This window comes from Ornithinimicrobium sediminis (genome assembly GCF_021272345.1).
In the GTDB taxonomy this organism is placed as follows: domain Bacteria; phylum Actinomycetota; class Actinomycetes; order Actinomycetales; family Dermatophilaceae; genus Ornithinicoccus; species Ornithinicoccus sediminis_B.
This window is the reverse complement of the sequence record NZ_JAJSDQ010000001.1, coordinates 855,685-944,302: the sequence shown is the minus strand read 5'-3', so window position 1 is coordinate 944,302 and position 88,618 is coordinate 855,685. Positions and strand designations below refer to the sequence as shown.

Below are 88,618 nucleotides of genomic sequence, written 5' to 3'. Positions count from 1 at the left end.
TACTGCACTGGAGACGGTGTGGGAGAGTAGGACACCGCCGGACCACCATTAACCCAGCAGCCCCGGACACCCCACAAGGGTGACCGGGGCTGCTGGCATGTCCGGCACCCCGAGCGCTCGGCAGTAGGTTCGCCTAGCCGGGGAGGAGCCCGTGCGCAGGGACAGGTCCCGGCCGTCTCAGCCCGGGTCGGGCTCGACGTACGTGCCGGCGGCGCCGCTGAGCAGCTGCTCCGCCTCGGCGAGGTTGCCGATGGCCGCCGCGGTGCCGCGTCCCCCGACCTCGACGAACCGGCAGACGGCCTCCACCTTGGGCCCCATCGACCCGGCCGGCAGGTCCAGTGCCCGCAGGCGAGAGGGCGTGGTGCGCCCGATCGGGGTGGCGTGCTCGGTGCCGTAGCCGTCCATGACGTTCTCCACGTCGGTGAGCACCAGCAGACGGTCGGCCTTGAGGCGGTGGGCCAGCAGCGCCGCCGAGAGGTCCTTGTCGATGACGGCCTCGACCCCCGTGAGGTCGCCTGTGCCGGTGCGCACGACGGGCACCCCGCCTCCTCCTGCGCAGATGACGATGATGCCCTCGTCGAGCAGGTGGTCGATGAGCTGGGTCTCGATGATCTCGCGGGGCCGTGGGGAGGGGACCACCCGGCGCCAGTGCTCACCGTCGGGCTTCACCTGCCATCCGTGCTTGGCCGCCATGGCCGTGGCCTCCTCTTGTCCGTAGACCTCGCCGACGAACTTGGTGGGGTCGGCGAAGGCCGGGTCGTCGGAGTCGACCAGGGTCTGGTTGATGATGGAGGCGAACTGCCGGTAGGGCCGCTCGTTGCCGATCGCCTGAAGGATCCAGTAGCCGATGAGGCCCTGGGTCATCGCGCCGAGCGCGTCGAACGGGTAGGACTTCGTGAGCCTGGGGTCGGCGGCGCTCTCCATCGCCAGGACTCCGACCTGAGGCCCGTTGCCATGGGTCAGCACCACCTCGTGGTCGTCGGTGAGCGGCGCCAGAGCCTTCATGGCCAGGCGGATGTTGTCGGTCTGGGCCTCCGCGTCGGGCACCTGCCCGCGCTGGAGGAGGGCATTGCCACCGAGGGCCACGACGATTCTCACAGGGTGAGCGTATGCCGTGGCCGGGGCCTCAGCGGGTCACGGCGCGGTCGTGGCCTGCTGCTCGACGAGCTCGGTGAAGACCTCGAGCGGCTGGGCCCCTCGCACGGGCACCGTGTTGACGACGAAGGTCGGGGTCGAGCGGATGCCGATGCCGGCCGCCTCGGCCATGTCGGCCTGCACGGCGTCGAGCAGCTCCTGCGAGGACAGGTCGGCCTCGAAGCGGTCGAGGTCAGGCACGTCGACCTCCTCGGCGAGCTCCACCAGGCGCTCCTGCGGCAGGTCTGCCTGACCGCTGGTGGGCGACGCCGCGAAGATGGCGTCGTGGTACTCCCAGTACAGCCCCTGCTCACCGGCCGCACGGGCGGCCACGGCCACGAGCGCCGACTCCTCCCCGAAGACGATGGCGTCGCGGAACTCGATGCGCAGCGTGCCGTCGTCCACGAAGGGCTGCAGCCCCGGCTTGACCTCGCGCGCCCAGCTGGCGCAGTAGGGGCAGCGGTAGTCGGCGTACTCGATCAGCACCACCGGGGCGTCGACCGCGCCGACCGCGAGGGGGTCGCCCTCCTCGCGGCGCTGCAGGCCGAGCAGGATCTCCTCCTGCTCGGCGGTCAGCGTCTGGGAGGCGCCGTCCTGGGTCGCCCCGTCCTGGGCCACCTGGCCCTCGGCGGCACCGTCGGCCAGCGTGCCGGCCGGTTCCGGGGCCGAGGCGTCGCCGGTGGACGCGCTCCCGCTGCCCTCCACGGCCGGCCGACCGGCGGCCGGAGGCGCGGTGTCCCGCGTCATCCACGTCCAGGCCAGGAAGCCGACGACCAGCGCCACCACGATGGTGGCGACGGCCCAGGCCACCGAGGCGGCCGGGCTCTTCACCGGCTGCGCCGGCGCTGGGGCTGCAGGGTCCGAGGCGGGGTGCGGCGGCGGGGTCGGTGGGAGCGGCGGGGCGGTCACCGGACCAGGGTAGGCCGTGCGGCGTGGGGGCACGGACAATGGGTCCGTGCGCGCCTTCCTCGCCGTCGTGCCACCGCAGGAGGTGGTGCAGGACCTGCAGGACTTCGTCGAGCCCCGGCGGCGTGGCGGTGACCCTGCAGGACAGTGGCGGTGGACCCGCCCGGAGCAGCTGCACCTCACCCTCGCCTTCCTCCCCGACCTGCCGGCGCGGGCGGAGGAGCCGTTGGCCGAGGAGATGGCCGAGTGGGCCTCCCACCGGGAGCCGGCGCGCCTACGGCTGTGCCGGGCCGGTGCGTTCCCCGACCCGGCGGGTGCCAGGGTGCTGTGGCTGGGCGTGAGTGCGCCACCACCGGCCCCGGAGGTCCTCACGGACTGGGCGCGCGGCATACGGGCACGGGCCTCGCGTGCGGGTGCTCGCGTCCAGGGTCGCGCCTTCCGTGCCCACCTCACCGTGGCGCGGTCACGCGGCGGTCGCCCTGCCTCCGGCGGCCGGCTCGTGCAGGCCCTCGACGGCTACCTCTCCCCGTCCTGGTGGGCCGACGAGGTGTGCCTGGTCGCGTCGCACCTCGGGCAGGGCCCGCACGGGACGCCGCGCTACGAGGTGCGCCACCGCTGGGCGCTGAGCGGCTGAGCGCGACGGACCCGTAACCTGGGACCTCGACCATCATGAGGAGACTGACATGGCACGCATCACCCTGATCGGCGGGCACGGCAAGATCGCCCTGCTCGCGACCCCGCTGCTCGTCGCTGCCGGGCACGAGGTGCGCTCGGTGATCCGCAACCCCGACCATGCCGCGGAGGTGGCCGCCGCGGGAGGACGTCCCCTGCACGCCGACATCGAGCAGCTGGACCTGCTGGGGTCCGGCCACCTGGTCTCCGACAGCGACCTCGTCATCTGGGCGGCCGGCGCCGGCGGGGGCGACCCGCGTCGCACGTATGCCGTGGACCGCGATGCGGCGATGCGCACCGTCGACGCCGCGCAGAACGCGGGCGTCGCACGCTGGGTGATGGTGTCCTACTTCGGGGCCGGCCCCGACCACGGTGTGCCGCAGGACCACGCCTTCTACGCCTATGCCGAGGCCAAGGCCGCCGCCGACGCGCGGCTGCGCGGCAGCGAGCTGGACTGGACGATCCTCGGGCCCAGCGGCCTCACCGACGACCCCGGCACCGGTCGCATCGAGGTGGCCGGTGAGGGCGTGGAGGCCGGCACGGTCAGCAGGGCCGACGTGGCCGAGGTCATCGCGCAGGTGGTGGACCGCACCGACCTGGGCCGCACGACCATCGAGTTCAACAACGGCCGGACCCCGGTCGCCGAGGCCCTGGACACGGTGGCCGCGGCTGCTCGGGGTTGACCGACAGCGGCTGACCGGCCGCGGCTGACGGGGCGTCCGCGTCAGGGATCCTGCGTGGCGACCGCCTCGTCCTCGACCGGGACCGGCTCCTCCACGGGGGCGATCGGCGTGAGCACGACCTCGTCGCCGCTGCCGCCGCACGTGCGGCCCTCGGGGGGTGCCGGGTCGACCCGGGTGCCGTTGATGAGGGACACGTCGTCGTACTGCGGACGCCCTGAGACCAGGTTGCGGTAGGAGTAGCGGGTGAGCGAGGCGATGCCGCAGTCCTCCCCGACGGTGAGGATGTCGAAGGCGTAGGGCTGCCCGGCGATCTCGCCCCCGGTCTCCTCCTCGACGTCCTCCGGGATGATGAACTGGTTGAACAGCCCACCCCCGGTGAACGACCCCACGCCGATGTGCTGTCCGTTGAGGGTGGGCGTGTGCAGGTGGCCGGCGACGGTGACCCCCTCGGCCTGGGTCCGCTGCGTGCCCCACGGCTGGTGGCTGATGACGATGTCGGACAGCGGTCGTCCGGAGGTTGCGGCGAGGTAGGCCTCGAGAGCCTCGGCCTGGGCTGCCGCGAAGTCGTCGCTCTGCTCGGCGAAGTAGCGCACGTCGTTCCATCCGGAGATCCGCACCCCCGCGATCTCCGCCTCCACGTACTGCCCTGCCGAGGGCTCGAGGAGCACCACGTTGCGGATCTCGGCCATCCTCCTCAGCACGGCGTCGTCGACGGGGGAGACCGCGTCGTGGTTGCCGCGCACGAAGACGTAGGGGACGCCCAGGGACTCGATGCCCTCGAAGAGGCCGGCGACCTCGGCCTCGCGGGTGAGCCCGAAGTTCACCAGGTCACCGGTGTCGATGACCGCGGTGATGTCGCGGGAGCGGACGATCTCGCGCACCAGCGGGTAGTAGTTCTGGCCGTGGATGTCCGAGACCAGCAGGAAGCGTGCCGCCTCGGTGCCGCGCGGCTCCACCGGCGCGTACTCCTGGCGCAGCGCCTCGGTGAGGGCGAGCAGGTTCTGCACGTAGGGCGCTGCCTGCTCGGCCTGGCCGCTGATGCTGGTGAGCAGGCTGCCGCTGGCCTGCACCCGGCCCAGCAGGCTGGTCGTCCGGAACTCCAGCAGGTTGTCTGCGTGGTAGGTGGTGTAGGCCGCGGCCCCGGGCAGCGCGACGGCCAGGCCGGTCGCGGTGAGCGAGGCGACCCATGCCCGGTTCCAGGAGCCGTGCCGTCGGCCCAGCACCCAGAGGGCGCTGAGCAGGGCGGTGCTGGCCAGCGCGCCGAAGCCGAACTTCCAGGCGACCTCGCCCAGGGCCTCGTCGACGGCCGCCCGCAGCTCCTCGGGCTCCGGCTGGAAGGAGTCGACCGACAGCCTGCCCCGGGCCAGCAGGTCGGTGACCTCGTCACGCACCTGCACCTGCGCCTCGATGCCCGGGGCAGGCAGCGGCCCGTCGAAGACCAGGTCGATGTCGCCGACGACGGTGGGGGTGTGCACGGTCGAGACGTGCTCCCACGACGGGGACAGCCACAGGTTGGCGGTGAAGTACTGCGTCTCGGCCGTCACCGGCCACAGCCGGGTCACGGTGATGCCGCCCAGCACGGCCGCGACCACGAGAAGGACCATGAGGAGGGCGCGTCGGGCCAGCCGGGCCCAGCGGCGGGCGGTGCTCGTCCCGGCCGCCGGGTCCTGTCCCGGAGTGTGCGCCATCGAGGTGAGCCTACGTCCGAACCGGCGGGTAGGTTGGGCACCTGGACGATCGTGGAGCGGAGAGAACCGTGGATGCAGATGTCGTCGTGGTGGGCGCGGGCTTGTCCGGGCTGGTGGCCGCGGGTGAGCTGGCGGCCGCCGGGCGCTCGGTGGTCCTGCTGGACCAGGAGTCCGGCGAGCACCTGGGCGGTCAGGCCTGGTGGTCCCTCGGGGGGCTGTTCCTGGTCGACACCCCCGAGCAGCGGCGGATGGGCGTCCGGGACAGCGCCGAGCTGGCCTGGGCCGACTGGGCCGGCACGGCGGGCTTCGACCGGCTGGAGGGAGCCGTGCCGCAGGACCTGTGGGGGAGCCAGTGGGCCAGGGCGTATGTCGACTGGGCCGCAGGAGAGAAGCGCTCCTGGCTGCGCAGCAAGGGCGTGTCCTTCTTCCCGGTGGTGGGCTGGGCCGAGCGTGGGGACGGCACGGCGACCGGGCACGGCAACTCGGTGCCGCGCTTCCACGTCACCTGGGGCACCGGACCCGGTGTGGTGGCACCCTTCGAGCGCGCGGTGCGCTCGGCCGCTGCCGCCGGGCGCATCTCCGTGCGGGGCCGGCACCGGGTCACCGACCTGGTCACCACGGACGGTGCCGTGACCGGTGTGCGCGGGGAGGTGCTCGCCACCGACGGCGTCGCCCGGGGCGCCCGTAGCACCCGTAGCGTGGTCGGGGCCTTCGAGATCGACGCCCAGGCCGTGGTCGTCACCAGCGGTGGCATCGGCGCCAACAACGCGCTCATCCGGCAGTTCTGGCCCGAGCGGCTGGGCACCCCGCCGGCCGACCTGCTCACGGGCGTGCCGGCATACGTCGACGGCGCGATGCTGAGCGTCACCCAGGAGGCCGGGGCGCGCCTGGTCAACCGCGACCGCATGTGGCACTACACCGAGGGGCTGAGCAACCACGACCCGGTGTGGCCCGGGCACGGGGTGCGCATCCTGCCCGGCCCCTCCGGTCTGTGGCTCGACGCCACCGGGCAGCGCCTGCCGGCGCCGTTCTTCCCGGGCTTCGACACCCTGGGGACGCTGGCCCACCTGCGTGCCACCGGGCACGACCACTCCTGGTTCGTGCTGACGAGCACGATCCTGGGCAAGGAGTGGGCGCTGTCGGGGTCCGAGCAGAACCCCGACCTCACCGGCCGCTCGCTCTCCGGGGTGCTCTCCCGCGCGCGCTCCGACGTGCCGGAGCCGGTGCGCGCCTTCGTGGAGGCCGGCATCGACGTCGTGACCGGCACGTCGGTGCCCGAGCTCGCGGCGCAGATGAACGCGCTGTCCGGCGAGGACCTCGTCGACGCCGCCGCCCTCGAGCACGAGGTCCGCGCGCGGGACCTGCAGGTCGGCAACGACTACGGCAAGGACGCCCAGCTCAACGCGGTGCAGGCGGCACGGCGCTACCGCGGTGACCGGCTCGTCCGCACGGCGGCCCCGCACCGCTTCCTCGACCCCGCCCACGGTCCTCTCGTCGCGGCCCGCCTGCGGGTGCTCACGCGCAAGACCCTCGGTGGCATCCAGACCGACCTCGGGTCGCGGGCCCTCGACTCCACCGGCAGGCCGGTCCCCGGCCTGTATGCCGCCGGGGAGGTCGCCGGGTTCGGCGGGGGCGGGATGCACGGCTACCGCTCGCTGGAGGGCACCTTCCTGGGTGGGTGCCTCTTCTCGGGGAGGTCCGCCGGGCGGACTGCCGCCGCGGACCTGGCATGACGGACCTGTCGTCGGCCGGGCAGGTCGTCGACCTGCTGGGTGCCCGCGTGCACTGGGCCGACTTCGGTGGTCCGGCCGAGCCCGAGGCGCTGTGCGTGATGGTGCACGGGCTCGGCGGCGCCACCGTCAACTGGGAGTCGCTGGTCGGCCACCTGACCGACCGGTTGCGCTGTGTGGCGCTCGACCTCGTCGGCTTCGGCCGCACCGAGCCCGGGGACCGGCGCGGGGGTGTGCTGGAGAACACCGAGCTGCTCGCGGCCTTCGTCGAGCACGTGCGCGCGGGCGACCTGCCCCTGTTGCTCGTGGGCAACTCCATGGGCGGCCTGATCACCGCCCGCTACGCCGTGACGGCACCCGAGGGTCTGGCCGGGGTGGTGCTGCTCGACCCTGCCCTTCCTCCGCCCCGGCCGGTGCCCGGGCCGGGGGCCCTGGCCGCTGCGGGCGTCTACGCGGTGCCCGCGGTGGGCGCGGCGTTCTCCGGCGCCCGGCGCCGGCTGCGCACCCCGGAGCAGTCGGTGCTCGACACGCTGCGGCTGTGCACGACCGAGCCCCGGGCCATCGCCCCCGAGGTCATCGAACGGCACGTCGACCTGGCACAGGTGCGTCTGGAGCACCCCGAGCTCGACCGCTACTACAGCGACGCCGCACGGTCGGTCTTCGGCCTCCTGGCCCGGCGCGACGACGCCGACGCGGTCTACGCCGCCATCCCCGTCCCGGTCCTGCTCGTGCACGGCACCCACGACCGGCTGGTGCCCTTCGCCTCGGCCCGGCGTGCGGCCCGGCTCAACCCGGGCTGGCGCTTCCGGCCGGCGGGGGGCCGCGGCCACCTGCCGATGATCGAGGAGCCGCGCTGGCTGGCGACCCAGCTGCGCACCTGGTGGGATGACATCCGTGGCTGACCTGTCCACCCTCCGCCGCAAGGCCGGCACCGCCGCCCTGCTGGTGTTCCGTGCCACGCCGGGCCCGGTCAAGCGGCTGCTGGTGCGTGCCGGCACGCCCAACTACACCGTGGGAGCGGTCTGCGTGCTCGAGCACGACGGTGCGGTGCTCGTGCTCAGCCAGCCCCACCGGCAGGGCTGGACGCTGCCCGGCGGGCTCGTCGACCACGGTGAGACCCCGGCGCAGGCGGTGGAGCGTGAGGTGCGCGAGGAGGTCGGGCTCGACATCGAGGCGGGCGACCCGGTGGCCACCGGGGTCCACCCGCGCACCCAGAGTGTCGACGTCGTCTTCCGCGTCGTGCTCGACGAGCGCCCCGAGGTGCGGCTGTCCTCGGAGGCGCGTCGCTCGCAGTGGTGCGACCTGGCCGAGCTCAGCGACACCGACCAGGAGACGCAGCAGATCGTCGAGCTGCTGCACGGGAGCACGGCACCACCGCGGCCCGGGCGCCTGCGCCACTGAGACCCGGCCGGGCCACGACCGGGGGGGCCACGACCGGGGGGGGCCACGACCGGGGGGGGCCACGACCGGGGGGGCAGGACGGTGCGGAGCCGCGCCGGCTCGGGGGGCCTCCGACGGGCGACTGCCGGTGGGTCAGAGGTACTGACCGGTGGGGTGCCCGTCACCGTCCTCGCCGGTGCCGGGCATGGTGTGCGGGCCTGCCTGCCCATGGGGCAGCGCGCGGCGCATCTGCTGCAGCTGTGCCTGGGCCGCCATCTGCTGGGCCACGATCGCGGTCTGGATGCCGTGGAACAGCCCTTCCAGCCAGCCCACCATCTGCGCCTGCGCGACCCGTAGCTCCGCCTCGGTCGGGGTGTCCTCCCCGAAGGGCAGGGTGATCCGGTCGAGCTCGGCGGACAGGTCGTCGGACAGGCCCTCCTTGAGCTCGGCGATCGACCGGCGGTGGATCTCCGCCAGCCGCTGGCGCCCCGCCTCGTCCAGCGGTGCGTTGCGCACCTCCTCCAGGAGCTGCTTGATCATGGAGCCCAGCCGCATGACCTTGGCCGGCTGCTCCACGTGGTCGGCGGGGCTGCTCGGCCGCCGGCCGCGCTCGGGTGGCGCCGCGACCCCCATCCCGGTGTCGGTCACCACCACCACGTGCTGCTGGTCCTTGTCCGGGGTCGACGTGTGCTGCTCCGGCTGGTCCGTCATACCCCCATCATGCCCATCAACGCCGCCCGCGACACCGGGGGCCCGGTGAGCGGCACGGCGAAGCCGCCTATGGCTCACGAGACGTCCAGCACGATCTTGCCGATGTGGGCGCTCTCCTCCAGCGCGGTGTGGGCTGCCGCCGCCTCGGCCAGGGGGTAGCGGGCGTGGACCACCGGCCGCACCTGTCCGTCGGCGACGAGGGGCCACAGGTGCTCGCGGACCGCGGCGACGACCGCGGCCTTCTCCTCCGGTGGGCGGGCGCGCAGCGACGTGGCGACGACCCTGCCCCGCCGGGTGAGGAGGCGGCCGAGGTTCAGCTCGCCCGTGGCCCCGCCCTGCAGGCCGATCACGACCAGCCGGCCACCGGTGGCCAGCACCTGCACGTTGCGGTCGAGGTACTTCGCCCCCACGACGTCCAGCACGACGTCGGCCCCGCGGCCGTCGGTGGCCTCGCGCACCTGCTCCACGAAGTCCTCCTCGCGGTAGTTCACGAGGATCTCGGCCCCGAGGTCACGGCACGCCTCGAGCTTGGCCCGGCTGCCCGCCGTGACCGCCACGCGGGCCCCCAGGGCCCGCGCCACCTGCGTGGCCATGGTGCCGATGCCGCTCGAGCCGCCGTGCACCAGCACGGTCTCGCCCTCGGTCAGCCCGGCCTCGGAGACGAGGTTGCTCCACACCGTGCACGCCACCTCGGGCAGGGCCGCGGCGTCGGCGAGGTCCACGCCGTCGGGCACCGGGAGCAGCTGCCCGACCGGCACGGCGACCTGCTCCGCATACCCCCCGCCGTCGAGCAGCGCGCACACCTCGTCGCCGACGGCCCATCCCCCGACCCCCTCACCGAGGGCGGCGATGCGGCCGCTGACCTCCAGGCCGGGCAGCTCGCTGGCACCCGGCGGCGGCGGGTAGTGCCCCTGGCGCTGCAGCACGTCGGCACGGTTGACCCCGGCGGCCACGACGTCGACCAGCACCTGGCCGGGACCGGCCTGAGGTGCGGGCACGTCCTCCAGCCGAAGCGAGTCGGGGCCTCCCGGGGTCCTGATGGTGATCGCACGCATGGTGCGACCCTACGAGGGCTGTCCGTATGCCGCAGCGCGGCCTCCGGCGCCCGCAGGGGTCAGCGGTGCGTGCAGCCGGACAGGCACGACGCGGCCCCGGACCCGCACGATGCGGCCGGTCGGGGGCGTTGTGCCCGTCCGGGTGCACAGCTGAGCCCGTCACGCTCCCGCGCAGGCGCCTGACGAAGGACCTAACCGATGAGGATGCCGGCGATCGCCGCGCTCATGAGGTTGGCCAGCGTCGCGGCGAGCACGGCGCGGATGCCCAGCTCCGCGATCTCACGCCGGCGGCCCGGCGCGATGCCGCCCAGCCCGCCGAGCAGGATGCCCAGCGACCCCAGGTTGGCGAAGCCGGTGAGCGCGAAGGTGATGATGGCCGCCGTCCTCGGGCTGAACTCCTCGATCATGGGGGCGAAGTTGGAGAACGCCACGAACTCGTTGACCACGATCTTCTGGCCGACGAAGCTGCCGGCCCCGGTCGCGCCGGTGGCCTCCGACCACGGCACCCCGATGGCGAACATCAGGGGTGCGAACACCCAGCCCAGGATGGCCTCGAAGGTGAGCTCGCCGTAGCCGAACCAGCCACCGACCACACCGATGATCAGGTTGACCAGGGCGATCAGCGAGATGAACGCCAGCAGCATGGCGCCGATGTTCAGCGCGAGCCGCAGGCCGTCCGAGGCTCCGGAGGCCGCGGCGTCGATGACGTTGCGGTAGTGCAGGCCCTCGTCCGGGGCGTCGTCGTCGGTCTCGGCGGCCTCGTCCGTGTGCCCGTCGTCCGGGCGCTCCTCGGCCGGGCGCCCCTGCACCTCGGACGTGGACGACGGCGCCGCGGAGGCGGCGGTGGCACCCGAGGAGGCCTCGGATGACCCGGTGGAGGAGGCCGTCGTGGCCGAGGACGTCGAGGACGGGGTGGCCGAGGCGCTTGCCGTGGCGGGCACCGTCCCCTCGTCCATGTGGTCCGGGTCGGTCTCCGGCAGCACGATCTTGGCCATGAGCAGGGCACCCGGGGCAGCCATGAAGGCCGCGGCGATGAGGTACTCCAGCGGAGCACCCAGCAGGGAGTAGCCGACCAGCACCGACCCGGCCACCGTGGACAGGCCCCCGACCATCACCGCGAACAGCCCGGAGCGGGTCAGCTTGTTGATGTAGGGGCGGATGACCAGCGGTGCCTCGGTCTGGCCGACGAAGATGTTGGCCGCGGCGTTGACGGACTCCGCGCGGCCGGTGCCGACGACCCGCTGGATGCCGCCGCCCAGCACCGAGACCACCCGCTGCAGGATGCCCCAGTGGTAGAGCACGGCGGTCAGCGAGGCGAAGAAGATGATGACCGGCAGCACCTGGAAGGCGAAGATCAGCCCCTCGTCGGGGATGACCTGGCCGAAGAGGAAGGCGATGCCCTCGTTGGAGGAGTTGATCACCGCCTGCACTCCCTCGGAGGCCAGGCGCAGCGCCTCCTGGCCGGTCGGCCAGTAGAGCACGATCACCCCGAACGAGACCTGCAGGGCGAGTGCTGCCCCCACGGTCCGCAGTCGGATCGCACGTCGGTCGGTGGACAACAGCACGGCCAGCGCCAGCAGCACCGCCATGCCGCCCAGGCCCCACAGGACGTTCATCCTGAGCTCCCTCCAGTCGGTTCCGGCATACGGTAGTGCTCGGCACCCCGCAGTGCAGGGGATGTCTGCGACGGATGACACGATGAGGCGTATGCAGCGCACCGTCACCGCCCGGGTCACCTCGACCGTCACCTCCCCCTGCGAGATCGCCCTCAGCGTGGTGGTCGCGGACGCGGCGCAGCGGCTGCAGGAACGGCTCGCGGTCACCGTCGACGGGGCCGACGTCGACGTGCAGGAGGTGGCGGGGCCCGAGGGGGCGCGGCTGCACCTGCTGCCGCACGTGCCGCCCGGGGAGCTGCTGGTGGACTACGCGGCGACGGTCGCCGACGGCGGCGCGGCCGGCGAGCTCACGGCATACGACAACATCCGCTACCTGCGGCCCAGCAGGTATGCCGACGTGGACCGGCTGGAGAGCACGGCCCGTGCCCTCTTCGGGGACCGCGAGGGGGCAGACCTGGTCACCGCCGTCGCCGACCACGTCGCCGAGCAGACCGCCTACGTGCTCGGCTCGTCCCGGGTCACCGACGGGGCGTCCGACACCTACCTGGCGCGGACCGGCGTCTGCCGCGACTTCGCACACCTGACGATCGCGCTGCTGCGCGCCCGCGGCGTGCCGGCCCGGATGATGAGCGCCTTCGCCCCGGGGCTGGACCCGATGGACTTCCACGCGGTCGTCGAGGTGCACGTCGACGGTGCCTGGCACGTGGTGGACCCGACGCGGCTCGCCCCCCGGCACTCCCTCGTGCGCATCGGCACGGGCGCCGACGCGGCGGACACCGCCTTCATGACCACGCACAGCGGCACCATGCAGTTCGGGGAGCTGTCGGTGACCGCCACGACCGCCGGCGACCTGCCTGCCGACGACCACACCGGGCTGGTGCCGGTGGCCTGACCCGTCTCAGTTGAGCCGGGTCAGCTCCACCTCGACGAACATCTGCGAGGTCCCCGAGCCGGTGAAGATGCCCCGCAGCGGCGGGACGTCGCCGTACTGCCGGCCCTGGGCCACCTCGACGTGCCGGTCACCCGGCTGGATGTTGTTGGTCGGGTCGGCGCCCACCCACACCCCGTCCCACCAGCGGACCCAGGCGTGCGACTCACCGGTGTAGGGCACCCCGACCTCCGGCTCGCGGGGCGGCATGAGGTAGCCGGAGACGTAGCAGGTGGGGATGCGCACCGAGCGCAGGCAGCCGATGGTGAGGTTGGCCATGTCCTGGCAGACGCCCTGGCGCTGCTCCCAGGCCTCCCCGGCCCGGGTGTGCACCCCGGTGGCACCGCTGACGTAGCTCATCTCGGCGTGCACCAGCTCGATGACGCTGCGCGCGCAGTCGCCCGGTGTCGGGGACTCGGCCGCGATGTCGCGCACGCGCGCCAGCAGGTCGTCCGGGGGCCGCACCTGGTCGCTGATCTGAAGGTACTCACTGTGCTCGGCCTGGAGTGCGAGGTCGTGCATCTGCTCCCAGGTCAGGTGCTCGCCCTCGATGGCGGGGCGCTGCACGTCGACGGTGGCCGAGGATGTGACGATGAGCTCCTCGTGGCGCTCGTGCACCTCGAAGGCGGTCACCGCGGTGCCCCAGTAGTCGTTGTAGGTGTGCGTCCACGCCGACGGGCTGATCTCGACCCGGGTATGCAGCACCTGCTGGTGCAGCGTGGAGCGCGGGGTCATCCGGGCCTCGTTGTAGGAGGCGCTGGCCGCGCCGGCGTAGGTGTAGCCGGTCTTGTGGACGATGCGCAGCATCATGGTCAGCGCACCCCCGCGTGCCAGGTCACCGGGTTGGCGCCCTCGAAGTAGCGCTGGGCCACGGCGTCGTTGGCCTCGATGCAGGTGCGCTGCAGCGCGGTCATCCGGCCGGGCAGGTCGCTGAGGATCTCGGTCAAGGGTTGGTACTCCAGTTCGGCTCGGGCGCGACCGATGAGGCGCATCGCGTCGCCGGTGAACCCGGCGCGGCGCTCACCCACGTCGAGGTTGATGAGCGCGGACTCGGCGCGGTTGAGGGAGAAGAGCAGCGAGCGGGGGAAGAGCCGGTCCAGCAGCAGGAACTCCGCGGCGTCCCGCTCGGAGTCGGCCCCCCGGTAGGTGCGCACGAACGCGTGGTGCGCACCGCAGGCCCGCAGGGTGGTGAGCCAGGCCTGCGGGGAGTCGGCGGTGTAGGCCGCGGCCTCGATCATCCGCGCCGTCATGTCGATGCGCTCCAGGCTGCGCCCCAGCACGAGGAACTGCCAGCCCTGGTCGTGGCTCATCGTCGAGTCGGCGATGCCGGAGATGACGGCGCACCGCTCGCGGATGGTCTGGCAGGCCTGCGCGGGCCGGGCCCGCTGGATGTGGCCGCGCTGGATGATGTTCCAGGTGGTGTTGATGGTCTCCCACATCTCGGTGGAGACGATCTCGCGGGAGCGGCGGGCGCTCTCCCGGGCGCCCCAGAAGGCCGAGACCATCGAGGCGTGCGAGTCCTGGTCCCACCCGAGCAGGCGCATCACCGAGGCCTGGTCGGTCTGGCCCTCGGGCTCGACGCCCATGACGGTGAGCAGCGCTTTGGACGCCGCCTCCTCGTCGACGACCGGGTCCTCCAGCAGCAGCTGCAGGTGCACGTCGAGCAGCCGGGAGGTGTCCTCCGCGCGCTCCAGGTAGCGGCCGATCCAGAACAGCGACTCGGCGATGCGGCTCAGCACGGCGCCACCTCCTGACCCTGGTGCTGCTGTTGTTGTTGCTCCTGCTCGGCCTGCGCGGTGGTCACCTGCGACTCCTGCAGCCGCACCTGCGGCTCGCTGAGCTGCTCCACCGGCCGGGGCCGGGCCGCGACCCGGCGTCGGCGCCCGTCGCCGGCGAGCACCCAGGTGTCCTTCGACCCGCCGCCACGGCTGGAGTTGACGATGAGCTCGCCCTCGCCCAGCGCGACCCGGGTGAGGCCGCCGGGCAGCACCCACACCTTGCTGCCGTCGTTGATCGCGAAGGGGCGCAGGTCCACGTGCCGCGGCTGCATGGTGTCGCCGATCATCGTCGGCACGGTGGAGAGCTGCACGACCGGCTGCGCGATCCAGCCGCGGGGCGAGCGCTGCACGGTGCGGCGCAGCTCCTCGAGCTCCGCCGGGCTCGCCTGCGGCCCGATGACGATGCCCTTGCCCCCCGCGCCGTCGACCGGCTTGACCACCAGCTCGTGCAGCCGGTCCATGACCTCCTCGCGGTGCGCGGGGTCCTCCAGCCGCCAGGTGTCGACGTTGGGCAGGATCGGCTCCTCGCCGAGGTAGTAGCGGATGACCTCGGGCAGGTAGGTGTACATGAGCTTGTCGTCGGCCACGCCGTTGCCGACGGCGTTGGCGATGGTGACGTGGCCGGCCCGGGCGGCGTTGAGCAGGCCGGGGCAGCCGAGCGCGGAGTCGGAGCGGAAGTGCACGGGGTCGAGGAAGTCGTCGTCGACCCGTCGGTAGATCACGTGCACCGGGTGCAGGCCGTGCGTGGTGCGGATCATCACCCGGCCGGCCTGGGCCACCAGGTCGCGGCCCTCCACGAGCTGGCAGCCCATCATCCGGGCCAGCAGCGAGTGCTCGAAGTAGGCGGAGTTGTAGGGGCCCGGGGTGAGCACGACGACGGTCGGGTCGGAGACCCCGCTGGGCGCCGCCGCACGCAGGGCGGCGAGGAGACGCTGGGGGTATGCCGCCACCGGGCGGATGCGGTGGGTGCTGACCACCTCGGGCAGGGTCTGGCTCAGGGCGCGGCGGTTGGTCAGCACGTAGGACACGCCGGAGGGGATGCGCACGTTGTCCTCGAGCACCCGGAAGTCGCCGTCGCCGTCCCGGATGAGGTCGATGCCGGAGACGTGGATGCGCACCCCGTTGAGCGGGGTCATGCCGAAGGCCGCGCGGTGGTAGTGGCTGGAGGAGGTGACGACGTGCCGCGGCAGGACGTTGTCGGCGAAGATCTCACCGGCGCCGTAGATGTCGTCGAGCAGGCGCTCGAGGGCCTGCACCCGCTGGGAGACCCCGGCCTCGACGTGGGCCCAGGACTCCGCGTCGATGATGCGGGGCATGATGTCGAGCGGGAAGGGACGCTCCTCGCCGCCGATGTCGAAGGTCACGCCCTGGTCGCGGTAGTTGGTGGAGAGGTAGTCCGAGCGCGACTGCAGGTCCTCGGAGCCGACCTCCTCCACGGCCGTCGCCAGGTGCTGGTATGCCGGGCGCACAGCCTCCTCGGGGTCCGCTGCCCAGGCGAACATCTCGTCGTGCTTGTCGGGGGCCAGCGGGTAGTCCTCGAAGAGTCCAGACATGCGGAGAGCCTACTCACCCCACGGGGGCCGCTCCGGTGACGGGCTCGGGGACCCGGCTCGGCAGGTCCCGGGTGAACGGGATCGACAGCAGGGCCAGCAGGGCCGCCCCGAGCAGCCCCGCCTTGAGCGCCTGCAGCTGGGCCTCCTCGTAGGCGTCCACGAGCGCCGACACCGTGGCCGGGTCGAGACCGCTCTGCGTGGCGATGGTCTCGACCCGCGTCGAGGGCACGAAGTCGATGCCCGGCCCCACCGCATCGGTGAGCTGCTCGGTGACCTGCCGGCTGACCGCCGGGCTGTCCTCGACGTTGGCCACGAAGGCGCTGGTCAGCCCGCCCAGCACGACGGCGCCGATGAGCGCGACGCCCAGGGATGAGCCGAGCTGCTGGCCGGTGAACTGCAGACCACCGGCCTCGCTGCGGCCCGAGGCGTCGACCGAGGCCTGCACGACCTTGCCGAGCTGCGAGGCCAGCAGCCCCATGCCGACCCCGAGACCGCCCATCGACACCGCGAAGGCCAGGTCCGCCATCTGTGGGCGCACGGTGGCGAGCAGGAGCAGCACCGAGGCCAGGGTGACCCACAGCCCGCTGCGCACCAGGGTGCGGACCGCGAGGCGGGTGGCGAGCCGGGCGCCGACGGCCGAGGCGACGAACATGGCCACCGAGACCGGCAGCATCCTCAGGCCGGTCTCCAGGGCGTTGTAGCCCAGGACGAGCTGGAGGTAGAGCGGCACGGTGAAGAACACGCCCATGAGGACCAGGTTCTGGCTCACCAGGCCCAGCAGGCCGCCGCGCAGGGGTGCGATCCGCAGCAGGTGCAGGTGCACCAGCGGGTCACGGCCGGCGGCCTCCCGGTGTCGCTGCCAGGCCACGAAGGCCCAGACCAGCAGGCCGCCGAGGGCGAGCAGGTAGATGGTGAGCGAGAAGCCGAGCGGCTCGACGGGGGAGTCCTTGGGCAGCACCCAGCCCCAGGTGCTGGACTGCAGCACGGCGAGGACGACCACACCGAGCGCGGCCGCCGACAGCACGCTGCCCACGACGTCCAGCCGTGGGGCCGTGCCGGGGCGGGCGGTGTCGCCGACGAGCCGGGTCATCGCCAGGATCACCAGCACGAGCACCACCTCGCCGACGAAGACGACCCGCCAGGACAGCACGGTCGTGGCCCAGCCGCCCAGGATCGGGCCTATGGCGATGCCCGCCCCGGCCACCCCGCCGATCACCGCATACGCGACACCGCGGTCCTTGCCCTGGTAGTTGCCGGCGATGAGCGCGGCCAGGGCGGGCATCACCAGGGCGGCGCCGAGGCCCTCCATGACCGACCAGGCCAGGGCGAGCACCAGGACCGTCGGTGCCGCGGCGGTGAGCGCCGACCCGAGGCCGTAGACCACCAGCCCGACGACGAAGGCACGCCGGCGGCCGATGATGTCGCCGATCTTGCCGCCGGTCATCATGAACATCGCCATGGTGAGGCTGTAGAGGGTGATGACCCCCTGGACGGTGGTGACCGAGGTGTCGAAGTCCTCGACGAGCGCGCTGATCGAGACGTTCATCACCGACTGGTCGAGCACCATGACGAACTGCGCGGTCGCCAGCGCGACCAGCGGCCACCACCTGGTCATCTCGTCCCCTGTCGCCGCGTCCCGGGGCAGGTGCCGGGCTGCGGGTCGTGTGTGGATGTGCTGTCCTGGGCATTCCACCGCCCGGGGCGCCCGGACGCATCACCCGCACGGGGTGGTGCGTGCCAGGACGGGGCGGCGGGGCGCGGTGACCTCGCGCAGCCATCGCACCGGCATCGGTGGGGCACCGGCGGCCGCACGCCGGTAGGCCCGGGTGCGCTCCCGGCGCGGGGCGGTGGGAGGCCTCGGGCCACCGCGGTGGGCGAGGGGCAGCCCCAGCGCGCAGAGCACCAGCCAGACCGTGCCGGCCAGGGCGGCCGTCCCCGGGAGCAGACCGAGGGTCGCCAGGAGCACGGCGGCGCCGGCACCGGCCCCGGCGACCACCAGGACCCGGGTGCGCACGGCCCGCGTGCCACGCCCTGTCCCTGCGGCGGGCCGGGGGCGCCCCTCCTCCGGTGGCGTGTGCGGGTTGCGCGGTGCCCTGATGCGAGCGTGCGGTTCCACAGCGTCGAGTATGGGCCGGGAGGCTCCACCGCGCCAGGGTGTCGTGGCGCACCTAGTGTGACGGCATGCGCGATCTCACGAACCGTCTGGTGCTGGGCACGATGTACTTCGGCACCAGGACCGACGAGGCCACCTCACGGGTCCTGCTCGACCGCTTCGTCGAGGGAGGGGGGCGCACCCTGGACACCGCGGACTGCTACAGCTTCTGGACCTCCGAGTCCGGCGCCGGGGGCCAGAGCGAGGCGGTCGTCGGCGCCTGGCTCGCCGACCACCCGGGCCTGCGCACCGACCTGGAGATCGCCTCCAAGGTGGGCATGGAGCCTCGGGAGCCGGGCGCCCCGGACAGCCCGCCGCAGGGTCTGGGGGCCAGGGTCGTCGAGCGCTCCTGCGCCCGCAGCCTCGAGCGGCTGGGCGTCGACAGCATGGACGTCTACTGGGTGCACGGTGAGGACCGGTCCGTGGACCTCGCCGAGGTGGTCACCACCCTCGGCGGACTCGTCGACGAGGGTGTCGTCGGGTCGCTCGGCATCAGCAACCACCCGACCTGGCGGGTCGAGCGGGCCCGTGCGCTGGCGCACGCGTTAGGCACCGAGCCGTTCACCGCGCTGCAGCTGTCCACCTCCTACCTGCGGCCCCGGCCCGGGGTCGCCGTGCCCGGCAAGGACCATCGTTTCGGCTTCGTCGTGGACGAGACGTGGGACTACCTGGCCGAGCACCCGGAGATGGAGCTGTGGGTCTACAGCCCGTTGCTGCTGGGCGCCTACGACCGGTCCGACCGGCCGCTGCCGGAGGCCTACGACCATCCCGGCACGACCCGCCGGCTGGAGGTGCTCGACGCCGTGGCCCGCGAGGTCGGGGCCCGCCGTGGCCAGGTCGTGCTGGCCTGGATGCTGCACCGCGGCCCGCAGGTGCGTCCGATCGTCGGTGCGAGCTCGGTGGAGCAGCTCGACGAGGCGCTCGCCGCGGCCCGCATCGACCTGTCCCCGGAGCAGGTCGCACGTCTCGACGCCGCCTGCTGACCCGGCATACGCAGCCTGAGCCGGCATACGCAGCCTGGCGCGGCATGCGCAGCGCAGCGAGGCGCGGTGCTGCGGACGGGGCTCAGCGCGGCGGACGGCGGCCGAGTCGCCGCGACACCTCGGCGGCGCAGCCCTGCACGGCGGCGACCAGGTCGGCCGGGGGCTCCGGGTCGTCGGTGATCGGGAAGGTCGCGGCCACCCCGGCCACCGGGTGGTCGGTGTGGTCGAGCACCGCGGCGGCCACCGACGCCAGGCCGGGGGTGACGTAGCCGACCTCCAGCGCGTGCCCCCGGGTGCGCGTCTGGGTCAGCAGCGGGCGCAGGGTGCTCAGCGACGTGGGGCCGGTGCCGTGCCGCTGCACGAACGCGTCGGTCGAGGGGAAGAGCGCCCGGACCTGTGCCGGCGGCAGCGCCGCCAGGATGGCCAGGCCGCTGGCCGTGAGCGAGGCGGGCAGGCGCACACCGACGTCGCTGACCAGAGAGGGCCGGCCGGACACCCGCTCCTCGATGACGTAGACGACGTCGCGCCCGTGCAGCACCACGAGGTGGGCGTTGTGGCCGGTGCGGTCGGCCAGGCGGGTGAGCAGCGGCCGGGCGATGCGCTGCAGCGCGCCCTGGCGGGAGTAGGCCGAGCCGAGCTCGAAGGCCGCGACACCGAGGCCGTAGCGCCGCTCCTCCGGCAGGTGCACCACGAAGCCCCGCTCTTCCAGCACCCCCAGCAGCCGGTAGGTCGTGGACCGGGGGATGCCGAGCTCGCGGGCGATGGTCGCGGCGGGCAGCGGGCCGGCGTGCCGTGACATCAGCACCAGCAGGGCCAGGGCGTGGTCGGCGGCGGGTGCTGCCGTCACCGCGCCGGCCCCGTGCCCTGCTGCGTCGTCACCCCCTCAGTATCCCCGTCGTCATCCCTCGTCGTCGTGGTCCCCGCCGTCGTGGCGACGCCGTCCCCGGCTAGGGTCGCAGGATGGACCAGCGCGAGGTGGATGCCTTCTGGGAGGACGCCCGGGTGCGGGCCTCCCTCAACCCGGCCGGGGCCTACCTGGGGCGGATCGTCGAGGAGACCCTGCAGCCGCCGGCCTGGTCGTTCGGCGCCGACCCGGTCGAGGCCGACCGCATGGTCGAGCTCGTGCTGGCCGGCACCAAGACCGCGATGACCAGCGTGCGCTCGGAGTACGACGCCGACGGTGCAGACCTGCCCGAGCCCGGTGACCTGGCCATCGTGCTGGACGGCCAGGAGCGGCCCCGGGTCCTGATCCGCATCACCGACGTGCGGGTGGTGCGCTTCGCCGACGTCGACGCCGAGCACGCCCGTGCGGAGGGCGAGGGCGACCTGTCCGTGGAGCAGTGGCGTCAGCGGCACCTGGGCATGCTGGCCGCCGCCGCTCCCGCCGGGCACGTCGACGAGCAGATGCAGGTGGTGCTGGAGCGCTTCCGGGTGCTGGTGGGGCACGGCCGCGAGGCGCAGGCGTCCGTCCCGACCGGCTGAGCAGGCTGGGGACGGAGCCCACGCCTCCCCGTGGTCGGCAGGCCCCTTACCCGTCCGGCAGGAAAGGCAGCATCTGCTCGTAGGTGAGGCGGCGCACCGAGCCGTCGGCCAGCTCGACGCTGGCGCTCAGCGACAGGGGGTCCATGCCGACCTCGGGGTCGATCTCGGTCGGCCACCAGGCGGCCCAGTAGTCGCCGGACAGCGTCGCCGTGACGTCATGGCCGTCGGGGACGTGGACGGTGACGGCGGTGACGTCGGCTCCTGCTCGGCCGGTGATCGAGGAGTGGCTGCCTGCCGGGCCCGACCCCGTGCTCCAGCCGTAGCTGTCGACCCTGTCCCGGGCAAGCGCAGGCAGGTCGTCGACCACGGCGAGGCTGCCGGTGCCGTTGTCGTAGGAGCCGAGGAGCCGGGACACACCCTGTGCGTCGTGCAGCAGACACTCTCCGACGGCCCGGTCGCCGACGGCGACGACGGTGAAGGTCCACCGCCCGCGGCGCTCGGCCAGCACCAGCTCCGCTGCCGCGATCTCGTTGGTCGTGGGCAGGCCGAGCTCGTCTTCCTGGGGAGCGCCGGCGCTGTCGAGGAAGTCGACACACTCCCGGTGCGCAGCCTCCTGGTCGTCGTGCGGCACACCCGTCGGAGCGGACCTCCACGATGCGTACGCCGTGTCGCTGCTGCCCAGGTCCGGGCCGACGACGAGCAGCCCGGCCAGGCCGGCGGCGACCGGCAGGAGCCAGGCCCGTCGGCGTCGGCGGGGCCGTGGCACCGGGGCCGGGGGCGGCGTCCCGGCGGGCGCGGCGAGGATCCGGCCGAGGTCGGCGGTGGTGCGCTCCTGGTGGCCACGGGTGCCATCGGCGGGGTCCATCGTGCGCAGCAGCTCGTCGAGGTCGCGGTCGTCGAGGCGGGTCATGAGGTGGCTCCTGTGGCCGGACGGGTGATGGCGACGCGGTCAGCGGTCGCGGGGGTGGCGTCGAGATGACGACGCAGGGCGCGGCGTGCGCGCGACAGACGCAGGCGGTATGCCGTGGGAGTGACCCCCAGCACCGCCGCGGCCTGGGGGCCGGTGAGCCCGTCCCAGGCGGTGAGCGCGAGCGCCTCCTGGTCGACGGGTCGCAGCCGCCGCCAGGCGGCCGCGAGGTCGACCCGGTGAGCCACGTCCTCGGCGTCGAGCGTGACGCCGGGCGGCCGCGCGTCGGCGATGCGCACCCGGAGGGCCTCGCGACGCTGGTCCCCGCGGCGGGCGTTGGCCAGGCACCCGCGGGCGATGCCGAAGAGCCACGCGCGGGACTCGCCGTGGTCGGCCGGCACCTCGGCATACCGCCGCCACGCCACGAGGAAGGCGTCGGCGACGACGTCCTCCGCGTGCGAGGGGTGGCACCGGCGGTGCACGAAGCGCAGCACGTCGTCGTAGGTGCTGTCGTACCAGCCGCGGAAGCGCTCCGCCCGGGAGCGAGCCGGCTCCGGCCCGGTCGTCGTCATGTCAGGCACATGTCCGGCACCGGTGCAGGTGTGTCACGGCAGCACGTTCGCAGAGGTCGGGGGCGCGGCGTGGCATCGCACCCGCACAGTATGCCGTCGCGCAGGCCGGTCAGAGCGACAGCCGGTCCCAGGCCCGCAGGGTGAGGGCGGCCGCGGCGCCGGCCACCGGCACGACCAGCAGCAGCTGCAGGACCATCGCCGGGCCGACGGCGCCTGCCTGCGACACCCACCACCCGGGTGCGGCGAACGGGAACCAGCCCTCGGCCCCGAGCAGCACCGACAGCTGTGCCAGCACGACGAGGCCGACGGCGGCCCCGACCGCAGCGAGGTAGCCGCGGCTGCGGGTGGCGACCCAGGCGCAGGGGAGCGCCAGCCACGCGGTGAGCACGGTGACGCCGACGAGGGTGAGCGCCGGCCGCGCGACACCCCCGGCGCCGAACCCCTCGTCGCCGGCGAGGGCCAGCCCGACGCCCAGGGCGAGCACGCCGAGGGTGAGCGCGACCGCGACGGCCGCTGCCCACAGCAGGTAGAGGATGAGCTTGGCCCGGGCCACCGCGCGCAGGGACACCGGCCGCGCGAAGAGCGCCGACACGGTGCCGTCGGCGAACTCCCGCCCGTGCAGCCACCCGGCCATCACGCCGAAGCCGAGCAGCCCGCCGGCCGCCACGACCTGGCCGGCCAGACCGAGGAGCCCGGCCCATCCGCCGTCGCCCACGAAGACCTCCGACTTGGCGGCCAGGATGCCTCCGGCGCCGACGCTGGCCATCGAGGCACCGGTCACCGCGACCGTGCCGAGGCACAGCAGCAGCGTGGTGACGAGACCGACCGGCGAGTGGCGCACCTTCGTCCACTCGATGCCCAGCGCGGTCCTGGTGGCGCTCATCGCGCGGCCTCCACGTCGGCATACACCTGCTCGAAGAAGCGGCGCTCGATGTCGGTGCCGCCGGGGTCCAGGCTGCCGATGATGCGGCCTCCGTTGATGAGGCTGATGCGGGTGGCGATGCGGGCGACCTCGTCGAGGTGGTGGCTGGAGACCAGCACCGACGCCCCCTGCGCCGCGCGGGCCAGGACGGCGCGGCGCACCAGCACCACCCCCGCCGGGTCGAGCCCGTTGGTCGGCTCGTCCAGCACCAGCACGTCCGGGTCGGCCAGCAGCGCGCCGCCGAGCCCGAGCCGCTGCCGGTTGCCCAGCGACAGGGTGCGTGCCCGCCGACGCCACCACGGGGTGAGCGCGAGCTCCTCGGCGACGCGTGCTGCGGCGGCCCGGGCCGCGGGTCGGTCGAGGCCCGCGAGCAGGCCGGCGATGCGCAGGTTGTCGGCGACGCTGAGCTCGGGGTAGGCCAGCGGGCTCTCGACCAGGTGCCCGACGCCGCGCCAGCCCTCCGGGCGCATCGCGGGGACGGCGGTGCCGCGCACCCGTGCCACGCCCGCGCTCGGCCGGGTCATCCCGAGCAGCACCCGCATGAGCGTCGACTTGCCCGCGCCGTTGAGACCCACGAGCGCGTGGACCTCGCCCGGCTGCACCCTCAGGTCGACCCCGGCCAGGGCGGTGAGGTCGGCGTAGCGCTTGAGGACCCCCGCGAGCTCGAGGGCCGGGGTGGTCACGGAGCCACCTGGGTCGCAGCGCCCAGCCGCGGGCTGACCTGGGCGAGGGCACCGGTGACGAGGGTGTCCAGGCCGACGTCGTCACGCCGTCCCCACTCCAGGAGGGCAGCCATCAGCGCACCCATGCAGGCCCCGGCCGCCACCTGTGCCTCGTAGGCGGAGGCGCCTGCGCGGGTCAGCGCCTGGGCGACCACGTGCTGGGTCTGCTCGGTGTTCTCCCACATGTGGGCGCGCAGGGTGGTGCTGCCGGCGACCAGGCGGACCCGCCGCCAGGTGTCGTCGCGGTCGGGGGCCGGCAGCAGGGCCCAGGCGGCGGCCACCCCACCGCAGGCGCGGTCGAGGGCCGGCAGGTCTGCCGGCTGGGCGGCGACGAGCTCACCGATGAAGGGGTCGTAGGGGTCCTCCATCAGCACCGCGGCCTTCGTGGGGAAGTGGCGGAAGAAGGTCATCTGTGTCACCCCGGCGGTGGCGGCGATCTGCTCGACGGTCGTGGCGTCATACCCCTGGCGCTCGCAGAGGTCGAGCGCGGCGGACTGCAGCGCTGCCCGGGTGTGCTCGGCTCGTCCCACGGCTCCAATGTTAGTCACTAACATCTGATCGCGACAAGGAGGTGGGACCGGATGTCTCGTATCTGGGACACAACACGTCCGTGCGGCACCCCGTGCAGGCCCGCCCGGCGGTGCAATGGAGGACATGAGCATCGTTGCCCCGCACAGCACCGCCGTCGTCACGGTCGGCGTCGGCCCTCTCAGCCTCGAGGGCGTCATGGCCGTCGCCCGGCACGGTGCCGGGGTCGACATCGCCGACGAGGCGCTCTCGGCGGTCGCTGCCAGCCGGGAGGTCATCGAGCGGCTGGCCGACGACCCGCAGCCGCACTACGGCATCTCCACCGGCTTCGGGGCGCTGGCCACCACGCACATCCCGGTCGGCCGGCGCGCCCAGCTGCAGCGCAGCCTGGTGCGCTCGCACGCCGCCGGCTCCGGCCCCGAGGTCGAGCGGGAGGTCGTGCGGGCCACCATGCTGCTGCGCCTGTCGACCCTGGCCACCGGTCGCACCGGGGTGCGGGTCGAGACGGCCCAGGCGTATGCCGCGCTGCTCACCGCCGGCATCACGCCGGTGGTGCACGAGTACGGCTCCCTCGGGTGCTCCGGCGACCTCGCGCCGCTGGCCCACTGCGCGCTGGCGGTGACGGGGGAGGGGCAGGTGCGCGACGCCGACGGCGTGCTCCGCGAGGCCGCCGACGCCCTGGCGCAGGCCGGCATCACCCCCGTCGAGCTGGCCGACAAGGAGGGGCTGGCCCTCATCAACGGCACCGACGGCATGCTCGGACAGCTGCTGCTGGCGCTGCACGACCTCGACCGGCTGCTCGTCACCGCCGACATCGCGGCGGCGATGAGCGTCGAGGGCCAGCTGGGCACCGACGACGTCTTCGCCGACGACCTGCAGGCGCTGCGGCCGCACCCGGGCCAGCGCCTCTCGGCGGCCAACCTGCGGGCCATGATGGCCGGCAGCCCCATCCGGGAGAGCCACCGCACCGACGACTGCACCCGGGTGCAGGACGCCTACTCGCTGCGCTGCAGCCCCCAGGTGCACGGCGCCGCCCGGGACACCGTCGAGCACGCCCGCACCGTCGCCGGCCGTGAGCTGGCCTCGGCGGTCGACAACCCGGTGGTCACGCCCGACGGCCGGGTGGAGTCCAACGGCAACTTCCACGGCGCCCCGGTGGGATACGTGCTCGACTTCCTGGCCATCGTCGTCGCCGACCTGGCCAGCATCTCCGAGCGGCGCACCGACCGCTTCCTGGACGTGGCCCGCAGCCACGGGCTGCCGCCCTTCCTCGCCGACGACCCCGGTGTCGACTCCGGGCACATGATCGCGCAGTACACCCAGGCCGGCATCGTCTCCGAGCTCAAGCGGCTCGCCGCCCCGGCCAGCGTCGACTCCATCCCCTCCTCGGCGATGCAGGAGGACCACGTGTCGATGGGCTGGTCGGCCGCCCGCAAGCTGCGCCGCGCCCTCGACGGGCTCACCCGGGTGCTCGCCGTCGAGGTGCTCACCGCCGCGCGGGCCCTCGACCTGCGGGCGCCCCTGACGCCGGCCCCGGCGACCACCGCGGTCGTCAGCGCCCTGCGCAGCGCCGGCATCGCCGGGCCCGGGCCCGACCGGCACCTGTCACCCGAGATCAGCACGGCCGTCGACCTCGTCGCCTCCGGCGCGGTCCGCCGTGCCGCCGAGCAGGCCACCGGCCCGCTCACCTGACCCCACCCGACCGCAGCCCGACCCCGTCGCCCGAGCGCACGGCATACAGCAAGGAGATCGTCATGGAAGGCGCCCGCCCCGTCCGTGCCCCCCGCGGCACCACCCTCACCGCCCGGTCCTGGGCCACCGAGGCGCCGCTGCGGATGCTGATGAACAACCTCGACCCCGAGGTCGCCGAGCGCCCCGACGACCTCGTCGTCTACGGCGGCACCGGCCGGGCCGCGCGCGACTGGCGCAGCTTCGACGCCATGGTGCGCACCCTCACCGACCTGCGCGAGGACGAGACCATGCTGGTGCAGTCGGGGCGGCCGGTCGGTGTCATGCGCACCCACGAGTGGGCGCCGCGGGTGCTCATCGCCAACTCCAACCTGGTCGGCGACTGGGCGACCTGGCCGGAGTTCCGGCGCCTGGAGCACCTCGGCCTGACGATGTACGGCCAGATGACCGCCGGGTCGTGGATCTACATCGGCACCCAGGGCATCCTGCAGGGCACCTACGAGACCTTCGCCGCGGTGGCCGCCAAGCGGTATGCCGGGACGCTCGCCGGCACGCTGACCCTCACCGGGGGCTGTGGTGGCATGGGCGGGGCCCAGCCGCTGGCGGTGACGCTCAACGGCGGGACCTGCCTCATCGTCGACGTCGACGAGGCACGGCTGCGCCGCCGGGTGCACTCGCGCTACCTCGACGAGGTGGCCGGCTCGCTGGACGCCGCGGTGGAGCGGGTGCTCGCCGCCAAAGCCGCGCACGAGGCGGTGTCGGTCGGTGTCGTCGGCAACGCCGCCGAGGTGTTCCCCGAGCTGCTGCGCCGCGGGGTCGACATCGACATCGTCACCGACCAGACCTCGGCGCACGACCCGCTGTCCTACCTGCCCGTCGGGGTCGCGCTGGAGGACTGGGCGGAGTATGCGGAGAAGAAGCCCGAGGAGTTCACCGAGCGCGCGCAGGAGTCCATGGCCCGGCACGTCGAGGCCATGGTCGGCTTCCTGGACGGCGGCGCCGAGGTGTTCGACTACGGCAACTCGATCCGCGACGAGGCGCGCCAGGGCGGCTTCGACCGGGCCTTCGACTTCCCCGGCTTCGTGCCCGCCTACATCCGGCCGCTGTTCTGCGAGGGCAAGGGCCCGTTCCGCTGGGCCGCGCTGTCGGGCAACCCGAAGGACATCGCCGCCACCGACCGCGCCGTGATGGACCTCTTCCCGGACAACGACCACCTGCAGAAGTGGCTGCGGGGTGCGCAGGACCGCGTGGCCTTCGAGGGCCTGCCCGCCCGCATCTGCTGGCTGGGCTACGGCGAGCGGGACAGGGCGGGCCTGAGGTTCAACGACATGGTCGCCTCCGGCGAGGTCGAGGCCCCGATCGTCATCGGCCGCGACCACCTCGACTGCGGGTCGGTCGCCAGCCCCTACCGGGAGACCGAGGCGATGGCCGACGGCTCCGACGCCATCGCCGACTGGCCGCTGCTCAACGCCCTGGTCAACACGGCATCGGGGGCCTCGTGGGTGTCGATCCACCACGGCGGCGGCGTCGGCATCGGCCGCTCGCTGCACGCCGGTCAGGTGTCCGTCGCCGACGGCACCGACCTGGCCCGGCAGAAGCTCGAGCGGGTGCTGACGAACGACCCCGGCATGGGCGTCGTCCGGCACTGCGACGCCGGCTACGAGCGCGCCGACGGGGTCGCCGCCGAGCGTGGTGTGCGGGTGCCGATGCGCGAGGGCTGACGCCGGTCCTCCTCACGCGTGTCCTTGGGGTGTGCAGAAGGGGTCACCGGGAGCCACTTCTGCACACCGCAGTCGGGCGAGGGCCGGTGCATGGGGGCTCGGGCACACTGGGCAGGTGGGTGAGCCGGAGCGGCCCTGGGTGCTGCACGTCGACCTCGACCAGTTCGTCGCGGCGGTCGAGGTGCTGCGGCGGCCCGAGCTCGCCGGCCGGCAGGTCATCGTCGGCGGCCGGGGCGACCCGAGCGAGCGCGCGGTGGTCTCGACGGCGTCCTACGAGGCCCGGGCGCTGGGCGTCGGCTCCGGTATGCCCCTGCGCATCGCCGCCCGCAAGGCACCCGAGGCGGTGCTGCTCCCGGTGGACAAGGAGGCCTACGACGCCGCGTCCGCCGAGGTCATGGGCACCTTGCGGGACCTGCCGGGGGCCACGGTGCAGGTGCTCGGGTGGGACGAGGCGTTCGTCGGCGTCCGGGTCGCCGACCCCGAGGCGTATGCCGTGGCGCTGCAGCAGGCGGTGCTGGCTCGCACCCGGCTGCACTGCACGGTCGGCATCGGTGACACCCTGGTGCGGGCCAAGGTCGCGACGGGCTTCGGCAAGCCGCGCGGGGTGTTCCGGCTCACCGAGGCGACCTGGCTCGAGGTGATGGGTGGTCGGCCGACGGTCGACCTGTGGGGTGTGGGCACCAAGGTGTCGCGGCGGCTGGCCGAACACGGCATCAGCACGGTGGCCGAGCTGGCTGCCGCCGACCTCGACATGCTGACGGGCGAGTTCGGCCCCCGCATGGGTGAGTGGTACTGCCTGCTCGGCCGGGGTGAGGGCGCGAGCCAGGTGGACGACACCCCGTGGGTCGCCCGCGGGCACAGCCGCGAGACGACATACCAGCAGGACCTCACCGAGCCCGGGCAGGTCCTGGAGGCCGTGCGCGAGCTGACCCTGTCCGTGCTGCAGGACGTCGCCGCCGAGGGTCGGCCGGTCGTGCGGGTGACGCTCAAGGTGCGCTACGCGCCGTTCGTCACGACCACCTTCGGTCACAAGATCCCGCCGACCCATGACCCGGACGTGGTGATGTCGGCTGCGCTGGAGCTGGCCGGGCGGATCGAGCCGGAGCGGCCGGTCCGGCTGCTCGGCGTGCGGGCCGAGATGACGATGCCGGAGGAGGCCCGGACGGGGCACACGCCGACGCGCAGCGGCTGGTGAGGTGCAGTCTGCCTGGCAACGCGGGTGGTGGGGGTGCAGTCTCCCTGGCAACGCGTCAGGCGGGGTCGGTGACGTCGGCGATGTCGGCGTCGAGCACCCGGATGACCTCGTCCGCCCGCACGGTCACGGCGACGCCATGGGCACCGGCGCCCAGGGAGATCCGGCGCTCGGGGTCGCCGGCCAGGGTCTCGTCGGCCACGACGGGCCAGGCGCGCTCGGAGCCGAAGGGGGTGATGGTGCCGCGTTCGTAGCCCGTCGCCTCCTTGGCCGTCGCTGCGTCGGGCATCGACAGGCGGTTGACGTGCAGGAGCGCACGCAGCTTGGGCCAGGCGATCTCGCGGTCTCCGGGCACCAGCACGAAGACGAAGTCGTCGTCGCCCCGGCGCACCACGATCGTCTTGACCAGGTCACGCGGCTCGATCCCCCGGGCGGCGGCCGCCTCGGCGAGGCTGGACACCCGGCCGTGCCGGGTCACCGTGTGCTCCAGCCCGGCTGCCTCGACCGCCTCCAGGGCACGCTGCTCGCTCATGGCCCCACCGTAGGGCAGTGACCCGTCAGCCTGCCTGGGCCTCGGACGCGACCGGAGTGGTGCCACCCTCGGCCGCCCGTCCCAGGTGCCCACCCAGGAAACCGCCGGCGATGAGCGCGACACTGCCCAGCCGTGCCAGGTTGACTCCGGCACGCTGGTGCCCCCGGGTCCAGGCTGTCCACGACGCGACGTAGATGCCGGTCGCGACCGCGTTGGCGGCGGCATGCACCACTCCCACGCGGCGCAGCTCGCGGGGCTTGGCGTTCCACCGACCCCAGCCGGTGAGCCCGGTCGGCAGGGCGCTCACGATGCCGAGGCCGACCAGACGCCGTGCGGCGACCCGGGAGGGCTCGTCGTCGTAGAGGTCGAGGAACTGCGCCATGAACCAGGCTCCGAAGGGCACGTCGGTGGCGATCGTGTGCGCGGGCACGCCGGTGGTGTCGCCGTCCATGAACCGTCGCACCGGCTCCAGCGCCACCAACCGTCCCGCGAGCGGGGCTGCCCGGTCCACCATCGGGTCGAGTGCCTCGGCTTGCTCGATGCGACCCACGGCACGCAGGTACAGGTTGTCAGCGACGTCGGCCACGGCAGCCTCCTTCACCATGCTCGTCCCGGCCCGAAGGATGTCTCTCGACGCTACGCCTCGTCCCGTGCGCTGCGCCAGCACCGTTCGACGCTCGGGGGCGACAGCCTCGCCCGCGTGTGTCTCATACCTGGGACAGTGCTGTCCGGGTGACCCGCCCTTCGGTGCCCCTGGAGCGGCAGACTGGCCACGTCGAGAGGACAGCGGATGAGTGTGGTCGAGACGTTCGACGCCATGTGGGCCGAGCTCGCGGAGATCGGGCGGGGGCCCTCGGGCGGCTACCGCCGGTTCGCCTGGACGCCCGAGGACCGGCAGCTGCGCGAGTGGTTCGCGGGGGAGTGCGCGCGCCGGGGCCTGGACCTCACCGAGGACCGGATGGGCAACCAGTGGGCGTGGTGGGGCGACCCCGACGCCGCGCTGGCCGCCGGCAGCAGCGGCGTGGCCATCGGCTCCCACCTGGACTCCGTGCCCGACGGCGGGGCGTATGACGGCCCGTTGGGTGTGGTCTCCGCGCTGGCGGTCGTCGACGCGCTGCGCGAGCAGGGCGTCACCCCGGCGAGGCCCCTGGCCGTCGTGAGCTTCGTGGACGAGGAGGGCGCGCGGTTCGGCGTGGCCTGTGCCGGCTCCCGCGTGGTCACCGGCGCGATGTCCCCCGAGCGCGCGCTCGGCCTGACCGACGAGGACGGCGTGAGCATGGCCGAGGCGCTGCGCGCGGCCGGGCGTGACCCCGCCGGCATCGGGCCCGACCCGCAGACCCTGCGCCGGGTCGGTGCCTTCGTCGAGCTGCACGTCGAGCAGGGCCGCGGCCTGGTCGACCTCGGGGTGCCGGTGGCTGTCGCAAGCGACATCTGGCCGCACGGCCGGTGGCGGTTCGACTTCCCCGGTGAGGCCAACCACGCCGGCACCACCCGCCTGGAGGACCGGCGCGACGCGATGCTCGGCTACGCCGACCTCGTGCTGTCCGCCCGGCACGCGGCGACGCGCACCGGCTGCGTCGCCACGGTCGGCAAGGTCGCCGTCGAGCCCGGCGGGGTCAACGCGATCGCCAGCCGTGTCACCGGCTGGCTCGACAGCCGTGGTCCCGACGCCGACGCGGTGCGCGCCACCGTGGCCGAGCTCACCGAGCGGGCGGGGGACTTCGGGGCCACGGTGACGCAGGAGTCGTGGACCCCCGCCACCCCCTTCGACCCCGCGCTCAGCGACCGGCTGCGCTCTGTGCTGGCCAGCGACGCGGCGCTGAGCGTCCCGGTGCTCGGCACGGGGGCCGGCCACGACGCCGGCATCCTGGCCACGGCGGGCATCCCGGCGGCCATGCTCTTCGTGCGCAACCCCACCGGCGTCTCGCACAGCCCCGCCGAGCACGCCGAGCGGGCTGACTGTCACGCCGGAGTGGCCGCGCTGACCCGGTGCGTCGCCGACCTGGTGCAGGGGCCGGCATGAGGTGGCACGCGGCCTACGCGCACCTGCCCGGCGGCCTGGCCCGCGACGTGCTGCTCGAGGCCGAGGCCGGCCGGCTCACCGGCATCAGCACCGGGGTCGGGGCCACGGAGGCTGCGGCCAGCGGTGCCGAGCGGCTGCCCGGGGTCGTGCTGCCCGGGCTCGCCAACTGCCACAGCCACGCGTTCCACCGGGCCCTGCGCGGCCGCACCCACGCCGGCGGCGGCACCTTCTGGACGTGGCGCGAGGCCATGTATGCCGTGGCGGGGCGCCTGGAGCCGGACAGCTACCTCGACCTGGCGCGGGCGACCTACGCCGAGATGGCACTCGCCGGGGTGACGGCGGTCGGGGAGTTCCACTACCTGCACCACCGCCCGGACGGCCGTCCCTACGACGAGCCCGACGCGATGGGGCAGGCGCTGGTGCAGGCCGCCGCCGAGGCGGGGGTGCGGCTGACCCTGCTGGACACCTGCTACCTCGCCGGCGGGCTCGGGGCCGACGGGCACCTGCCGCTGGCACCCGAGCAGCGCCGGTTCGGCGACGGTGACGTCGAGGGCTGGGTGGCCCGCACCGCAGGCCGGCGCGACCACCGCGACGGCGGCCCGGCACACCTGCGGTCCGGGGCGGCCCTGCACTCGGTGCGGGCCGTGCCCCGGGCGGCCCTCGCCCGGGTGGCGCAGGAGGCCCGCCGCCGGGACGACCCGCTGCACGTGCACCTCTCGGAGCAGCCGGCCGAGAACGAGGCGTGTCGCACGGCATACGGCCTCACCCCGACCGGCCTGCTCGCGGCCGAGGGCGTGCTGGGGGAGGGCCTGAGCGTCGTGCACGCCACGCACCTCACCGACGACGACACCGCGCTGCTGGGCGCGGCCGGGGTCACCGCGTGCTTCTGCCCGACCACGGAGCGCGACCTCGCCGACGGCATCGGCCCGGCACGGGCGCTGCTGGACGCCGGGGCGCGGCTGTCGCTGGGCTCCGACCAGCACGCGGTCGTCGACCTGCTCGAGGAGGCGCGGGCCCTGGAGATGCACGAGCGGCTGGCGACCCACCAGCGGGGGCGCTTCTCCCCCGGGCAGCTGCTCGACGCGGCGACCGCGCACGACACCATCGGCTGGCCGGACGCCGGGAGGCTCGCCGTCGGAGCGCGCGCCGACCTCGTCGCGGTGCGCCTCGACACGGTGCGCACCGCCGGCAGCGACCCCGCTCAGGTGCTGCTCTCGGCGACGGCCGCCGACGTCGACACCGTCGTGGTCGACGGGCGCACGGTCGTCAGCGAGGGCCGGCACACCCTCGGTGACGTCGGCCACCTGCTGGCCCAGGCGGTGTCCTCGCTCTGGGCTACGGTCGGCCCATGAGCATCCTCATCACCGGGGTCCGGCAGCTGCTGACGGTCGACGACGAGCACCTCGACGCCGACCACAGCGACGGTCTCGGCATCATCGACGACGCGGCGGTCGTCATCGGCACGGCCTACGAGGACACCGCCTCCACGGTGCAGTGGGTCGGCCGCGCGGCGGACGCCCCCGAAGCCGACTGGTCGGTCGACCTGGGCGGCAAGACGGTGCTGCCCGGCTTCGTCGACAGCCACAGCCACCTGGTGTTCGCCGGCGACCGGTCCGCGGAGTTCGCGGCCCGGATGACGGGCGTGCCCTACGACGGCGGAGGCATCGCGACCACGGTCGAGGCCACCCGGGCCGCCGACGACCAGACGCTGCGCACCCTGCTGCGCGGCCGGGTCGAGGAGATGCGCTCGCAGGGCACGACGACGGTCGAGGTCAAGAGCGGCTACGGGCTCGACGTCGAGCACGAGACCCGGCTGCTGAAGCTGGCCGCCGAGGTCACCGACGAGGTCACCTTCCTCGGTGGGCACGTGCTGCCCCCGGGCACCGAGGGTGCGGCCGAGCGGGCCGCCTACGTCGAGCTGGTGAGCGGGGCCATGCTGCAGGAGGCGCGCCCCTACGCCCGCTGGGTCGACGTGTTCTGCGAGCCGCACAGCCGGCACGCCTTCGACGCCGACGAGGCACGCACGATCCTGCAGGCGGGCGCGGCCGCCGGGCTGCAGCTGCGCGTGCACGGCAACCAGCTGGGCCACGGCCCGGGCGTGCAGCTCGCGGTGGAGCTCGGCGCGGCCAGCGTCGACCACTGCACCTACCTGAGCGACGCCGACGTGGAGGCACTGGCCGGCGGCACGACCGTCGCGACCCTGCTGCCGGGGGTGGAGTTCTCCACCCGCTCGCCCTACCCGGACGCCCGGCGGCTCCTCGACGCCGGCGTCGCGGTGGCCCTGGCCAGCGACTGCAACCCCGGCACCTGCGCCTCGTCCTCGATGCCGCTGATGGTCGCCCTGGCCGTGCGCGAGATGGGGATGAGCCCGGCCGAGGCCGTGCGTGCGGCCACGCTGGGCGGCGCGCAGGCCCTGCGCCGCGAGGACGTCGGGCGGGTGCGGGTCGGCGGGCCGGCCGACCTCGCGGTCGTCGACGCCCCGAGCTACCTGCACCTGCCCTACCGCGTCGGCGTGCCCCTCGTGCGCACCCTCGAGGTCTGACCTCCGTCCACACGCAGGAGCCCCGCACCGGGGTCCGGCGCGGGGCTCGTGGTCGTCCTGTCAGAGCAGGATGATGAGAAGGATGATGAGAAGGAGGGTTCCGACTCCGATACCGATGTACATATGGTCCTCCTCTCCTGGTGTGCGCGACCGTGGCCGCCTCTCTCCGTCCCCCAAGAGTCCCAGCGGTCACAGGGGTCGGCAACCGCAGAGTGAGGTCGGCGGCTACGGAGCGCTGTCACGCCATCAGGCGGGACCCAGGTCGGCTGGCTAGCGTGACTAGGGTGTTCGCCACCTCCCGCACCGACTCGCCCGACGGCGCCTCCCTGCGCTGGGTCCACCGCCCCGCCGACCCGCGCGGGGTGGTCCTCGTGCTGCACGGCGGCCAGAGCGCCGGGTCCGAGCCCACCAGCTGGCGCCAGCTCTCGGTGCTGCGGGCACGGCTCTTCGCCACCGCCATCGCCCGGCCCGCCCGCTCGCAGCAGGTCGCGGTCGCCTTCCTGCGGTATGCCGTGCGCGGCTGGAACGGCGGGTCGCCGGTCACCGACGGCCGGTGGGCCATGGAGCAGCTGCGGCAGCTGCACCCGGACGTGCCGGTCGGGCTGTTCGGCTACTCCATGGGCGGCCGGGTGGCCCTGCGGCTGACAGGTGACCCGGCGGTGCGCTCCCTGGTGACCGCAGCGGCGTGGGTGGAGTCGGCCGACCTGCGGCACGTCGACGCGGCACCGGGCCTCGACGCGCTGCTGCTGCACGGCTCGCAGGACCGCGTCACCTCCCCGCAGGGCAGCGCGGTCGCGGCCCAGCACCTGCAGGGCCAGGGCGCGAGGGCACGGGTGCAGACCGACCTGGACGACACCCACGCCATGATGCGGCACGCCCGCACCTGGCACACCCGGGCCGCGGAGCACCTGGTGGGAGCACTCGTCGAGGCGTGAGGGCTATCTTGGGGCGCATGGCCCGGTCGACCTCCCGCTCCCGACGCCGCGCGGCGCCTGCCGGCGCACTGGCCGCGCTGGTGCTGCTCGCCGGCTGTGCCCAGGAGGTGGGGGCGAGCGAGGTCGAGCAGAGCATCCGTGAGGCGATGGCCGGCCAGCAGGTGATGATCGACTCGGTCGAGTGCCCCAGCGGGCTGCCGGCCGAGGAGGACGCCGTCATCATCTGCCCGGTGACGGTGTTCGGGGTGGACGACGCCGGCGACCCCATCGACCGCATCCGGGTGCGGGTGACCTCGGTCGAGGGCACCGAGGTGCGCTACCGGCTCGAGCCGCTGGCCGAGGGGGTGCCCGACGACGCCGAGCCGGAGGACGGCCCCCCCGACGACACCGGCGACACCGACGACACCGAGGGCTGAGCAGCGCCGGGTGGTCCGGCGGCACAGGCCATCCCCCTCGCGGGGCGGCAGGCCACGCCTCTCGCGCTGTGCCTCAGGTGACCGGGTGGCCGGCGGCGGCCAGCACCTGCGCCCAGGTGGCCTCCCGGGGTCCGCCCCTCCGGTCGGGGGTGGCCAGCGTGGCGAACGCCCGGGCCCGGTCGCGGCTGCTGAGCTCGTCACCGAACCGGTCGAGCACGAGCACCGCCCGTGGCCGGGCCAGCCCGCCCATCGTCTCGCGCACGGCCTCCATGAGCTCCACGGCGACCGCGTCGAGGTCGGGGTCGGGGCCGGCGACCTCGCTCAGGCTCACCGCCGCCACCAGTGACCGGCCGAGGGAGGTGTCCTTGCGCCAGGTGACCTCGGCGCGCTGGACGAAGGGGTGCTCGGCGAGCACCTCGCGCACCTGGGCCAGCGACACCAGCTGGCCGGAGATGGACACGACGTCGTCGGTGCGGCCGAGGAAGGCGACGGAGCCGTCCGCACGCCGCCGGGCCAGGTCACCGGTGGCGTAGACACCGGGGTGGCGGGTCCAGTGCCTCTCGGCGATCTCCGCCTGGGGTCCCTCGACGCCGACCATCGTGCCCGCCCAGGGCAGCCGCAGCACGGCCTCGCCGGGGGTGTCGTCGAGCACCGGCTCACCGGCGCTGTCGACGATGTCGAGGTCGCAGTCCGGCGCGCCCGCACCCGCGCGGTGCTCGAGGCCGGTCACCCGGACGATGCCGCCGAGCTCCAGCTGGCCCCAGGCGTCGCCGAGGGAGAGCCGGCCCCCGCCGAACGCCTCGACGAGCCACTGGGCCAGCTCGGGCTCGATCGGCTCGCCGGCGGTCACCACCCGCTCCAGCGACGGCACCGCCGACAGCTCGGGCATCTCGCGCGCCCAGCCGCGCACGGTGCGCACGACCGACGGGCTGGTCAGCAGGGTGGTGACGTCGTAGCGAGCGATGATCTCCCAGGCGCGCCGGTGGGTCGGCACGTCGAGCGTGCCCTCGAACATCACGGCGGTGTCGCCGGCGGCCAGGGGGCCGTAGATGCCGTGGAACTGGGTGACGGCCCAGGCGATGTCGCCGGCACACCAGAAGACCCCACCGGGGTGCAGGTGCCGGTGCACCGCCAGCGCGCCGGCCAGCATGGTGCCGGCCCCGTGCACGATCGAGACCGGCTGGCCGCCCTTGGTGGCCAGCGGCACGGTGGCGATGGGGTGGTCGGCCGGCAGCGACTCCGGTGCCCCGGCCTCTGCCGGGGTGGGCAGCCCGGGGCCGGGCCGGGTGGCGGCCACGAGGTCGTGGTACCACCGGTCGCCCTCGAACCAGGCGACGTCCATGCCGGTGCGGCGCACCACGATGGTGTGCTCGACGCTGCCGGCGGCCAGCAGCGCGTCGTCGGCGCGGGCCTTGAGCGGCAGCACCGCGCCGTGCCGCCAGGCGCCGTCCTGGGTGAAGAGCACCCGCAGGTCGAGCTGCTCCAGGCGGTCGGCCAGCGGCTCGACGGGCAGGGGCACCGGCAGCATCGCGTGCACGGCGCCGATCCGCGCGCAGGCGAGCATCGCGACCACGGTCTCGGGCAGCCAGCCCAGGTGCAGGCCCACCCGGTCGCCGGGCTGCACCCCCATGCCGCGCAGCGCCCGGGCGAGCGCCACGACCTGCTCGTGCAGCTCGGCATACGTCAGGGAGCGACGGTCGCCGGGCTCGCCCTCCCAGTGCATCGCCACCCGGTCACCGGCGTCGGGCAGGTGCCGGTCGAGGCAGTTGGCCGACAGGTTGAGCCGGCCGCCGGTGAACCAGCGGCCGCTGCGCGGGCCCGGCTCCCACAGCGACTCGACGGGCGCGTCCCAGGTGACCTGCTCGGCCACGGCCGCCCAGAGCGGGGACGGCGGACGGGTGATGCGGGCCTGCTCAGGCATGACCGAGCGTCCTTCCGGCGGCCTTGGCGGCCCGGGCCAGGTGGGCGGCCACGGAGGCCACCGCCGCCTCGTCCCCCGGCTCGGCGACGTTGGCGGCCAGGGCGGCCACGGTGACGCCCTGGCCGTCGACCACGGGCACGGCGACCTCGGCGGGCAGCACCGGGTCGGCGGGGGAGAGCGCGAGGTGCTCGGCGTCCGCCCATGACGAGCGGGCCCGTTCCGTCGCGGCCCGGTCGGCCTCGGGGAGCCCGGCCAGCACCGCCGCCCACACGTCGTCGGCGGCGCGGGCCGCCAAAATGCGGCCGCCGGCGGTGTCGAGGGCGGGCTGCACCCGGTGGGCGTCGCGGTAGGGGCCGCGGTCGTCGCCGTCGACCCGGTCGATGTAGACGACCTCGCCGCGCACCAGCACCTGCACGTGGACCGTGCTGCCGACCTGGTCGCGGATCTGGGAGAGGTAGGGGCCCAGCGCACCGAGCAGCGGCAGCCGGGCCAGGTAGTGGTGGGAGAGCCGGGTCAGCTCGGGCCCCAGGCCGTAGCGGGAGGACCTCGGGTCCTGCACGACGAGCTCGGCCAGCACCAGCGAGCGCAGCAGCCGGTGCACCGTCGGGATGGACATGCTGGAGCGCTCGGCCAGGTCGGTGAGCTGCTGGTATGCCGGGCCCTCGCCGAGCAGCTCGAGGAGCCGGACGGCGTTGCGCACGGTGCCCAGGCCACCACGCCCGGTCTCGGCGGCCGGCGGGGGGTCGGCCGCCGGAGGCGGTACGCCTGCGGGCGCGTCGGACGACGCGTCAGCACTCATCCCGGCCTCCTGTCACGTCGGTGTCGCACATCTTCCACGATCTGTGCTGGTGAGTCCATATGCGTGAGCAAGTTTCACTGTGTTGCACTTGCTTTTCACATAGTGGAATCCTACAGTCAGTCCCGACACCTCGCGTTCACCGTCGAACCAAGGAGCAGCCTGTGCTCACCAGGGCCTACCAGCACTCCCTCAACGGCAGCCACCTCCCCTCCGGACGGCCGCTGCTCGAGGTGGACCACATCTCGCTGTTCTTCGGCGGCGTCACCGCCCTCAAGGACGTGGCCTTCACGGTCACCGAAGGCCACGTGCACGCGGTCATCGGGCCTAACGGAGCCGGCAAGTCCTCGCTGCTCAACTGCATCAGCGGGCTCTACCACCCGCAGGAGGGGCAGATCCGGCTGCACACCGCCGACGCCCCGCACGAGGACGGCACACACGGCAAGGTGCACACCCACGCGCTGACCTCCCTGCCGCCGCACCGCATCGCCCGCCTGGGCGTGGCCCGCTCCTTCCAGAACATCGAGCTCTTCTCCCACCTCACGGTGCTGGACAACCTCATGCTGGGCCGGCACATCCACATGAGGCACAGCGTGCTCACCTCGATGCTCTGGTTCGGCCCCGCCCGCCGCCAGGAGATCGCGCACCGCCAGCTCGTCGAGGAGGTCATCGACCTGCTGCAGCTGCAGGCCTTCCGCAACAAGCCGGTCGGCTCGCTGGCCTACGGCATCCAGAAGCGCGTCGAGCTCGGCCGCGCCCTGTGCCTGCAGCCCGCGCTGCTGCTGCTCGACGAGCCGATGGCCGGCATGAACGCGGAGGAGAAGGAGGACATGGCGCGCTACGTGCTCGACGTGCACGAGCTCGCCGGGGTGAGCGTGGTGCTCATCGAGCACGACATGAACGTCGTCATGGACATCTCCGACCGGGTCAGCGTGCTCGACTTCGGCAAGCTCATCGCCGACGGCACGCCCGACGAGGTCAAGGCCGACCCGGCCGTCATCGAGGCCTACCTCGGTGCCGAGGAGGAGGACGACGAGGTCAAGGAGGCGCTGCGGCGCCAGACCCGGCACGTCGAGGAGGAGCACCGTGGCTGAGGAGCAGCACGAGGACGTGTCCCGCTCGACGTTCCCGGGGCTGCTCGCCCGGATGGCCGCCGAGCGCCCCGACGACGTCGCCATGCAGGAGAAGCGCTACGGCATCTGGCAGCCGCTGACCTGGGCCGCGTATGCCGCGCGGGTGCGGGACACCGGCCACGGCCTGGCCTCGCTGGGCGTGCAGCGCGGCGAGATCATCGCGGTGCTCGGGGACAACCGGCCCGAGTGGCTGATCGCCGAGCTCGCCGCCCAGAGCATCGGCGCGGCGGTCGTCGGCATCTACCCGACCTCCATCGGCGAGGAGCTGCGGCACATCCTCACCACCTCCCGCGCCCGGGTCGTCGTCGCCGAGGACCAGGAGCAGGTCGACAAGCTGCTGCGCCTGCTCGCCGAGGCCCGGCACGTCGAGGGGGAGGAGCCGCTGCTCGTGGAGCACGTCGTGTTCTACGACCCGCACGGCCTGGAGTCCTACACCGACGAGGTGCTCATCGACTTCACCGACCTGGAGGCCCGCGGCCGCGAGTGGGGCCGGGACCGCACGGGCTGGTTCGACGAGCAGGTCGCGGCCGCCACCCCCGACGACATCGCCGTCATCTGCACGACCTCGGGCACCACCTCCAAGCCCAAGCTCGGCGAGCTGTCGCACCACAACCTGCTGGCCATGGCCGAGCACCTCACCGCGGTCGACCCGATCGGCCGCAAGGACCGCTACGTCTCCTTCCTGCCGTTCGCCTGGATCGGCGAGCAGATGCTGGCGGTGGCCTGCGGGCTCTCCCGCGGGCTCACGCTCTCCTTCCCGGAGGACTCCGCGACCCAGCGCGCAGACCTGCGGGAGATCGGCCCCGACGTGATGTTCTCCCCGCCGCGCATCTGGGAGTCGATGCTCTCGGAGGTGCAGGTGCGCATCGACGAGGCCGGCTGGCTCAAGCGCAAGGTCTTCGGCTGGGGCTACGACGTCGGTGACAAGGTCGCCACCATGCGGGTGACCGGCCGCACGCCCGGGGCCGGCCTGGCCCTGCAGCACAAGGTTGCCGACGCGGTCGCCACCCGGCCGGTGCGCGACCAGCTGGGCCTGGCCCGGATCCGCCGCTGCTACACCGGTGGCGCGCCGCTGGGGCCCGACGTCTTCCGCTTCTTCCACGCCATCGGGGTCAACCTCAAGCAGATCTACGGCCAGACCGAGATCTGCGGCATCGCCGTGGTGCACCGCGACGACGACATCGCCTTCAACACCGTGGGCACCCCGATCCCCGGCACCGACCTGCGGATCAGCGACGACGGCGAGATCCTGCTGCGCTCGCCCTCGGTCTTCCGCGGCTACCACCGCAACGAGGCGGCCACCGCCGAGACGGTGGACCCCGAGGGCTGGCTGCACACCGGCGACGCCGGCTACCTCGACGACCACGGCCAGCTCGTGGTCATCGACCGCCAGAAGGACGTGCTGACCTCGCCCGACGGCACCCGCTACTCCAGCGCCTTCATCGAGAACAAGCTGAAGTTCAGCCCGTATGTCGAGGAGGCGGTGGTCTTCGCCCCCGAGGCCGCCGGGCAGGGCATGACCGCTCTGGTCACGCTCGACCCGGCCACCGTCGGGTCCTGGCTGGAGCACGAACGGCTGAGCTACACGACCTACACCGACATGGCCGCCAAGGACGAGGTCTACGACCTCGTCGCGGAGGAGGCCACCCGGGCCAACGAGGACCTGCCCGAGAGCATCCGGGTGCAGCGGTTCGTGCTGCTGCACAAGCAGCTCGACCCCGACGACGACGAGATCACGCGCACCCGCAAGGTGCGCCGCAACGTCATCCACGACCGCTACGCCGACATCATCGCGGCGCTGCAGCGCGGTGACGACTCCGTGACGATCACCAGCCGTGTCACCTACCAGGACGGCACGAGCGTGGAGCGCGAGCTGGGCCTGCGCATCTTCGACCTGACCACCTACGAGATCCCGCAGGGCCGGGGTCGCCGACCCGTCTGGAGTGGCCGCCGATGAGCACCTTCCTGAACCTGATGGTCTACGGGCTGGCCGACGGGGCGATCCTCGCCCTGGCCGCGCTGGGCTTCGTGCTCATCTACAAGGCGACCAGCGTCATCAACTTCGCCCAGGGCGAGTTCCTGCTGGTCGGCGCCTACATGTTCTACACGGCCTTCGTCGTGCTGCAGCTGCCGCTGGTGCTGGCCGTCGTCTTCGGCGTCGTCATCGCCACCCTCATCGGTGTGCTGGTCGAGCGGCTCATCCTGCGGCCGATGGTCGGGGAGAACCCGATCAGCATCATCATGGTGACCATCGGGCTGTCGATCTTCCTGCGCTCGGTGGTGCAGATGTTCTACGGCACCCGGCCCCAGTCGCAGCCGGCGGTGCTGCCGACCGGGTCGGTCAACGTGCTCGGTGCGACCATCCCGGTCAACCGCCTGTGGGTCCTGCTCATCGCTGCCGTCGTGCTGACCGCCTTCACCGTGTTCTTCCGCCGCTCCCGGCACGGCATCGCGATGCGCGCCGTCGCCGACGACCAGCAGGCCGCGATGACCATGGGCATTTCGGTGCGCCGCATCTTCGCGATGGCCTGGGCGCTGGCCGCGGTGAGCGCACTCATCGCCGGCATCCTGCTCGGCGACATCTACGCCGTCGACCAGAACATCGCCGCCTTCGGCCTGCTGGTCTTCCCCGTGGTCATCCTCGGCGGCCTCGACTCGGTGCCCGGCACCATCGTCGGCGGCCTGACCATCGGGCTGCTCAAGCAGTTCACCAGCGGCTACCTCGACCCGGGGCTGGCCACCGTGATCCCGTACGTCGTGCTGGTGCTCATCCTGCTGGTGCGCCCCTACGGCATCTTCGGCGAGACCCGGATCGAGAGGGTGTGACCATGGCCGCCACCGCAACCGGCATCCACCACCGCAGCTACTCCTCCGAGCTGAGCCTGCGCGCCACCAAGGCGGAGTACTTCCGGCTCGGGCTCATGGTCGTCGTCCTGCTCGTCGTGCCGTTCGTGCTGGACAACTACTGGCTGTCCATCGCCAACACCATCCTCATCGCCGTCATCGGCGCGGTCGGGCTCAACATCCTGGTCGGCTACACCGGCCAGATCTCGCTGGGCCAGGGCGGCTTCCTCGCCGTCGGCGCCTACACCTCGGTGATCATCTCCGACCGGATGGGCCTGCCGGTGCCGGTGGCGATCGCGCTGGCGGTGCTGATGACCGCGGCCGTGGGCACCTTCTTCGGGCTGCCCGGCCTGCGGCTCAAGGGCCTCTACCTGGCGATCGCAACGCTGGCCAGCCAGCAGATCATCGAGTTCGTCATCCGTCGCTGGGGCTGGCTCACCGAGGACCAGGGCTTCATCGACGTCGAGCGGCTGGAGGTCGCCGGCTTCCGGGTGGAGCGCACGCTGTTCGAGCAGCAGTGGTACTGGATCCTGCTCGCCTTCGCCGTGCTGACGGTGCTCACGGCCCGCAACCTCTTCCGCACCGGCCTGGGCCGCTCGTTCATGGCGGTGCGCGACCAGGACATCGCCGCCGAGGCCATCGGCGTCAACCTCGCCCGGGCCAAGCTCACCGCCTTCGCGGTCAGCTCCGGCTTCGTCGGGCTCGCCGGGGCGCTGACCGCGCACTACACCGAGATCGTCACCTGGGAGCGGTTCACCCTGGACGTCTCGATCCTCTACCTGGCCATGATCATCGTCGGCGGGCTGGGCAGCATCGCCGGCGCCGTCTACGGCGCGATCTTCATGACGCTGCTGCCGGTGCTCATCCGTGAGGCGGCCACCAGCATCCGCGACGTGGCGCCCTTCCTGGCCAGCCAGCTGCCGGCCGTGCAGAACGCGGTGTTCGGCCTGACCATCATCGTCTTCCTCATCGTCGAGCCTCGAGGGCTCGACCGGATCTGGCAACGGATCAAGGACTACGTCCGCTTCTGGCCCTTCCGTTACTAGCCGCTCATACGCCACCTCCACCCACCGCATACGCAGCACACCTCATACGCAGCACACCTCATCCGAAGGAGAAGCTCATGATCCGCACCAACCGCAAGGCCACGGTGGCCTTCACCGCCGCCCTGGCCCTGGGCCTGGCGGCCTGTGGTGGCGACGACGGCGGCGGCGACGCCGGTGGCGACGCCGGCGAGCCGATCAAGATCGGCATGATCGCCGACCTCACCGGCGCCACCGGCGACGTCGGCACGCCCTACAACGAGGGCATGCTCGCCTACGTCGCCCACGTCAACGCCGACGGCGGCATCGAGGGCCGCGAGATCGAGGCGCTGTCCAACGACTACGCCTACGAGGTGCCGCAGGCCGAGGACCTCTACCGGCAGTACGTCAACGAGGGCGTCGTCGCGATCCAGGGCTGGGGCACCGGTGACACCGAGGCCCTGCGCACCCGGGTGGCCAACGACGAGCTGCCCTTCATGTCGGGCTCCTTCGCCGAGAGCCTCACCGACCCGGAGGAGTCGCCCTTCAACTTCGTCGTGGCGCCGACCTACTCCGACCAGATGCGCGTCGCCCTCAACTGGATCAACGAGGACTCCGGCGGCTCCGGCGAGGTCGCGGTCTTCCACAACGACAGCCCCTTCGGCACCGCGCCCGTCCCGGACGGCGAGGCGTGGATCAGCGAGCAGGGCTACGACCTGGGCTACGAGGCCTACGCGATGCCGGCCGGCACCCCCAACTACGTCGGGCTGCTGTCCCAGGCGCAGTCCCAGGGTGCGGAGTACATCGTCATCCAGAACGTCGCCTCCCCGGCGGCGCAGGTCGCCAAGGACATCGCGGCGCAGGGCCTGGACATGACGATCGTCTGCCTCAACTGGTGCGGCAACGAGCTCTTCATCGACACCGCGGGCGAGGACGTCGCCGAGGGCCACATCCTCATCCAGCCCTTCGCGCCGGTCTCGGCCGAGAAGGAGGGCCACGACATGATCGCGGAGTACCTCGAAGGCGAGGGCGAGTCGATCGAGGACAAGGGCACCTCGTGGGTGCAGGGCTGGTTCGTCATGCACGTCATGGCCGAAGGCATCCGGGACGCGCTGGAGAACGGTGACGAGCTCACCGGCCCGGCCATCCGCGAGTCGCTGGAGACCATGGGCGGCATCGACACCGGCGGCGTCGTCGGTGACGGCACCGTCGAGTTCTCCGCCGACAGCCACCGCGGCTCCACCAGCGCGGGCATCTACCGCGCCGAGGGCGGCCAGATGGTCGAGGTCGAGGCGGGCGCCACGCCATGAGCACCACCCCGGTGACCGGGACCTCCGGGGCGGCTGCCACAGCCGCCCCGGGCGGGTCCCTGCTGACCCTCAACAACGTCGAGGTGATCTACGACGACGTCATCCTCGTGCTGCGCGGGCTCTCCCTCGCGGTGCCGGAGGGCAAGATCGTGGCGCTGCTGGGCTCCAACGGCGCCGGCAAGTCCACGACGCTCAAGGCGGTCTCCGGGCTGCTGCCCAGCGAGCACGGCGAGGTCACCGACGGCAGCGTCGTCTTCGACGGGCAGGACATCACCCGCATGGACGCCGCCGAGCGCGTCAAGCAGGGGATGAGCCTGTGCATGGAGGGCCGGCACGTCTTCGAGCATCTCTCGGTGGCGGAGAACCTCGTCGCCGGCGCCTACACGCAGAAGGACTCCGGGGAGGACCTCGACGTCGTCTACGAGTTCTTCCCCAAGCTGGCCGACATGCGCAACCGGGTCGCCGGCTACCTCTCCGGCGGCGAGCAGCAGATGCTGGCCATCGGCCGGGCGCTCATGGCCAAGCCCAAGCTGCTCATGCTCGACGAGCCGTCGCTGGGCCTGGCGCCCCTGCTGGTGCAGGAGATCTTCGGCTACATCAAGCGGCTCAACACCGAGCGCGGGCTGACCGTGCTGGTCATCGAGCAGAACGCCCGCCGTGCCCTCGAGGTGGCCGACCACGGCTACATCATGGAGCAGGGGCGCATCGTGCTCGAGGGCCCGGCCGCCGAGATGAGGGAGAACCCCGACGTCAAGGAGTTCTACCTCGGCCTCGGCGAGGAGGGCGGGCGCAAGAGCTATCGCGACGTCAAGCACTACAAGCGGCGCAAGCGCTGGCTGTAGAGCCACCCGACGCCCTTCCGAGAGGACCACCACCATGCCCACGTCCCTCCAGGACGCCCATGCCGCGTATGCCGCGATCCACGACAGGTCTGTCGCGGACGCGGTCCGTGCGGCCGCCGCCGCGGTGCCGGCCTTCGCCTCGCGGCTCGCCGACGCCGACCTCAGCGCCGACGACGTGCGCACGGTCGCCGACCTGTCGTCGCTGCCGGTGCTCAGCAAGGACGACGTGCTGCAGCTGCAGCAGGCCGACCCGCCGTGGGGCGGGATGCTGTCCGAGTCCGCCGACGTCGTGCGGGTCTTCCAGTCACCGGGCCCCCTCTACGAGCCGCAGCTGGCCGGTGACGACTACTGGCGGTGGGGCCAGGCGCTGCGCTCGCTCGGCGTCGGGCCCCAGGACACGGTGATCAACGGCTTCGGCTACCACCTGTCCCCGGCCGGGGCGATGATGGAGTCCGGCGCGCTGGCGGTCGGCGCGCGGGTGCTGCCCGGCGGCATCGGCAGCCAGGACCTGCAGGTGCAGGCCATCGCCGACCTGGGCGTCACGGCATACCTGGGCCTGCCGAGCTATCTCAAGGCGCTCATCGAGCGCTTCGAGGCCGGCGGCTTCGAGCGGGAGGAGTGGCGGCTGCGCCGCGCCATGGTGACCGCCGAGCCGCTGCCCGACTCGCTGCGCGACCTGCTCACCGCGTGGGTGCCGCACGTGCAGATGGCCTACGGCACCGGCGAGACCGGCATGCTCGCGCACGAGACCACCGACGGCCCGGTGGCCGGGCTGGCCCTGGCCGACGGGGTGCTCGTGCAGGTCTGCGACCTCGACTCCGGCCAGCCGGTCGACGACGCGCGCGAGGGCCAGGTGGTGGTGACCCTGCTGCGCCCGGACTACCCGCTGGTGCGCTTCGGCACCGGTGACCTCTCCGGCTGGATGCTCGGGCCTGACGGGTCGCTGCGGCTGCGCGGGGTGCTCGGCCGCAGCGGTGCCGCGGTCAAGGTGAAGGGGATGTTCCTGCACCCCCGACAGGTCGCCGCGGTGATGGGTGCCGCCGACGGGGTCGCCGCCTACCGCTTCGTCATCGGCCGTGCCGAGCACGTCGACTCGCTGCGCTGCGAGGTCGTGCCGGCCGCCGGTGCCGACACCGACGCCCTGGTGGCCGAGGTGCGCCGCCGGGTGCTCGACGGCCTGCGCTTCCGCGCCGAGGTCGTCACCGTGCCGGAGATCGCCGACGACTCCGACATCCTGGTCGACACCCGCGACTGGTCCTGACCCCTGCCCTCAGGCGCGTCGCCGGCGTGAGACACGTGCGGTCCCGCCTCAGGTGAAGACTTCTCGGGTCGATGGCACCCACAAGCTTTCACGCGAGAGGGCGGGGCCGCGCGCCGACGGGCGTTGACCGGTGCTCAGGCGGCACCCAGGCGCCGGATGGCGCAGCGGGCGGAGCAGGGCTTCGGCCGGTCGAGCCATCCACGCTGTCGGAGGGTCAGGGCGACGTCGACGGCGACCTCGCACGGCCGCTGGGTGACGTCGTCCCACCCAGCCCGGAGCGTGACCTTGCCGTCGGCGGCGGTCCCACGGTCACGGCGCCGGTCGGCCTGGATCACGGTGCCCGTGTGCCAGCGGCCACCGTCGACCTCGACGACGACCCCGAACTCCAGGCACTCGAAGTCGCGCCGGTCCAGCCCCTCTCCGGGACACACGCGCGACTGGCGCACGAACGTCGGCAACCCGTGGGCACGCTCGACATCCCGTGCGTAGCGGTGCTCGGCGACGCTCTCGACCCCTGACGCGACGTCGCCGAGCGCCGCACGAAGGACCACGCGGTGCCGGTGTGCCCGCCGGCCCTCGAGCTCGTGCATCAGGTCGTCGGCCGTGCAGCGCCGAAGCTGGACGACTCGGGCGACCAGGGCGACGGCATGGTCTGCGCGGCAGCCGGGCTCGCCGGCAAGGTCGACGACCGTCTGGGCGGCGGAGGTCACCGGGAGCCCGCGCAGCGTCGCCGTGTCGAGATGCCGCCGCCGTCGCACGCGGGTGCCCACGGCCCGCACCACCGCTCGGTCGACCGGCACGGCGACCGGGATCACGGACGGAGGTCTCTCCTGCAGGCCCCACAGGTATGCCGCGGCGCCGAGGGCAAGGACCGCGTCCCGACCACTGCGGAGCACCGCGGCGCAGGCACGTGCATGCCAGCTGATGTCCCCGGAGTGTGTGAGGTAGACGCCTCGGTGGAGCCGCTGCCACCTCCCGGTCGTGACCCGGTGCAGGATCGCGCTGTCGGTGAGGCCGCACTCGAGCGCCTGGGCTCTCGAGATGACGCCGTGCTGCCTCCGGGCCAGAGCCTTCCAGTGCATCGGGCCATGGTGGGTCCCCGGGCGTCCTGGCGTTGCCGACTGTCCACAGGACGGTCACGCGCGGGCCCACGTGAAGGATCGCCCGGCCGTCCGGGTGGACGATCCTTCACGCGAGCCGCTGGGCCGACCGGGTGAAGGGGCCGGCGTGCCCGGGTCGGGCTCAGAGGTGGGCGAGAAGCACCGAGGGCTGCTCCACACAGTCGGCCACGAAGCGCAGGAAGCCGCCGGCCGTGCCGCCGTCGCACACCCGGTGGTCGAAGGTGAACGACAGCTGGGTGACCTTGCGCAGCGCCAGCTGGCCCTCGTGCGCCCACGGGCGGTCGATGATCCGCCCGACGCCGAGCATCGCGGCCTCGGGGTGGTTGATGATCGGGGTGGAGCCGTCGACCCCGAAGACGCCGTAGTTGTTGAGGGTGAACGTGCCGCCGGTGAGCTGCGCGGGGGAGAGGCTGCCCTCCCGGGCCGCCGCCGTCAGGTCACGCAGCGCCGCGGCCAGCTGGGCGGTCGTCATCTCTCCCGCGTCCTTGACGACCGGCACCACGAGCCCGCGCGGCGACTGGGCCGCGAAGCCGAGGTGGATCGCGGAGTGCTGGACGATCTCGCCGGCCGCGGTGTCGACCGAGGAGTTGAGCTCGGGGTGGCGGCGCAGGCCGGCGACGACGATGCGGGCCATGAGGGCCAGCACGCCGACGCCGTCGTCGGGGCGGGCCCGCTTGAGCGCGTCCTTGACGGCCATGAGCTCGGTGGCGTCGGCGTCGACCCAGGTCGTCGCGTCCGGGATCTCGCGGCGCGAGGTGCTGAGCTTGTCGGCGATGACCCTGCGCACCCCGGTGAGCGGGATGCGGGTGTCCCCGGTCTGCTCAGCGCGTGTCTGCGCAGCGCGCGCCGGGGCGCTGGGGGTCGGGGCGGCGGCGGTCGCTGCGGCGGGCTCCGCCGAGGCCTCGACGACGTCGGCCCGCCGGATGACCCCGTCGGGGCTCGCGGGGCGGATCGAGGCCAGGTCCAGGCCCGCGTCAAGCGCCAGCCTGCGCACCAGCGGCGAGATGACCTTGACCGCCCCGTGCCGGGTGGCGGCGGGCTGCGCGGTCTCGCGCACGGACTCCTCGGTCTCCGGCACCTGCGCGACGGGCAGCTGCCCACCGCCGGAGCCGTATGCCGGCGCGCGCCGGCGGCCTGCCCGGCGTCGGCGTCGACCGCCGGCACCGGTGCCGTAGCCGATGAGCACCGCGCCGGAGCCGGAGTCGTCCTCAGAGGCCGTGGTGCCGGCGCGCTCCTCGGAGCGGTACTGCTCGGCACCCGCAGCCTCCGGGGCGTCGGCGGCGGGGGAGGCCTGGGCCGCCGTGGCGTCGGCGACCGTGATCAGCGGCTGGCCCACCTCGAGCATCTGGCCGGTGTCACCGTGCAGCGTGACCACGCGCCCGGCATACGGGCACGGCACGTCGACGGCCGCCTTGGCGGTCTCGACGGTGACCACGTGCTGGTCGACCTCGACCTCGTCACCGACCCCGACGTGCCACTCCACGATCTCGGCCTCGGTGAGGCCCTCACCGAGGTCGGGCAGAGCGAAGACCTGCCCGGCGCTCATCGGGCCTCCGCCCGGTCGCCCGGGCCCCCGGCATACGTGAGGTCGGGCTCGTCGTCCCACTGCAGCCGCCCGATGGTGTCGAGCACGCGGTCGACCCCGGGCAGGTGCGAGTGCTCCAGCTTCGGCGGGGGGTAGGGGATGTCGAGGCCCGAGACCCGCAGCACGGGTGCAGCCAGGGAGTGGAAGCAGCGCTCGGAGACCCGGGCGGCGACCTCGCCGGCGACCCCCGCGAAGCCCTGGGCCTCGGCGAGCACGACGCAGCGCCCGGTCTTGCGCACCGACGCCATGACGGTCTCGTCGTCGAAGGGCACGATGCTGCGCAGGTCGACGACCTCGACGTCCCAGTCCTCCTCCGCGGCGGCCACCTCGGCGGCCTTGAGCGCCGTGGGCAGCTGCGGGCCGTAGGTCAGCAGGGTGACGTCCGAGCCCTCACGGCGCACCTCGGCGGTGCCGATCGGGGCGGTCGTGGCGGGCAGGTCGAGCTCGGCCTTGGACCAGTAGAGGACCTTGGGCTCCATGAAGACCACCGGGTCCGGGGAGGCGATGGCCTCGCGCAGCAGGGAGTAGGCGTCAGCCGGGGTGCCGGGCGTGACCACGTGCAGCCCGGGGGTGTGGGCGTAGTAGCCCTCCGAGGAGTCGCAGTGGTGCTCCACGCCGCCGATGCCCCCGGCATACGGCACCCGGATCACCAGGGGCAGGGTGAGCCGGCCGCGGGTGCGGTTGCGCATCTTGGCGATGTGCGAGACGACCTGCTCGAACGCCGGGAAGCCGAAGGCGTCGAACTGCATCTCGATGACGGGGCGGAAGCCCTGCATGGCCATGCCGACCGCGAAGCCGGCGATGCCCGCCTCGGCCAGCGGCGTGTCGAAGCAGCGCTCTTCGCCGAAGTCACGGGTGAGCCCGTCGGTGATGCGGAAGACGCCGCCGAGGGTGCCGACGTCCTCACCCAGGACGACCACGTCGGGGTCGTCGGTGAGGGAGTCACGCAGGGCCCGGTTGAGGGCCTGGGCGAAGGTTGTGGTGCTCATCCGTGCATCACCTGGGCTTCCTCGGCGGCCACCATGTGGGCCTGCTCGCGCAGCTGGGGGGTGGGGGTGGAGTAGACGTGCTCGAAGAGCTCGGAGGGGCGCACCTCGGGCTCGAGGTTCATCCGCGCCCGCAGGTCGGCGGCCAGGGCCTCGCCCTCGGCGGTGACCTCGTCGACGCGGGCCTGGTCGAGCGCGCCCCGGTCGAGCAGGTAGCGCTGCAGCCGCACGATCGGGTCACGGCCCTGCCACTGGGCGACCTCCTCCTTGGTGCGGTAGCGGGTCGCGTCGTCGGCGTTGGTGTGCGCCTCGAGCCGGTAGGTGTGCGCCTCGATGAGGAACGGTCCGTCGCCGGCGCGGGCGTGCTCCATGGCCGCCCGGGTCACGGCCAGCACCGCCGCGGGGTCGTTGCCGTCGACCTGCTCGGAGCGGATGCCGTAGCCGACGCCCTTGTAGGACAGCGCCGGTGCCTTGCTCTGCTTCGACAGCGGCACCGAGATGGCGTAGCCGTTGTTCTGCACGAGGAACACCGCCGGCGCCTCGAAGACCGCGGCGAAGTTGAGCGCCTCGTGGAAGTCGCCCTCGCTGGTCGCGCCGTCGCCGATGTAGCACAGCGCCACGCCGCCGTTGCCGCGCCGCTTCATGCCGTATGCCGCACCCGCGGCGTGCACGCTCTGCGTCGCCAGGGGGGTGCACTGGGGGGCGGTGCGGGTGGCGACCGGGTCGTAGCCGCAGTGCCAGTCGCCGCGCAGCAGCGTGAGCACCTCCACCGGGTCGATGCCGCGGGCCACAAGGGCCATCGAGTCGCGGTAGGTGGGGAAGAACCAGTCCTGCTCGGCGAGGGTGAGCACCGGGGCGACCTGGCAGGCGTCCTGGCCCCGCGAGGAGGGGTAGACCGCGAGGCGCCCCTGCTTGGTCAGCGCGGTGGCCTGGGAGTCGAAGCGCCGGCCGAGCACCATGGCGCGCCAGACGGCGAGCAGGTCGTCGTCGGAGGGAAGGGCGTAGCCGCGCTCGGTGGCGAGCTCACCGGGACCGCCGGGCACCAGGGTGCCGGCCTCGTCCATGAACCGCACCGGCTCGGGGCAGGGCAGCAGGTGCTGCACGTCTGTCATCGTCGACCACTCCTCGGCAGGTGAAACGTGTCCTCACATGGTCGCTCACGACAGGAGAGTGACGCGATGGATGCGGTCGATCCGAGACATCTGTCATGCTGGGTCGGTGTCTGAGAGCCAAACGTCCACGTCGCCCCGGTCGGGCGCCGTCTCCGCTGGACGCGCTGCCGTCGACGAGACCGACCTGCAGATCATCGCGGCCCTGCAGCGGGACGGGCGGATGTCGGTGCGGGCGCTCGCCGAGGAGGTGCACGTCTCCCGAGCCGGTGCCTACGCCCGGCTCGAGCGGCTGCAGGACGCCGGGGTGATCACCGGGTTCACCGCCCTCGTCGACCCGGAGAAGGTGGGGCTGAAGACCTCGGCCTACATCTCGGTGTCGATCGAGCAGAACTCCTGGCGCCAGGTCGCCAAGGTGCTCCAGGAGCTGCCCGGGGTCGAGCGGGTGGCGCTGGTCGGTGCGGAGTTCGACGTGCTGGTGCAGGTGCGGGCCCGCGACAACCACGAGCTGCGTGACCTGGTGCTGGAGCAGATCCAGGCGCTGCCCGGGGTCAAGGGCACCCGCACCTGGCTGATCTTCGAGGAGAGCTCGCTCCCGGGCCTGCCGGGCCTCGTCCCCGGGGGGACCACGGAGGTGCGCTCTCGGCAGTCGTAGCTCTCCACTGTTGAGCTCCCCACCGACCTCTGCGCTGACGTCGAGGCACCACGTCCCACGGTCCGCACCAGCCATCGCTGCCTGAGTGCTCGTCCAGGCCGGCGCCGAAGGGTTCCTTGTCGTGCTGGCCCATTGCCGGTACCCGGCTGATACCGCTGGACGACCGCACCGTCGTTCCCCGGCTGCACGGTGAGGGGGCTGGGGCAGCACGGCCCCACGTCACGGAAGGACGGGGACCATGACCAGCACAATCCGACGCTCCTGGTCGGCCAGCAGCATCCCGGTCACCAGCCGAGCCTGCGGCCCGCCGAAGTCCACCTCGTTGATCCGAGTGCCATCGCGCAGCAGCGTCAGCGCCCCCTGCCAGGCTCAGGTGGACGTCCACGTCAGTCCCTTCGCCGGAGGCCACCGCCCGGTCACCCGAGCACCGGGCGCTTGCCAGTGGGCTCGCGATTTCTTGCGCCGCTCTTGCGCCGTGCCTCGATGCTGAGCCGTGTGAATGACAGCTCCGGCCTCAGCTGGGGCCGGGGTCGAACACGACCAGAGAGGCACGATCATGAAGACCACACGACGCACGACCACCTACGCGGTCGTCATGCTTGTCGGGACCCTCGGTCTGGGCGCCTGCGCCGAGACACACACCGTCGACGACGCCGCCGCACAGGTGGAGGTGGCTGACGCCAAGGCCGCGGCAGCGAAGGCAGCGGCAGCCAGGGCAGCGGCCGAGGCGCAGCAGCTCAGGAAGGTGCGGCAGACCTCCCCGACGGCAGGCATGGAGGTGCCGCCGGACAGCCTGACCACGCACACCGTGCCCGACACGGTCAGGGACGACAACCTGCGCGCCGGCACCCCTCGGGTGGACGGTGCCGACATCGGCTGGCCTGACCGCGTTGAGGAGCGGTAGGGCGCGGAGCCTCAGGGTCGCCCGCCCTACTGGGGCTTGCTAGGGGTCCTGCAGATGCAGAGCCCCTAGCAACGGATGGGTCGGGGGCGCAGTCTCCCTGGCAACGGGTGGGTCGGGGGCGCAGTCTCCCTGGCAACGGGTGGGTCGGGGGCGCAGTCTCCCTGGCAACCGGGCTTTTCGGGTGCAATCTCCCTAGCAAAGCCAGTGCTGGGCGGGCTCGGGGTGGGAGAGGAAGTGCGACATCGCCTGTGTCGAGGCATAGGCGCCGGTCTGCCCGAAGGCGACGACGTCGCCGCCCTGCAGGTCCACCGGCAGCTCACCGGTGCCGAGCCGGTCCAGCGAGGTGCACAGCGGCCCCGCCAGGGTGTATGCCGTGAGCTCACCGGAGCGCCCGGGTGCGGTGACCGGGAAGGACTGGCCGGTCAGCAGGGGCCGCAGCAGGTGGTTGATGCCGCCCTCCAGCATGGCGAAGCGCACGCCCCGGCTCTGCTTCACCCGCACCACCCGGGTCAGGTAGACCCCGCACGGTCCCGACAGCCAGCGGCCCGGCTCGAGAAGCAGCTCGCCGGTGAACCACGGGTGCTCCTCCAGCAGCCGCCCCATGCCGGCACCGAGAGCCCAGATGTCCAGGCTCGGCTCCGACGCGGCATACCGGATGCCCAGCCCGCCGCCGACGTCGACGAGCTCCAGCTCGATGCCGTGCTCCTCGTGCATGGCCTGCCCGATGCGCAGCGCCGTGCGGTGGTTGGCCAGCAGCCTGCCGGGGTCGAGCTCGTTGCTGGCGGAGAAGACCTGCAGCCCGGTGACGGCCACCCGGTCGTGGTGCCGTGCCGCAGCGAGGAAGGCACCCAGGTCCTCCTCGTCGACGCCGAACGCCGAGGGCCCCGCGCCGCCGATGATGGAGGCCGACTCGCTCACCCCCGACGCCGGGTGCACGCGCACGCTCACCCGCAGCGGTGCCTCTCCGGTGTGCAGCTCCTGGAGGCGCTCGACGTCCTCGATGCCGTCGACCTGCACCCGCGCCCCGGCATACAGCGCGGCCTGCAGGTCGCGGTGGGTCTTGGCGGGGCCGGCGACGACCATGCCGCTGCCGGTGCCGCCGGCGGCCAGCACCGCGGAGATCTCGCCCGCCGACGCGCAGTCGAACCACGCGCCCTCCGCGGCGAAGGTCTCCAGCAGCGGGGCGCCGGGGTTCGACTTCACGGCATACGCCAGCCGCACCCGGCCCGGCAGCGCCTGGCGCAGCATCCGCCAGCGCGAGCGGGCCAGGTCGAGGGAGTAGACGAAGCACGGGGTCGCGTAGCGCGCCGCGGCAGCCGCCATGTCCTCCTCGGTGAAGGTGAACAGGTCTTCCTGGGCCTTGGTCAACACGGTCCCTCCCACCAGGGCGCGAGCCGCGCCAGTCCTTCGGTCAGCTGCTCCGGGTCGCCGCCCAGGCTGACCCGCACGTGCCCGCGCCCGGCGTCGCCGAACGCCGAGCCGGGCACCAGCACCACGCCGGCCTCGTCGCGCACCCGGCAGACGAAGGCCGTGTCGTCCTCCCCGGCCCAGCCGGGCAGGGGCGCCCACAGGTAGAAGCCGCCCGCGGCCACTCCGGCCGGCCACGGCCCGCCGTCGAGCAGGGCCCAGCGGCGCTGCACCTCGGCACGCGAGTGCTCCAGCACCGTCGCCGACGCGCGCAGCAGCGCCGCAGCGGCCACCTGCGAGGGCCGCGCCGGAGCGGTGGTCATGGCGTTGTGCACCAGCCGGGCAGGTCCCAGCAGCGCGGCGGGCCCGACCGCCCAGCCGACCCGCAGGCCGGGGGCGGCCCAGGCCTTGCTCACCGACTCCAGCACCAGCCCCGCCGTGGTCACCGCGCGCAGCGACGGCTGGGGGGTGCCCCGGTGCAGCTCGCGGTAGACCTCGTCGGAGACCAGCACGACACCGCGGCGCTCGCAGGCCTGCGCCACCGCGGCGAGCGCCTGCGCCGTGGCGCCCCCGCCGGTCGGGTTGCCGGGGTGGTTGAGCACCACCAGCGAGACGTCGTCGTGCTCGGTCAGCAGGGCGGTGACCGCCTCGGGGTCCAGGGCGCCGCCGGCACCCAGCCGGTATGCCGTGGCGTGGGCGCCCGCGAGCGTCGCCAGGGTCGGGTAGGCGACGAATCCGGGGTCGGGCACCAGCACCCGCGAGCCCGCCGGCACGTGCGCCTGGAACACCGCATACAGCGCGGCCTGGCTGCCGGCGGTGACCATCACCTCCGGCGCCCCGACACCGTGGCGCGCGGCGACGGCGGACACCAGCTCGGGGAGCCCCTCGTTGGGGCCGTAGGCGCACGTCGTCGACTCCTGCGCCCAGGCCGCCAGGGCCGTGCGGGCCACCTCGGGCACCGGCCACCCGGGCTCACCGAGCGCCAGCGACACCGCGCCCTCGGGCGCGCCCAGCGCGATGCTGCGGATGGGCGAGGTCCGCAGACCTGCCACCCGTGCGGCGACGGTCATCGCAGCGCGTCCTCGAGCAGGGTGGCGGCGTCGGTGCCGGCGTCGCGGTACTTCACGATGACGGGGGCGTAGAGCGAGAGCCCGTGGGTCTCGGCGTACCCGCCGCGGGCCGGGCGGCTGCCGGGCACGACGACGGCACCCTCGGGCACCTCGCCGGTCACGGTGCGTCCGTGCACCAGGTCGTGCAGCACGGTCGACGACGTCAGCAGCACCCCGGGGGCCAGCACGGCGCCGGATCGCACGACGACCCCCTCGTAGAGCCCGCACTGGGCGCCGACGAAGGCGTCGTCCTCGACGACGACCGGCCGGGCCCCGATCGGCTCGAGCACCCCGCCGAGCTGCACGGCCGCGCTCAGGTGCACCCCGGAGCCCACCTGGGCGCAGGAGCCGACGAGCACGTGGCTGTCGACCATCGAGTCCGCGCCGACCCAGCCGCCGATGTTGACATAGCTCGGCGGCATCACGACGACCCCGCGGGCGACGTGGGCGCCGCGGCGCACCGCCGACCCGCCGGGCACGACGCGCACGCCGTCGGCGACCGACCAGGTGCGGGCCGGCACCAGCGACTTGTCGACGCCACCGGGCATCTCGACGAGGTCGCTGACCCGGAAGGCCGTGAGGATGCCGTGCTTGACCCAGCCGTGCACCTGCCAGGTGCCGTCGTCGTCCCGGGTGGCCGCGCGCACCTCACCGGACTCCAGGGCCGCCAGCAGCTCCTCCACGAAGGCCGTGGCGTCGGGGGAGGAGGCCGCCTCGGCGACCGGCCGGTCGAAGAACGCGCGGAGCCGCTCGCTCACGTTGCAGCACCGAGCACGGCGGCACCGGGCGTCGTGGCCCCGAAGGTGGCCGGCACCCGGGCCACCCCGAGCCCCGAGAGCGCGGCCTGCACGCGGCTCCAGGTCTCCGGCTCGGCGGGAGCCAGGGGAGCGCGCACCATGCCGGTGCCGATGCCCATGCACGCCAGCGCAGCCTTGACGGGCACCGGGTTGGTCTCGACGAACATCGCCTCCATCAGCGGGGCGAGCCGGCGGGCCAGGGCCCGGGCACCGGTGAGGTCACCGACCAGGGCGGAGTGCACGAGCTCGGCGGTGCGTGCCGGTGCGACGTTGCCGCACACGGAGATGAGGCCCTGGGCGCCGACGGCGATGGCCGGCAGCGCGAGGTCGTCGTCGCCGGCGATGACGTGGCAGCCCCAGGGCGCGTCGTGGCACAGCGCCGCCAGCTGCCGCAGGTCACCGGAGGACTCCTTGAGGGCCACGACCTCCGGGATGCCCCACAGTCGCTGCATGGTGCCGGGCGTGAGGTTACAGCCGGTGCGGCCGGGCACGTTGTAGGCGATGACCGGGGTGCCGGGGCAGGCGTCGGCGACCGCGCGGTAGTGCGCGACCAGGCCCGAGGGCTGCGGCTTGTTGTAGTAAGGGGTCACCACGAGCAGCCCGTCGGCACCCGCGGCCACGGCGGCCTCGGCGAGGTCGCAGGTGCGCTCGGTGTCGTGGTGTCCGACCCCGACGACGACCGGGGTCGAGGTGGGGGCGGCCGCCTCGACGGCCACCGCGGTCAGCGCGGCACGCTCGTCGTCGGTGACGGTGGCGGCCTCGCCGGTGGAGCCGAGCACGACGACGTAGTCGGCGCCTCCAGCGATGACGTGGTGCACGAGGCGGCGGTAGGCAGCCAGGTCGACCCGGGGCTGACGCCGTGGGGAGGGCTTGACCGCGCCGGCCTCTCCCGCCGTCATGCCCGTGTCGAACGGCGTGGCGAGTGCCACGCCCAGGCCGGTGAACTGGTCACCGTTCATGGTCCCTCCTTCTGGGGTCGGCGCAGGTCTGCGCAGTGGTGGTCTGGTGGGTGGTCTCAGGGATGCGGTGTCTCACCGCTGAACAGGTGGTGCAGCTGGTCGTGCGCCCAGTCGTCGACGGTGTGCGTGCCGGGCCGGCCGTGCACCCAGCGCGCCGCGGCCAGCGCGCCGGCCGCGAACACCTCGCGGGTATGCGCCTCGTGCGTGATCACCAGCGACTCGCTGGCGCTCTCGTAGAGCACCGAGTGCCGGCCGACGACCGTGCCCATCCGCAGGCTGGTCGTCTGCACCTCGTCGGCCGCCCGGCCCGAGGCCAGCGCGAGCGCGTCGCGCAGCATGGCCGCGGTGCCGCTGGGGGCGTCGACCTTGCCGCGGTGGTGCGTGTCAGTGACCGCGAGGTCGACCGGCTCCGGCGCGTGCACGGCATACCCGCCGATGACGGTGGCCAGCCGGCGCATCAGCGCCACCGACAGCGAGAAGTTGGGCGCCACCAGCACGCCGATGCCGCTGTCGTCCGTGTCCGTGACGGTGCCCAGGAGGTCCGTGGACCACCCGGTGGTGCCGATGACGAGGTCGGTGCCGGTGTCGCGGGCCCACGCGAGGTGCGGCCCGACCGCGTCGGCGTGGGTGACGTCGACGGCGACGTCGACCTCGCCGGACGGCTGCTCGTCGCGACCCAGCGCCCACACGAGCTCGAGGTCGGCGTCACGGCGCACGGCGGCCTCGACGAGGGAGCCGAGACGGCCTCGTCCGAAGATCCCGATGCGCAGTGCCACCTGATGAAGTATGGAGCAGTCCGGCAGCCCTCACCGACGCCGAAACCGCTGGTCGACAACGGTATGCGGTGTGCGGTCCGGACCCACGGGACGATTCACTGCGGCACCCCCGAGCAGCGGCCCGACCGTCCTGCCGATGGGTCGAAAGTCGATACGGCCCGCGTCCCGGCCGGACGAACGGGCTACAGGACGGCAGCGACCAGCAGGACGACCCCGGCGACCAGGAAGAGCGCCCCTCCCGCGACGAGCTGCCTCCGCCGGCGCGGGCCCGCCGGACCTCGCGCGGCGGTCTGGGTCAAACCGACCCCGACCGCGAGCAGAGCGACGGCGGTCCACAGCAGCGTCGTCTGCATGAGCGATGTCCTCCCCGAGCGCGGTCCTTGTCTACCCTACGAGCCCGGTGCACGCCGTGTCGCGGGCGCCGGCGGTGTGGCACTGTTGTCCCGCAACAACCGAGGCGTGCTGACGTGGGAACGAGGGCTGGATGGAACGCGAGCAGGTCGAGATCCCGGGCGAGGGGCTGCACCGGCCCGGCACCGTGATCCGCTACGGGCACTACGGCCGGCCGGTCCTCGCCTTCCCCTCGGAGGCCGGGCGTGCCTGGGACTACGAGAACAACGGCATGGTCGACGCCATCCGCTGGCTCATCGACGACGGCCGCATCAAGCTGTATGCCGTCGACTCCTTCGACCAGCTGTCGTGGTCGCACAACGAGCTGCCGACCGAGGAGCGGGCCCGCCGGCACGGCGCCTACGAGGCGTGGATCCACAACCACGTCGTGCCGACCATCGACCACGACTCACCCGGGCACCGCAGCATCATCACGACCGGCTGCAGCATGGGCGGCTACCACGCCGTCAACTTCGCCCTCAAGCGACCCGACATCTTCGGGGTCGGCATCTCGCTGTCCGGCAACTTCGACCCGAGCTCCTGGCACAGCTGGGGCGAGCTCGGCGAGGCGACCTACTTCGCCAACCCCACGGCATACGTCGCCAACATGCACGGCGAGCACCTGCAGTGGGTGCGCGACCACGCCAACATCGTGCTGGTCGTGGGACAGGGCGCCTTCGAGGTGTCCCCGACCCGGTCGCTGCCCGGCGCGCACCTGATGGCGCAGGTGCTGGCAGAGAAGAGCATCCCGCACGAGCTCGACGTGTGGGGCTTCGACTCCGCCCACGACTGGCCGTGGTGGCGCAAGCAGATCGCACACCACCTGCCCCGCTTCTGCTGAGGGACCCCTCCCCGGACCCTCCGCTGACAGATAGGTTGAGGACATGGCAACGTCGCGCGCGCCCCTGATCGGACTCCTGCTCGGTGCCGAGGAGGACTGGCCACAGGCCTTCGAGCAGATCCTGTCGATGGTGGGGCCGGTCAGGTCGGGGGACACGACCTACGAGATGACCAGCGAGCGGCTGCGCATCCACCCCTTCGACCTGACCGACCCGGTGCGCCCGGGCCTGGTCATCGACCGGCTGGGGTACTGGTACTACCACCCCAGGGAGTGGCTGAAGAAGGCCGCGCTCACCCACGACACCTACCTGCTCAACAGCCCGTTCACGTTCCAGGCGATGGAGAAGCACAGCGCCTACTGCGCGATGATCCGGCTGGGTCTCAAGGTGCCGCGCACCGTGCTCGTGCCCTACAAGAACCCGGTCGACAACGTGCGCTGGTCCTACACCGCCTCGAAGTACAACGACTCCTTCGACCTCGACCTCATCGCCGACGACCTGGGCTACCCGCTCTACATGAAGCCCTTCGACGGAGGCGGCTGGCGCGGCGTCTCGCGCATCGAGAACCGCGACGACCTGCACCGGTCCTACGACGAGTCCGGCGAGATGCTCATGCACCTGCAGGCCACGGTCGACTACGACTACTTCGCGCGGGCGCTGTCGATCGGCCCGGAGACGATGGTCATGGACTTCCGCCCGGGCGAGCCGATGCACAACCGGTATGCCGTGACGCACAACTTCCTCTCCGCCCAGGCGGGCTGGGAGGCCGAGACGGTGAGCAAGGTCGTCAACGCCTTCTTCGGCTGGGAGTTCAACTCCGCCGAGATGCTGGTCGCGGGCAACGAGGTGCACCCGATCGACTACGCCAACGCCTGCCCGGACGTCGCCCTCACCTCGCTGCACTACTACTTCCCGTGGGCCATCACCGCGCTGGTGCGCTGGTCGACCTACTGCCTGGTCACCCAGCGGCAGTCGACCGTCGACCTGCAGACGCGGCGCTACTTCGACATCGCCGACGACCCGTCGCTGTCCTACGACGACAAGATGCACCGCTACCGCGAGCTGGCGGACACGCACTTCGAGACCGACCGCTACTGGCAGTGGTGTGAGGAGCACCTGTCGCACCTGCCCGAGGCGGTGCTGGAGTGGGTGTCCTCGCCACGCTTCGACGACCTGCTCGTCCGGACCGTGAAGGCGACCTATCCGGCGCACGAGCACGACCAGTTCGTCGCGCACTTCCGCGGCCTGGTCGGGCTGTGGAAGCGCGACCAGCGCAACCTGCTCGGCAGCAACGCCTGAGCGTCGCGCTGGTGCTGGTTGAGCCAGGCAGGCCAGGCTAGGTGTGATGTCAGCCAGCTAGGAGGCTTGTCCCTGCTCCAGAGCGTCTCGGAGCAGCGTGCTCGAGGTGTTGATGGTGTAGGGGAAGTAGACGACCTCGACCCCGACCGTCGCGAGGTCACGCTCCAGCTGGTCGCCCTTCGGGGTGCTGCGCCAGTCGTCGCCCTTGAAGATGACGTCGAAGCGCACCCGCTCCCACTGCTGCAGCTTGTGGGAGACGACCTCGGCCACGACCTCGTCGACGAGCGTGCAGTGGCTGAGGATCTCGATGCGCTCGACGAGGGGGACGACAGGAAGACGGCCCTTGACGGCCAGCGCGTTCTCGTCCGAGACCACCCCGGCGACCAGGTGGTCGCAGTGCAGGCGGGCCTGCCGGAGGATGTTGAGATGCCCGATGTGAAACATGTCGAAGACGCCGGGAACGTAGCCCACGCGTCCACGGCGAGCGGGGGCGCTCGCGGCTTCGTCACCCACGCTGTCAGGGGTCTCGGCCATCCTGTGCACCTCTCCGTGAGGTAAAGAACAGGTAAAGAACGAATCCAACGTATCTGACAGTGACGTCTTTGGGTATGGCGCGGTGCGACAGACACGAGGTCGGCCCCCACCCCGGTCGGGGCGAGGGCCGACCTCGTCGGTCGTCGCTGCTACGGCGTGTGCTCGTAGATGCGGACGTAGTCGACCTCCATGACCGGGTTGTCCGTCCACTGCGGGCTGGCCGGGTCAGGGACCCCCCAGTACTTCGTGGACGGGCCGATGTGCAGGTTCATGCGGACGTGCCACGGAGAGTCGTACGCGGCGGTGTCGGTCCACAGCTTGGCGAAGTGGTCCTGGGTGGTCGGCGTCGGGCCGGCCAGCGTGCCAGGCAGCATGCGCCAGGAGGTCGGGGTGAGATGGAACTGCTCCACCCACTGGGTCTCTCCTTCTCGCTTGCGGTAGAAGGAGAACTCGTCCGGCGTGTAGACGAAGCGGTACTCCACCCACTCGTCGTAGACCGGGTCAGGCTGTGTCCACGCCTCCTTGGTGCCTCCACCCATCGTGTTCGAGTGGACCGTGAACGCCGTCTTGCCGGCGTTGGGTTTCGGCTGGGCCGGGTACCAGCCTTCCTTGGCAGCTGCCTTCGGGCCTGAGCCCCACCCCTCGGTGAGGTCGATCTCGCCGCTCTTGGCGTTCCGCAGCCACACAGCGCCCAGCGTGCCGAGCGAGCTGTCCGGTTTCATGGGCATCTTGACCCTGTACTGCCACATGCCCCACCGCTGCGAGTAGATGGTGTCCGACCCGGAGCTGAGACGGTGCTCCAGGTAGCCCGTCTTCATCGCGCGGAGGGTCGGGTTGCCCTGCGGGCCGGTAGAGGTGTACTGCCATTCGCTCTCCGGCATCCACTCGCCCCGGATGACGACCTTGCCGTCCTCGACGCGGGTCTGCGACGAGCGGATGATCGTGGCGTCGTTGAGCAGACCGAACGTCGAACGGTCGCGGACGTTCCAGGACGCCGGGTCTGGCGCACCGTCGGTGCTGAACTCGTCCTGCCAGGTGGGGTAGCCCCAGCCGTCTACATAACCGTCCTCCGGGGTGGGCTCGGGTTCGGGGTCCGGGGTGGGCTCGGGTTCGGGGTCCGGGGTGGGCTCGGGTTCGGGGTCCGGGGTGGGCTCGGGTTCGGGGTCCGGGGTGGGCTCGGGTGCCGGAGGTCTGGCCGCATCCGTGAGCTCTCCCACCGTTGCGTCCGAGATGGCCGCCGGCCCACCCACGACGTACAGCGTGGTCGGCCCCAGGTCACCGAGCGCCTCGCTGATGGGGTCGGGGACGCTCGTCGGCTCGGTGAGCAGCAGGGGTGAGTCGTGGAAGCCGGACACTGCCGCGGCGACCAGGGCGTCATCCGTGCCTGCACCGGATGCGACATAGACGTCGTCGCTGCGGATGTCGTAACGCTCGGCCACGGCGGCAGCAGTCGCGTACCTGTCCGCGCCCGCAACGCGGACGGGTGCCTTCGCGGCGGCGTAGGAGGCAGCCTCTGCGGCCACCTCGTCCGAGACGACATCCGTGCCGCCGACGACGACGACCTCCGAGGGCTCGAGGCGCTTCAGCTGCTCGGCGATCCTGCTGTCCAGACGGTCGCCGCGGGTCACCAGCATCGGCACGCCCTGGCTGCCGGCCAGGGACCCCGCCGTCAGCGCGTCAGCAAAGGCCTCGCCGCTGGTGAGGTAGACGCGCTGGCCCCGAGCCGAGTACTCGGCGGCCACCGCCGCGGACACCGCATACCTGTCGGGGCCGCTGATCCGGCGCACCTCGCCGGCGTGGGACTGCAGCTGGCGGAGGACCTTGTCGTCCACGGAGGCCTCGCCACCCATGACCACGACCTCACGCGGTCGGAGCACGGACAGTGCCTCGGTGGTGTCCTTCGGCACCATGTTGCGGCGGACCAGCAGCACCGGGGCACCGATGGACGCCCCTCGTGCCGACGCGAGCAGGACGTCGGCCGGTGAGTCGCTGCTTCCTACGAAGACGACTTCGGGTCGCTCGCGGAAGTGGGCCGCCACGGCCGCAGCGGTCGCGAACCGGTTGCGGCCTTCGAGGCGAAGGCTCGTGACGGGATCGATGGAAGCCGTCGCTGTCGAGGAGGCGACCGGCCGGGCTGCAAAGGCGCCAGGGGCGCTGACAGTGGGGTTGGCGGGGGCTGTCGTGAGTGCCAGGGGGAGGCTGACAGCGATGGCCAAGAGTGATCGATGCATACGTGCTCCTGTCTGGTGGCAGGGTCAGTATGCGGTTGCCGGCCGCCGCTCCTAGGCCACTTGACCTGGGAAGACGAAGATTTTGCGAGGACTTGACCTCTGGCTGACGGATGCCATACCTGGCCTATAGGTTGCGCGCGCTGTAGCGCGAGGACGATCGTCGCAGGGTTCGTCGCAGGCAACCTCTATCCAAGAGGTAGTCGCATGGGTACTCTTCTTAAGAAGTTTGCCAACTCTTTACCAAAAGGGGGCAAAGGGGATGCACACTCCACGTGCGCGCGTCACCCTTCCCGATCGTCAGCGCGACCACAGGACGCCCTGATGACCAGGCCGTGGCGAGCCACCGCTCTGGTGCTGTTGGTGGCACTGGTGGGGATCGCGGCCGCCTGGTACCTCATCTCGCAGTCCTCTCCGTCCACCGCCGAAGGGGGGGACCCACCACCACCTTCCGTCGCACAGGCACAGTCGACGCCCACCCCGGATCCGGGCTCTGAGGCGGCCAGTACGCCGGATCCGGCACCGGCGGACCTGACCCAGGGGCCCGACCCCGACGTGACGAACGCGGAGCAGGCCCAGAGACGCCAGCAGGAGGACGCCGAAGTAACGGAGCCCGAGCCGCTGGACATCGACGCACCTGACAGGGGGCAGCTCGGTGACGAGCCGGAGTCGGTCGAGGACGTGAGCGAGGTGGTCACGGTGCTGGTCGATGCGCAGAACGAGATTCTCCAGCGGGCCGACGGGGGAGTGGAGGGCCTCGAGCTCATCGCAGATGGATGGGTCAGAGGTGAGCTGGAGGCGATGGCGCTCGAGCGCTCGCACGACGGTATGACGCAGGTCGGCGAAGCACACGTCGTCTCCGTGGAGGCCACCGAGGTCGACCTGGAGGCGGATCCTCCCCGGCTCGTGCTGAACGTGTGCCTCGACACCTCCGACATCGACGTCCTCGATGCTTCCGGACAGTCGATGGGTGACCTGATGTACCAACCCGACCACCCGGTGCTCCATGTCTACGGAGCCGAGTTCGAGGACGGTCGATGGAGGGTCACCACCCACGACATACCCGCGTCTTCGACGTGCTCCGACCCGTGACCTGATGAATCTCCCGTGACTGTGACCCGACTCTCGAGAACTGAACAGAACTACCTCCCGTGACCTGATCCATCCCAGCCCTGCCAGAAGGTGAACCGTGACACTTTCGCCCAGCGCGTGCGCACGCTCCGTCCGCACGCTTCGTCTCTCCCTCGTCCTTGTCCTGCTGCTAGCGCTGGGTCTGACCTCGGTGCCCGCAGCCCAGGGTCAGGCCGAGGACCCTTTGTCGGACGGGCTGTCGTCCTTCACGGCAGCAGGCTCGTGCTGGGAGGTGAAGCAGAACCACCCGGACTCGCCCGACGGGCTGTACTGGCTGGTCACCCCAACACTCCAGAACCCTCAGCAGTTCCACTGCGACATGACGACCGACGGCGGGGGCTGGGTGCTGGTCGGTCGCGGACGCCAAGGATGGAAGGATTACTACCAGGGTTTGCGTCCGGCACTGGTGTCCTCCCCCATCACGGGACCTGAGGCCTTCGCGCCAGCACAGCTGGAGGCGAAGACCATCGACGGGCTGCTGAACGGTCAGCGGGTGGACGCCCTCACGGACGGCATCAGGCTGCGGCGCGCGACGAACACCTCCGGCACAGCGTGGCAGGAGGCGCGGTTCCAGGTGGACCGCTGGGAGGGATGGGCATGGACCTTCCCGGCGGAGCGTCCCGTCACGTCGTACAGCTTCGACGGTGTGAGCGGCAGCGGCGGCCAGACGGTCAACTTCGGCAGCGACAACGCCTACCGACGAGTCACCACCACGTTCCCGCAGAACCAAGGCTGGGTCTGGGGGTTCTCCTACGGCGGCAACGTGACAGGCACGAACTCGTCCAGCTCCTACCTGTGGAGCAACACCACCGGACAGGGCAACGCCCGGCCCTTCACCCAGGTCTACCTCCGGCCGAGAGTGACCCTGGCGGAGCTGGATCTCCCAGCCATCCCGGACGCGGGCACCCCTGTCCAGGAACAGAGCCCGCTGGCCGAGTCCGAGTCGCTGGCGACAGTGTGGGGGGTGAGTGGGCTCGCCAACGGCAACGCCGGCGAGCTGGACAGTGAGGTGCAGGCGTTCGCCCAAGTCGGCAACCGGGTCTTCGTGGGTGGCAACTTCCGGTACGTCGAGCGGAGCTCCAGTGGGCTCGACCGGGTGGAGCGGCCCTACCTCGCCGCCTTCGACGTCAACACAGGGCAGTTCGTCTCTACGTTCACCCCAACCCTGAACAACCAGGTCAAGACCCTGAAGGCACTTCCGGACGGGAGGCTGGCCGTGGGCGGTCAGTTCTCCACGGTGAACGGGCAGCCACAGGCCTCCTTGGCTTTCCTGAACCCCTCGACCGGTCAGCTGTCCGGCAGCCAGGTCACCGTGGAGAACCGGTCGACGGGGGGAGTCGCCACAGTGCGCAACCTCGACGTCCAGGACGAGTGGCTGTACGTCGCCGGCTCGTTCACCCATATGTCCGATGCCGCTACCTGGAACGGTGGACGCCTCCGTCACGCGACAGGTCAGGTCGACTCCGGGTGGAACCCGGTCCTGAACGGCACCAGTGTGGGCCTGGACGCCTCCGAGTCGGGATCACGTGCCTACTACTCCGGCTACTTCCGGCAGGCCGGTGACGTTGCAACGGTCAGCGCGGCTGCGCTCTCGACGCAAACAGGCGCAGCCCCGGTCAGCCCCCTGTGGCAGCCCACCTTCAGTCGCACGCTCAACAACAACCTGTGGCAGCTGGCCGTCGGTGAGGGTGGGGACCGCGTGTGGCTCGCAGGCTCCGAGCACAGCATGTTCAGTTACGCCCGGGACGACTTCTCCTTGATGGAAGGGCACATCACCAAGGCTGGTGGTGACTACCAGTACATGAGTCTGGACGGCGACATCATGTACGCGGGATGCCACTGCGACAACTGGAACTACCAGAACGCCTTCGCCTGGCCCAGTGTCGGCACGAGCTGGACACACGCCGACAAGATCGGTCAGATCGGCGCCTACGACACCACCAACGGCGACTTCCGCCCCGACTTCTCACCGGTCGTCAACGGCCGCAGAGGCTTCGGGGTCTGGGGGATCTTCACCGACTCCACCGGCACGATGTGGGTGGGCGGCGACTTCGTCTCGTCCGTCCGCGTCAACAGCGGCAGCAGCTTCATCAACCAGTGGTCCGGTGGCTTCATGCGCTTCCCGGCCCGGGACACCTCGGCGCCCACACGGCCCTCGGGTCTGACCAGCGCTCTGGAGGGCACCGACCTGCGCCTGTCCTGGAACGGAAGCAGTGACGACCGCGGTGTCGCCCGCTACGAGATCCTGCGCGACGACCGCGTGGTCGCCTCCACGAGTTCACTGTCGGTCGTGGCGCCGTTCCGCGAAGGACGCTACTTCGTCCGTGCCGTGGACGCCGCCGGGAACAGGTCGGCGAGCACAGAGGTCCACGTGGTGGGTCCACCACCGGAAGAGCTCTTGACGTTCATCTCGGCGGGTTCGGACTGGTCGTGGGTTTATGACAACGACCCATGGCCGGCAGGATGGGCGTCGGTGGACTTCAACGACGCCGGATGGGACTCGGGCCCGGCGCCGCTGGGCCGAGGCTCGTCGTTGGTGGTGACGAACATCATGCCTGATCCGATCTCGCCGCAGCCTCTGAACGCGCAGTTCCGCCACGCGTTCGAGGTGACGGATCCGACCACTGTCGTCGGCGGGGTGATCACCACGCGGGCCGATGACGGTGTGGTGGTGTTCGTCAACGGCGTGGAGGTGGGTCGGGCCAACATGGGCACCGGCACGCTGTCGGCAGGCTCCTACGCGACGGCGGCGCCCAGCGCCGCGAACGCTGCTGCCAACCCGGTGACCTTCGAGGTGCCGTCGTCCTTGTTGGTCGAGGGCACCAACGTGGTGGCTGCCTCGACCCATGCCAACTACCGCAGCACGCCGAGCCTGACCTTCGAGCTCACCTTCACCGCCGAGCGCGGCGAACCGGCGGAGCCGGACCCGGAGCCGGTGGCGCCGTCGGTGTCGGCGGATGCGTCTAGTGGTCAGGTGGTGCTGTCGTGGTCGGCTGACCCGGAGGTGGAGGCGACGTGGTGGCCGGCACGGAGTACGACTACGCGGTGGTCGCTGTGAGTGCGGCGGGTGTGTTGTCTGCGCCTGGCACGGTCACGGTCACGGTGCCGGCGGAGCCGGACCCGGAGCCGGTGGCGCCGTCGGTGTCGGCGGATGCGTCTAGTGGTCAGGTGGTGCTGTCGTGGTCGGCTGACCCGGAGGTGGAGGTCGCGGAGTACCGGATCTCCCGGGACGGGGGGGCGGTGGCGACGGTGCCGGGTTCGGAGCTGTCGTGGACGGACACGGACGTGGTGGCCGGCACGGAGTACGACTACGCGGTGGTCGCTGTGAGTGCGGCGGGTGTGTTGTCTGCGCCTGGCACGGTCACGGTCACGGTGCCGGCGGACCCTGTGGGCACGCCGGTCGAGTTCGTGGCCGAGGGTGCCGACTGGGCGTGGAAGTTCGACAACGAGGCGTGGTTGGATGACTGGACCTCAGTGGGCTTCGACGACGACCTCTGGGCCCTGGGGCCTGCTCCGTTGGGGCATGGTTCGTCGTTGGTGGCGACGGACATCATGCCCGAGTCGATCTCGCCGCAACCGTTGAGCGCGCAGTTCCGGCACACCTTCGAGGTGCAGGATCCCACAACGGTGGTGAACGGGGTCGTCACCACATGGGCCGACGACGGTGTCGTGGTGTTCGTCAACGGGGTGGAGGTGGGCCGGGCCAATATGGCTCCAGGCACGGTCGATGCCCGCTCGACGGCAACGGCGCGGCCCTCGACGGCGGACGCAGCTGCCGACCCGGTGACCTTCGAGGTGCCGTCCGCCCTCCTGGTAGAGGGCGAGAACGTGGTGGCGGCCTCGGCGCACGTCGGGTACCGAAAGTCGCCGGATCTGAGCTTCGAGCTCACCTTCACTGCCGAGCGCACGGAGTGATGGGGTGATGGACACGCATCGGACCTACACCAGGAACGACTCACCTCAGCTTCGGCCGCTCAAGGTGGCCGTCATCGGACTGGGCAAGATGGGCCTCTCCCACCTGTCGATCATCAAGCCCCATCCGGACGTGACGCTGACCGCCGTCTGCGACGCCTCGAAGCTCGTCCTCGAGGTGCTGCACAAGTACACCGGCGTCGAGGTGTACTCCGACGCGACACGGATGCTGGCCGCGGTCGAGACGGATGCCGTGGTGGTCGCCACTCCGACCGCATCGCATCTCGACCTGGTCAGTGCAGCGGTCGACGCAGGCAAGCACGTCTTCTGCGAAAAGCCCCTCACGCTGCGTCCCGAAGACTCCTTGGCTCTGGTTCGGGCTGCCCACACCCGGCAGGTCCACCACCAGGTGGGGTACCACTATCGGTTCGTCGCGGCGTTCCAGGAGTGCAAGCGGCTCCTGGACGCCGGGGCGGTCGGGCGGGTCGTGCACGCGCAGGCAGAGGCATACGGACCGGTCATCCTCAAGACCAGCGGAAGCACGTGGCGGTCCCGGCGGGACCAGGGGGGTGGCTGCCTCTACGACTACGCCGCCCATCCGATCGACCTGCTCAACTGGTACCTCGGCGAACCTCTGTCGGTCTCAGGCACCGTGATGGGGACCATCCTCTCGGCGGAGACGGAGGACGAGGTCTACGCCACCATCCGCTACCCGGAGGGGGTCTCCAGCCAGCTGTCCGTCAACTGGTCGGACGAGTCCCAGCGCAAGATGTCGACCAGAGTCAGGATCTGGGGGACACACGGGACGATCGACGTCGACCGGCAGGAGTGCCAGGTCTACCTGCGAGGACCCGACGTCCCCGACGGATACCACCAGGGGTGGAACGTGCGGTACACCACTGACCTCAGCAACCCGGTGAACCACTACGTGCGCGGGGAGGAGTACAGCGCCCAGCTCGACTACTTCGTCGACCGTTGTCTCGACAGGTCGTCCGGTGCCATGGTCGAAGGGTCGGGCGCAGCTGACTTCGCCTCTGCTGCCCAGACCGACGAGGTGATCGGGATGCTGCTCCGCGACCGGGACAGTGGCACAGCCACCGCGCGTCCTGACGTCGCTGTCAGGACAGCACCGCCGTCACGGAGCGGCAGGACCGCTCGACCGGGACGTCTGCGCAGAGTCGGCGCGACCGCACGGAAGATCCTGGCGCGATGACCATGGACCGGCTGCTGTTCGGCGACAACCAGTTCTTCGGCATCAACCACATGTCGGAGCAGAAGGCGCGTGCCCAGGCGATGCGCTTCCAGGACATCGAGGTCGTCCTGGAGGTGCTGGACGCCGCCTACGAAGCAGGCCTGCGGACGTTCATGTGCACCACGCACGAGCGGATCGCGGAGATCTGCGACGCGGCACGGCTCCGCCCCGAGCGCTACCCGGAGCTCGTCTTCTTCCCTGGTATGCCGTATGCCCACAAGTACGCGAACGCCGTCACCGAGCGAGGGATGGTGGGGGCCGTCCGACAGTTCGTGCCTGACGAAGGGATACTCAGCTCGGTCGTGCGCGGGGGCCGGTCCCTGGCGCGCAAGGACGTCGAAGGGCTCATCACCCTGCTTGTGGACGCCGAGATGAGGATGTTCGAGGGGCTCCCGACGCCGGTGGTCTTCCTGCAGAACGTCGTTGTGGACCTGCTGCTCGGCCTCGAGTTCACCGAGGCGTTCGCGGTCTTCGCGCGCCACGTGCGTGAGCGTTACGGCGCGGAACCCGGGTTCATCACGATGAACCTACCCTCACTCGTGCAGGCCCTGGAAGACGCAGGGATCGAGGAACCTGTCGTCTGCGCCAACATCAACAAGATCGGGTTTCGCATGTCGGGGGGCATCGACGCCTACCTCGACGTGCTCGAACAGCACCGCTGCCGGGCCATCGCCATGTCCGTCTTCGCCTCCGGCGCCATCCCCCCGAGGGAGGCGCTCGAGTGGATCGCGGACATCCCCGCCGTCGAGTCGGTCGTGTTCGGTGCGTCGAGCACCGCGCACATCGAGAGCACCGTGCGGATCGCACGGGAGCTGTGGGGTCAGGTCAGCGACCCCGTCAGGAACGCCCGGAGAAACGGGTCAGTCCTGGACATGCGACACCACCAGCTTGGTCTTGCCTCCCTCATGGGCGATGAATGAGACGAGCTCGACCGTGACCGAGACGCTGTCCCCCAGCATGCCGGCGATGTCCCGCGCCACCGCCTCCGCGGCCGGGGTGGCATGGTCGGGCGAGCGGGTCGGCACACAACGCATGGTGATGCGGTAGTCGGCATGCTGTTCGATCTGGAAGTGGTCCACCCGACCAGGCCAGCGGGAGAAGACCGTGCTGAGGCCTCCTGGGACCACGCGCCCGTCAGGGGCACGGAGCACGTCGATCTCCCGTCCGTCCACCGGGGACATGGTCGGCAGGGACATCCCGCAGCGACAGGCGTCGGCCAGCAGCCGAGCGCGGTCGCCGATCCGGTAGCGGACGAGGAAGTGGACGGCGTTGACGAGGTCGGTGAGGAGCACGTCGCCGAGCTGCCCGTCCCGTGTCGGTCGGCCGTCACCGTCGACCGTCTCCACCACACGCAGGTCGGTCATCATGTGCAGCCCACCGCGCGCGCGACACTGTGCCGCGATCCATGGCACCTCGGCAGAGCGGTAGCAGTCATAGACGGGCGCACGCAGCACCGTCTCGATGTGCTCGCGCTGCACGTCCCGCAGCACGGAGGCGGTCACAGCCACAGCGCGTGGCGGTCGCAGGGACAGGCCCTGAGCCTCCACGAACGCGGTGAGCTCGTGCACGGCCTCGACGTATCCCGTCAGCACCTGCGGCTCGAGGCGGTTCCACTGCCGCACGAACCTCTCCATCTCGTCCGGACCCATCCCACGTGCATTGAGGTACAGGTGCCGGGTCGGCCACCACTGCGCGTCGTAGGCACGCGCCCTCCACCCTGCACGATGCTGTCGGGTGACGAAGGCGGCATGCTCCCCGGCGCCGACCCCCCACCAGCGGTAGGCACGCCACCACATGGCGGCGACGGGGGCCGAAGGGTCGTGCAGGACCTGCATCGGGCGGCCAGTGCTCCCGCCCGTCGTCGAGACCAGTCCGCGACGACGGGACGAGGGGTCGACCATGTCCGATCCGTGCTCGCGCACGGCATCCTTCGTGACCTCGGGCAGCATGGCGAAGTTGCCCGGGTCGGCCAGGTCAGCGAGGCCGAAACCGGCTTGTGTATAGAGCTCCCGGTAGAAGGGGGTGGTCAGGAACGCTGTGCGAGCCACGGCCATGGCCCGTGCCGCCTGCACGACGCCCAGCAGCTCGGGGTCCACCTTCTCGTAGGCGCGCATGCGTCGGGCTGCCCGTCTGGTGCGTGGTTGGGCCAGACCGGACTTCACCGTGAAGACACGGTGGGCCATCGCCGAGGAGACCACGCTCGTCCTCCTTCCTCGCCGGCGAACTCCCGGAGGCGTGCCGCGACTGCAGGACTTTCAGCATATGGCCAGCACCTACGCGGGTCCGTTGGGCGGTGGCTCGGATGTCGTCGGGCGTGACGGTGGTGGTGCCCACCCATCACAGGCCTGAGCTCATGCGGCGTGCTGTGGCCAGCGTGCTGGACCAGCAATACGACGGCGACCTGGAGGTCGTCGTGGTGTTCGACGCCTGCGACCCGTTCGTCCCAAACGTGCCGACCGGGGGCGGTCGCGTCCTCCGAACGGTCACGAACACGCGCACCCGTGGTCTTGCCGGAGCGCGCAACACCGGCATCCTTGCCGCCTCCCACGACTACGTCGCCTTCCTGGACGACGACGACGTGTGGCTGCCGGGCAAGCTCGCTGCACAGATGTCGCTCCTGGAGGCGCACCCGGACGCCGTGCTGGTCGGCACGGCCATGGAGGTGGACGCAGGCGAGCGCACCCACGTGCGACTCGTCCCACACAGCCCTGTCACACACGAGCATCTGCTGCACAACCGTCTGGCGGGCCTGCACTCCAGCTCGTTCGTGTTCCGTCGAGAGGCGCTCGTGGGACCTATCGGGATGGTGGACGAGGAGCTTCCGGGCAGCTACGGCGAGGACTACGACCTTCTGTTGAGGACGTCCCGGCTGACGCCGGTCCTGGTGGTCAACGAACCGCTCACCCGAGTGACCTGGCAGGGACAGTCGTACTTCTTCGGCAAGTGGAGCCAGTACGCGGACGCGCTCACCTGGCTGCTCCAGGCACATCCGGAGTTCGCCGCGCACGACAAGGCAGTGGGGCGCATCCAGAGCCAGATCGCCTTCGCGCGGGCCGCTGCAGGACAACGAGCGCTGGGCCGCTCCTGGGCAGTGCGAGCCCTCAGACACCACGTTGCCCAACCCAAGGCTGTCCTGGCCTGGCTGATCGGGGCGCACCTGCTGCCTGCGCGGTGGGTCATCTGGGCTGTGCAGCGCGCAGGAAAGGGGATCTGAGTGAAACTTCTCATCGTGTGCTCCTCCGGCGGGCACCTGGCACAGATGTGGGCGCTGAAACCGTTCTGGGAGAAGCACGAGCGGGTGTGGGTGACCCTGCCGACGGATGACGCGGTCGCCCGGCTCGTCGGCGAGACGGTCGTCGAAGCGCACTACCCGACCGTGCGCAGCCTCCGTAACCTGGTGCGCAACACCTTCCTGGCACACGAGGTCCTGTGCCTGGTGCGACCGGACGTCATCCTGAGCACGGGCGCGGCTGCGGCTGTGCCCTTCTTCGCGCAGGCAGGGGCGTTCGGTGCTGTCACCGTGCATCTCGAGCCGGTGGACAGGATTCGACGGCTGTCCCTGAGCGGCCGGCTGCTGTACCCGTTCGCCGACCACTTCTTCGTGCAGTGGCCGGAGTTGGCTGCGCAGCTGCCGGAGAGCGAACACGTCGGGGTGGTCCTGTGATCCCCAGGGCCGAGGTCGTCGTGAGCATCGGCACCTACCATCTGCCGTTCGACCGTCTGGTCGACTGGGTCGACACGTGGGCCGAGGCGCACTCTGAGGTGTCGGTGCTGGTGCAGCACGGGGTGTCGCGACCGTCCCGGCACGCCCAGAACGTCGCGATGATCCCGCATGCCTACCTCATCGAGACGTATGCGGCAGCCCGCGTCCTGGTCCTGCAGGGCGGAGCCGGCGGAGTGATGGACGCCCGAGCGGTGGGGGCCGTCCCGATCCTCGTGCCGCGGAGCCCCGAGTTCAACGAGGTCGTCGACTTCCACCAGCTCGAGTTCGCTTTGCTCCTGAGGGAGCAGGCCGTCGTGCACGTCGCGGTGTCGGAGGAAGAGCTGCACTCCCTGATGTCCCGGGCGCTAGCCGGTGACGTGCCGACCCGCGCGACGGACCTCACCCCGTCGCCTGGAGTGAGGCGCGTCCTGTCCCGACTGGACTCACTCGCTGCGGAGGTGGCTCGGTCCGGTGTCCCCCCGGCCCGGCGCGGGCGGCTGCGACGAGCCGCCGCTCGCGCCATGGGCACCCCTCCCCATCAACGTCTCGATCCCGAGACGGCGTCTGAGCAGCCACAGGGACAGGCCGTACACGGGCAGACAGATCGCTAGGAAGGGCAGGAGCGCTGCAGGCTCTGGGCCCCACACCGCCAGGGCCAGCAGGCCGCCGCCACCGAACACCGCGATGGGAAGCCCGCCCGCGGGAAGCACCTGCAGGGGCCGCAGCTCGACACCGATCGCCCGCTGGACGATCGTCGCTGCAGCCAGCGTGTCGAGGGTGACGACCACCGCGAACGCCGCTGCTGCGCCCATGATGCCCCACCGTGGGACCAACAGGAGGTTGAGCACGACGCTGGCGCAGAGCACGGCGCTCTTCTCGTAGACCTGCCAGCTGCTGCGCCCCCCCATCAGCAGGATGCTCTGCAACATGCCCCCGACCGTGGCCACCAGGAACGTCGCTGACAGGACCACCAGCACGGGGTACCCGTCGGCGAAGTCAGGACCGAAGAGCTGCAGCACCGACGGTCCCATGACGATGAGCGAGACGTAGAAGGGCCAGGACAGGAGCACGAGCGCCCGGGTGGCATGGGTATGCAGGACGGCCGCGGACTCCCGGTCGTCCAAGGACAGCTGATGGGCGATCACCGGGCTGACGACGATGCGCAGCGCGCGGTCCACGATCTGGCCCGGACGCACTGCACGGGTAGCCACGGCGTAGATGCCCACCTCGTGCGCCGGGCGCAGCGCCGCGACGATGATGACGTCCGCCCATTCGAGAGAGACCTCGACGGCCGCGCCGAGCGCGCGCCCTCCGCTGAACCGCCAGAACGACCTGAACGTCTCACCGTTCTCGGTCGGTGCTCGGCGCGCGCGCAGGTCGGCTCGTACCGGAGCGACCAGGACCCCGAGGGTGACCAGAAGCCACAAGGGCAGCAGCGCCAACCAGGCGCCGAAGGCGTGGACGACACCCCACCCGAGACCCACGACGAGCCCGACACCGGCGACGCGCCCCACCGGCACCAGGATGTTCTGCAGCACGGTGAAGGCCGCCACGCCCCGCATCATCCGCACACCCGTGTGCAGCACCCCCAGCACAGCGGCGACGGCCACGAACGGGGCGCCGAGCCTGATGATGTCCGCCAGGTCCTCGACACGTCCGCCCCCTGCGAGGACGCGGGCGACCGGGTCCGCCAGCGCGCCGAGCAGCACGCTGACGACGACCGAGACCACCAGGACCGGCCAGGTCGCCCACCAGAGCACCCTGGTCTCGCTCGTCCGGCTGTCCAGCGCGCGCGACCGGGCCAAGGACCGGAGGAGTCCGCTGTTCGTGCCGAGCTTGAGGATGCCTGCCAGGACGGTGAAGAGGGCGACTGCCTGGAAGAACAGGCCGGTCCCTGCCGTTCCCAGCCCTCGTCCGACCACGATGGCGAGCACCAGGGCAGCGCCCGCCGCGAACGCCGAGCCTGTCAGGCTCACCGCTCCGGACGTCAGCAGCCTACGGGGAGCGGGGTTCTGGGCCGGCGCCGTCATGCCCGACGCCACAGCCGGGAGCGGAGATCCCCCTTGTCTCGCAGCAGGAGGGCGGCGACCACCATGATGTAGGGCAGGTGGCGGTCGAGTCCGTAGAAGGTGCTCATGAACAGTGCGCCGACCAGCGCGGTGTGCAGCCACAGACCGGCCGTGCTGGGCACGGAGAAGGTGCGCACGACGAGCCCGGCGAGGAAGTAGAGGAACAGCACGAGCCCGACGAGACCGAAGCAGAACATGACGTTCCACACCATGCCTTGCGTTCCGACGTTGATCTCGCTGCTGAAGGACGGGCGTGGTGCCCCGTGTCCGAGCACGGGCGAGCTCAGCGTCCGCTCCCACGTCTCCGCATACAGGTTGCTGCGACCCGTGGTGGTGTCGGCCACCTCCTGTCGGGCCGTGACGGAGGCGTAGAGAGCATGCCAGCCCCCGGCCAGAGCGACGGCTGCAGCAGCCGCGGTGGCCATCAGCGGCACCAGGACCTGCCCTCGCAGCAGGAGGCGGAGCATCGCGTAGCCCAGGACCACCCCCAAGGTGAGGAAGAGCCCCCGGTTGGTCGTGGCAACTGCGGGCGGCACGGCCAGCACCAGGCCGACCAGTGCCCACATCATGCCTGCGCGACTCCCCACCAGCGCGACGGTGGCCAGCAGCACAGGCGTCAGCAGGGCGATGGAGGCTCCCCACCCGTTGGCGTAGGCGAATGGTGCCGCGGGTCTGACGAACGGCTCCTCGGCACCCCATGGTCGCTGGATCTCCGCGACCCCGGGGTAGAACAGGTCGGCTGCGTAAGGGTTGTCGGCCAACGAGGCGGGTAGGAGCTTGCCGACGGTGAACGAGAGCTCCAGATCGGGAAGGGCCATTCCGAGATAGCCGCCCAGGACCACCCAGACCCATACTGCGGTGAGGGCCGGCAGCACACGCTCGGCCGGGAGCGACCGACGAGCGTTGAGGACGTAGAGCGCCAGCACGGCGAACGACACGAACTGGGCGAACCGCATCGCATAGCTGAGCGTGCCGCCCTCGAGCATGAGAGCTGAGGGAACCATCCAGGCCACGAACGCTGCATAGGGCAGGAAGCCCGGGACGACCAGCACGTCGCGACGGGTGACCAGGTAGAGGAGCATCGGGCCCGCCATCACCACGGTGCTCAGCGAGAAGAGACCCACGACCCACCACAGCGGCAGCCCCCAGAGGAGGGCGAGGACGGGCCAGCCGGGCAGCTCCGTCGGTCTCGTGGGAGAGGACGTCGTGGTAGCGCTGGCACGCCCTGTCGGACCGGATGTCCTTGCCGCGGTATCGGTCATACCGGTCCTCGTGTCACAGGCTGCGCAGTGCGCGGTGCTTGCGGTGCAGGGAGACTGTCGCGGCCATGACCGTGTAGAGCAGGAGGAAGAGGTAGAGCCCGGCGAAGAGCCACAGGACGGGCAGGGTCAGCAGGCACAGGTAGAGGAAGCCGATGTCGTTGGGCAGCTTGACGAACGACACCCAGGCCGGGGCCGTCCCCGGGGCGGTTCGAGAAGACGCGCTTCCGAGGTGCGAGGCCAGGATGGAGCCGAAGAACCACACCGAGGAGACCACGGCGAAGGCCAGTGCAGCGGCGACGAGCCAGAGAGACCCGCCGTGCGACCTGAAGAAGAACGAGGAGGCGATGGCCAGGTGCAGCATCGGGATCCGCGCAGCGTCCACCACGTGGTCCAGCCACTCGCCCGCGTGGCTGCCTGTCCCGGTGAGCCGGGCGAGCTGGCCGTCGGCGGAGTCCAGCGCGTAGCCGATGACGAGCAGCAGGGTTGCCCCGAGAGCAGCGGCGAAGGTGGGCGGGGCGGCCGCCACCACGGCGAAGCCGGCCAGGGAGAAGGCTGCACTCGTCCAGGTCACAGCATCCGGGGTCAGGCCCACGGTGTGGGCCAGGGCAGCCGCTCGGCGGCCCAGCGGACGGTTGACCCACCTCAGGTAGGCGGGCTCTCCGTCGCCGGGCTTCTGGGAACCTTCCAACCGGCTCAGAGCAGCCCGGAAACCCTGTCGGGTTCCACCGTCATTCCTCGGGCTCGGCACCGCGCCCTCCCGCACCGTGGGACGGTAGAGTTCTGGCGTGCGACACCTGGTCAGACACGCTGACACCATACTCTCTTTCCAGGGAGGGCTAGGGAACCAGCTGTTCGAGTGGGCTTTCGCCCACTCCCTCACCGCTGCAGGCCATCACGTCCAGTACGACCAGGTGCGCTGCAGGGGTGAGCGCCCTTTCGAGCTCGCGCCCCTGGTGCCGCGTCACCTCCTGCTGCCCCGGCCGGTCGGTCTCGCGCTGGTCGGTCTGGAGCGCACGGGGAGGCTGGGCCTGGTGGGCCTGCGACCCGTGCACGAGCCGGCACCGGCGCACCCCGACTCCGTCCGACAGGACGTGCTGTCGGGGCGCACCTACGTGCGCGGCTACTTCCAGTCGCCGTCCTACTTCCGTGGGCACGAGGAGTCGGTGCGCGCGCGGGTCACAGGGCTGCTGACATCCATGCTCACCGCCCGCGGCCGGGAGCTGCTGGACGACCTCACGGAAGACTCCTCGTCGGTCGCGGTCCACATCCGGCGCGGTGACTACACCACTGCCACCAATGCGCAGGTCCATGGGGTGCTGTCCAGGCACTACTACGAGGAGGCGCTGGAGCTCGTCCAGGCCACCGGCCACCATCGACGAGTGTGGTTCAGCGACGACCTGGTCTGGGTGCGGGAGAACCTCGCCCGCCCGGGGGACCTGCTGTGTCCCCCGGATGTCACGACCAGTGCAGGAGGCGAGATCCGGCTGATGGCGGCCTGCTCGTCGCGGATCATCGCCAACAGCAGCTTCAGCTGGTGGGGTGGGTGGCTCGGAGATCCCTCCACGGAGGAGCAACCGGTGGTGGCACCTGCGACGTGGTTCGCGTCCCGCCCCGATGACCGGGCGACCGATCTCGTGCCGGGCAGCTGGCAGCGTCTCTGACCGTTGGACGGGATCGTCCTGCCGGGCAGGGTCAGACCTTTCCGCGCCCTCGGAAGGCCACGACGAGGGCGACCCCGATGATCAGGCCGGCGACGAGACCCCCAGCGGCAAAGACAGGCCAGCCTGGCGTTGCCGGAGTCGTCGGCGGGAAGGCCGGGGACACCAGTGTCCCTCGCTCAGCCACGCCGGTCTCGGGGTTGAGCTCCAGGTCGAGCAGCTCCCGTTCCGCGGCTGTCAGGCGCGACTCCACGGCTGTGGCTCGTGCCGAGTCCTGGTCATTGTCGGCGAGCTCCTGCTCCAGGTCGTCGATGAGGGCGACCAGCGTCTCGATCCTGTTGGTGGTGGCCTCCTGCACGCGTTCCTGCGCCTGGTCGCCGTAGGCCTCGGCCATGGCGTTGGCGAAGGCAGCCGCCTGCTCCGGCGAGCTGTGCGTGGCGGTGAACTGCAGAGCGAATGCTCCGCGGGGCACCTGCACCGAGACCGTGGAGCGCACCTCGCCCGTCCTGACGCCGAGCACCTCAGCGGCGCGCGACTGCACCGCGGTGGAGGAGGCGACAACTTGCTCCGTCTCCATGTTGAGCACGTCCTCGGCCGAGGACGGCTCGATCGTCAGAACCGCCGTCGCCTCGTAGGACTTAGGCCACTGGGTGCCCACCAGCGCCCCCAGCAGTGTGCCGGCCACCGCGGCCACGACGATCCATCTCCACCCGGCCAGCAGCAGCTGGTTCAGGTCGATGGTGTTGACCCGGTGCTCCATAGGACGGCGTCTCCTGGGGGTGTCATGGAGTGCCAGCATAAGGTCTGACCTGTCGGCCGCCCGGCTGCGGTCATGGTCAGCCGGGCGGTGTCGTGGGATGATCGGCCCAGGCTGGCGCACAGGGTCGGACCATTCACTGCGGCAATCGGATCGGGTGACATGACCAAGAAGGCACTCATCACCGGCATCACGGGACAGGACGGTTCCTACCTCGCGGAGCTCCTCCTGCAGAAGGGCTACGAGGTCCACGGGATCAAGCGTCGGTCGTCACTGCTGAACACCGACCGCATTGACCATATCTACCAGGACCCGCACGAGGAGGACGCCCAGCTGCATCTGCACTACGGCGATCTCACCGATGCGACCAACCTGACCCGGATCCTGCGGGACGTGGAGCCGGACGAGGTGTACAACCTGGGTGCGCAGTCCCATGTCGCCGTCAGCTTCGAGGAGCCGGAGTACACCGCCGACGTGGACGCACTCGGCACGCTGCGGCTCCTGGAGGCCATGCGGCTGCTGCGGATGACCGGCAAGGTCCGTTTCTACCAGGCCTCGACCAGCGAGCTCTACGGCCTGGTCCAGGAGACGCCTCAACGGGAGACCACTCCGTTCTACCCCCGGTCGCCGTATGCCGTTGCGAAGCTCTACGCCTACTGGATCACCGTCAACTACCGCGAGGCCTATGGTCTCTACGCCTGCAACGGCATCCTCTTCAACCATGAGTCACCCCGGCGAGGGGAGACCTTCGTCACCCGCAAGATCACGCGCGGCATCAGCCATCTTGCCCTTGGGCTTCAACCGTGCCTCTACCTCGGCAACATGGACGCCCTGCGGGACTGGGGGCATGCCAAGGACTACGTGCGACTCCAGTGGATGATGTTGCAGCAGGATGCGCCGCAGGACTACGTGATCGCCACAGGGGAGCAGTACTCCGTGCGTCAGTTCGTGCTGTGGAGTGCCCACGAGCTCGGGGTCACCTTGCGTTTCGAGGGGGAGGGGGTCGACGAGGTCGGCGTCGTGGAGGCCGTGGACGGCGATCGTGCGCCACACGTCGGCGTCGGTGACACGGTGGTCCGCGTGGACCCCCGCTACTTCCGGCCGACGGAGGTGGAGACGCTGCTGGGTGACGCCGGGAAGGCGGAGTCCGTGCTGTCGTGGAAGCCCACCATCGGCATCCGCGACCTGGTTGCCGAGATGGTGGCTCACGACTACGACGTCGCCGCCCGGCTGGCGTACCTCAAGGACGGTGGTTTCAGGGTCGCGCTCCCGACGGAGTAGGTGTGCAAGGAGGCTGCGAGACAGCAAGGCTGCGAAGCGGGATGACGCCTACGGACGCGTCGCCGACTGTCCTCGCACAGGCGCCGTGCTGTCGTAGTGCTCCGCGAACCATGCGTAGGTCATACGCAACCCGTCGACGAGGTGTGTCGGAGCGGTCCAGCCGAGATCGTTCAGCCGGCTCACATCGAGCACCTTGCGAGGCATGCCGTCCGGGCGATCGTGGTCGAAGACGACCGCCCCCTCGTAGCCCACTGTCCGCCCGATCAGCCGAGCGAGGTCACCGGTGGTGATCTCGTGGCCGGTGCCCACATTGATGAAGCCGTCCTGGGACCATGTGTTCATCAGGAAGACGCATGCCTGCGCAAAGTCGTCGACATACATCAGCTCCCGGAGTGGTCGCCCCGTGCCCCAGACGACCACCTCGTCGGCGCCGGTCATCGTGGCCTCGTGGAAGCGGCGGAGCAGGGCAGGGACCACGTGGCTGGTCTCCGGGTGGAAGTTGTCACCTGGTCCGTACAGGCTGCACGGCATCACGCTGACGAAGTCGCGACCGTGCTGGCGCCGGTAGGCCGAGGCCAGCTTCATGCCGGCGATCTTCGCCAACGCGTAGCTCTCGTTCGTCGGCTCGAGAGGACCGGTCAGCAGCAGGTCCTCGCCCATCGGCTGCGGTGCTGCGCGCGGAAAGATGCAGGAGCTCCCGAGGAACATGAGCTTGGTGACCCCGAAGCCATGTGCTGCTTCCAGCACGTTGTTCTGGATGCGGAGGTTGTCGAGAAGAAACTCCACTGGCGAGGCCACGTTGGCGGCGATGCCGCCGACCCTCGCGGCGGCCAGGAAGACGTGGTCGGGCCGTTCGGTGCTGAAGAAGTCCATGACGGCTGCGAGCTCCGTCAGGTCCAGCTCTGCATGCGTGCGCGTGACCTGCCTGTGGAAGCCCGCCGCCTCAAGGGCGCGGACGATGGCCCCGCCCGCGAGGCCACGGTGGCCGGCAACGTAGATCAGCTCATCTGTTTCCACGACGCTCCCAGGTGACGGTTCCATCAGCAGGAGTTCAGCGTAGCGGGGACGGCACCGATGACGCCTTCCTTCCGGGGTATCTGTGCCCCCAGAGGGGCTTACTCCACCCGCAGCCACTCGTGGACCTCGCGCACCGCGGTCAGGATGCGCTGCGCGTGCTGCGCCGGGTCGCCGTGCGCGAGGTAGTCCTCACGGCAGTCGCGAGCCACGCGAGGACCCCGCTCGGCGATCCAGCCGGCGACCTGGCGGATGTGCGTGACGAGGTCGTCGAGGTCGCCCTCGCGGTAGAAGGAGCCGGTCACGCCGTCGCGCAGCGCCTCCCACTCCGCGGCGTGGCGCCCGGTGTTGTCGTGGGTGACGACAGGCCGGCCGTGCATGAGCGACTGGACGACGGTGAGCCCGGCATGGCCGGGGATGACCGTCAGGTGCACCTGCCGGTAGACCTCGGCGATGTCGCCGGGGTCGTAGAGCGCGCCGTGGAAGTGCGCGTCGACCCCGAGCGCGCCGGCCAGGGCCTCCAGGGCGGCCCGCTCCTCGCCGTCGCCCACGACGTGGACCCGCACAGGGGTGCCCGTCTGCTGGAGGGCCGATGCCGCGCGGAGCAGCAGGTCGATGCGCTTGCGCCGGGTCAGCCGCAGCGAGATGCCGAGTGTCAGCGGTTCGAGTGGCGGCAGCGCCGTGGCGACCTCGGCGGCCTGCCGCGTGTCGATGGTGCTGTTGCCGACGACGTGCAGCCGGTCGGCGGGGTAGCCCGCCGCCGCACCCAGCTCGGCCGAGCGTGCGCCATACGTCAGGAAGCCGTGCGCCAGACGGAAGGCGCGCACCTTGACCCACTCCTTGGCGGCCCCGTGGCGGGCCGTCCACCCCAGGCCCCAGTAGACGAGGGTCGTGCGCCGCCGTGCCCGCAGGGCGAGGGAGGAGGCCCACATGGTGAGGCAGTGCATGGAGGGGTCCCAGACCACGACGTCGTAGTCGCGGCGCAGCGACTGCCGGAGCAGGCCGGGCTGCCAGCGCAGCGAGCGCACGGCATACGTCCGGTGCAGCCGCAGGGGCGGCAGGTCGGCCGGGTCGAGGGGGTGCACCTTCTGCGGCGCGTGCGCGAGCACGGTGACCCCGGCCGCGACGTCGACGTCCGTGTCCGGGTCGGCGAGCAGCGCGCGCAGCACGCCGAGGCGGTAGTGCGTGGAGTAGGAGAACGCGAAGAGCACCCGCAGACGGGGTCCGGTCATCGTGGGCTCCGGCCGCGGGTCAGGGCCGGGGGTCCTGGTCGGCCTCGCCGGGGGGCACCCAGCCGTCGGGCTTGCCGCGCGGGTCGTTGGGGTCGTCGAGGTAGGGGCCGTCGATGACGCCCAGGCCCTCCGGCTCGTCCTGCGGGCGGCGCTTGGCCTCCTCGTGCAGCCGGTCCATCCGGTAGGCGTTGCGCGCCCCGGCGGCGTAGAAGACGCTGAGGCCCCGCAGGATGTGCGTGCCGTAGTCGTCCAGCCCCCAGGTGACCACCGGCTTGCGGCTCGAGCGCGGCGAGACGTACCTGCCCAGCACGAGCAGGAAGATCAGGCCGAGGACGACGAAGGCCAGGAAGATCACGGTGACAGTCTCCCACGCGTGCCGGGGGGAGTCGGTAGAGCTCGTGGGCGTGACCTAGGCTGAGGACCGCCGGAGGAGGTGTGAGTGAACGAGCGTCTGCAGAACGTGCTGGTCGGGCTGCTGGCCGCGGTGGCCGCCGCGTCCGTGGTCGCGGCGCTCACCAGTGCACCCTCCATCGACCCGGTGACGACGGGCGGGCACACCTCCGACAGCGACGCAGCCACCACGTCGGCTGCGGTCCCGGACGCCGAGGAGGACGACGAGCAGGACGAGCAGGACGACACGTCGTTGGAGGATCTGTCGGCGGCCCTCGAAGGCGAGGACGACGGGGCCGTTGACGTGGTGGTCATCGGCGACGACACCAGCAACAACCGCAGCGAGTGGGTGCACCTGTGGGCGGAGCGGCTCGCCGACGAGCGACCCGTGACGGTCGTGCACTGGGCAGAGCAGGCCGACGTCGCCTACACGACTCCGGATGTGCTCTCCGAGTCGGGTGAAGGCGTCATGCTGTCGATCTGGAGCCCGGCCCGCGCCGGCACCGACATCGCCGCGGCGGCCGAGCGGGTGGAGGACTTCCTGCCGGACGCGCCCACTGACCTGGTGCTGGTCAACCTCGGTGTGAACAACGACGCCGACGAGGTGGGGGACCAGATGCAGGACCTGCTCGATGCGTTGCGCGGCCTGGTCGGTGACGGCGTGCCCGTCGGCATCGTGCTGCAGGCTGAGCAGGTGTCGACCCCCGAGGTCAACACCGCGCTGGCGGACTTCGCCGCGGACAACGGTCTGGCGACCCTTGACGCGACCGGGGCGGACGGTCCCCAGGACTGGGCCGAGACCATCGACGAGCTGCTGCGCTGAGCGCACACCGGGAGGCGTGACCATGGGCGGGACGATCTACCTATCCAAGGCTGATGTCACTGCGGTGGAGGAGGAGTATGTCCTCAACGCGCTGAGGTCGGGCTGGATAGCGCCGCTCGGCCCTGATGTCGACGAGTTCGAGGCCGAGATCGCGGAGCGTGTGGGTGTGAAGCATGCGCTGGCCCTTGCCTCCGGCACTGCAGCCCTGCATCTGGCTCTCCTCGAGCTGGGCGCAGGTCCCGGCAAGGTCGTGGTGCTGCCGTCGATGACCTTCGCTGCGTCAGCGAACGCCGTGGTCTACTCGGGAGCCGAACCAGTCTTCGTGGACAGCCAGCCCGGGGACGGCAACGTCGATCCTCACCGGCTGGTCGAAGCAGTCGACACGCTGAGAGCTGAGGGTAGAGACGTGGCGGGGGTGATGACGGTCGACCTCTTCGGCCGAGCCTGTGACTACGACGCCATCGTCCCCGCACTCGAGGAACGGGAGGTGCCCCTCCTCGAGGACGCGGCCGAGGCCCTGGGCGCGTCGTTCCACGGCGTCGCAGCCGGTGCGTTTGGTCGCGCCGCCGCCCTGTCGTTCAACGGCAACAAGATCATGACCACCTCGGGCGGAGGGATGCTCCTCAGCAACGACAGTGGCCTCGTCGCCCACGCGCGCAAGCTCTCGACGCAGGCCCGGGAGCCTGCCGCCTGGTACGAGCACAGGGAAATCGGGTTCAACTACAGGATGTCCAACCTCCTGGCAGCACTGGGAAGAGCCCAGCTCACGAGACTCGACGCCATGATGGAACGGAGGAGGGAGATCCGGAGACGCTACGTCCAGGCTCTGGGGGATCTGCCCGTGAGGTTCCTCGGAGCAGACACCGGCCGCTCAGATGCTTCGGACAACTGCTGGTTGACGGCGCTGGTCGTCGAGGACGACGAGGCGGACGTCACACACGTCCTGAGCGAGCTCACCCGCCGCGGTATCGAGGCGAGACACCTGTGGAAACCCATGCATATGCAGCCCTCGATGGCCGGTGCGCGCACGTTCGGTGCGAGACAGAGCGAGGGGCTCTTCAGGAGAGGTGCTGCCTTGCCGAGTGGCTCTGCGCTCACGGACTCGGAGGTCGACTACGTCATCGCTGCCGTGGTCGAGGTCCTCGCGACGTGAGCTACCGAGGCAAGCGGGTTCTGGACGTTGCGATCGCCGCCCCACTCCTGGTCGCGTCTCTTCCGGTGCAGGCAGCCGCGGCGGTAGCGGTTCGCGTGACCATGGGCTCACCGGTGCTGTTCAGACAAGAACGTCCCGGGCTTCATGGCCGGCCGTTCGAGCTGGTCAAGTTCCGGACGATGCGGCTCGCCGACCCTTCTGTGGGGTCGGACCGTGATGCGGAACGCATGACCCTGGTGGGCCGAGCCCTCAGGACGACGAGCGTCGACGAGCTGCCCACGCTGTGGAACGTGCTCGTGGGCGACATGTCTCTCGTGGGTCCGAGGCCGCTGCTCCCGCGCTACCTGGACCGCTACTCCGAGAGACAGGCACGCCGTCACGATGTCAGGCCAGGAATCACAGGACTTGCCCAGGTCAGCGGGCGCAACGCACTCTCGTGGGAGTCGAGGCTCGAGCTCGATGCGGTGTATGTCGAGTCAGCCACCTTCGCCATGGACCTGCAGATCCTGGCGAGGACCGTCGTCAACACTGTCCGGCGACAGGGGATCTCGGCGGAGGGTCACCCCACGATGCCCGAGTTCCGTGGCTCCGGGCATGAGAGTGAGCCGCTGGACCGCTCAGCCGGTCGGCGGCAGGTCGACCCAGGCCGGGAGGTCCAGTAGAGACGTGATCTCCGTATCCGGCTGGTACGACGACTCGGCCTCGCAGTCCCGATGGACCTGGAAGCCTGCCCGGTACCGGATGGAGGCCATGCCCGCCGCACGGGCCGCGTGGAAGTCCTTGTGCGGGTTGTCGCCCACGTAGACGCACTGGTCGGCGACGACTCCGAGGCGTCGGGCGGCATCGAGGAGACCGACGGGCGACGGCTTCCAGGCGTCTCTCCCGCCGAGCCGGTCGGTGAGCACGATGACGGGGACGCGTTGATGCAGACCGAGGGCCTCGACCTTGCCGGCCTGCATGACCGTCGGTCCGTCGGTGACGATGCCCCGGGGTAGGCCGCTCGGTAGCGTCGCCAGAAGCTCTTCGGCTTCAGGTGTGAGCTCGATGTCCGGCTTGTGATGCCGATAGCGTCGGACGCTCTCGTCGACCAGGTCCTTCCGGCCGTACTCAGCCAGGAGCGTGTCGAAGGCCCGACCGCGGGTAGGTGAGTCGAAGATCTCCGTCAGCGAAGCCATGAGCACTCGGGGAGGCACTCCCAGCTGTTCACCCAGCCATGAGCTGACGGACGAGTAGCCACTCCTGACGTAGTCACGCTCGACGAACAAGGTGTCGTCTAGGTCCAGCAGGAGAGCTGCGCTGCGTGCCACGGTCATGGGTGCCAGTAGAACGCATCGTCGAATCGCGCCATGTGCAGGCCGATCGACAGATCGCTGTTACGAACCTCTCGAGGCCGCTCACCCGCCCAGCTCTCGACGAGGAGACGGGCGAGCGGCACCCCGGCGGCGATCGCCAGAGGGAGCCCTCCCCCCATCCTGGCGTTGATCTCAGTCACGCGGAACGTGCCGTGTCGGTCGTACATGCCCTGAACCGTGATAGGCCCCCCGGGCCGCAGCTCGGTGACGACGTGGCGCACCACCCGCTCGACTTCGTCCGCGTGGACGAGCCGCCCACGGCTGACCTCTCCGCCCCTGACGGCAAGACGTTCGCGTTGAGCGAGGGCCAGCACCTCCCGATCTCGGCCGACGACCACGTCGACAGTGAGCTCCGGGCCGGGCAGGAGCTCCTGCGCCACCGGAGCGGTGATGTAGCGACTGAAGAACGCGTACTCGTCCGGATCTCGGACCTGGAACGCATCCTCCCCACCGCTTCCTTTTCGGGGTTTCATGAAGACGGGGAAGGAGTCGTGCCGGCGCTGTCCGGGGAGCCACGTCGACACGGTGGGAATGCCCCGTCCTCTGAGCCACTCGTAGGTCGACCACTTGTCCGAGACGACCGCGGCCACCTCCCGGTCGCGTAGACCCCCCACGGGCAGGTCCGTGCCGGCCAGGGCCGACACGTCGGGGTCGATGAGCGGAAAGACAGCGTCGACACCCTCGACCTCGCAGACCTGTTGCAGGCTGGACCCGTAGCCGGCCTCGTCACTGCGTGGAACGAGCCGCACGTGGTCGCCCAGGAGCTGGGCGGCAGGTGCGTGCGGGTCGATCTCGGTGCCGAGGACTCGAAGCCTGCCGGGGTGTTCTTCGGCGTAGGACAGGAAGTGCCGGACCAGCTCGACTCGGCGCCCGACCGACGTGAGTAGGAAGCACACAGAACCCATCGGACTCCTCACAGACGGCAAAGACCCGGCATGACCGGGTCCTCTCGGGCTCAGATCCTACCAAGTCCGGCGACCTCGGCCGTGATACCTGACGTACACTGGCGCAGGCCGCGCTCGGGCCTCGATGACGCTGGGTGGGGCGTAACGACCGTGAGTGTCCGATGGTCGCCGTGACGGACCGGGGCACGGTCCGACCAGACGGAAGTTGAGTGCACATGTCTTCCACTCCGCGCGTGGGTGACCCGTCCCCTGACGTCCTGCTCATAGCCCATTTCAGCGCCGACGACAGCAGCTCGAACGATCGCTTCAGCGACCTGGCTGGTCGGATAGTGGCGCGTGGCTTGGATGTAGAGCTGGTCACGTCCAGCTTCTCACATGCACGGAAGGAGCAGCGGACATGGCCGTACGGTGACCACGGTTTCCGTCGCACGCTGATCCGCGAGCCGGGCTACACCAGGAATGTCGGGCTGAAGCGGCTGGTCAGCCATCGACTGATGGCGCGCCATCTGCGCAGGTTCCTCCACGCCCGCCAGACCCCTGACCTGATCTACTGCGCCGTGCCATCGCTGGCAGTGGCCGACGTGGCAGCGAGGTTCGCCGGTGAGAAGCGCATCCCCCTCGTCGTCGATGTGCAGGACCTGTGGCCCGAGGCCTTCGAGCTGCTCTCGCCGGCACCGGCGGTCACGCGGCCTCTCATGCATCCCCTGTCGAGGACGGCGAACCGCGTCTACCGTGCGGCTGACGCGGTGGTTGCAGTGTCCGAGACCTACGCTCGACGCGCCGACGCCGTCCGGACGGGATCACGGTCGGCTCACGTCGTCTACCTCGGCACGGATCTCGCGAAGTTCGACGAGCTACGTCAGGGGAGCCGAGCCGCTGACGTCGCGAGCTCGTCCGACGAGATCCGGATCGCGTATGTCGGGACGCTCGGTCACAGCTACGACCTGCCACTGGTGTGTGATGCCATCGCTGAGGCGACACAGAAGACGGCGCGACGGTTTCGTCTGGTGGTCATGGGGGATGGGCCGCTGACGTCGCGCTTCCAACAGCACGCCGAGGACTGTGGCGTGGCCGCCGACTTCGTCGGGCGTCTTCCGTACGCGGACATGGTCGCTCGCCTGGGGGGATGCCACGTGGCCGTGAACCCCATCCGTCCCGGCGCCGCGCAGAGCGTGATCAACAAGGTCGGCGACTATGCCGCTGCAGCACTGCCGGTGCTGAACACGCAGGACAACGTGGAGTACCGGAGGTTGGTCGCGGAGTACGAAGCCGGAGTCAACTGTGTCCCGGGAGATGCGAAGGATCTCGCACGGCATCTGTGTCTGCTGGCCGACAACCCCCGGCTGCGTGAGGAGATGGGCGCCAACAACCGTCGAATGGCCGAGGACCACTTCGACCGTAGCCGCACCTATCCACGGGTCGTCGAACTCGTCCTGAGCCTGCTGGGACCGTCATGAGAGGTGCCGGGGGCACGCGGCGACGGCGTGGCTTCCAAAGGGGGTGAACGCTCCATGGTGAGTCGCCTGCGCAGCCCACACTTTCGCGACCTCGCGCTCACGACGAGCGCGTTCGGTGCCATCGTCGGGGTCCAGCAGGTCCTGCTCCTGCCCTTTCTCGCAGCGATGACCAACACCGACGACTTCTCGAAGATCATCCTGTTCGTCACGATCTCCGCCATCGTTGCGAATGTCACAGGGGGCGAGGCGGCGAACACGGCGCTGGTCCGGGGGCACCAGTACGCGAGG

Annotated in this window: 84 protein-coding genes and 1 pseudogene (1 of these 85 cut by a window edge); 42 read left to right on the top strand and 43 right to left on the bottom strand. The window is 71.6% G+C overall.

All coding sequences use genetic code 11. The features are described from left to right. Positions 1-177: 177 nt before the first annotated feature. Positions 178-1,098, bottom strand: a complete 921-nt coding sequence (locus tag LVO85_RS04335) for a carbamate kinase (RefSeq protein WP_232746156.1) — start codon at positions 1,096-1,098, stop codon at positions 178-180. A gap of 36 nt (positions 1,099-1,134) precedes the next feature. Further along, a complete protein-coding gene (locus tag LVO85_RS04330) occupies positions 1,135-2,043 on the bottom strand; it encodes a DsbA family protein (protein WP_232746155.1) in 909 nt (302 codons plus the stop codon). A 46-nt stretch (positions 2,044-2,089) separates the two neighbouring features. Between LVO85_RS04330 and thpR the strand changes: the two genes are divergently transcribed. Further along, a complete protein-coding gene (thpR, locus tag LVO85_RS04325; RefSeq protein ID WP_232746154.1) occupies positions 2,090-2,674 on the top strand; it encodes an RNA 2',3'-cyclic phosphodiesterase in 585 nt (194 codons plus the stop codon). Between the two features lie 49 nt (positions 2,675-2,723). Then, entirely contained in the window at positions 2,724-3,395 is a 672-nt protein-coding gene (locus tag LVO85_RS04320) for an NAD(P)H-binding protein (protein ID WP_232746153.1), read from the top strand. Positions 3,396-3,436: 41 nt separating this feature from the next. Here LVO85_RS04320 and LVO85_RS04315 read toward each other — a convergent pair whose 3' ends face one another. Continuing rightward, a complete protein-coding gene (locus LVO85_RS04315; protein WP_232746152.1) occupies positions 3,437-5,083 on the bottom strand; it encodes a metallophosphoesterase family protein in 1,647 nt (548 codons plus the stop codon). Positions 5,084-5,151: 68 nt separating this feature from the next. Between LVO85_RS04315 and LVO85_RS04310 the strand changes: the two genes are divergently transcribed. Genes LVO85_RS04310 through LVO85_RS04300 form a run of 3 tightly spaced genes read left to right on the top strand, consistent with a single transcriptional unit; the run spans position 5,152 to position 8,214 of the window. Continuing rightward, positions 5,152-6,816 (top strand): FAD-binding dehydrogenase, encoded by a 1,665-nt coding sequence (locus tag LVO85_RS04310; protein ID WP_232746151.1) that lies wholly within the window; start codon positions 5,152-5,154, stop codon positions 6,814-6,816. Beyond that, positions 6,813-7,715 carry an alpha/beta fold hydrolase gene (locus tag LVO85_RS04305; protein ID WP_232746150.1) on the top strand — a complete coding sequence of 301 codons (903 nt, stop codon included), beginning with the start codon at positions 6,813-6,815 and terminating at the stop codon, positions 7,713-7,715. Before LVO85_RS04310 ends, LVO85_RS04305 begins: the two co-directional genes overlap by 4 nt. After that, entirely contained in the window at positions 7,708-8,214 is a 507-nt protein-coding gene (locus LVO85_RS04300) for an NUDIX hydrolase (RefSeq protein ID WP_232746149.1), read from the top strand. The genes LVO85_RS04305 and LVO85_RS04300 overlap by 8 nt, the downstream gene beginning before the upstream one ends. A gap of 132 nt (positions 8,215-8,346) precedes the next feature. Here LVO85_RS04300 and LVO85_RS04295 read toward each other — a convergent pair whose 3' ends face one another. The 3 genes from LVO85_RS04295 to LVO85_RS04285 form a co-directional block, all read right to left on the bottom strand. Continuing rightward, complete coding sequence (locus tag LVO85_RS04295; protein ID WP_232746148.1) at positions 8,347-8,904, bottom strand: bacterial proteasome activator family protein; 558 nt, start codon at positions 8,902-8,904, stop codon at positions 8,347-8,349. Positions 8,905-8,978: 74 nt separating this feature from the next. After that, positions 8,979-9,959: an NAD(P)H-quinone oxidoreductase gene (locus LVO85_RS04290; protein WP_232746147.1), complete on the bottom strand. Its 981-nt coding sequence runs from the start codon at positions 9,957-9,959 to the stop codon at positions 8,979-8,981. A 191-nt stretch (positions 9,960-10,150) separates the two neighbouring features. Further along, a complete protein-coding gene (locus tag LVO85_RS04285) occupies positions 10,151-11,575 on the bottom strand; it encodes a NupC/NupG family nucleoside CNT transporter (RefSeq protein WP_232746146.1) in 1,425 nt (474 codons plus the stop codon). A gap of 91 nt (positions 11,576-11,666) precedes the next feature. On the opposite strand from LVO85_RS04285, the gene LVO85_RS04280 reads away from it, so the two are divergent. Next, a complete protein-coding gene (locus LVO85_RS04280; protein ID WP_232746145.1) occupies positions 11,667-12,467 on the top strand; it encodes a transglutaminase-like domain-containing protein in 801 nt (266 codons plus the stop codon). 6 nt (positions 12,468-12,473) lie between these two features. Here the strand turns inward: LVO85_RS04280 and LVO85_RS04275 are convergent, their stop codons facing one another. From LVO85_RS04275 to LVO85_RS04255, 5 genes are all read right to left on the bottom strand, one after another. After that, positions 12,474-13,313, bottom strand: a complete 840-nt coding sequence (locus tag LVO85_RS04275) for a transglutaminase family protein (protein ID WP_232746144.1) — start codon at positions 13,311-13,313, stop codon at positions 12,474-12,476. Between the two features lie 2 nt (positions 13,314-13,315). Next, positions 13,316-14,242 carry an alpha-E domain-containing protein gene (locus LVO85_RS04270; protein WP_232746143.1) on the bottom strand — a complete coding sequence of 309 codons (927 nt, stop codon included), beginning with the start codon at positions 14,240-14,242 and terminating at the stop codon, positions 13,316-13,318. Beyond that, entirely contained in the window at positions 14,236-15,834 is a 1,599-nt protein-coding gene (locus tag LVO85_RS04265) for a circularly permuted type 2 ATP-grasp protein (RefSeq protein WP_232746142.1), read from the bottom strand. The genes LVO85_RS04270 and LVO85_RS04265 overlap by 7 nt, the downstream gene beginning before the upstream one ends. 13 nt (positions 15,835-15,847) lie before the next feature. Next, positions 15,848-17,449 (bottom strand): MFS transporter, encoded by a 1,602-nt coding sequence (locus tag LVO85_RS04260; RefSeq protein ID WP_232746141.1) that lies wholly within the window; start codon positions 17,447-17,449, stop codon positions 15,848-15,850. Between the two features lie 99 nt (positions 17,450-17,548). Continuing rightward, the gene (locus tag LVO85_RS04255; RefSeq protein ID WP_232746140.1) at positions 17,549-17,950 is read right to left on the bottom strand and encodes a hypothetical protein; all 402 of its coding nucleotides are present in this window, start codon (positions 17,948-17,950) and stop codon (positions 17,549-17,551) included. A 65-nt stretch (positions 17,951-18,015) separates the two neighbouring features. On the opposite strand from LVO85_RS04255, the gene LVO85_RS04250 reads away from it, so the two are divergent. Then, on the top strand, positions 18,016-18,969 hold the full coding sequence (locus LVO85_RS04250; protein WP_232746139.1) for an aldo/keto reductase: 954 nt from the start codon (positions 18,016-18,018) through the stop codon (positions 18,967-18,969). Between the two features lie 82 nt (positions 18,970-19,051). On the opposite strand, the gene LVO85_RS04245 is transcribed toward LVO85_RS04250, so the two are convergent. Beyond that, positions 19,052-19,816: an IclR family transcriptional regulator gene (locus LVO85_RS04245; RefSeq protein ID WP_232746138.1), complete on the bottom strand. Its 765-nt coding sequence runs from the start codon at positions 19,814-19,816 to the stop codon at positions 19,052-19,054. Positions 19,817-19,929: 113 nt separating this feature from the next. On the opposite strand from LVO85_RS04245, the gene LVO85_RS04240 reads away from it, so the two are divergent. Further along, positions 19,930-20,451: an ASCH domain-containing protein gene (locus LVO85_RS04240; protein WP_232746137.1), complete on the top strand. Its 522-nt coding sequence runs from the start codon at positions 19,930-19,932 to the stop codon at positions 20,449-20,451. Between the two features lie 46 nt (positions 20,452-20,497). Here the strand turns inward: LVO85_RS04240 and LVO85_RS04235 are convergent, their stop codons facing one another. The 5 genes from LVO85_RS04235 to LVO85_RS04215 form a co-directional block, all read right to left on the bottom strand. After that, the gene (locus LVO85_RS04235; protein ID WP_232746136.1) at positions 20,498-21,361 is read right to left on the bottom strand and encodes a hypothetical protein; all 864 of its coding nucleotides are present in this window, start codon (positions 21,359-21,361) and stop codon (positions 20,498-20,500) included. Then, on the bottom strand, positions 21,358-21,930 hold the full coding sequence (locus tag LVO85_RS04230) for an RNA polymerase sigma factor (RefSeq protein WP_232746135.1): 573 nt from the start codon (positions 21,928-21,930) through the stop codon (positions 21,358-21,360). The genes LVO85_RS04235 and LVO85_RS04230 overlap by 4 nt, the downstream gene beginning before the upstream one ends. Before the next feature lie 109 nt (positions 21,931-22,039). Next, the gene (locus LVO85_RS04225; protein ID WP_232746134.1) at positions 22,040-22,813 is read right to left on the bottom strand and encodes an ABC transporter permease; all 774 of its coding nucleotides are present in this window, start codon (positions 22,811-22,813) and stop codon (positions 22,040-22,042) included. Further along, positions 22,810-23,535 (bottom strand): ABC transporter ATP-binding protein, encoded by a 726-nt coding sequence (locus LVO85_RS04220; RefSeq protein WP_232746133.1) that lies wholly within the window; start codon positions 23,533-23,535, stop codon positions 22,810-22,812. The genes LVO85_RS04225 and LVO85_RS04220 overlap by 4 nt, the downstream gene beginning before the upstream one ends. Continuing rightward, positions 23,532-24,104, bottom strand: coding sequence for a TetR/AcrR family transcriptional regulator (locus LVO85_RS04215; RefSeq protein WP_232746132.1), 573 nt, complete (start codon positions 24,102-24,104; stop codon positions 23,532-23,534). Before LVO85_RS04215 ends, LVO85_RS04220 begins: the two co-directional genes overlap by 4 nt. 115 nt (positions 24,105-24,219) lie before the next feature. On the opposite strand from LVO85_RS04215, the gene hutH reads away from it, so the two are divergent. The 3 genes from hutH to LVO85_RS04200 all read left to right on the top strand — a co-directional run bounded on the left by hutH (position 24,220) and on the right by LVO85_RS04200 (position 28,707). Continuing rightward, positions 24,220-25,794, top strand: coding sequence for a histidine ammonia-lyase (gene hutH, locus LVO85_RS04210; RefSeq protein ID WP_408637669.1), 1,575 nt, complete (start codon positions 24,220-24,222; stop codon positions 25,792-25,794). A 62-nt stretch (positions 25,795-25,856) separates the two neighbouring features. Then, positions 25,857-27,512 carry a urocanate hydratase gene (gene hutU / locus LVO85_RS04205; protein ID WP_232746130.1) on the top strand — a complete coding sequence of 552 codons (1,656 nt, stop codon included), beginning with the start codon at positions 25,857-25,859 and terminating at the stop codon, positions 27,510-27,512. 115 nt (positions 27,513-27,627) lie between these two features. Continuing rightward, on the top strand, positions 27,628-28,707 hold the full coding sequence (locus LVO85_RS04200) for a DNA polymerase IV (protein ID WP_456299704.1): 1,080 nt from the start codon (positions 27,628-27,630) through the stop codon (positions 28,705-28,707). A gap of 55 nt (positions 28,708-28,762) precedes the next feature. Here LVO85_RS04200 and LVO85_RS04195 read toward each other — a convergent pair whose 3' ends face one another. Together LVO85_RS04195 and LVO85_RS04190 are read right to left on the bottom strand one after the other, a co-directional pair. Continuing rightward, positions 28,763-29,236 carry an aminoacyl-tRNA deacylase gene (locus LVO85_RS04195; protein ID WP_232746129.1) on the bottom strand — a complete coding sequence of 158 codons (474 nt, stop codon included), beginning with the start codon at positions 29,234-29,236 and terminating at the stop codon, positions 28,763-28,765. Between the two features lie 25 nt (positions 29,237-29,261). Beyond that, positions 29,262-29,822, bottom strand: coding sequence for a hypothetical protein (locus tag LVO85_RS04190; RefSeq protein WP_232746128.1), 561 nt, complete (start codon positions 29,820-29,822; stop codon positions 29,262-29,264). A gap of 204 nt (positions 29,823-30,026) precedes the next feature. Between LVO85_RS04190 and LVO85_RS04185 the strand changes: the two genes are divergently transcribed. The 5 genes from LVO85_RS04185 (at position 30,027) to LVO85_RS04165 (ending at position 35,152) form a co-directional block, all read left to right on the top strand. Further along, the gene (locus LVO85_RS04185; RefSeq protein WP_232746127.1) at positions 30,027-31,259 is read left to right on the top strand and encodes an allantoate amidohydrolase; all 1,233 of its coding nucleotides are present in this window, start codon (positions 30,027-30,029) and stop codon (positions 31,257-31,259) included. Beyond that, positions 31,256-32,611 carry a formimidoylglutamate deiminase gene (locus tag LVO85_RS04180; protein WP_232746126.1) on the top strand — a complete coding sequence of 452 codons (1,356 nt, stop codon included), beginning with the start codon at positions 31,256-31,258 and terminating at the stop codon, positions 32,609-32,611. The genes LVO85_RS04185 and LVO85_RS04180 overlap by 4 nt, the downstream gene beginning before the upstream one ends. Then, positions 32,608-33,801, top strand: a complete 1,194-nt coding sequence (gene hutI, locus LVO85_RS04175) for an imidazolonepropionase (protein ID WP_232746125.1) — start codon at positions 32,608-32,610, stop codon at positions 33,799-33,801. Before LVO85_RS04180 ends, hutI begins: the two co-directional genes overlap by 4 nt. 284 nt (positions 33,802-34,085) lie before the next feature. Beyond that, entirely contained in the window at positions 34,086-34,736 is a 651-nt protein-coding gene (locus LVO85_RS04170) for a dienelactone hydrolase family protein (RefSeq protein ID WP_232746124.1), read from the top strand. A gap of 17 nt (positions 34,737-34,753) precedes the next feature. After that, a complete protein-coding gene (locus LVO85_RS04165; RefSeq protein WP_232746123.1) occupies positions 34,754-35,152 on the top strand; it encodes a DUF4333 domain-containing protein in 399 nt (132 codons plus the stop codon). Positions 35,153-35,225: 73 nt separating this feature from the next. Here the strand turns inward: LVO85_RS04165 and LVO85_RS04160 are convergent, their stop codons facing one another. Beyond that, on the bottom strand, positions 35,226-37,073 hold the full coding sequence (locus LVO85_RS04160; protein ID WP_232746122.1) for an AMP-binding protein: 1,848 nt from the start codon (positions 37,071-37,073) through the stop codon (positions 35,226-35,228). Further along, complete coding sequence (locus LVO85_RS04155) at positions 37,066-37,872, bottom strand: IclR family transcriptional regulator (protein WP_232746121.1); 807 nt, start codon at positions 37,870-37,872, stop codon at positions 37,066-37,068. Before LVO85_RS04155 ends, LVO85_RS04160 begins: the two co-directional genes overlap by 8 nt. Positions 37,873-38,033: 161 nt before the next feature. Here LVO85_RS04155 and LVO85_RS04150 point away from each other — a divergent pair, with 161 nt between their 5' ends. The 7 genes from LVO85_RS04150 to LVO85_RS04120 all read left to right on the top strand — a co-directional run bounded on the left by LVO85_RS04150 (position 38,034) and on the right by LVO85_RS04120 (position 46,281). Next, complete coding sequence (locus tag LVO85_RS04150) at positions 38,034-38,963, top strand: ABC transporter ATP-binding protein (RefSeq protein ID WP_232746120.1); 930 nt, start codon at positions 38,034-38,036, stop codon at positions 38,961-38,963. Then, complete coding sequence (locus LVO85_RS04145) at positions 38,956-40,959, top strand: AMP-binding protein (RefSeq protein ID WP_232746119.1); 2,004 nt, start codon at positions 38,956-38,958, stop codon at positions 40,957-40,959. The genes LVO85_RS04150 and LVO85_RS04145 overlap by 8 nt, the downstream gene beginning before the upstream one ends. Next, a complete protein-coding gene (locus LVO85_RS04140) occupies positions 40,956-41,828 on the top strand; it encodes a branched-chain amino acid ABC transporter permease (protein WP_232746118.1) in 873 nt (290 codons plus the stop codon). Before LVO85_RS04145 ends, LVO85_RS04140 begins: the two co-directional genes overlap by 4 nt. A 2-nt stretch (positions 41,829-41,830) precedes the next feature. Then, a complete protein-coding gene (locus LVO85_RS04135; protein ID WP_232746117.1) occupies positions 41,831-42,892 on the top strand; it encodes a branched-chain amino acid ABC transporter permease in 1,062 nt (353 codons plus the stop codon). 77 nt (positions 42,893-42,969) lie between these two features. After that, complete coding sequence (locus LVO85_RS04130) at positions 42,970-44,178, top strand: ABC transporter substrate-binding protein (protein WP_232746116.1); 1,209 nt, start codon at positions 42,970-42,972, stop codon at positions 44,176-44,178. Continuing rightward, positions 44,175-45,020 carry an ABC transporter ATP-binding protein gene (locus LVO85_RS04125; protein ID WP_232746115.1) on the top strand — a complete coding sequence of 282 codons (846 nt, stop codon included), beginning with the start codon at positions 44,175-44,177 and terminating at the stop codon, positions 45,018-45,020. The genes LVO85_RS04130 and LVO85_RS04125 overlap by 4 nt, the downstream gene beginning before the upstream one ends. A gap of 34 nt (positions 45,021-45,054) precedes the next feature. After that, positions 45,055-46,281 (top strand): phenylacetate--CoA ligase family protein, encoded by a 1,227-nt coding sequence (locus LVO85_RS04120; RefSeq protein WP_232746114.1) that lies wholly within the window; start codon positions 45,055-45,057, stop codon positions 46,279-46,281. A gap of 134 nt (positions 46,282-46,415) precedes the next feature. On the opposite strand, the gene LVO85_RS04115 is transcribed toward LVO85_RS04120, so the two are convergent. From LVO85_RS04115 to pdhA, 4 genes are all read right to left on the bottom strand, one after another. Further along, positions 46,416-47,363, bottom strand: coding sequence for a type IV toxin-antitoxin system AbiEi family antitoxin domain-containing protein (locus LVO85_RS04115; protein ID WP_232746113.1), 948 nt, complete (start codon positions 47,361-47,363; stop codon positions 46,416-46,418). Positions 47,364-47,523: 160 nt separating this feature from the next. Next, positions 47,524-48,948, bottom strand: coding sequence for a dihydrolipoamide acetyltransferase family protein (locus tag LVO85_RS04110; RefSeq protein ID WP_232746112.1), 1,425 nt, complete (start codon positions 48,946-48,948; stop codon positions 47,524-47,526). Next, on the bottom strand, positions 48,945-49,976 hold the full coding sequence (locus LVO85_RS04105) for an alpha-ketoacid dehydrogenase subunit beta (RefSeq protein ID WP_232746111.1): 1,032 nt from the start codon (positions 49,974-49,976) through the stop codon (positions 48,945-48,947). The genes LVO85_RS04110 and LVO85_RS04105 overlap by 4 nt, the downstream gene beginning before the upstream one ends. Further along, positions 49,973-51,085 (bottom strand): pyruvate dehydrogenase (acetyl-transferring) E1 component subunit alpha, encoded by a 1,113-nt coding sequence (pdhA, locus tag LVO85_RS04100; RefSeq protein WP_232746110.1) that lies wholly within the window; start codon positions 51,083-51,085, stop codon positions 49,973-49,975. Before pdhA ends, LVO85_RS04105 begins: the two co-directional genes overlap by 4 nt. A gap of 106 nt (positions 51,086-51,191) precedes the next feature. Between pdhA and LVO85_RS04095 the strand changes: the two genes are divergently transcribed. Both LVO85_RS04095 and LVO85_RS04090 read left to right on the top strand, forming a co-directional pair. Next, on the top strand, positions 51,192-51,737 hold the full coding sequence (locus tag LVO85_RS04095) for an Lrp/AsnC family transcriptional regulator (protein WP_232746109.1): 546 nt from the start codon (positions 51,192-51,194) through the stop codon (positions 51,735-51,737). A 556-nt stretch (positions 51,738-52,293) separates the two neighbouring features. After that, positions 52,294-52,641 carry a hypothetical protein gene (locus LVO85_RS04090; protein ID WP_232746108.1) on the top strand — a complete coding sequence of 116 codons (348 nt, stop codon included), beginning with the start codon at positions 52,294-52,296 and terminating at the stop codon, positions 52,639-52,641. A 192-nt stretch (positions 52,642-52,833) separates the two neighbouring features. Here LVO85_RS04090 and LVO85_RS04085 read toward each other — a convergent pair whose 3' ends face one another. From LVO85_RS04085 to LVO85_RS04060, 6 genes are all read right to left on the bottom strand, one after another. Continuing rightward, entirely contained in the window at positions 52,834-54,012 is a 1,179-nt protein-coding gene (locus tag LVO85_RS04085) for an alanine racemase (protein WP_232746107.1), read from the bottom strand. After that, on the bottom strand, positions 54,006-55,118 hold the full coding sequence (locus tag LVO85_RS04080; RefSeq protein ID WP_232746106.1) for a pyridoxal phosphate-dependent aminotransferase: 1,113 nt from the start codon (positions 55,116-55,118) through the stop codon (positions 54,006-54,008). The genes LVO85_RS04085 and LVO85_RS04080 overlap by 7 nt, the downstream gene beginning before the upstream one ends. Then, entirely contained in the window at positions 55,115-55,915 is an 801-nt protein-coding gene (locus LVO85_RS04075; protein WP_232746105.1) for a 2,3,4,5-tetrahydropyridine-2,6-dicarboxylate N-succinyltransferase, read from the bottom strand. The genes LVO85_RS04080 and LVO85_RS04075 overlap by 4 nt, the downstream gene beginning before the upstream one ends. Then, positions 55,912-56,913, bottom strand: a complete 1,002-nt coding sequence (gene dapA, locus LVO85_RS04070) for a 4-hydroxy-tetrahydrodipicolinate synthase (protein ID WP_232746104.1) — start codon at positions 56,911-56,913, stop codon at positions 55,912-55,914. Before dapA ends, LVO85_RS04075 begins: the two co-directional genes overlap by 4 nt. A gap of 56 nt (positions 56,914-56,969) precedes the next feature. Next, positions 56,970-57,689 carry a 4-hydroxy-tetrahydrodipicolinate reductase gene (locus LVO85_RS04065; RefSeq protein ID WP_232746103.1) on the bottom strand — a complete coding sequence of 240 codons (720 nt, stop codon included), beginning with the start codon at positions 57,687-57,689 and terminating at the stop codon, positions 56,970-56,972. A 182-nt stretch (positions 57,690-57,871) separates the two neighbouring features. Continuing rightward, on the bottom strand, positions 57,872-58,042 hold the full coding sequence (locus LVO85_RS04060; RefSeq protein ID WP_232746102.1) for a hypothetical protein: 171 nt from the start codon (positions 58,040-58,042) through the stop codon (positions 57,872-57,874). Between the two features lie 131 nt (positions 58,043-58,173). Here LVO85_RS04060 and LVO85_RS04055 point away from each other — a divergent pair, with 131 nt between their 5' ends. Continuing rightward, the gene (locus LVO85_RS04055) at positions 58,174-58,920 is read left to right on the top strand and encodes an esterase family protein (protein ID WP_232746101.1); all 747 of its coding nucleotides are present in this window, start codon (positions 58,174-58,176) and stop codon (positions 58,918-58,920) included. Positions 58,921-58,963: 43 nt separating this feature from the next. Then, the gene (locus LVO85_RS04050) at positions 58,964-60,217 is read left to right on the top strand and encodes an ATP-grasp domain-containing protein (RefSeq protein ID WP_232746100.1); all 1,254 of its coding nucleotides are present in this window, start codon (positions 58,964-58,966) and stop codon (positions 60,215-60,217) included. Positions 60,218-60,274: 57 nt separating this feature from the next. On the opposite strand, the gene LVO85_RS04045 is transcribed toward LVO85_RS04050, so the two are convergent. Both LVO85_RS04045 and LVO85_RS04040 read right to left on the bottom strand, forming a co-directional pair. Further along, on the bottom strand, positions 60,275-60,751 hold the full coding sequence (locus tag LVO85_RS04045) for an adenylyltransferase/cytidyltransferase family protein (RefSeq protein ID WP_232746099.1): 477 nt from the start codon (positions 60,749-60,751) through the stop codon (positions 60,275-60,277). Positions 60,752-60,900: 149 nt separating this feature from the next. Beyond that, the gene (locus tag LVO85_RS04040) at positions 60,901-62,982 is read right to left on the bottom strand and encodes a cell wall-binding repeat-containing protein (protein ID WP_269812839.1); all 2,082 of its coding nucleotides are present in this window, start codon (positions 62,980-62,982) and stop codon (positions 60,901-60,903) included. A gap of 552 nt (positions 62,983-63,534) precedes the next feature. On the opposite strand from LVO85_RS04040, the gene LVO85_RS04035 reads away from it, so the two are divergent. From LVO85_RS04035 to LVO85_RS04015, 5 genes are all read left to right on the top strand, one after another. Beyond that, a complete protein-coding gene (locus tag LVO85_RS04035) occupies positions 63,535-64,071 on the top strand; it encodes a hypothetical protein (protein WP_232746097.1) in 537 nt (178 codons plus the stop codon). A gap of 97 nt (positions 64,072-64,168) precedes the next feature. Beyond that, positions 64,169-67,168, top strand: a complete 3,000-nt coding sequence (locus tag LVO85_RS04030) for a fibrinogen-like YCDxxxxGGGW domain-containing protein (protein WP_232746197.1) — start codon at positions 64,169-64,171, stop codon at positions 67,166-67,168. Beyond that, complete coding sequence (locus LVO85_RS04025) at positions 67,126-68,025, top strand: fibronectin type III domain-containing protein (RefSeq protein WP_408637668.1); 900 nt, start codon at positions 67,126-67,128, stop codon at positions 68,023-68,025. Before LVO85_RS04030 ends, LVO85_RS04025 begins: the two co-directional genes overlap by 43 nt. 7 nt (positions 68,026-68,032) lie before the next feature. Beyond that, entirely contained in the window at positions 68,033-69,235 is a 1,203-nt protein-coding gene (locus LVO85_RS04020) for a Gfo/Idh/MocA family protein (protein WP_232746095.1), read from the top strand. Further along, positions 69,232-70,194, top strand: coding sequence for a hypothetical protein (locus LVO85_RS04015; RefSeq protein ID WP_232746094.1), 963 nt, complete (start codon positions 69,232-69,234; stop codon positions 70,192-70,194). The genes LVO85_RS04020 and LVO85_RS04015 overlap by 4 nt, the downstream gene beginning before the upstream one ends. On the opposite strand, the gene LVO85_RS04010 is transcribed toward LVO85_RS04015, so the two are convergent. Next, on the bottom strand, positions 70,135-71,472 hold the full coding sequence (locus tag LVO85_RS04010) for a phenylacetate--CoA ligase family protein (RefSeq protein WP_232746093.1): 1,338 nt from the start codon (positions 71,470-71,472) through the stop codon (positions 70,135-70,137). The genes LVO85_RS04015 and LVO85_RS04010 overlap by 60 nt on opposite strands. A gap of 104 nt (positions 71,473-71,576) precedes the next feature. Between LVO85_RS04010 and LVO85_RS04005 the strand changes: the two genes are divergently transcribed. The 3 genes and pseudogenes from LVO85_RS04005 to LVO85_RS17165 form a co-directional block, all read left to right on the top strand. Continuing rightward, complete coding sequence (locus LVO85_RS04005) at positions 71,577-72,488, top strand: glycosyltransferase family 2 protein (protein WP_232746092.1); 912 nt, start codon at positions 71,577-71,579, stop codon at positions 72,486-72,488. After that, the gene (locus LVO85_RS04000; protein ID WP_232746091.1) at positions 72,489-72,938 is read left to right on the top strand and encodes a glycosyltransferase family protein; all 450 of its coding nucleotides are present in this window, start codon (positions 72,489-72,491) and stop codon (positions 72,936-72,938) included. Then, positions 72,881-73,318, top strand: a pseudogene (locus tag LVO85_RS17165) (glycosyltransferase); the annotation flags it as partial. The gene LVO85_RS04000 and the pseudogene LVO85_RS17165, both read left to right, overlap by 58 nt. Before the next feature lie 102 nt (positions 73,319-73,420). Here the strand turns inward: LVO85_RS17165 and LVO85_RS03995 are convergent. The 3 genes from LVO85_RS03995 to LVO85_RS03985 form a co-directional block, all read right to left on the bottom strand. Further along, positions 73,421-74,953: an oligosaccharide flippase family protein gene (locus LVO85_RS03995; RefSeq protein ID WP_232746090.1), complete on the bottom strand. Its 1,533-nt coding sequence runs from the start codon at positions 74,951-74,953 to the stop codon at positions 73,421-73,423. A gap of 50 nt (positions 74,954-75,003) precedes the next feature. Further along, the gene (locus LVO85_RS03990) at positions 75,004-76,170 is read right to left on the bottom strand and encodes a hypothetical protein (protein ID WP_232746089.1); all 1,167 of its coding nucleotides are present in this window, start codon (positions 76,168-76,170) and stop codon (positions 75,004-75,006) included. Positions 76,171-76,321: 151 nt separating this feature from the next. Then, entirely contained in the window at positions 76,322-76,996 is a 675-nt protein-coding gene (locus LVO85_RS03985; protein WP_232746088.1) for a CDP-alcohol phosphatidyltransferase family protein, read from the bottom strand. A 265-nt stretch (positions 76,997-77,261) separates the two neighbouring features. Between LVO85_RS03985 and LVO85_RS03980 the strand changes: the two genes are divergently transcribed. Next, positions 77,262-77,969, top strand: coding sequence for an alpha-1,2-fucosyltransferase (locus tag LVO85_RS03980; protein WP_232746087.1), 708 nt, complete (start codon positions 77,262-77,264; stop codon positions 77,967-77,969). Positions 77,970-78,000: 31 nt separating this feature from the next. On the opposite strand, the gene LVO85_RS03975 is transcribed toward LVO85_RS03980, so the two are convergent. Continuing rightward, complete coding sequence (locus LVO85_RS03975; RefSeq protein WP_232746086.1) at positions 78,001-78,726, bottom strand: Wzz/FepE/Etk N-terminal domain-containing protein; 726 nt, start codon at positions 78,724-78,726, stop codon at positions 78,001-78,003. A gap of 159 nt (positions 78,727-78,885) precedes the next feature. On the opposite strand from LVO85_RS03975, the gene gmd reads away from it, so the two are divergent. Continuing rightward, positions 78,886-80,004 carry a GDP-mannose 4,6-dehydratase gene (gene gmd / locus LVO85_RS03970; RefSeq protein ID WP_232746085.1) on the top strand — a complete coding sequence of 373 codons (1,119 nt, stop codon included), beginning with the start codon at positions 78,886-78,888 and terminating at the stop codon, positions 80,002-80,004. Positions 80,005-80,052: 48 nt separating this feature from the next. Here the strand turns inward: gmd and LVO85_RS03965 are convergent, their stop codons facing one another. From LVO85_RS03965 to LVO85_RS03955, 3 genes are all read right to left on the bottom strand, one after another. Then, positions 80,053-81,021, bottom strand: a complete 969-nt coding sequence (locus LVO85_RS03965; protein WP_332875406.1) for a GDP-L-fucose synthase family protein — start codon at positions 81,019-81,021, stop codon at positions 80,053-80,055. 98 nt (positions 81,022-81,119) lie between these two features. Then, a complete protein-coding gene (locus tag LVO85_RS03960) occupies positions 81,120-82,250 on the bottom strand; it encodes a glycosyltransferase family 4 protein (RefSeq protein ID WP_232746083.1) in 1,131 nt (376 codons plus the stop codon). A gap of 19 nt (positions 82,251-82,269) precedes the next feature. Further along, a complete protein-coding gene (locus tag LVO85_RS03955) occupies positions 82,270-82,605 on the bottom strand; it encodes a hypothetical protein (RefSeq protein WP_232746082.1) in 336 nt (111 codons plus the stop codon). An 84-nt stretch (positions 82,606-82,689) separates the two neighbouring features. On the opposite strand from LVO85_RS03955, the gene LVO85_RS03950 reads away from it, so the two are divergent. The 3 genes from LVO85_RS03950 to LVO85_RS03940 are packed head-to-tail and all read left to right on the top strand — an operon-like array spanning position 82,690 to position 85,278. Next, positions 82,690-83,463, top strand: a complete 774-nt coding sequence (locus tag LVO85_RS03950; protein WP_232746081.1) for an SGNH/GDSL hydrolase family protein — start codon at positions 82,690-82,692, stop codon at positions 83,461-83,463. Positions 83,464-83,485: 22 nt separating this feature from the next. Further along, positions 83,486-84,616: a DegT/DnrJ/EryC1/StrS family aminotransferase gene (locus tag LVO85_RS03945; RefSeq protein ID WP_232746080.1), complete on the top strand. Its 1,131-nt coding sequence runs from the start codon at positions 83,486-83,488 to the stop codon at positions 84,614-84,616. Further along, positions 84,613-85,278: a sugar transferase gene (locus LVO85_RS03940; RefSeq protein WP_232746079.1), complete on the top strand. Its 666-nt coding sequence runs from the start codon at positions 84,613-84,615 to the stop codon at positions 85,276-85,278. The genes LVO85_RS03945 and LVO85_RS03940 overlap by 4 nt, the downstream gene beginning before the upstream one ends. On the opposite strand, the gene LVO85_RS03935 is transcribed toward LVO85_RS03940, so the two are convergent. Together LVO85_RS03935 and LVO85_RS03930 are read right to left on the bottom strand one after the other, a co-directional pair. After that, positions 85,234-85,929 carry an HAD family hydrolase gene (locus LVO85_RS03935; protein WP_232746078.1) on the bottom strand — a complete coding sequence of 232 codons (696 nt, stop codon included), beginning with the start codon at positions 85,927-85,929 and terminating at the stop codon, positions 85,234-85,236. The two genes, LVO85_RS03940 and LVO85_RS03935, sit on opposite strands and share 45 nt — an antisense overlap. Then, the gene (locus tag LVO85_RS03930) at positions 85,926-86,873 is read right to left on the bottom strand and encodes an ATP-grasp domain-containing protein (RefSeq protein ID WP_232746077.1); all 948 of its coding nucleotides are present in this window, start codon (positions 86,871-86,873) and stop codon (positions 85,926-85,928) included. Before LVO85_RS03930 ends, LVO85_RS03935 begins: the two co-directional genes overlap by 4 nt. Positions 86,874-87,106: 233 nt before the next feature. On the opposite strand from LVO85_RS03930, the gene LVO85_RS03925 reads away from it, so the two are divergent. Both LVO85_RS03925 and LVO85_RS03920 read left to right on the top strand, forming a co-directional pair. After that, positions 87,107-88,330, top strand: coding sequence for a glycosyltransferase family 4 protein (locus LVO85_RS03925; protein WP_232746076.1), 1,224 nt, complete (start codon positions 87,107-87,109; stop codon positions 88,328-88,330). A 54-nt stretch (positions 88,331-88,384) separates the two neighbouring features. Further along, on the top strand, positions 88,385-88,618 hold the 5' end (the start) of the coding sequence (locus LVO85_RS03920; protein WP_232746075.1) for a lipopolysaccharide biosynthesis protein. Its footprint extends 984 nt past the window's final position; only the first 234 of its 1,218 coding nucleotides appear in the window; the start codon lies at positions 88,385-88,387; its stop codon lies off the right edge, out of view.

Coding starts and splice junctions, on each gene's coding strand:
- LVO85_RS04320 (WP_232746153.1), top strand. CDS start 2,724: ATGGCACGCATCACCCTGATCGGCGGGCACGGCAAGATCGCCCTGCTC.
- LVO85_RS04315 (WP_232746152.1), bottom strand. CDS start 5,083: ATGGCGCACACTCCGGGACAGGACCCGGCGGCCGGGACGAGCACCGCC.
- LVO85_RS04305 (WP_232746150.1), top strand. CDS start 6,813: ATGACGGACCTGTCGTCGGCCGGGCAGGTCGTCGACCTGCTGGGTGCC.
- LVO85_RS04295 (WP_232746148.1), bottom strand. CDS start 8,904: ATGACGGACCAGCCGGAGCAGCACACGTCGACCCCGGACAAGGACCAG.
- LVO85_RS04290 (WP_232746147.1), bottom strand. CDS start 9,959: ATGCGTGCGATCACCATCAGGACCCCGGGAGGCCCCGACTCGCTTCGG.
- LVO85_RS04285 (WP_232746146.1), bottom strand. CDS start 11,575: ATGAACGTCCTGTGGGGCCTGGGCGGCATGGCGGTGCTGCTGGCGCTG.
- LVO85_RS04280 (WP_232746145.1), top strand. CDS start 11,667: ATGCAGCGCACCGTCACCGCCCGGGTCACCTCGACCGTCACCTCCCCC.
- LVO85_RS04275 (WP_232746144.1), bottom strand. CDS start 13,313: ATGATGCTGCGCATCGTCCACAAGACCGGCTACACCTACGCCGGCGCG.
- LVO85_RS04265 (WP_232746142.1), bottom strand. CDS start 15,834: ATGTCTGGACTCTTCGAGGACTACCCGCTGGCCCCCGACAAGCACGAC.
- LVO85_RS04260 (WP_232746141.1), bottom strand. CDS start 17,449: ATGACCAGGTGGTGGCCGCTGGTCGCGCTGGCGACCGCGCAGTTCGTC.
- LVO85_RS04250 (WP_232746139.1), top strand. CDS start 18,016: ATGCGCGATCTCACGAACCGTCTGGTGCTGGGCACGATGTACTTCGGC.
- LVO85_RS04240 (WP_232746137.1), top strand. CDS start 19,930: ATGGACCAGCGCGAGGTGGATGCCTTCTGGGAGGACGCCCGGGTGCGG.
- LVO85_RS04235 (WP_232746136.1), bottom strand. CDS start 21,361: ATGACCCGCCTCGACGACCGCGACCTCGACGAGCTGCTGCGCACGATG.
- LVO85_RS04230 (WP_232746135.1), bottom strand. CDS start 21,930: ATGACGACGACCGGGCCGGAGCCGGCTCGCTCCCGGGCGGAGCGCTTC.
- LVO85_RS04225 (WP_232746134.1), bottom strand. CDS start 22,813: ATGAGCGCCACCAGGACCGCGCTGGGCATCGAGTGGACGAAGGTGCGC.
- hutH (WP_408637669.1), top strand. CDS start 24,220: ATGGAGGACATGAGCATCGTTGCCCCGCACAGCACCGCCGTCGTCACG.
- hutU (WP_232746130.1), top strand. CDS start 25,857: ATGGAAGGCGCCCGCCCCGTCCGTGCCCCCCGCGGCACCACCCTCACC.
- LVO85_RS04195 (WP_232746129.1), bottom strand. CDS start 29,236: ATGAGCGAGCAGCGTGCCCTGGAGGCGGTCGAGGCAGCCGGGCTGGAG.
- LVO85_RS04185 (WP_232746127.1), top strand. CDS start 30,027: ATGAGTGTGGTCGAGACGTTCGACGCCATGTGGGCCGAGCTCGCGGAG.
- LVO85_RS04180 (WP_232746126.1), top strand. CDS start 31,256: ATGAGGTGGCACGCGGCCTACGCGCACCTGCCCGGCGGCCTGGCCCGC.
- hutI (WP_232746125.1), top strand. CDS start 32,608: ATGAGCATCCTCATCACCGGGGTCCGGCAGCTGCTGACGGTCGACGAC.
- LVO85_RS04165 (WP_232746123.1), top strand. CDS start 34,754: ATGGCCCGGTCGACCTCCCGCTCCCGACGCCGCGCGGCGCCTGCCGGC.
- LVO85_RS04160 (WP_232746122.1), bottom strand. CDS start 37,073: ATGCCTGAGCAGGCCCGCATCACCCGTCCGCCGTCCCCGCTCTGGGCG.
- LVO85_RS04155 (WP_232746121.1), bottom strand. CDS start 37,872: ATGAGTGCTGACGCGTCGTCCGACGCGCCCGCAGGCGTACCGCCTCCG.
- LVO85_RS04140 (WP_232746118.1), top strand. CDS start 40,956: ATGAGCACCTTCCTGAACCTGATGGTCTACGGGCTGGCCGACGGGGCG.
- LVO85_RS04135 (WP_232746117.1), top strand. CDS start 41,831: ATGGCCGCCACCGCAACCGGCATCCACCACCGCAGCTACTCCTCCGAG.
- LVO85_RS04130 (WP_232746116.1), top strand. CDS start 42,970: ATGATCCGCACCAACCGCAAGGCCACGGTGGCCTTCACCGCCGCCCTG.
- LVO85_RS04125 (WP_232746115.1), top strand. CDS start 44,175: ATGAGCACCACCCCGGTGACCGGGACCTCCGGGGCGGCTGCCACAGCC.
- LVO85_RS04120 (WP_232746114.1), top strand. CDS start 45,055: ATGCCCACGTCCCTCCAGGACGCCCATGCCGCGTATGCCGCGATCCAC.
- LVO85_RS04115 (WP_232746113.1), bottom strand. CDS start 47,363: ATGCACTGGAAGGCTCTGGCCCGGAGGCAGCACGGCGTCATCTCGAGA.
- LVO85_RS04110 (WP_232746112.1), bottom strand. CDS start 48,948: ATGAGCGCCGGGCAGGTCTTCGCTCTGCCCGACCTCGGTGAGGGCCTC.
- LVO85_RS04105 (WP_232746111.1), bottom strand. CDS start 49,976: ATGAGCACCACAACCTTCGCCCAGGCCCTCAACCGGGCCCTGCGTGAC.
- pdhA (WP_232746110.1), bottom strand. CDS start 51,085: ATGACAGACGTGCAGCACCTGCTGCCCTGCCCCGAGCCGGTGCGGTTC.
- LVO85_RS04090 (WP_232746108.1), top strand. CDS start 52,294: ATGAAGACCACACGACGCACGACCACCTACGCGGTCGTCATGCTTGTC.
- LVO85_RS04080 (WP_232746106.1), bottom strand. CDS start 55,118: ATGACCGTCGCCGCACGGGTGGCAGGTCTGCGGACCTCGCCCATCCGC.
- dapA (WP_232746104.1), bottom strand. CDS start 56,913: ATGAACGGTGACCAGTTCACCGGCCTGGGCGTGGCACTCGCCACGCCG.
- LVO85_RS04060 (WP_232746102.1), bottom strand. CDS start 58,042: ATGCAGACGACGCTGCTGTGGACCGCCGTCGCTCTGCTCGCGGTCGGG.
- LVO85_RS04055 (WP_232746101.1), top strand. CDS start 58,174: ATGGAACGCGAGCAGGTCGAGATCCCGGGCGAGGGGCTGCACCGGCCC.
- LVO85_RS04050 (WP_232746100.1), top strand. CDS start 58,964: ATGGCAACGTCGCGCGCGCCCCTGATCGGACTCCTGCTCGGTGCCGAG.
- LVO85_RS04045 (WP_232746099.1), bottom strand. CDS start 60,751: ATGGCCGAGACCCCTGACAGCGTGGGTGACGAAGCCGCGAGCGCCCCC.
- LVO85_RS04040 (WP_269812839.1), bottom strand. CDS start 62,982: ATGCATCGATCACTCTTGGCCATCGCTGTCAGCCTCCCCCTGGCACTC.
- LVO85_RS04020 (WP_232746095.1), top strand. CDS start 68,033: ATGGACACGCATCGGACCTACACCAGGAACGACTCACCTCAGCTTCGG.
- LVO85_RS04015 (WP_232746094.1), top strand. CDS start 69,232: ATGACCATGGACCGGCTGCTGTTCGGCGACAACCAGTTCTTCGGCATC.
- LVO85_RS04005 (WP_232746092.1), top strand. CDS start 71,577: ATGTCGTCGGGCGTGACGGTGGTGGTGCCCACCCATCACAGGCCTGAG.
- LVO85_RS03975 (WP_232746086.1), bottom strand. CDS start 78,726: ATGGAGCACCGGGTCAACACCATCGACCTGAACCAGCTGCTGCTGGCC.
- gmd (WP_232746085.1), top strand. CDS start 78,886: ATGACCAAGAAGGCACTCATCACCGGCATCACGGGACAGGACGGTTCC.
- LVO85_RS03960 (WP_232746083.1), bottom strand. CDS start 82,250: ATGACCGGACCCCGTCTGCGGGTGCTCTTCGCGTTCTCCTACTCCACG.
- LVO85_RS03945 (WP_232746080.1), top strand. CDS start 83,486: ATGGGCGGGACGATCTACCTATCCAAGGCTGATGTCACTGCGGTGGAG.
- LVO85_RS03935 (WP_232746078.1), bottom strand. CDS start 85,929: ATGACCGTGGCACGCAGCGCAGCTCTCCTGCTGGACCTAGACGACACC.
- LVO85_RS03930 (WP_232746077.1), bottom strand. CDS start 86,873: ATGGGTTCTGTGTGCTTCCTACTCACGTCGGTCGGGCGCCGAGTCGAG.